Source organism: Mesorhizobium sp. WSM4810 (assembly GCF_055811235.1).
The window spans coordinates 112309-224456 of sequence record NZ_JBVVQV010000002.1 but is presented as its reverse complement, the minus strand read 5'-3'; the positions used below and the strand labels follow the sequence as shown (position 1 = coordinate 224456).

At 62.8% G+C, this 112148-nt stretch carries 114 protein-coding genes and 1 pseudogene (1 of these 115 running past the window's edge); 71 read left to right on the top strand and 44 right to left on the bottom strand.

Annotated elements, in window-relative coordinates; genetic code table 11:
- The 6 genes from AC0L3O_RS03865 to AC0L3O_RS03840 form a co-directional block, all read right to left on the bottom strand.
- Positions 1-10, bottom strand: the start of a protein-coding gene (locus AC0L3O_RS03865) for a xylulokinase (protein WP_473614854.1). The gene continues 1532 nt to the left of window position 1, outside the view; 10 of the gene's 1542 nt are visible here — the first part of the coding sequence; the start codon lies at positions 8-10; its stop codon lies beyond the left edge, outside the window.
- A gap of 19 nt (positions 11-29) precedes the next feature.
- Entirely contained in the window at positions 30-1352 is a 1323-nt protein-coding gene (locus tag AC0L3O_RS03860; RefSeq protein WP_287175611.1) for an NAD(P)H-dependent oxidoreductase, read from the bottom strand.
- Between the two features lie 361 nt (positions 1353-1713).
- Positions 1714-2820 carry a mandelate racemase/muconate lactonizing enzyme family protein gene (locus AC0L3O_RS03855; protein ID WP_473614853.1) on the bottom strand — a complete coding sequence of 369 codons (1107 nt, stop codon included), beginning with the start codon at positions 2818-2820 and terminating at the stop codon, positions 1714-1716.
- A 259-nt stretch (positions 2821-3079) separates the two neighbouring features.
- Positions 3080-4249: an efflux RND transporter periplasmic adaptor subunit gene (locus AC0L3O_RS03850; protein WP_128171977.1), complete on the bottom strand. Its 1170-nt coding sequence runs from the start codon at positions 4247-4249 to the stop codon at positions 3080-3082.
- 15 nt (positions 4250-4264) lie between these two features.
- On the bottom strand, positions 4265-7441 hold the full coding sequence (locus tag AC0L3O_RS03845) for an efflux RND transporter permease subunit (RefSeq protein ID WP_473522578.1): 3177 nt from the start codon (positions 7439-7441) through the stop codon (positions 4265-4267).
- Positions 7435-7692: a hypothetical protein gene (locus AC0L3O_RS03840; protein WP_027152252.1), complete on the bottom strand. Its 258-nt coding sequence runs from the start codon at positions 7690-7692 to the stop codon at positions 7435-7437. Before AC0L3O_RS03840 ends, AC0L3O_RS03845 begins: the two co-directional genes overlap by 7 nt.
- Before the next feature lie 262 nt (positions 7693-7954).
- Here AC0L3O_RS03840 and AC0L3O_RS03835 point away from each other — a divergent pair, with 262 nt between their 5' ends.
- Entirely contained in the window at positions 7955-8536 is a 582-nt protein-coding gene (locus AC0L3O_RS03835) for a TetR/AcrR family transcriptional regulator (protein ID WP_023799451.1), read from the top strand.
- Positions 8537-9040: 504 nt separating this feature from the next.
- On the opposite strand, the gene AC0L3O_RS03830 is transcribed toward AC0L3O_RS03835, so the two are convergent.
- The 5 genes from AC0L3O_RS03830 to AC0L3O_RS03810 all read right to left on the bottom strand — a co-directional run bounded on the left by AC0L3O_RS03830 (position 9041) and on the right by AC0L3O_RS03810 (position 14386).
- Complete coding sequence (locus AC0L3O_RS03830; protein WP_287341476.1) at positions 9041-10063, bottom strand: LacI family DNA-binding transcriptional regulator; 1023 nt, start codon at positions 10061-10063, stop codon at positions 9041-9043.
- A 69-nt stretch (positions 10064-10132) separates the two neighbouring features.
- On the bottom strand, positions 10133-10927 hold the full coding sequence (locus AC0L3O_RS03825; RefSeq protein WP_473614851.1) for an ATP-binding cassette domain-containing protein: 795 nt from the start codon (positions 10925-10927) through the stop codon (positions 10133-10135).
- A gap of 3 nt (positions 10928-10930) precedes the next feature.
- A complete protein-coding gene (locus AC0L3O_RS03820; protein ID WP_473533928.1) occupies positions 10931-11917 on the bottom strand; it encodes an ABC transporter permease in 987 nt (328 codons plus the stop codon).
- A 123-nt stretch (positions 11918-12040) separates the two neighbouring features.
- A complete protein-coding gene (locus AC0L3O_RS03815) occupies positions 12041-12973 on the bottom strand; it encodes a substrate-binding domain-containing protein (protein WP_473614850.1) in 933 nt (310 codons plus the stop codon).
- A 255-nt stretch (positions 12974-13228) separates the two neighbouring features.
- Positions 13229-14386, bottom strand: a complete 1158-nt coding sequence (locus tag AC0L3O_RS03810; protein WP_473530839.1) for a fumarylacetoacetate hydrolase family protein — start codon at positions 14384-14386, stop codon at positions 13229-13231.
- A gap of 237 nt (positions 14387-14623) precedes the next feature.
- Between AC0L3O_RS03810 and AC0L3O_RS03805 the strand changes: the two genes are divergently transcribed.
- The 7 genes from AC0L3O_RS03805 to AC0L3O_RS03775 all read left to right on the top strand — a co-directional run bounded on the left by AC0L3O_RS03805 (position 14624) and on the right by AC0L3O_RS03775 (position 22174).
- Positions 14624-15907 (top strand): NAD(P)/FAD-dependent oxidoreductase, encoded by a 1284-nt coding sequence (locus tag AC0L3O_RS03805; RefSeq protein ID WP_473614849.1) that lies wholly within the window; start codon positions 14624-14626, stop codon positions 15905-15907.
- An 85-nt stretch (positions 15908-15992) separates the two neighbouring features.
- Positions 15993-16880: an ABC transporter permease gene (locus AC0L3O_RS03800; protein ID WP_473614847.1), complete on the top strand. Its 888-nt coding sequence runs from the start codon at positions 15993-15995 to the stop codon at positions 16878-16880.
- Positions 16877-17755: an ABC transporter permease gene (locus tag AC0L3O_RS03795; RefSeq protein ID WP_473530837.1), complete on the top strand. Its 879-nt coding sequence runs from the start codon at positions 16877-16879 to the stop codon at positions 17753-17755. The genes AC0L3O_RS03800 and AC0L3O_RS03795 overlap by 4 nt, the downstream gene beginning before the upstream one ends.
- Positions 17740-18810, top strand: coding sequence for an ABC transporter substrate-binding protein (locus tag AC0L3O_RS03790; RefSeq protein ID WP_473614846.1), 1071 nt, complete (start codon positions 17740-17742; stop codon positions 18808-18810). Before AC0L3O_RS03795 ends, AC0L3O_RS03790 begins: the two co-directional genes overlap by 16 nt.
- Positions 18811-19029: 219 nt before the next feature.
- Entirely contained in the window at positions 19030-19638 is a 609-nt protein-coding gene (locus AC0L3O_RS03785; protein WP_473530836.1) for a cupin domain-containing protein, read from the top strand.
- Positions 19628-20713, top strand: coding sequence for an ABC transporter ATP-binding protein (locus tag AC0L3O_RS03780; RefSeq protein WP_287236933.1), 1086 nt, complete (start codon positions 19628-19630; stop codon positions 20711-20713). The genes AC0L3O_RS03785 and AC0L3O_RS03780 overlap by 11 nt, the downstream gene beginning before the upstream one ends.
- A 33-nt stretch (positions 20714-20746) precedes the next feature.
- Positions 20747-22174 carry an aldehyde dehydrogenase family protein gene (locus AC0L3O_RS03775; RefSeq protein WP_287341486.1) on the top strand — a complete coding sequence of 476 codons (1428 nt, stop codon included), beginning with the start codon at positions 20747-20749 and terminating at the stop codon, positions 22172-22174.
- A gap of 57 nt (positions 22175-22231) precedes the next feature.
- On the opposite strand, the gene AC0L3O_RS03770 is transcribed toward AC0L3O_RS03775, so the two are convergent.
- A complete protein-coding gene (locus AC0L3O_RS03770) occupies positions 22232-22924 on the bottom strand; it encodes a FadR/GntR family transcriptional regulator (RefSeq protein WP_023799437.1) in 693 nt (230 codons plus the stop codon).
- 177 nt (positions 22925-23101) lie between these two features.
- Here AC0L3O_RS03770 and AC0L3O_RS03765 point away from each other — a divergent pair, with 177 nt between their 5' ends.
- From AC0L3O_RS03765 to AC0L3O_RS03735, 7 genes are read left to right on the top strand one after another with little or no spacing between them, the layout of a single operon-like run.
- Positions 23102-24097, top strand: coding sequence for an ABC transporter substrate-binding protein (locus tag AC0L3O_RS03765; protein WP_473474898.1), 996 nt, complete (start codon positions 23102-23104; stop codon positions 24095-24097).
- A gap of 12 nt (positions 24098-24109) precedes the next feature.
- A complete protein-coding gene (locus tag AC0L3O_RS03760) occupies positions 24110-24937 on the top strand; it encodes an ABC transporter permease (protein WP_023799435.1) in 828 nt (275 codons plus the stop codon).
- Between the two features lies 1 nt (position 24938).
- Positions 24939-25742 carry an ABC transporter ATP-binding protein gene (locus AC0L3O_RS03755; RefSeq protein WP_023799434.1) on the top strand — a complete coding sequence of 268 codons (804 nt, stop codon included), beginning with the start codon at positions 24939-24941 and terminating at the stop codon, positions 25740-25742.
- A gap of 6 nt (positions 25743-25748) precedes the next feature.
- Positions 25749-26504 carry an ABC transporter permease gene (locus AC0L3O_RS03750; RefSeq protein WP_473614844.1) on the top strand — a complete coding sequence of 252 codons (756 nt, stop codon included), beginning with the start codon at positions 25749-25751 and terminating at the stop codon, positions 26502-26504.
- Between the two features lie 2 nt (positions 26505-26506).
- Positions 26507-27205: a fumarylacetoacetate hydrolase family protein gene (locus AC0L3O_RS03745; protein WP_031255013.1), complete on the top strand. Its 699-nt coding sequence runs from the start codon at positions 26507-26509 to the stop codon at positions 27203-27205.
- A complete protein-coding gene (locus AC0L3O_RS03740) occupies positions 27198-28733 on the top strand; it encodes an acyl--CoA ligase (protein WP_128245575.1) in 1536 nt (511 codons plus the stop codon). The genes AC0L3O_RS03745 and AC0L3O_RS03740 overlap by 8 nt, the downstream gene beginning before the upstream one ends.
- Positions 28733-29716: a 2-dehydropantoate 2-reductase gene (locus AC0L3O_RS03735; protein ID WP_023799430.1), complete on the top strand. Its 984-nt coding sequence runs from the start codon at positions 28733-28735 to the stop codon at positions 29714-29716. The genes AC0L3O_RS03740 and AC0L3O_RS03735 overlap by 1 nt, the downstream gene beginning before the upstream one ends.
- A gap of 10 nt (positions 29717-29726) precedes the next feature.
- On the opposite strand, the gene AC0L3O_RS03730 is transcribed toward AC0L3O_RS03735, so the two are convergent.
- Together AC0L3O_RS03730 and AC0L3O_RS03725 are read right to left on the bottom strand one after the other, a co-directional pair.
- Positions 29727-30134 (bottom strand): type II toxin-antitoxin system VapC family toxin, encoded by a 408-nt coding sequence (locus AC0L3O_RS03730; protein ID WP_473614843.1) that lies wholly within the window; start codon positions 30132-30134, stop codon positions 29727-29729.
- Complete coding sequence (locus AC0L3O_RS03725; RefSeq protein ID WP_023799429.1) at positions 30131-30397, bottom strand: AbrB/MazE/SpoVT family DNA-binding domain-containing protein; 267 nt, start codon at positions 30395-30397, stop codon at positions 30131-30133. The genes AC0L3O_RS03730 and AC0L3O_RS03725 overlap by 4 nt, the downstream gene beginning before the upstream one ends.
- Before the next feature lie 189 nt (positions 30398-30586).
- Here AC0L3O_RS03725 and AC0L3O_RS03720 point away from each other — a divergent pair, with 189 nt between their 5' ends.
- Together AC0L3O_RS03720 and AC0L3O_RS03715 are read left to right on the top strand one after the other, a co-directional pair.
- Positions 30587-31219 (top strand): SnoaL-like domain-containing protein, encoded by a 633-nt coding sequence (locus AC0L3O_RS03720; protein ID WP_473614841.1) that lies wholly within the window; start codon positions 30587-30589, stop codon positions 31217-31219.
- Positions 31220-31243: 24 nt separating this feature from the next.
- Positions 31244-31600, top strand: a complete 357-nt coding sequence (locus tag AC0L3O_RS03715; protein ID WP_031255011.1) for an ArsC family reductase — start codon at positions 31244-31246, stop codon at positions 31598-31600.
- A 15-nt stretch (positions 31601-31615) separates the two neighbouring features.
- On the opposite strand, the gene AC0L3O_RS03710 is transcribed toward AC0L3O_RS03715, so the two are convergent.
- The gene (locus AC0L3O_RS03710) at positions 31616-33118 is read right to left on the bottom strand and encodes a xylulokinase (protein WP_473614840.1); all 1503 of its coding nucleotides are present in this window, start codon (positions 33116-33118) and stop codon (positions 31616-31618) included.
- Positions 33119-33172: 54 nt separating this feature from the next.
- Positions 33173-34156, bottom strand: a complete 984-nt coding sequence (locus AC0L3O_RS03705) for a sugar-binding transcriptional regulator (RefSeq protein ID WP_473614838.1) — start codon at positions 34154-34156, stop codon at positions 33173-33175.
- 140 nt (positions 34157-34296) lie between these two features.
- Between AC0L3O_RS03705 and AC0L3O_RS03700 the strand changes: the two genes are divergently transcribed.
- Together AC0L3O_RS03700 and AC0L3O_RS03695 are read left to right on the top strand one after the other, a co-directional pair.
- A complete protein-coding gene (locus AC0L3O_RS03700) occupies positions 34297-35625 on the top strand; it encodes a sn-glycerol-1-phosphate dehydrogenase (RefSeq protein ID WP_128171995.1) in 1329 nt (442 codons plus the stop codon).
- Between the two features lie 4 nt (positions 35626-35629).
- On the top strand, positions 35630-36439 hold the full coding sequence (locus AC0L3O_RS03695) for an HAD-IIB family hydrolase (protein WP_473615011.1): 810 nt from the start codon (positions 35630-35632) through the stop codon (positions 36437-36439).
- Positions 36440-36590: 151 nt separating this feature from the next.
- Here the strand turns inward: AC0L3O_RS03695 and AC0L3O_RS03690 are convergent, their stop codons facing one another.
- Positions 36591-37511, bottom strand: a complete 921-nt coding sequence (locus AC0L3O_RS03690) for a sugar-binding transcriptional regulator (protein WP_023799422.1) — start codon at positions 37509-37511, stop codon at positions 36591-36593.
- A gap of 155 nt (positions 37512-37666) precedes the next feature.
- Between AC0L3O_RS03690 and AC0L3O_RS03685 the strand changes: the two genes are divergently transcribed.
- The 5 genes from AC0L3O_RS03685 (at position 37667) to AC0L3O_RS03665 (ending at position 42888) form a co-directional block, all read left to right on the top strand.
- Positions 37667-38554, top strand: coding sequence for a carbohydrate ABC transporter permease (locus AC0L3O_RS03685; protein ID WP_091596095.1), 888 nt, complete (start codon positions 37667-37669; stop codon positions 38552-38554).
- Between the two features lies 1 nt (position 38555).
- Entirely contained in the window at positions 38556-39428 is an 873-nt protein-coding gene (locus AC0L3O_RS03680; RefSeq protein ID WP_473614837.1) for a carbohydrate ABC transporter permease, read from the top strand.
- 59 nt (positions 39429-39487) lie between these two features.
- Positions 39488-40993: an ABC transporter substrate-binding protein gene (locus AC0L3O_RS03675; protein WP_023799419.1), complete on the top strand. Its 1506-nt coding sequence runs from the start codon at positions 39488-39490 to the stop codon at positions 40991-40993.
- 70 nt (positions 40994-41063) lie between these two features.
- Positions 41064-41789 carry an SDR family oxidoreductase gene (locus AC0L3O_RS03670; RefSeq protein WP_128167724.1) on the top strand — a complete coding sequence of 242 codons (726 nt, stop codon included), beginning with the start codon at positions 41064-41066 and terminating at the stop codon, positions 41787-41789.
- Between the two features lie 31 nt (positions 41790-41820).
- Positions 41821-42888: an ABC transporter ATP-binding protein gene (locus tag AC0L3O_RS03665; protein WP_023799417.1), complete on the top strand. Its 1068-nt coding sequence runs from the start codon at positions 41821-41823 to the stop codon at positions 42886-42888.
- A 32-nt stretch (positions 42889-42920) separates the two neighbouring features.
- Here AC0L3O_RS03665 and AC0L3O_RS03660 read toward each other — a convergent pair whose 3' ends face one another.
- The 3 genes from AC0L3O_RS03660 to AC0L3O_RS03650 form a co-directional block, all read right to left on the bottom strand.
- The gene (locus AC0L3O_RS03660; protein WP_287072818.1) at positions 42921-43277 is read right to left on the bottom strand and encodes a DUF488 domain-containing protein; all 357 of its coding nucleotides are present in this window, start codon (positions 43275-43277) and stop codon (positions 42921-42923) included.
- 111 nt (positions 43278-43388) lie between these two features.
- The gene (locus tag AC0L3O_RS03655) at positions 43389-44645 is read right to left on the bottom strand and encodes an aminopeptidase (protein ID WP_473614835.1); all 1257 of its coding nucleotides are present in this window, start codon (positions 44643-44645) and stop codon (positions 43389-43391) included.
- Positions 44646-44728: 83 nt separating this feature from the next.
- Complete coding sequence (locus tag AC0L3O_RS03650) at positions 44729-45643, bottom strand: LysR substrate-binding domain-containing protein (RefSeq protein WP_473614834.1); 915 nt, start codon at positions 45641-45643, stop codon at positions 44729-44731.
- A gap of 97 nt (positions 45644-45740) precedes the next feature.
- On the opposite strand from AC0L3O_RS03650, the gene AC0L3O_RS03645 reads away from it, so the two are divergent.
- The 3 genes from AC0L3O_RS03645 to sbmA all read left to right on the top strand — a co-directional run bounded on the left by AC0L3O_RS03645 (position 45741) and on the right by sbmA (position 48690).
- Entirely contained in the window at positions 45741-45953 is a 213-nt protein-coding gene (locus AC0L3O_RS03645) for a hypothetical protein (RefSeq protein WP_128167720.1), read from the top strand.
- A 176-nt stretch (positions 45954-46129) separates the two neighbouring features.
- On the top strand, positions 46130-47290 hold the full coding sequence (locus AC0L3O_RS03640; RefSeq protein WP_473614832.1) for a YbfB/YjiJ family MFS transporter: 1161 nt from the start codon (positions 46130-46132) through the stop codon (positions 47288-47290).
- A gap of 122 nt (positions 47291-47412) precedes the next feature.
- Positions 47413-48690, top strand: a complete 1278-nt coding sequence (sbmA, locus tag AC0L3O_RS03635; protein WP_023799410.1) for a peptide antibiotic transporter SbmA — start codon at positions 47413-47415, stop codon at positions 48688-48690.
- A gap of 28 nt (positions 48691-48718) precedes the next feature.
- Here the strand turns inward: sbmA and AC0L3O_RS03630 are convergent, their stop codons facing one another.
- Positions 48719-49714, bottom strand: a complete 996-nt coding sequence (locus AC0L3O_RS03630) for a polysaccharide deacetylase family protein (RefSeq protein WP_473614831.1) — start codon at positions 49712-49714, stop codon at positions 48719-48721.
- 299 nt (positions 49715-50013) lie between these two features.
- Here AC0L3O_RS03630 and AC0L3O_RS03625 point away from each other — a divergent pair, with 299 nt between their 5' ends.
- Positions 50014-50679 (top strand): tetratricopeptide repeat protein, encoded by a 666-nt coding sequence (locus AC0L3O_RS03625; RefSeq protein ID WP_473614830.1) that lies wholly within the window; start codon positions 50014-50016, stop codon positions 50677-50679.
- Positions 50680-50682: 3 nt separating this feature from the next.
- Positions 50683-52113 carry a ribosome biogenesis GTPase Der gene (gene der, locus AC0L3O_RS03620; RefSeq protein WP_473614828.1) on the top strand — a complete coding sequence of 477 codons (1431 nt, stop codon included), beginning with the start codon at positions 50683-50685 and terminating at the stop codon, positions 52111-52113.
- A gap of 39 nt (positions 52114-52152) precedes the next feature.
- Here the strand turns inward: der and AC0L3O_RS03615 are convergent, their stop codons facing one another.
- Entirely contained in the window at positions 52153-52911 is a 759-nt protein-coding gene (locus tag AC0L3O_RS03615) for an SDR family NAD(P)-dependent oxidoreductase (protein ID WP_473614827.1), read from the bottom strand.
- Positions 52912-53101: 190 nt separating this feature from the next.
- Between AC0L3O_RS03615 and AC0L3O_RS03610 the strand changes: the two genes are divergently transcribed.
- The 12 genes from AC0L3O_RS03610 to AC0L3O_RS03555 all read left to right on the top strand — a co-directional run bounded on the left by AC0L3O_RS03610 (position 53102) and on the right by AC0L3O_RS03555 (position 61603).
- On the top strand, positions 53102-53698 hold the full coding sequence (locus AC0L3O_RS03610; RefSeq protein WP_023799405.1) for a L,D-transpeptidase: 597 nt from the start codon (positions 53102-53104) through the stop codon (positions 53696-53698).
- Positions 53699-53897: 199 nt separating this feature from the next.
- Entirely contained in the window at positions 53898-54035 is a 138-nt protein-coding gene (locus tag AC0L3O_RS03605; RefSeq protein WP_084646669.1) for an ABC transporter, read from the top strand.
- Between the two features lie 138 nt (positions 54036-54173).
- Positions 54174-54758, top strand: a complete 585-nt coding sequence (locus AC0L3O_RS03600; RefSeq protein WP_031255001.1) for a hypothetical protein — start codon at positions 54174-54176, stop codon at positions 54756-54758.
- Positions 54759-54915: 157 nt separating this feature from the next.
- Positions 54916-55503 carry a protein-S-isoprenylcysteine O-methyltransferase gene (locus tag AC0L3O_RS03595; protein WP_031254999.1) on the top strand — a complete coding sequence of 196 codons (588 nt, stop codon included), beginning with the start codon at positions 54916-54918 and terminating at the stop codon, positions 55501-55503.
- Positions 55504-55513: 10 nt separating this feature from the next.
- On the top strand, positions 55514-56293 hold the full coding sequence (locus AC0L3O_RS03590; protein WP_473614826.1) for a hypothetical protein: 780 nt from the start codon (positions 55514-55516) through the stop codon (positions 56291-56293).
- A complete protein-coding gene (locus tag AC0L3O_RS03585) occupies positions 56293-57180 on the top strand; it encodes an SDR family NAD(P)-dependent oxidoreductase (protein ID WP_473475375.1) in 888 nt (295 codons plus the stop codon). The genes AC0L3O_RS03590 and AC0L3O_RS03585 overlap by 1 nt, the downstream gene beginning before the upstream one ends.
- Positions 57181-57463: 283 nt before the next feature.
- On the top strand, positions 57464-58648 hold the full coding sequence (locus AC0L3O_RS03580; RefSeq protein ID WP_287363202.1) for a cell wall hydrolase: 1185 nt from the start codon (positions 57464-57466) through the stop codon (positions 58646-58648).
- A gap of 242 nt (positions 58649-58890) precedes the next feature.
- Positions 58891-59289, top strand: coding sequence for an AtpZ/AtpI family protein (locus tag AC0L3O_RS03575; RefSeq protein ID WP_023799399.1), 399 nt, complete (start codon positions 58891-58893; stop codon positions 59287-59289).
- 70 nt (positions 59290-59359) lie between these two features.
- Positions 59360-60118, top strand: a complete 759-nt coding sequence (locus AC0L3O_RS03570; RefSeq protein ID WP_077381387.1) for a F0F1 ATP synthase subunit A — start codon at positions 59360-59362, stop codon at positions 60116-60118.
- 81 nt (positions 60119-60199) lie between these two features.
- A complete protein-coding gene (locus AC0L3O_RS03565; RefSeq protein WP_023799397.1) occupies positions 60200-60424 on the top strand; it encodes a F0F1 ATP synthase subunit C in 225 nt (74 codons plus the stop codon).
- 77 nt (positions 60425-60501) lie between these two features.
- Positions 60502-61101 (top strand): F0F1 ATP synthase subunit B, encoded by a 600-nt coding sequence (locus tag AC0L3O_RS03560; protein WP_023799396.1) that lies wholly within the window; start codon positions 60502-60504, stop codon positions 61099-61101.
- 10 nt (positions 61102-61111) lie between these two features.
- Positions 61112-61603: a F0F1 ATP synthase subunit B gene (locus AC0L3O_RS03555; RefSeq protein WP_473614824.1), complete on the top strand. Its 492-nt coding sequence runs from the start codon at positions 61112-61114 to the stop codon at positions 61601-61603.
- A 174-nt stretch (positions 61604-61777) separates the two neighbouring features.
- Here the strand turns inward: AC0L3O_RS03555 and AC0L3O_RS03550 are convergent, their stop codons facing one another.
- Together AC0L3O_RS03550 and AC0L3O_RS03545 are read right to left on the bottom strand one after the other, a co-directional pair.
- Positions 61778-62473: a ribonuclease HII gene (locus AC0L3O_RS03550; protein ID WP_128167708.1), complete on the bottom strand. Its 696-nt coding sequence runs from the start codon at positions 62471-62473 to the stop codon at positions 61778-61780.
- A gap of 155 nt (positions 62474-62628) precedes the next feature.
- Complete coding sequence (locus AC0L3O_RS03545) at positions 62629-63783, bottom strand: PA0069 family radical SAM protein (RefSeq protein WP_027152303.1); 1155 nt, start codon at positions 63781-63783, stop codon at positions 62629-62631.
- 151 nt (positions 63784-63934) lie between these two features.
- Between AC0L3O_RS03545 and AC0L3O_RS03540 the strand changes: the two genes are divergently transcribed.
- From AC0L3O_RS03540 to AC0L3O_RS03520, 5 genes are all read left to right on the top strand, one after another.
- A complete protein-coding gene (locus AC0L3O_RS03540; RefSeq protein ID WP_473614823.1) occupies positions 63935-64441 on the top strand; it encodes a glycosyltransferase in 507 nt (168 codons plus the stop codon).
- 201 nt (positions 64442-64642) lie between these two features.
- Positions 64643-64936 (top strand): type II toxin-antitoxin system Phd/YefM family antitoxin, encoded by a 294-nt coding sequence (locus tag AC0L3O_RS03535; RefSeq protein ID WP_027152305.1) that lies wholly within the window; start codon positions 64643-64645, stop codon positions 64934-64936.
- A gap of 153 nt (positions 64937-65089) precedes the next feature.
- Positions 65090-66025, top strand: coding sequence for a cyclase family protein (locus AC0L3O_RS03530; RefSeq protein WP_473614822.1), 936 nt, complete (start codon positions 65090-65092; stop codon positions 66023-66025).
- A 193-nt stretch (positions 66026-66218) separates the two neighbouring features.
- On the top strand, positions 66219-67046 hold the full coding sequence (locus AC0L3O_RS03525; protein WP_473614820.1) for an MBL fold metallo-hydrolase: 828 nt from the start codon (positions 66219-66221) through the stop codon (positions 67044-67046).
- A 258-nt stretch (positions 67047-67304) separates the two neighbouring features.
- Positions 67305-68270, top strand: a complete 966-nt coding sequence (locus AC0L3O_RS03520) for a phytanoyl-CoA dioxygenase family protein (RefSeq protein WP_128167704.1) — start codon at positions 67305-67307, stop codon at positions 68268-68270.
- A gap of 46 nt (positions 68271-68316) precedes the next feature.
- On the opposite strand, the gene moaB is transcribed toward AC0L3O_RS03520, so the two are convergent.
- From moaB to AC0L3O_RS03490, 6 genes are all read right to left on the bottom strand, one after another.
- Positions 68317-68874, bottom strand: a complete 558-nt coding sequence (gene moaB, locus AC0L3O_RS03515) for a molybdenum cofactor biosynthesis protein B (RefSeq protein WP_128172011.1) — start codon at positions 68872-68874, stop codon at positions 68317-68319.
- The gene (locus AC0L3O_RS03510) at positions 68861-69763 is read right to left on the bottom strand and encodes a 4-(cytidine 5'-diphospho)-2-C-methyl-D-erythritol kinase (RefSeq protein ID WP_473615009.1); all 903 of its coding nucleotides are present in this window, start codon (positions 69761-69763) and stop codon (positions 68861-68863) included. The genes moaB and AC0L3O_RS03510 overlap by 14 nt, the downstream gene beginning before the upstream one ends.
- 25 nt (positions 69764-69788) lie before the next feature.
- Positions 69789-69974 (bottom strand): hypothetical protein, encoded by a 186-nt coding sequence (locus AC0L3O_RS03505; protein ID WP_077381693.1) that lies wholly within the window; start codon positions 69972-69974, stop codon positions 69789-69791.
- Positions 69975-70054: 80 nt separating this feature from the next.
- Complete coding sequence (locus tag AC0L3O_RS03500) at positions 70055-70921, bottom strand: S49 family peptidase (protein ID WP_473614819.1); 867 nt, start codon at positions 70919-70921, stop codon at positions 70055-70057.
- A gap of 86 nt (positions 70922-71007) precedes the next feature.
- Positions 71008-71808, bottom strand: coding sequence for a tRNA1(Val) (adenine(37)-N6)-methyltransferase (locus AC0L3O_RS03495; protein ID WP_287236961.1), 801 nt, complete (start codon positions 71806-71808; stop codon positions 71008-71010).
- Positions 71808-72032 (bottom strand): putative signal transducing protein, encoded by a 225-nt coding sequence (locus AC0L3O_RS03490; RefSeq protein ID WP_023799382.1) that lies wholly within the window; start codon positions 72030-72032, stop codon positions 71808-71810. The genes AC0L3O_RS03495 and AC0L3O_RS03490 overlap by 1 nt, the downstream gene beginning before the upstream one ends.
- A gap of 163 nt (positions 72033-72195) precedes the next feature.
- Here AC0L3O_RS03490 and AC0L3O_RS03485 point away from each other — a divergent pair, with 163 nt between their 5' ends.
- On the top strand, positions 72196-73212 hold the full coding sequence (locus tag AC0L3O_RS03485; protein WP_027152316.1) for a polyprenyl synthetase family protein: 1017 nt from the start codon (positions 72196-72198) through the stop codon (positions 73210-73212).
- Between the two features lie 159 nt (positions 73213-73371).
- Here AC0L3O_RS03485 and AC0L3O_RS03480 read toward each other — a convergent pair whose 3' ends face one another.
- Positions 73372-74472, bottom strand: coding sequence for a helix-turn-helix transcriptional regulator (locus tag AC0L3O_RS03480; protein WP_473614818.1), 1101 nt, complete (start codon positions 74470-74472; stop codon positions 73372-73374).
- A 331-nt stretch (positions 74473-74803) separates the two neighbouring features.
- Here AC0L3O_RS03480 and AC0L3O_RS03475 point away from each other — a divergent pair, with 331 nt between their 5' ends.
- Positions 74804-76579 (top strand): tetratricopeptide repeat protein, encoded by a 1776-nt coding sequence (locus AC0L3O_RS03475; RefSeq protein ID WP_473615008.1) that lies wholly within the window; start codon positions 74804-74806, stop codon positions 76577-76579.
- Between the two features lie 449 nt (positions 76580-77028).
- Here the strand turns inward: AC0L3O_RS03475 and AC0L3O_RS03470 are convergent.
- Positions 77029-78411 (bottom strand): annotated as a pseudogene (locus tag AC0L3O_RS03470) (patatin-like phospholipase family protein); the annotation flags it as partial.
- A gap of 343 nt (positions 78412-78754) precedes the next feature.
- On the opposite strand from AC0L3O_RS03470, the gene AC0L3O_RS03465 reads away from it, so the two are divergent.
- A complete protein-coding gene (locus AC0L3O_RS03465; protein WP_473614816.1) occupies positions 78755-79798 on the top strand; it encodes a glycine--tRNA ligase subunit alpha in 1044 nt (347 codons plus the stop codon).
- A gap of 387 nt (positions 79799-80185) precedes the next feature.
- The gene (gene glyS, locus AC0L3O_RS03460) at positions 80186-82531 is read left to right on the top strand and encodes a glycine--tRNA ligase subunit beta (protein ID WP_473614815.1); all 2346 of its coding nucleotides are present in this window, start codon (positions 80186-80188) and stop codon (positions 82529-82531) included.
- 41 nt (positions 82532-82572) lie between these two features.
- On the opposite strand, the gene AC0L3O_RS03455 is transcribed toward glyS, so the two are convergent.
- Entirely contained in the window at positions 82573-83031 is a 459-nt protein-coding gene (locus AC0L3O_RS03455; protein WP_473533896.1) for a hypothetical protein, read from the bottom strand.
- Positions 83032-83206: 175 nt separating this feature from the next.
- Between AC0L3O_RS03455 and AC0L3O_RS03450 the strand changes: the two genes are divergently transcribed.
- From AC0L3O_RS03450 to AC0L3O_RS03440, 3 genes are all read left to right on the top strand, one after another.
- On the top strand, positions 83207-84169 hold the full coding sequence (locus AC0L3O_RS03450) for an L-threonylcarbamoyladenylate synthase (protein ID WP_287061508.1): 963 nt from the start codon (positions 83207-83209) through the stop codon (positions 84167-84169).
- A 19-nt stretch (positions 84170-84188) separates the two neighbouring features.
- Positions 84189-85619: an FAD-binding oxidoreductase gene (locus AC0L3O_RS03445; protein ID WP_473533895.1), complete on the top strand. Its 1431-nt coding sequence runs from the start codon at positions 84189-84191 to the stop codon at positions 85617-85619.
- Positions 85620-85803: 184 nt separating this feature from the next.
- Positions 85804-86373 (top strand): DUF6101 family protein, encoded by a 570-nt coding sequence (locus AC0L3O_RS03440; RefSeq protein ID WP_287178869.1) that lies wholly within the window; start codon positions 85804-85806, stop codon positions 86371-86373.
- Between the two features lie 167 nt (positions 86374-86540).
- On the opposite strand, the gene ubiA is transcribed toward AC0L3O_RS03440, so the two are convergent.
- Entirely contained in the window at positions 86541-87524 is a 984-nt protein-coding gene (ubiA, locus tag AC0L3O_RS03435) for a 4-hydroxybenzoate octaprenyltransferase (protein ID WP_031254983.1), read from the bottom strand.
- 162 nt (positions 87525-87686) lie between these two features.
- On the opposite strand from ubiA, the gene purD reads away from it, so the two are divergent.
- A complete protein-coding gene (gene purD / locus AC0L3O_RS03430) occupies positions 87687-88964 on the top strand; it encodes a phosphoribosylamine--glycine ligase (protein ID WP_031254982.1) in 1278 nt (425 codons plus the stop codon).
- Positions 88965-88988: 24 nt separating this feature from the next.
- Here the strand turns inward: purD and AC0L3O_RS03425 are convergent, their stop codons facing one another.
- Positions 88989-90086 (bottom strand): glycoside hydrolase family 25 protein, encoded by a 1098-nt coding sequence (locus AC0L3O_RS03425; RefSeq protein WP_473615006.1) that lies wholly within the window; start codon positions 90084-90086, stop codon positions 88989-88991.
- Positions 90087-90261: 175 nt separating this feature from the next.
- A complete protein-coding gene (locus tag AC0L3O_RS03420) occupies positions 90262-90492 on the bottom strand; it encodes a hypothetical protein (protein WP_128167695.1) in 231 nt (76 codons plus the stop codon).
- A 211-nt stretch (positions 90493-90703) separates the two neighbouring features.
- Here AC0L3O_RS03420 and AC0L3O_RS03415 point away from each other — a divergent pair, with 211 nt between their 5' ends.
- From AC0L3O_RS03415 to AC0L3O_RS03400, 4 genes are all read left to right on the top strand, one after another.
- On the top strand, positions 90704-92473 hold the full coding sequence (locus tag AC0L3O_RS03415; protein WP_128172022.1) for an acyl-CoA dehydrogenase: 1770 nt from the start codon (positions 90704-90706) through the stop codon (positions 92471-92473).
- 44 nt (positions 92474-92517) lie between these two features.
- Positions 92518-93270, top strand: coding sequence for a crotonase/enoyl-CoA hydratase family protein (locus tag AC0L3O_RS03410; protein ID WP_128167693.1), 753 nt, complete (start codon positions 92518-92520; stop codon positions 93268-93270).
- A 69-nt stretch (positions 93271-93339) separates the two neighbouring features.
- A complete protein-coding gene (locus tag AC0L3O_RS03405; RefSeq protein WP_128167692.1) occupies positions 93340-93648 on the top strand; it encodes a type II toxin-antitoxin system RelB/DinJ family antitoxin in 309 nt (102 codons plus the stop codon).
- Positions 93645-93938: a type II toxin-antitoxin system RelE/ParE family toxin gene (locus AC0L3O_RS03400; RefSeq protein WP_128167691.1), complete on the top strand. Its 294-nt coding sequence runs from the start codon at positions 93645-93647 to the stop codon at positions 93936-93938. Before AC0L3O_RS03405 ends, AC0L3O_RS03400 begins: the two co-directional genes overlap by 4 nt.
- A 35-nt stretch (positions 93939-93973) precedes the next feature.
- On the opposite strand, the gene AC0L3O_RS03395 is transcribed toward AC0L3O_RS03400, so the two are convergent.
- Both AC0L3O_RS03395 and pdxH read right to left on the bottom strand, forming a co-directional pair.
- Positions 93974-94213: a CopG family ribbon-helix-helix protein gene (locus AC0L3O_RS03395; RefSeq protein WP_128172024.1), complete on the bottom strand. Its 240-nt coding sequence runs from the start codon at positions 94211-94213 to the stop codon at positions 93974-93976.
- Between the two features lie 103 nt (positions 94214-94316).
- Positions 94317-94934: a pyridoxamine 5'-phosphate oxidase gene (gene pdxH / locus AC0L3O_RS03390; protein WP_473533892.1), complete on the bottom strand. Its 618-nt coding sequence runs from the start codon at positions 94932-94934 to the stop codon at positions 94317-94319.
- Between the two features lie 41 nt (positions 94935-94975).
- Between pdxH and AC0L3O_RS03385 the strand changes: the two genes are divergently transcribed.
- The 6 genes from AC0L3O_RS03385 (at position 94976) to AC0L3O_RS03360 (ending at position 100073) form a co-directional block, all read left to right on the top strand.
- Positions 94976-95452 carry an RT0821/Lpp0805 family surface protein gene (locus AC0L3O_RS03385; protein ID WP_128167688.1) on the top strand — a complete coding sequence of 159 codons (477 nt, stop codon included), beginning with the start codon at positions 94976-94978 and terminating at the stop codon, positions 95450-95452.
- Between the two features lie 99 nt (positions 95453-95551).
- Positions 95552-96472 (top strand): DnaJ C-terminal domain-containing protein, encoded by a 921-nt coding sequence (locus AC0L3O_RS03380; RefSeq protein ID WP_473614813.1) that lies wholly within the window; start codon positions 95552-95554, stop codon positions 96470-96472.
- A gap of 562 nt (positions 96473-97034) precedes the next feature.
- On the top strand, positions 97035-97490 hold the full coding sequence (locus AC0L3O_RS03375; RefSeq protein ID WP_473614812.1) for a hypothetical protein: 456 nt from the start codon (positions 97035-97037) through the stop codon (positions 97488-97490).
- Positions 97491-97573: 83 nt separating this feature from the next.
- A complete protein-coding gene (locus AC0L3O_RS03370; protein ID WP_473614810.1) occupies positions 97574-98458 on the top strand; it encodes a DUF1194 domain-containing protein in 885 nt (294 codons plus the stop codon).
- A gap of 156 nt (positions 98459-98614) precedes the next feature.
- Positions 98615-99433, top strand: a complete 819-nt coding sequence (fabI, locus tag AC0L3O_RS03365; RefSeq protein WP_091596015.1) for an enoyl-ACP reductase FabI — start codon at positions 98615-98617, stop codon at positions 99431-99433.
- Between the two features lie 52 nt (positions 99434-99485).
- Complete coding sequence (locus AC0L3O_RS03360; RefSeq protein ID WP_473614809.1) at positions 99486-100073, top strand: histidine phosphatase family protein; 588 nt, start codon at positions 99486-99488, stop codon at positions 100071-100073.
- A gap of 38 nt (positions 100074-100111) precedes the next feature.
- Here AC0L3O_RS03360 and AC0L3O_RS03355 read toward each other — a convergent pair whose 3' ends face one another.
- From AC0L3O_RS03355 to AC0L3O_RS03335, 5 genes are all read right to left on the bottom strand, one after another.
- Positions 100112-100768, bottom strand: a complete 657-nt coding sequence (locus AC0L3O_RS03355) for an anti-sigma factor family protein (RefSeq protein ID WP_473614808.1) — start codon at positions 100766-100768, stop codon at positions 100112-100114.
- Positions 100746-101360 carry an RNA polymerase sigma factor gene (locus tag AC0L3O_RS03350; RefSeq protein WP_473614806.1) on the bottom strand — a complete coding sequence of 205 codons (615 nt, stop codon included), beginning with the start codon at positions 101358-101360 and terminating at the stop codon, positions 100746-100748. The genes AC0L3O_RS03355 and AC0L3O_RS03350 overlap by 23 nt, the downstream gene beginning before the upstream one ends.
- Positions 101361-101528: 168 nt before the next feature.
- Positions 101529-102203, bottom strand: a complete 675-nt coding sequence (locus AC0L3O_RS03345) for a response regulator transcription factor (protein WP_473614804.1) — start codon at positions 102201-102203, stop codon at positions 101529-101531.
- Positions 102204-102330: 127 nt separating this feature from the next.
- Positions 102331-103935, bottom strand: coding sequence for a sensor histidine kinase (locus AC0L3O_RS03340; protein ID WP_473614803.1), 1605 nt, complete (start codon positions 103933-103935; stop codon positions 102331-102333).
- A gap of 505 nt (positions 103936-104440) precedes the next feature.
- The gene (locus tag AC0L3O_RS03335; protein ID WP_031254973.1) at positions 104441-104704 is read right to left on the bottom strand and encodes a DUF1344 domain-containing protein; all 264 of its coding nucleotides are present in this window, start codon (positions 104702-104704) and stop codon (positions 104441-104443) included.
- A gap of 291 nt (positions 104705-104995) precedes the next feature.
- On the opposite strand from AC0L3O_RS03335, the gene aroC reads away from it, so the two are divergent.
- A complete protein-coding gene (aroC, locus tag AC0L3O_RS03330) occupies positions 104996-106120 on the top strand; it encodes a chorismate synthase (protein ID WP_473614802.1) in 1125 nt (374 codons plus the stop codon).
- Positions 106121-106234: 114 nt separating this feature from the next.
- Positions 106235-107335 (top strand): 3,4-dihydroxy-2-butanone-4-phosphate synthase, encoded by a 1101-nt coding sequence (ribB, locus tag AC0L3O_RS03325; RefSeq protein ID WP_287061487.1) that lies wholly within the window; start codon positions 106235-106237, stop codon positions 107333-107335.
- A 60-nt stretch (positions 107336-107395) separates the two neighbouring features.
- Here ribB and AC0L3O_RS03320 read toward each other — a convergent pair whose 3' ends face one another.
- A complete protein-coding gene (locus AC0L3O_RS03320) occupies positions 107396-108619 on the bottom strand; it encodes an MFS transporter (RefSeq protein ID WP_473614800.1) in 1224 nt (407 codons plus the stop codon).
- A 119-nt stretch (positions 108620-108738) separates the two neighbouring features.
- On the opposite strand from AC0L3O_RS03320, the gene AC0L3O_RS03315 reads away from it, so the two are divergent.
- The 5 genes from AC0L3O_RS03315 to AC0L3O_RS03295 all read left to right on the top strand — a co-directional run bounded on the left by AC0L3O_RS03315 (position 108739) and on the right by AC0L3O_RS03295 (position 112053).
- The gene (locus AC0L3O_RS03315) at positions 108739-109383 is read left to right on the top strand and encodes a TetR/AcrR family transcriptional regulator (RefSeq protein ID WP_473614799.1); all 645 of its coding nucleotides are present in this window, start codon (positions 108739-108741) and stop codon (positions 109381-109383) included.
- 181 nt (positions 109384-109564) lie between these two features.
- Positions 109565-110491, top strand: a complete 927-nt coding sequence (locus AC0L3O_RS03310) for a histone deacetylase family protein (protein ID WP_128245671.1) — start codon at positions 109565-109567, stop codon at positions 110489-110491.
- Between the two features lie 3 nt (positions 110492-110494).
- A complete protein-coding gene (locus AC0L3O_RS03305; RefSeq protein WP_023799340.1) occupies positions 110495-110746 on the top strand; it encodes an exodeoxyribonuclease VII small subunit in 252 nt (83 codons plus the stop codon).
- Positions 110747-110855: 109 nt separating this feature from the next.
- Positions 110856-111122, top strand: coding sequence for a DUF2277 domain-containing protein (locus AC0L3O_RS03300; protein WP_023799339.1), 267 nt, complete (start codon positions 110856-110858; stop codon positions 111120-111122).
- Positions 111123-111132: 10 nt separating this feature from the next.
- Positions 111133-112053: a pirin family protein gene (locus AC0L3O_RS03295; protein ID WP_128245618.1), complete on the top strand. Its 921-nt coding sequence runs from the start codon at positions 111133-111135 to the stop codon at positions 112051-112053.
- Positions 112054-112148: the final 95 nt, after the last annotated feature.

Sequence of the window (112148 nt, the reverse complement as noted above, 5' to 3'; positions counted from 1 at the left end):
CATCGTCCATCAGGCGGGAATCCAGCGGATCAGGCGGCGTTCGTAACGAACCGTCCGTCCGACTGGTCGAGACGACGGCGGATCTGGGTTATCACCATCGAATCGTCGGGTACACAATTTTCATAGGTGAGGAAATCGCCTGTCTTGACCGGCTTGACCACCTTGGCGCGTTCGGCGAGGCCGAGCGGCAGGGCGCCGCGGGCGCGCGCGTCCTCCCAGGTCATGGCGAAGCCGCGATAGTCGTTCTCGCCGATCATGCCGAGCGACTGGCCAGGGGCAAGCTCGCTCTTGGCAACCGCCACCGCCTCGGCGACCGGATGGTCGAGCGGCTCCATGTCGGCGCGCTTGTAGACCACGGCGCGCGCCGCCGACAGCGGCACTTCCAGGCTGGTCAAATGATAGGGGCGGAAGATCGTGAAATACGGGCCCTTGCCGACCTTGAGGTCGATCATGCGCTCCAGCACGCGCGGATGCCTGGTCTCGATGATGCAGAACACGCCGGGCGCCACGCCCTTGCCGATCGAATAGTCGACCACGCCCTTGCGGTGCAGCACGCCGCCATCCTCGCGCGGGCAAAGCACGCCGGCGAGTTCCTCCAGCGTCGCGGTCGGGCCGTGCATGCCCGGCACGTCGGGCACCAGGCCGGTGGCGTTGGCGATCGCCACCATTTCGATCGCCGTCTTCGAGCCGTCGACGAACTCGACCAGCATGCGCGCATTCATGTTGCGCTCGGCCGCCTCCTTCTCGTAGTCGGCCGGCATGGCGTCGATCTTCAGCGGATTGTTCTTGCCCTTGCCGGCGGCGATGATGTTGAAGCCGAGGCTCCTGGCAAAGCCGATGATCTCCAGCGTGCAGGCCGGCTCGTCGCCGGCCGCACCGGTATAGACGACGCCGGCCTTGCGCGCCTCCTCCTTGAGGAAGCGGCCGATGGTGATGTCGGCCTCGACGTTGAGCATGACGATATGCTTGCCGTTCTTCATCACTTCAAGCGCGAACAGCGTGCCGATGTTGGGATTGCCTGTCGCGTCGATGATGACGTCGATGCGGCCGGCGGACGCCAGCGCATGCAAATCTTCGGTCACGGCGATCTTGCCGGCCTCGATGGCGCGGTCGATCGCCGCCGCATTGCCGGCCTGCACGATATCCGAGCGGTCGTGGCCGGCGAGCAGCGCCGCATCGATCGCCGCCTGCGGCCTGACCTCGGAAATGGCGCCGATCCGCATGCCCGGCATCAGCGCGACCTGGACGACGATGTCGGTGCCCATCTGCCCGGCGCCGGCAAGCCCGATGGTGATCGGTCCCTGCTGTTCAGCGCGCTGCAAAAGTTCCGCTGCAAATTGCGGATGGGCCATGTCGCTTCCTCCAGTTCCTGACGCGCCGCAGCGTCGAAGTCATCATTTTGAACATTCCTATTTCCAAATGAAAAATATTTCAACCGGCAATTCGGCAGCCGTCCCCGCAAACATTCTGTGTTTTAATTTTTGCAAGCCTTGGCTTGCGGCTTGGCAGCGCGGTCAGTAAGGGGCGCAGAAAGCGGTGATCTCTTGGATGCAGGCGGCGACGACCGTGACATCCCTTCTCGCAAGCAAGCGAGTGCGACGAAAAAACTGATTTCATGGCTGCTCAGCTGCCGCTGCGCCTATCGCCTGCGACGAAGCCGCGCAACAGAGGGCGCTGGCCGGCATGCTCAGTCGGCGCATGCCAGCATATCAGTCAGCTGCCGACCTCGAAGAAGGGCGCGCCAAGCAGGTCGGGAACAACGTCGATGCCGAGGCCCGGCCCGTCCGGAATGCCCATGCGGCTGCCCGAAACCGGCGGCTTGTTCGATGCAGTGCGCACCGTCACCCATTCGTGGAAGGCGATGGCGTGCAGCCGGCGCTCCTCCGGCGTCGACAGCGACAGATGCGCCATGGCTGATGTGTCGATCTCGGCGCCGCCGGTGTCCTCGACGGTGATCATGAAGCCCAGGTCGACGGCAAGGTCGCGGATCTGGCGCGTCTTGGTCACGCCGCCGAGCCGCGAGATTTTCAGCGTCAGCCCGTCAGCCGCCCCCTTGCGGTGGATGTCGAGCATGTCGTCCAGCGAGGTGACGGATTCGTCGAGCACCATCGGCTTGTCGAGCGAGCGGCGCACCGACATGCATTCGTCGATCGTGGTGCAGGGCTGCTCGAACGTGTAGTCGATGGCGCGCGTCGCGTCAGCGAACTGGCGCGCCTGATAGGGCGTCCAGCCGGCATTGGCGTCGCAGAAGATGACGGTGCCCTTCGGCACCGAAGCGGCGACCGCGGTGACGCGCTCGATGTCGTCATGGACGTTGCCGCCGACCTTGACCTGCAGCCGGTGAAACCCGTCCCTGACGATGCGCTTGGCCAGTGCGGCCATCGCGTCGACGGTGCCATGGGTGACGACCTTGTAGAGTTCCGCCGTCTCGCTCTCGCGCCCGCCGAGCAGCGTCACCAGCGGTATGTCGGCGGCGCGTGCAGCGAGATCCGAGCAGGCCATGTCGAGCGCCGATTTGATGTAGGGATGGCCCTTGAACACCGTGTCCATCAGCCTGCCGATACTGGCCAAGGCGCGAGGATCGAGGCCGAGCAGATGCGGCGCAATTTCGATGACGCCGGCGCGAGTGCCGGCCGCGAATGCCGGCGAGTAGAAATTGCCGAGCGGCGCCATCTCGCCCCAGCCGGTCAGCCCGCTGTCGGAGGTGATTGCGACGATCACCGCGTTGAACGCGGCGGCGACACGCCCCTTGGACATGCGGTAGGGCCCGTCCACAAACGGCTGCACGACATGGTAGGCCTTGATGGTTTTGATCCGCAATTTTTCTGTCCGTCGCTGTGACGCCCTGACGAAGCCGCCAACCTGCATCGTCCGCTGGGCTCAACTGCCGTCAGGCCGGTTGCGCGTCAGGCCGGCGCGATCGGCCTTGACGCCTCTGGAAACACACTGTTCGAGGCAGCGCGCATAGGCAAGCAATTCTTCGAAGCTGTGCCGATGTCGCCGGCCTTGTCGAACTGCTCAGCAAAACGGCGCCCTCGGCATAGCCGGGGGCGCCGCTGGACCGGGCCTGATGGGGGTATCAGGTGGCAGGTTTCTGTGGCAGCGGCGAGACAGGCATTCCCGGGCCGATCTTCTGCAGATTGCCTGTTATCACCTGGTCGCCTTCCGCTACGCCGCTCGAGATCGCCACCAGGTCGCCGTTGGTCGGCCCCAGCGAAACAATGCGCTGGTCGACAGTATTGTCCTTGCCGACGACGTAGAGATACTTGCCGAGCTGGCTCGATCCCAATGCCGTCTGCGGCACCATCAGTGCATCTGGCTGCTGCTTGATATGCAGCCTGACGCGAACATATTGGCCCGGCAGCAGCGTGAACTTGGCATTGCCGATCGTCGCGCGTGCGGTGATGGTGCCGGTCGAGCGATCGACCGTGTTGTCGATGAAGGTGAGCTGACCTCTCTGGCGCGGTTCCGTATCGCCGGGAAGCAGGACGTCGACATCGATGGCTCCCGTCGCGCGGGCTTCCTCGATCTGCGCCAGATCCGTTTCGCTCGGATTGAAGGTGACATAGATCGGGTCGAGCTGCACCAGCGTGTTGAGCACTGTGCCGGCGACGCTGACCAGCGTTCCGACCGAGGCCTGGTTGCGGCCGACGCGCCCGGCGAACGGCGCCTTGATTTCCGAATAGCTCAGATTGAGCTCGGCGGTCCGCACAGCCGCCTGGTTGACGGCGAGCGATGCTTGGGCCTCGCGCAAGCTGCTGGTGCGCTGGTCGAACGCATCCTTGGCGATGTATCCGCTCTTGGCCAGTTCGGTGCCGCGACCAAGGTTGGATCGTGCATAGTCGAGCGTTGCCTCGTCGCGCTGGACCTGAGCCTTCGCCTGTTCAAGGGCAGCCTGGAAATCTTCTGGAGCGATCTTGTAGAGAAGGTCGCCCTTCTTGACATCGCTGCCGTCGGGCGCGACCTGCTCCTGCAGATACCCCGGCACGCGCGCCTGCAGCGTGATGCTGCGGATCGGCTCGGTGCGAGCGGCATAGTCGAGATAGATCGGGATCGTCTTCTTGACGACGCTCACCACTGGCACCGGCATGACAAAAGCCGCGGGCTCGGGCGCCGCGGGCTCAGGCGTTGCCGCCCCTGCCGTGCCGGCGTTGAGGCCGAAATTACCCATGTCGAGCAAGTGGACGCTGGCCATCGAGACCGCCCCCACGGCAACAGCCGCTCCCAACGCAATTTTCCATTTACGCATGATCATTCTCCAATTCTATTCGGCCGCTTCGGCCAATCGCTCGAAAGCGGGTTCGGCAGTTGGTTCAGTCGGTTCGGCGACAGGCTCGCTCTTGCTGCCGCGCTCGCGCAGCTGCTCGATCACCGCGTAGAAGACCGGCACGAACACCAGCGACAGGATCGTCGCTGCGACCATGCCGCCAAAGACGGTGGTGCCGATCGACTGGCGGCTGGCTGCACCGGCACCTGTCGAGAACATCAGCGGCAGCACACCGAGGATGAACGCGAAGGCGGTCATCAGGATGGGCCGCAGCCGCAGGCGCGCCGCTTCCATTGCGGCGTCGACGATGCTGAGACCTTCCTCGCGCCGGCGCCGGGCAAACTCCACGATCAGAATGGCGTTCTTTGCCGCCAGCCCGATCAGCATGACGAAACCGATCTGCGAATAGACGTCGATCTGCATGCCGCGCATAAGCAAGGCGACAAAGGCGCCGAACAGGGCAAGCGGCACCGCGAGCAGGACCATGAAGGGCATGGCCCAGCTCTCATATTGGGCGGCAAGGATCAGGAAGACGAAGACCATGGCGAGACCGAAGACGATCGAGGCGATCGATCCGGCCTTGAGCTCCTGATAGGTGATGCCCGTCCATTCGTAGCCGAAATCCTTCGGCAGCGCCGTGGCGGCGGCACGTTCCATCGCAGCGACCGCCTGGCCCGAGGAGAAGCCGGGTGCGGCACCGCCATTGATCAGGGCCGACGCATTGTTGTTGTAATGCGGGACGGTTTCCGGGCCGACGATAGGCACCAGCTTGCCGAGCGTGCTCAACGGCACCATGCCGCCGGAGGCATTGCGCACATAGAGCCGCGAAATGTCGGCCGCACCCGCACGCGCATCCTTGTCGGCCTGGATCGTCACCCGGAAGGTGCGGCCGAACAGGTTGAAGTCGTTCACATAGAGCGAGCCGAGATAGATCTGCAGTGTGTTGAACACGTCGGGCAGGCTGAGGCCGAGCAGCTTCGCCTTGTTGCGATCGAGGTCGTAGTTGAACTGCGGCGTCGAGGTCGAGAACGACGAGAACAATTGCTGCGGGTTGAGCTCGGGCTGTTTGCGCGCTTCGGCCAGCACGGCTTGCGTCGCATCGTTGAGCGCAGCGCTGCCGCGACCGGTCAGGTCCTCCACCTGGAATTCGAAGCCGCCGGTCGTGCCGATGCCCGGGATCGAAGGCGGGTCGAAACTCAGCGCGAAGGCTTCAGGAAGTTCCATGAGCTTCGAGCGCACGTCGGCGACGAGCTTCGAGGCGCTCTGGTCAGGGCCGCGTTCGTCCCATGGCTTCAGGATGGCGAATTCCACCGCCGAGTTCGACTGGGCGGCACTGGTGAGGAAGTTCAAGCCGCTGATCGAGCCGACGATATCGACACCAGGCGTGTTCTGCAGGATCTCGCGTGCCTTCCGCGCCACCGCGTCGGTGCGTTCCAGCGACGCCCCATCCGGCAATTGGATGACCACGAAGAAATAGCCCTGGTCCTCGACCGGAAGGAAGGTCGAGGGCAGGCGCTGCCAGACGAAATAGGTCGCGACAAGCCCAGCCGCGAATATGCCGAGCATGATCCAGCGCAGGCGGATGAGGAAGCGCACACCATTGGCATAGGCATGCGACAGCCGATCGAAGCCCGTGTTGAACCAGCGGAACAGCACGAATTGCGTGGCCGGGCGGTGGCGCAGGAAAGCGGCGCTCAGCGCCGGGGTGAGCGTCAGCGAGACGAAGGCGGAGATGCCGAAGGAGATCGCCACCGTCAGGGCAAATTGATTGTAGAGCCGGCCAGAAACGCCGGGTATGAAGGCGACCGGCACGAACACGGCCATCAGCACGGCGGTTGTGGCGATGATCGGGCCGGTGACCTCGGCCATCGCCGCGCGCGTCGCAGCCAGCGGTTTTAGGCCGGCCTCCAGCTGGCGTTCGACATTCTCGACGACGACGATCGCGTCATCGACGACGAGTCCGATCGCCAGCACCATGCCGAGCAGGCTGAGCATGTTCAGCGAGAAGCCGAACATGTACATGACGACGAGCGTGGCCACCAGCGACACGGGAATCGCGATCGTCGGGATGATCGTGGTGCGCCAGCTCTGCAGGAAGATGAACACCACCGCGACGACCAGGACCAGCGCCTCGCCGAGCGTGACCACCACGTCGTGCATCGACGCCGAAACGAAACGTGTCGTATCGTAATGCATGGCGTAGCTGACGCCCTTGGGGAAGCGGGCCGACAATTCCTGCATCTTGTCCTTGACGCGCTGCTGCAGATCGAGCGCGTTCGAGCCCGGCATCTGGTAGACCGCGAGCACCACGGTCGGGTCCTCGCCGAAGAACGCCGACGACGAATATTGCAGGGCGCCGAGTTCGATGCGCGCGACGTCGCGCAACCGCACCAGCGAACCGTTCGCGGCATCGGCGCGCACGATGATATCGCCGAATTCCTTGGGATCGCTCAGTCGGCCAACCGCGTTGACCTGCATTTCGAAAGCGGTGCCGGCCGGCGCCGGCGACTGCCCGATCTTGCCGGCCGCGACCTGGACATTCTGCTCGGCGATGGCGTTTTGGACATCGACGGCGGTGATGCCGAGATTGGCGAGCTTGTCGGGATCGAGCCATACGCGCATCGAATAGCGCCGCTCGCCGAAGATCTGCACGTCGCCGACGCCGGGCAGGCGCTTCAGCGGGTCGACGACTTGCAGGTAGGCGAGGTTGCTGAGCGCGACCGGATCGACAGAGCCATCGGGCGAGGTGAGGTTGACGATCAGGACGAAGTTCGGGTTCTGCTTCTTGATCGTCACGCCGCCCTGGTTGACGATGGCAGGCAGCGAGGACGCCGCCTGTGACACGCGGTTCTGGACGTCGACGGCGGCGGTGCTCAGGGGATAGCCGACCTCGAAGGTGACGGTGATCGTCGAGGAGCCGTCATTGGAACTCGACGACGACATGTAGGTCATGCCTTGAACGCCGTTGATCTGCTGTTCGAGCGGCGTCGTGACGGTGTCGGCCACAACTTGCGCACTGGCGCCCGGATAGTTGGCGCTGACCACCACCTGAGGTGGCGTGATGTCGGGAAACTGCGAGACAGGCAGCAGGAAATAGCAGATCGTCCCGGCGAGCACCATGATGATGGCGATCGACGATGCGAAGATCGGACGGTGGATGAAGAAATTTACCATGACACGCACGCCTCGCCCGATGCTCTTGCCTGGCCAAAGGCCTTGGCTACCCTTGACAGCCGCCGGCTGCGGCTTTGCCCGGAATCTTCCAGGAAACGAGGCGGCGCCTTGCGGCCGCGGAGCTGCGCATCCGCAAGGGTACGCAGCATCGTCTCGAAAGCGTGCGGGTCGACACGGTCGGCTTTCATCAGCATCCGGATCATCGGATCCTTCACAACATCGTCGATCGTCAAATCTTTGCGCTGCGACATCGTAGCGGCTCCTGGCTTGGCGATCTGCGGCGTACGCCGCCGCAGATCGGGTGGTCTTCCTGTTCGCGGCCAAAGTCGCCTGGGGCGCAGTTTCATGCCTGGGCCGATTTGGCGGAGGCTGTTCACAAGCGCCTGCGAGATTGACACGAGGCAATGAGGGTGTTACCAGTAAGTAACATCTAGAAGTTACAGACCGGTAACACCCTAGTCAAGAGGTGTGCCGAGGGATTTTTCGGAAATCCCGGAAACCAAGGAGGTTTTGATGGAAGACGGCACTGCGGAACGCATCCGCCCCCGGGATCGCATCCTGGAGACGGCACGGGATATGTTCCACAAGCATGGCATCAAGGGCGTCGGCGTCGACGCGATCACTGAGGCCGCCGGTACCAACAAGATGACGCTCTACCGTCATTTCGAGTCCAAGGACGATCTGGTCATCGAGTGCCTGCGGGCGACCGCATGCAGCGCCAACGCGATGTGGCAAAAGTTCGAGGCGGAGCATCCGGGCGACAAGCTTGCGCAACTGCATGCCTGGGTCCGGATGGCAGCCGATTGCCTGATGATGGACGGCCGCGGTTGCGACATGGCCAACGCCGCCATCGAGTTGAGCGAGACCGACCATCCGGCCCGTCGGGTAATCAAGGAACTCAAGCAGGCTCAGCGCGACCGCCTCGTCGGCCTGTGTCGGGATGCCGGCATCGGCCAGGCAGAGCTTCTCGCCGATACATTGTCGCTACTGCTTGAAGGCGCCCGTGTCAGCCTGCAAAGCGTCGGAGCCGAAGGCCCCAGCGCGCAGTTTGTCCGCATGGCGGAAGGCCTGATCACCTCGTTCAGGGCCAGATAGTCTCGCAAGCGGCGAAACGATCGCTGGCGTGTCATTGCAAGCCGCGCCGCGAGTACTCTTTTGCCTTGGCATGTGCTGTCATCTCACGTCTCCGTTGCCGGTCTGTCGCCGCGCTCTTGCGCGCGGCGGTCGCTGCTGGTTGTGAGCAGGCTAGGCCCGATAGCGAATTGGTGAGATTGACAAGTGTGGCGGGATTCCAATGGGGCTGCGGCGCTGCCCGAACCAGCCATTGGCGATTGCCGCCGCCTTGCCCGACACCCAAGAACAAAAAAAGCCCGCTGCCGGGAGGAGGTGGCAGCGGGCTCGATTTCGAATACGACGCGGGAGGAGGTGCGCCGCACTCAGCGTCGGCATCGCATCTGGGAGGAGTAGATGGCCGACAACTGCGAAACTAGCGGTTGCCCAATGATTCGGCAATAGCAAAAGATGCATAGCAGATGTGCAGATTCGCGCTATCAACCGAATATTACCATCGCCGCGACCAACCGTGGCGCTTGCGTGGCATCACTGGACCGGAACGTTCTCCTTGAAGATCAGGCGCGGTTCGATGAATTTCCGCGTCAGATAGGGCGCCGAGGAAGCGATCGAGCCGAGCAGGCGAATGACTGATTGCTCGGCGATCAGCCGTGCATTCTGGTCGATGACGACATCGAGCAGATCGTCGACGAGATAGCCGCGTGTCGCCCTTGTCAGGTCGTGACAGATGAACACCGGCTTCCTTTGCGGCTTGGCTTCCAGCAGCGCTTTCGCCACGCCAGAGCGTCCGGCGCCGACGCAATAGATGCCGAGCAGTTCCGGCTCGTTGTGCAGCGCCTTCATCGTCGCCGTGTAGCTGATATCAGGCTCGTCGTTGATCTCGACGGCGCTGGTCACGGTCAAATTGCGGAACTCCTCGCTGAGCACCGAGCGAAAGCCCATTTCGCGTTCTTCATGCCCGCGATAGGAGCGTGAGCCGACGATCATTGCCAGATGGCCCGTGCGGCCGCCCAGGAAACGTCCCATCAAAAGGGCTGCGGTGCGCCCGGCGACACGGTTGTCGATGCCGACATAGGCCGATCGCGGCGCGCCCGGAACGTCCGACACCAGCGTGACCAGGCGGATGCCGGCTTCGACGATCTCGCGCAGGATGTTGCGCGTTCTCGGGTGATCGATCGCAATGACACCGACGCCGTTCGCCCTAAGCGAGAGGTTTTCGACGGCCGCCTGCAACGCGTTCGGCGAGATCCCGGCGAGCTTGTGGATCCGACAGGAGGCGACAAGTGGCAAGCGTGCGGCATAGTCCTCGATATGATTTGCCAGATCCGTCATGAAGGCGTTCGAGCCGATCGGCAGGAAGAACTCGAGATGCGCCGGCCGCGAGGGCAGCGTGACCTGATCCACGACCGGCAGATAGCCAAGCTGCTTGGCCGCCTCCATCACCCGCTGCCGGTTGGCGGCGCTGGCGCCCGGCCGGTTGTTCAGCACCCGGTCGACCGTCGCGGTCGACAGCCCGCAGCTTCTGGCGATGTCCGCAACGGTGGCTTTCATAGTCGCAGTCATAGGAGCCGATGTGATCTTGTACCAGAGATACGGCCAACCCGGCTTCCAACTGGCCACTCAGCCTTGTGGTTGCTTCCCCTGCGCGATGGCGTCGTGGATCTCCTTGTCGGACATGCCGGTGATGATCCGTTCGACTTCGGCGACGTTGGTGTTCTTCGGATCGATATCGTCGGCAACCACCTTGCCGCGGCGCATGACGACGATGCGGTCGACCACCTGGAAGACGTGGTGGATGTTGTGGGCGATGAAGATGCAGGAATGGCCCGAATCGCGGGCGCTGCGCACGAAGCTCAGCACACCTTGCGTCTCGGCGACGCCGAGATTGTTGGTCGGCTCGTCGAGGATGATGAGGTCGCTGTCGAAATGCATGGCGCGCGCGATCGCCACCGCCTGCCGCTCGCCGCCTGAGAGTGAGCCGATTGGTGTGGTCGGCGGGATGTCCTTCGAGATGCCGACCTGCTTGAGCAGATCGCGGGCAATCACGTTCATCGCCTCCTGGTCCATACGGTTGAGGAAACGCGGCGGCTTGATCGGCTCGCGCCCGAGGAACAGGTTGCGCGCGATCGACAATTGCGTGACCAGTGCGGAGTCCTGGTAGATCGTCTCGATGCCGTGGGCGATGGCGTCGCTGGTGCTGCGCAAGTCCACGTTCTTGCCGCGGATGAAGATGTCGCCGCTGGTCAGCGGGACCGCACCCGACAAGACTTTGATCAGCGTCGACTTGCCGGCGCCATTGTCGCCGAGCAGACCGACGATCTCCTTTTCGTTAACATGGAAATTGGCGTCCACCAGCGCTTGCACGCGCCCGTAGGACTTGCGGATGTTTTCCATGCGGACAAGCGGCTCAGCCATGGTTCAAGTCCCCGCCTGATGCCGGCGTTCCAGCCATGAGTGGAGCGCCATCATGCCGAGGATGATCGCGCCGATGAAGATGTTGTAGGCAAGCCCAGGCACGCCGATCAGCACGATGCCGTTGCGCATCACGCGCAGGATCAGGATGCCGAGCACAGTACCGATGATGGTGCCGCGTCCGCCGGTCAGCGCGGTGCCGCCGATCACCACCATGGCGATGACTTCGAGCTCGTAGCCGGTGCCGCTGTTCGGGTTGGCGGCCGAAGTGCGCAGCGAGCTGATGACGCCGGCAAGCGAGGCCATGATCGACGACAGGATGAACAGGCCGATCTTGACGCCGCTGACATTGACGCCGCGCGCCCTTGCCGCATTGGGGTTGCCGCCGGCCGCCTGGATCCAGTTGCCGGTGCGGCTCTGCGTCAGCACGTAGCCAAGTGCGATCGCGGCTGCGATGAACCAGAACAGCGACATGTAGATACGAAACGGCCCGATGAAGAAATCACCGACCAGCGCCTCGGCGAGCCAGCTGCCTTCGGCGCTCCAGGTCCGCTGCGGGAATCCGCTGGTGACGAACAGAGCGGTGCCGCGCACCACCAGCAGCATGCCGAGCGTCACCAGGAAGGACGGTATCTTGAGTTGCGTCACGAACCAGCCATTGACCAGCCCGATGAAGGCGGCAACCAGCAAGGCCAACACAAAGCCGGCCTCCAGCGAGGTGAGGCCGCTGTTGAAGAGCGTCCACATCAAGACGGGCGAGAAGCCGAACAGCGATCCGACGGAGAGGTCGAATTCGCCTGAAGTCATCAACAGCGTCATCGCCAGCGCGATCAGGCCGAGCTCGACCGTGAAGGCGAGTATGTTGCTGATGTTCTGCGGTGACAGGAAGTCGTGGTTGAACCCCCAGAACACGACAAGCTCGACGACGAGCAGCACGAAGGGCCCGAATTCCGGCCTGGCAATCGAGCGTTGGACGATGGAACTGTTTTCCACGTTGGACCCGCGACATGGTTGGAACTGGCCAAGTCCGGCGCCGCATGAGGCGGTTCGAGGCTCAGCGGGATGATGGGGATGATCGCTGCGGCAAGCGCGCCCGCGACCATCCCGATCGCGGTTTTATTTGCCGGACAGGATGTCGTCGTAGACCTGCGCGGTGTCCTTTTCGTAGAGCGCGCCGGTGATCACGTCGAAGCCGGGCGGAATGCCGCTGGCGGCCATGTTGGCGATCGAAAGCGCCACATAGCTGGTCGCCTGCGGATCCTGCCACTGCGCGGCATTGACGTAGCCGGTCAGCACCTCCTGGGTGGTGTCGAGCGAGTTGCCCCAGCCGACGACCGGGATTTCGCCCGGTTTGATGCCGGCCTGGTCGAACACCCGCTTGATCGAGCCGGTCACCAGGTCGCCAAGACCGATGATCGCCTTGACCTTGGCCCTGTTGGCGGTGAGATAGTCGACCATGCGGTTGATTGCTTCGGCCTGGTCGAGCGTGGCTTCGGTGATTTCATAGGTGATGCCGAGCGGCTCGAAGACGCTCTTGATGCCCTCTTCTTCCTGGACGCCATAGGTGGCGCCGGGGATTTCAACCGGCATCCAGACAAAATCGCCCTTCTTCACCAGGCCCTTGTCGACCAGATACTGAGCCCAGTTCTTGCCGAAGGTGACGTTGTCGCCGCCGACATAGGCGTTGAAGTCCGCCTTCGGATCGGGCGTGTTGAAGTTGATGATCGGGATGTTTGCCGCTCGTGCCTCCTTGACGAGCTCGACAAGGCTTCCCGGGTCGGGGCTGGTGGTGGTGATGCCGTCGGCCTTTGCCGCGATGGCGGCGCGAACAGCCTCCTGCTGGGACGACACGTCGCCATTGTGGAACGAGGTGTTGACGGTGTTGCCGGTGTCCGTCGCCCATTGCTTGGCGCCGGCGAGGAAGTAGGTCCAGACCGGGTCGGCCGGGCCGCCATGCGAAATCCAGTAGAAGGTCTTGGCCTGTGCCGCCGCCGGAATCGCCAGCGCCACGATCAAGCCGAATACAAATAGTCGTAGCCTCGTCAGCATTTGATTTCCTCCCATTTTGAAAACGTCCTCCAGCTCCGGCGACGATCACGGCAAGCCTGACCGTATTCTTGCCAGCGGCGATCTGGATGCATCAGAGCATCCGCTTTTTCGATCAATGGCAAGCCTCCATTTGCCAGTGGTAGTTGGCGCACGACAATGCGCCATCAGCCATCCCATCAGATCGCATCAGTTTGGCTGATATCTTTTGCGGCAAGCGGCCTCGGCGCCGAAGACGAGGCGCAGGCGGGACGGAAGCTAAATGAGGTCGGCCCTGGCAAGGTCGCGCATCAGATGGCTGGCGCCGTAGGTCCAGTGGGGACAGTCGGGAGACAGCCGTACCCGGTTGATCAGGGCGCCGAATTTCTCCGATGAGATGGTGACGATGTCGCCGACCTTGTGCGTGAAGCCCTTGCCCTTTTCGCCGCGGTCCTTCGACGGCACGAACATGGTGCCGAGATAGAGCGCCAGCCCGTCGGGGTACTGGTGATGCGGGCCCATGGCGGCGGCGACCAGTTCTTCGGGCGAGCGGCTGATCTCGGCCATCGAACTGGCGCCCTCCAGCGAGAAACCATCCTCGCCCTCGACCTTCAGCCGCACGGTGGCCTGCTTCACGTCACCAATGGAAAAGGTATCGTCGAACAGCCGGATGAACGGGCCGAGCGCGGCCGAAGCGTTGTTGTCCTTGGCCTTGCCGAGCAACAGCGCCGAGCGCCCTTCGACGTCGCGCAGATTGACGTCGTTGCCGAGCGTGGCGCCGACGATCTTGCCGCTGCCGGCGGCGATCATGGCGATCTCCGGCTCGGGATTGTTCCAGGTGGAGACCGGATGCAGGCCGACATCGGCGCCGAAGCCGACCGACGCCATCGGCTGGCATTTGGTGAAGATTTCGGCATCGGGGCCGATGCCCACTTCCAGATATTGCGACCAGGCGCCGCGCTGGATCAGCTTGGTCTTGATCTCCATCGCCTCCGGCGAGCCTGGCTTGAGCTTCGACAGATCGTGGCCGATCAGCCCGGCAATGTCGGCGCGAATGGCGTCGGCTTTTTCCGCGGAGCCGCGCGCCTGCTCCTCGATGACCCGTTCGAGCAGGCTGACGACGAAGGTGACGCCCGATGCCTTGACCGCCTGCAGGTCGACCGGAGAGAGCAGGTACGGCTTTTGCGGATCGCGCGCGGCCTGGAAACTGTTGGCGGCGATTGCATCGAGCGATCCGATCGGTTCGCCCTCGGCGGCGTGGACGTAGCCTGCTGGGTCCGGCATCTCGCAGACGTCGCGCACGGTTGGTGCCATGCTGGAGGTGATGTCGAAGACCGTGCCGCCGCGTACCGTGACCACCAGCGGATGCGATGCTTCGCTCGTCCGGGCGCGGCCGATGAAGAGGCCCTCGTCGGGCAGGAGGGTGGCGTTCGTCATGGCTTGCGGTCCTCTGCTATCTTGTTCTGCGTCGTCGCTGCGGACCAATGGTTCAACAAAAGCCTGGCCGCGGCGGCGGCACTTTCAACAAATTCCCGCCAAAGGTCTATCCCGTTCCTCGCGATCGAGCCCTGCGCTGCATTTCGCATCGGCGGACGCCGTCCTCTTCAAAGGCTCTTTCAAAATCATGAAATCGTCACTAGGATTTTCATTTGACGAAGTACATTCAGGTGACTCTTGCCCCTACCGTTTTCCGATCCGATCTGGCAGAAGCCGCCGGCGGCCCCTGCGTTCCGGTCGCTTTTTCCCGGCGGCCAGCGTGCCGATGTCGTCATTGTGGGTGGCGGGATTCTCGGTCTGTCGACAGCCTTGCATGCAGCCCGGTTCGGCCTTGCCGTGCAGGTGCTGGAAACCGGCGAAATCGGCCAAGGCGCATCGGGCCTGAATGGCGGTCAGGTCATCCCCGGCCTGAAATATGATCCGGAATGGCTGCTGGAGCATTTTGGCTCCGAACGCGGCGAGATCCTCGTCAATTTTGCCGCCTCGACGGCGGACGCCGTCTTCGAATTGATCCGCGACGAGAAACTGGCGGTGCCGTTCGTCCGCAATGGCTGGATTCAGGCAGCGCACACCGAGACGGCGCTGAAGGCGGCGGCGAACAGGGACCGGCAGTGGCGGAACCTTGGCGCCGATGTCCGGCTTCTGAGCCAGACCGAGATCGCCGCGTTGACTGGCGCGCAGCGCTATCTCGGTGGCTGGCTCGACCGCCGCGCCGGCGTGATTGATCCGCTTGCCTACACGTCGGAACTGGCACGGATCGCCTCGGCCGCGGGCGTGAAGATCGCCGAACACCAGAAGGTGATACGCCTCGACAACAACGCCGGCAATTGGCGCATCTCGACGGAGGGCGGCGCCGAATTGCAGGCCAAAGCGGTCATTCTGGCGACGAACGCCTATACCGGCGACCTGCTCCCTGGTCTCGCCGAAACGATCGTTCCGCTGCACTCCTTCCAGATCGCGACAGCACCGCTGCCGTCCCATCTGGCGGCCGGGATTTTACCGGAAGGGCAAGCAGTATCGGACTCACGTCGCATCCTCGTTTATTACCGCAAGAGTGCCGACGGGCGGCTGGTGCTCGGCGGGCGCGGCCGAATGGCGCTGCCGACCAGCGAAAGTGATTGGGCGCATCTCGAGCGCGCGCTGCTCCGGCTCTATCCGGCGCTATCCGGAGTCGCCATCGAAAAGCGCTGGTTTGGCCGGGTGGCGATGACGTCGGATCACCTCCCGCATATCCACGAGCCCGAGCAGGGCCTGATGGCAGTGGTCGGCTGCCAGGGCCGTGGCGTCGGCCTGATGACCGCGCTTGGCGAGCGCATTGCTGGCTATCTGGCGAGCGGCGACGCCAGGCAATTGCCGTTCCCGGTTTCGCAGATCCGGCCGATCCCATTCCACGTCTTTCGGCAGGTCGGCGTGGCCGCGACGATCGCCTGGTATCGTATGCTGGATGCATTCGAGCGCTGATTTTATGCCGATGCAGGAATCAGCTTGACAGTTTCATGATTATGAAAAATTCTTGAGTGATTTCAAATTTCGATGGGCAACCCCGATGTCGACCATCGTTGCAAGGCAGCCGCTGCCGGAGTCCCGATCCTCGACGGGTGTCCGGTTGGCCATGCTGCTGCCGGGCGGGCTGGTCACCTTCTTCCTGATCCTGTTTGCCCTCGGCCTCGTGGTTTTCCTCGCCCTTCGCGGCAATGACGGTTCGCTGCTGGGCGCCGGTTTCACTTTTGCGAATTTCATCACCGTGGCATCCGACCCGCTCTACTGGACGGTAACGCTGCGCTCGCTGGCCATTGCCGGCCTGGTGACGCTGGCGACGGTCGTCACCGCCTATCCCGTCGCCTACTACCTTGCCTTCCATGCCGGACGGCGGCGCGGGCTGCTGCTGTTTCTGGTGACGCTGCCGTTCTGGACCAGCTATCTCTTGCGCGTTTTCGCCTGGAAGATCGTGCTTGCCTACAATGGCGTGCTGAACTCGGCGCTCATCGAAAGCGGCATCTGGTCCGAACCGACACTGGCGTTTCTCAACACGCCGGCCGCCGTCGTCGTCACGCTGGCTCACGCCTATGCGCCGTTCGCCATCCTGCCTATCTATGTGGCGCTGGACACGATCCCGAAATCGCTGCTCGAAGCTGCTTCCGATCTCGGCGCCAGACCGTTCACCAGCTTTCGCCGCGTCGTGCTGCCGAATTCGATGCCGGGGGTGCTGGCGGCGGCTCTCGTCGTCTTCGTGCCGACGGTCGGCGATTATGTCACCCCGGCGCTGGTCGGCGGCCCTGCCAGCACCATGATCGGCTCGCTGATCCAGGCCCAGTTCGGCAAGGCAAATGACTGGCCGTTCGGCGCAGCACTCGCCGTTGCCGTCATGCTGGTCATCCTTGCCGTGGTGCTGGTCGTGCGTTCCGCCGACCGCAGATTTGGCAGCCGCACATGAGCGCCGCGCGCATAGACGCAACGCAAGGTGGCCGCTGGCTCGGCGCCTACGTGCTTGTCTATCTGGTATTCCTCTATTTGCCGATCTCGCTGATCCCGCTGTTTTCCTTCAACGATTCGATCCAGGCGGCGTTTCCGCTGCAAGGCTTCACGTTTGAATGGTACACGATGCTGTCCGGCAATTCGGCGCTGTCCGGCGCGCTTGCCAACAGCCTCGTCATCGGTGCAATTGCCGCCACCGGTGCCACGCTCTGCGGCATCACCGTGTCCTACATGGATCTTTTTGGCCGTTCGCCGCTTGCCTTCACGATCAGCGCTATCGCGCGGCTGCCGATACTGATCCCCGGCGTCATCGTCGGCATCTCGCTGCTGATCCTGGTCAACCTCATTGGCTTCGGTCCGTCACGCACCGCCATCGTGCTCGGCCACATATTGGTGGCGCTGCCGACGACGGTGGTGATCATGAAAAGCCGCTTCGCCGCTATACCCAAAACCATCCACGAGGCGGCACTCGATCTCGGCGCCTCCGACTGGACGACATTCAGGCGGGTCATGCTGCCGCTCAGCCTGCCCGCCATTGTATCAGCGTTCATGCTGGCCTTCCTGATCTCCTTCGACGAGTTCATCGTCGCCTTCTTCCTCGCCGGCACCGAACCGACCTTGCCGCTTTATATCTGGAGCCAGCTGCGTTTCCCGAAATCGCTGCCGACCGTCATGGCACTGGGCACGGCCATCCTGGCCGTGTCCTTCGTCATCGCGGCAATTGCCGAAATCCTGCGCCATCGCGGGCTCGCCGCCGCTCAGCGGCCAGTGCCCGCCAACCTGCCCAAACCAGAAGAAACCGAAAGAGGAGAACTGCAATGGCATTCGACCTGAAATCGATATATCGCAAGACAGTCCAAGCCGGATTGGCAGCCTTCGCGCTGGCGCTTTCGTCGACCGTCGCGCTTGCGGCCGACAAGCTGCAATATTTCACCTGGTCGGGCTACGAACTTCCCGACTTCAACAAGAGCTTCCTCGCCGCACACCCCGATGGCGTCGAGGCCTCGATGTTCGGCGACGACGATGACGCCTTCACCAAGGTCAAGACCGGTTTCCGTCCTGACGTCGCGCATCCCTGCTACGACAAGGTGGCGCGCTGGAACAGGGAAGGCCTGCTGCAGCCAATCGACACCAAGCGCATCAAGAACTGGGATTCGATCTTTCCGGTTTTCAAGAACCTGCCCGACCTGCAGGCCGGCGACGGCAAAGTCTGGATGGTGCCGTGGGACTGGGGCAACACCTCGATCCTTTACCGCACCGATCTGGTGAAGAACCCGGAGCCGAGCTGGAACCTTTTGTGGGACAAGCAATATGCCGGGCGCATGGCGACGATCGATGCCGTCCACGACACGCCGGTGGTGGCGGCGCTTCTCGCCGGTGTCAATCCGTTCGACATGACGCCGGAACAGATGGAAAAGGTGGCTGAAAAACTGCGCGAGCAGCGCCCGCTGCTCTCCAACTACACCACCGACATGACCTCGGTCGAACAGGCGCTGGCGAGTGGCCAGTTGGTCGCCGCCATGACCTGGAACGCGTCGGCCACCTCGCTGAAGAAGCAGGGCGTGCCGGTCGAGTTCATGAAGCCTAGGGAAGGCATGCTGACCTGGTCGTGCGGCTTCGTCATGCTCAAGGACGCCAAGAATGTCGACCTCGCCTATGATTTCATCAACAGCCGGCTGGAGACGGATTCGGGAAAATACCTGATTCAGACCTATGGTTACGGCAGCTCAAACAGCTCGGCCTTCGCCGCGGTGCCGAAGGAGGAACTGGAAAAGCTGCAACTGCCGTCCGATCCGGAAGTGATGCTGAAGACTACGGTCTTCACCGGGCCGATGAAACAGAATGACGAACTCGCCAAGATGTTCGAGAAGGTCAAGGCAGGCGGCTGAGTTCGCTCTTCCTTCTCCCTTGTGGGAGAAGGTGGATCGGCGCGTAGCGTCGAGACGGTAGAGGGGTGCTGGACAGAATGCGGGGTTTGCCAAGCTGGAACACCCCTCATCCGTCCGAGCGGAGCCTGTCCTCGGGCTTGCCGGAGGCAAGACCCGTGGGCTCGGCCACCTTCTCCCACAGGGGGAGAAGGGAAAATGCTGGCGAACGAGGAAGTATGCATGGATATACTGGACCAAGCGGCTGAAAAGCCGAAAGACGACGCCGATGTGCGGGTCGGCCGGCGCGTGCGGGCGCTCAGGCTGGAACGCAGTCTTTCGCTGGCCGAGCTTGCCGCCAAGGCCGGCGTTTCGATCGGTGCGCTCAGCCAGATCGAGCGCGGCTTGTCCTCGCTTCGCGTCAAGGTGATCTGGCCGCTCGCCGCCGCTCTCGACATCGAGCCGTCGGCGCTGATTGCTGACGGCAACGATGTCGTCAGCGATCTCTATTGCGTGCGCGCCAACAGTCGGCGCCAGATCCCGGTGAAGTCGGAAGGCATCGCCAAGGCGCTGCTGTCGCCGCCGGCCGCTACGCTCACCGGCATGCTGGTGACGGTAGAAGCCGGTGGCGGCACCGTCGAAGCCTACGCCCATCCCGGCCACGAATTCGGTTTCGTCCTGTCGGGCGAGGTCGAACTCGTGATCGATTCAACCACCTACGGGCTGAAGACCGGCGACAGCTTCGCCTTCAAGAGCACCTTGCTGCATGCCTTCCGCAATCCGGGCGCCGAGCGCTGCCAGATCCTCTGGGTCAACACGACCAAGCCGTCCGAGGTTCGCGATGGCGCCTGATCCTCTCGTCCGGCTGGAGGCGGTGTCGAAGATTTTCCCCGGCGGCATTGTCGGCCTCGACGCCGTCGATCTCAACATTGCCCGCGGCGAGTTCCTGACCTTGCTCGGCCCATCTGGCTGCGGCAAGACCACTAGCCTGCGGGTGATCGCAGGATTCGAAAGCCCGTCGAGCGGACGGGTGCTGCTCGACAGCCGTGACATTACTTCGCTGCGGCCGTTCGACCGTCCCGTCAACACCGTGTTCCAGGACTATGCGCTGTTTCCGCACATGGACGTCGCCGAAAACGTCGGCTTCGGCCTGTCGCTGCGCAAGCTTTCCGGGGCAGAACAGGCAAAGCGCGTCGGCGAAGCGCTCGACATGGTTGGCCTTGCCGAGAAGCTCGGCGCCCGCGTGTCCGAATTGTCTGGCGGCCAGCGTCAGCGCGTCGCGCTTGCCCGTGCGATTGTCTGCGAACCACGTGTGCTGCTGCTCGACGAGCCGCTGTCGGCGCTCGATGCGCATCTGCGCGAACAGATGCAGGTCGAATTGAAGCGGCTGCAGTCGCGGCTCGGCACCACTTTCGTCATGGTCACCCACGACCAGACCGAGGCGCTGTCGATCTCCGACCGTATCGTCGTCATGAACAAGGGCCGCATCGAGCAGATTGCGCCGCCGGCCACGCTCTACGATCGGCCCGCCACCAAATTCGTCGCCAGTTTCATCGGCACGATGAACCTGCTGCAGTCGCGCTTTGTCGGCCGTGACGGCGATCGGTTGCGTTTCGCCGCCGGCGCCCTGCCGCTCGAAGCCACGTCGGAAACCGGCGAAGTGCCGGGAGAAGGCGCGGTGCGAACCATCGGAGTGCGTCCGGAGGATCTTTTGGCGGCGACCGAAGCAGCGACCGGCACCGCGCCGGTGCGGGTGAGCAGCATCGTCTTTCACGGCCGCACCTTGCGCCTGCACGCCGAATTGGGGCAGGGGATACCAGTGGTGATCGATGCGCCACGCCGGGCGGAAGGTTTTCAATTCAGCGTCGGCGACGTGGCGCATATCAGCCTGCGCCGCGGCGCTAACTGCCCTATGCTGCCCATCTAACCCTATCCTTCCACAAAACCGGAGGCACTACCCATGAGCAATCACCTGAACTTCTTCATCGACGGAAAATGGGTCGCGCCCGTGGTGCCGGCGACGCTGGATGTGATCGATCCGTCCACCGAAGAGGCCTACACCAAAATCTCCGTCGGCTCGAAGGCCGATGTGGACCGCGCCGTGGCAGCGGCGAAGGCGGCCTTTCCGGCCTTTTCGCAGACCAGCAAGGCCGAGCGCCTGACGCTGCTGAAGCGCATCCTAGAAATCTACAACGAGCGCTACGAGAATATCGCCCAGGCTGTCAGCCAGGAGATGGGCGCGCCGATCACCTGGGCGCGCCAGGCGCAGGCCTGGGCGGGCAGGGCACATATGGAAGCCACTATTCATGCGCTGGAGGATTACGAATTCAGCGAGAAGCGCGGCACCACCATGGTGGTCAAGGAGCCGATCGGCGTTTGCGCGCTGATCACGCCATGGAACTGGCCGCTCAACCAGATCGTCTGCAAGGTGGCGCCGGCGATCGCCGCGGGCTGCACGGTCGTGCTGAAGCCTTCCGAGATCGCGCCGATCAGCGGCATCGTCTTTTCGGAAGTGATGGAAGCCGCCGGCACGCCGAAGGGGGTCTACAACATGGTCAACGGCACCGGTCCGGATGTCGGACAGGTCATGGCCGGACATCCCGATGTCGACATGGTTTCCTTCACCGGCTCGACCCGGGCCGGCATCATCGTCGCCAAGACGGCGGCCGAGACGGTCAAGCGCGTGGCGCAGGAACTCGGCGGCAAATCGCCCAACATCGTGCTTGCCGATGCCGACTTCGAGAAGGCCGTGCGCAAGGGCGTCAACGCCTGTTTTGGCAACAGCGGCCAGTCCTGCGATGCGCCGACGCGCATGCTGGTGCCGGCCGCCCGCCACGATGAGGCGCTGCTGATCGCCAAGAAGGCGGCCGAGGCGCACAAGGTCGGCGATCCGCGCTCGGAAGACACCAGGCTCGGGCCGGTGGTCTCCAATATCCAATTCGACAAGATCCAGCGGCTGATCGAGGCCGGCATCGCCGAGGGTGCAACGCTGGTCGCCGGCGGTCCCGGCCGGCCGGAGCATCTTAATCGCGGTTATTACGTGCGGCCGACCGTCTTCGGCCACGTCACGCCGGGCATGACCATCGAGCGGGAAGAAATTTTTGGGCCGGTGCTTTCGGTCATCTCCTATGATGACGACGATGACGCGGTGAAAATCGCCAACGACACCGTCTATGGCCTCGCCGCCTACGTGCAATCAGGGGATATCGACCACGCGCGAAAAGTCGCCGGCCGGCTGCGCGCCGGGCAGGTCTCGATCAACTATCCGGAGTGGGACACCTTCGCGCCGTTCGGCGGCTACAAGCAATCCGGCAACGGCCGCGAATATGCCGATTGGGCGATCCACGATTTCCTCGAGATCAAGGGCATCATCGGCTACGGCGCGTAGGGCTTAACCCGAACAGCGCCGCGCATCCAAGAAGGTCGCTGTAGCGGGTCATCTGAGCTATTCGGCGGCTTCGCGGACAGGGATCAGGCGCCGCTCGACCTGCTGGAGATGCAGGCGCATCGCTGCCGCCGCGCCGCCGAGGTCACGCTCGGCGATCGCCTCGACGATCCGTTCATGGTCGGCGAAGCTGTGATGGTCTGCCGGAGGGCGGGCGCCTTCTGAACGGAGACGTCCCCAGACCACGGTGCGGCGCACGGCGTTCAGCACGTCGAACAGGCCGAGCAGCACATTGTTGCGGCTCGCCTGCGCAATCTGCCGGTGGAGCAGATTGTCGACATTCTCATATTGCCGCCACGTGACGGCCTCCCGCGTCTGCACCAGCGATTGCCGCATCGCGGCGATATCCGAAAGCGTGGCGTGCAGCGCCGCTTCGCGCGCAATTTCGGGCTCAAGGATGAGGCGCGCGCGCATCACGTCGGCCGGATTGGTGCGCCCGGCGATTTCCGAAATGCCGATCGTCTCCTCGACCGGCCCGCTGCCGACGAAGGTGCCCCTGCCGACGTGACGCCAGATGCGGCCGTCCTTCTCGAGCACCGCCAGCGCCTTGCGCAGATCGCCGCGCGATACGCCGAGGCTCTCCGACAGTTCCCGCTCGGCAGGCAGCCGCGTCTCACCGGCATGATCCATCTGGGCAAGATAGGCCTGCAGCTGAACCAGGGCGGCGTGGCCGCCATTACCGGGATCGTCCATCAATTTAACCAATCCGCATATGATTTCCCTTGTCGGTGTTAAAACGATTAGCTCAAACCGTCAACTCCCGAGTTTTCTGGGCACACCCGTTCGATACGGTGCAGTTTCTCCTTGACCAATCCGTCCCATAGTCTTAACCAATCAAGGAAATGGTTACAAAAAACGGGAGGAATGACAATGGCCGGCGTGTCCAGACGTACCATCCTTGCCACCGCTTTCGCCGCGGTCCTGGCATGTGCAGCGCCCTTGTCGGCCGCAAATGCGGGCGACATGCGCATCGCATTCGGCGACCTTCCGGGCATCGAATCCATCCAGACGCTCGCCGCGATAGAGCGCGCCAAGGAACGCGGCGTGAATGTCGAGCTCATTGTTCTCAATGACGAGGATCTGGCTGCCCAAGCCATTGTCGGCGGCCAGGCCGATGTCGGCATCGGCGCGCCCTATACCTTGATCCAGAAGGTGGGCGTGCCGATCCGCATTTTCGCGCAGATATCGACGCTGCGCTTCTTTCCCGTCGTCAACAGCGAATTCTACAAGGAATGGAAGGATCTCGACGGGCAGGAGGTCGCCGTCCAGGCGCGCGGCTCCGGCACCGAGGCGGTCATGCTGCTGATGGCGAAAAACCACGGCATCAAGCTCGGCAACATCAGCTATGTCCCGGGTTCCGAGGTTCGCCGCAATGCGCTGCTCCAAGGGACCATCAAGGCGTCGATCGTCGATGCCGCCAACCGGCGTGCGCTCGAGGCCGAAGCCCCCGGCAAGTTCATCGTTCTGCCGGTCGAGGATCTCGGCGCCTCTGACGAAGCGCTTTTCGCGACCGCGGACTATCTGAAGAACAACGCCGCCGACGTCGACATCCTGGTCGAGGAACTGATGAAGACCGCGCGCGAGATCACCGCGAACCCCGCGGTCGCCGTCGAGCTTCGCAACAAATATAAACTGCTGCCGGATCTCGGCGCTGAAGCCGACAGCGAAATCACCGAATACTACAAGGAAACCGCGGAAGCCGGCAGCCTTGCGCTGAACGGCGGCGGAGCCGATGCAGCCAAGGACGACTTTGCCTTCTTCAGCCTTGCCGGCCAGATCGAAGGCGATCCCGCCAGCCTCAAGGTCGAGGACTTTTGGGACGTCTCCGCAATCGACCGCGCCGTCGCCAAGCTCGGCAAGAAATAGGCGCTCAAGCGGATGGCCGTAAGCATCAGAACCGACGGCGAGGCTGCCGGCCTCGCTCCTCTTTCCAATCGCAGCGCAACGGGCGCATCGTGGGACCAGCCGGTCCTGCTCAGGCTGGTGTCGATCGCCCTGTTCGCGGGAATCTGGGAGGTGGCCGGGCGTATTCCCGTCAGCTTCGCTTTCCCGACCTTTTCCGACACGGTCGTCGCGTTCTTCGGACTGCTCGCCGACGGCAGCCTGGCGACCGCCTACCTTTCGACGCTGCAGCCGCTGGTGCTTGGCGTTGTCCTGTCGGCGTTCCTGGGTGTCGGCCTCGGCACGATCTGTGGCCTGTGGCGCACCGGCGAATGGCTGGTGATCCCTGTGTTCATCGTGCTTCAGGCAGCACCGGTCGCCGCCTTCATTCCGATGGTCACCTTTGTCTATGGAATAGGCATGACCGCCAAGACGCTCGCCGTCATGATCCTGGCGCTGCCGGTCATCGTGCTCAACACCTACAAGGCCGTGCGCAACGTCAACGAGTCGCTGCTGGTCATGTGCCGATCCTTCCTCGGCACCCGCTGGCAGACCGTCGCCAAGATCATCCTTCCGGACGCCAGCCCGGTGATTTTTGCCGGCTTGCGCCTCGGCGTCGCTGCCGGCTTCGTCGGCGTGGTGCTCGCCGAACTGCTGATCACCCCGACCGGCATCGGCGACCTCATCACCTTCCACCGCTCGCGCGCCGACTACGCCGAGATGTACGCAACAATCGCCTCGATCATTGCGCTTTCCACCCTGACGCTCGTCTTTCTGCAGTGGGTGGAAGTCCGCGTTTTCAGGCCCGAGAGCAGAGGTGCTTAAGATGGGCGCGACCGCATTGCGAAATGGACCGTCGCCGGTTCCCGCACCGATCGATTCAATCGTGGAAGTGAGGGGAATCTCCAAGACCTACGGCAATGTCGAGGCGCTGCGCGGCATCGACCTCGACTTTCCCAGGGGCAAGCTGACCAGCCTTCTCGGACCCAGCGGCTGCGGAAAGACGACGCTGCTGAAGATCATAGCGGGGCTGATACGGGCCGATGGCGGCACCGTCGCGATCAACGGCAAGCACGTCACCGCACCCGGCCCCGAACGCGCTTTCGTGTTCCAGGATTTTGCGCTGATGCCGTGGGCGACCGTGATGCGCAATGTGGCCTTCGGACTTGAATTGCGCGGCACCAACAAGGCCGAGCGCGAAGCGATCGCCCGACGCTACATCGCCGAGGTGGGGCTCGCCGGATTCGAGGACAAATATCCGCATCAGCTGTCGGGCGGCATGCGCCAGCGCGTCGGCCTGGCGCGCGCATTGTCGGTCGATGCCGACGTCCTGCTGCTCGATGAACCGTTTTCGGCGGTCGACGAGCAGAACCGGCGGAAATTCCAGGAAGACCTAATCCGGCTGCGCACCAACCAGAACAAGACCTTCATCTTCGTGACGCACTCGATCGAGGAAGCGGTCTACATCTCCGACCGCATCGTCTTGCTGTCGCCGAGACCCGGCCGGGTTTCGCAGATCATCGAACCGGAAATCGATCGCTCCGGCGACCCCGAGCGCATCCATCGCGACAGGCACTATCTCGATACTGTCGAGGAGATCTGGCAGGGGCTGAAGCAGTATGTGGAGTGAGCGGCCGTGACCTTGTTTGGCTACCGTGTGCCAATGATGGCGTCCCTGCTGGTCTGGTGCGTCGTATGGGAAATCGTCGGCCGGCTCGACCTTGTCTTTCTGCTGCCGCCGTTTAGCGACGTGCTGGTTGCAGCGGTCAGCCTGGTGCAGACGCCGTCCTGGCAGAGCGCGACAGTCACGACCCTTCGCGCCTTCGCGACGGGCATGGCCCTATCGATCGTTGTCGGCGTGCCATTGGGTATCCTGATGGGACGCGTCAAGATCGCCGACGACCTGCTCGGCATGTGGGTCAACATCTTTTCAAGCGCACCGCTCTCGGCGATCGTCCCGGTGCTGATGATCCTGTTCGGCTTCGGCGAGAAGACGATCGTTGCGGCGGTGTTCCTGTTTGCGATCTGGATCATCGTTCTCGACACCCGCGCCGGGGTCCGTCATATCTCGCCGTCGCTGATCGAGATGGCGCGTTCCTACGGCGCCTCGCGCCCGGCGCTCTATAGCAAGATCATCCTGTGGGCGGCCCTTCCGGAAATCCTTGCCGGCATTCGCCTCGGCCTCATCCGCGGCGTCAAGGGCGTCGTCATCGGCCAGTTGCTCGTCGCCATCGTCGGCTACGGTGCGCTGTTCGAAATCTTCTCGCGAAATTTCCGCATGGCGGAATTCTGGGCCTTGACCATCATCCTTTTTGCCTTCGCCCTGCTGATCGCCGAACTGATCGAACGGGCCGAAGCCAAAGTCGAATACTACGCAGGAGCAAGACAGTGAACATGCACGGCACGACTTCAAGCTACGTCATCGAACCGACCGCAATCCCGAGCATCCCGGTGGCGGGAACCGACAAGTTGTTTCCGGTGCACCGGGTCTATTGCGTCGGGCGGAACTATGCCGCGCATGCCGTCGAGATGGGACACGACCCCGACAAGGAGCCGCCATTCTTCTTCCAGAAGAACCCCGACAACCTCGATACGACAGGAGAATTTCCGTACCCTCCGGCCTCTAACGATGTTCATCACGAGATCGAAATGGTCGTGGCGCTGAAGAGCGGCGGTACCGACATCCCGGTCGAAAAGGCTCTGGACTGCGTGTTCGGTTATGGCGTAGGTCTCGATATGACGCGGCGCGACCTGCAAGGGAAGGCGAAGGACATGGGCCGTCCATGGGAGGTCGGCAAGGCCTTCGAGGCATCGGCGCCATGCACGCCATTGGTTCCGGCAAGCTCGACCGGCCATCCCAGCCAGGGCGCGATCTGGCTGGACGTCAATGGTCAGCGAAAGCAGACCGGCGACCTCAACCAGATGATTTGGAAGGTTCCGGAAATGATCAGCTATCTGTCAGGGCTGTTCACGCTGATGCCGGGGGACATCATTCTTTCCGGCACGCCGGCGGGCGTCGGCGCGGTCGTGCGCGGTGATGTTCTTCGCGGTCATATCGATGGCGTCGGCGACCTAGAGGTTCGCGTTGTCTGAGGCGGCCTCGATCATTGAGCGGCTTGCCGCCGGAGCCGACGATGCGCCGGCGATTTCGGCACCCGACAGGATCACGCTCACGCATGGCGGACTGCGCCGCCTGATCTCCGAGACGGCAGCGCAATTGCATGCACTGGGCCTCGGCCGTGGCGACCGGGTGGCCATCGTGCTGCCGAACGGGCCGGAGATGGCGACGGCCTTTGTCGCAGTGGCGGCGGCGGCGTCGACGGCGCCGCTCAATCCGGCCTACCGGGCCGACGAGCTCGATTTCTATCTGACCGACATCGGCGCCAAGGCGATCCTCGTCGCCGAAGACGAAAGCGGCCCGGCGGTGACCGTGGCCGAGCGCCTCGGCATAGCGGTGCTCAGGCTCACGGCACTGCGTGACGCACCAGCCGGCAGTTTTGAGATCAAGGGCAAACCGGTTGGTCCGTCTGTTTCGCCCGACCTGGCTGAAGACGGCGACATCGCGCTGTTGCTGCACACGTCCGGCACCACGTCACGGCCCAAGCTGGTGCCGCTCAGCCACGCCAATCTCGCCGCCTCGGCCGCCCATATCGGCGCGACGCTCGGCCTGACGGCCGGTGATCGCTGCCTCAACATCATGCCGCTGTTCCACATTCATGGGCTGATCGCGGCGGTGCTGTCCTCGCTCGCCGCCGGCGGCAGCGTCTTCTGCACGCCGGGTTTCAACGCCCTGCGCTTCTTCCATTGGCTGGGCGAGGCGCGGCCGAGCTGGTACACGGCCGTGCCGACCATGCATCAGGCGATACTGCCGCGCGCAACGCGCAATGCCGAGGCATTGGCGGTGGCGCCCTTACGCTTCATCCGCTCGTCCTCGGCATCGCTGCCGCCGCAAGTGATGGCCGAGCTTGAGGCGACCTTCGGCTGCCCGGTGATCGAATCCTACGGCATGACCGAGGCCGCGCACCAGATGGCTTCGAACCGGCTGCCGCCTGGCTTGCGCAAGCCGGGCAGCGTCGGCGCCGCCGCCGGACCGGAGGTGGCGGTGATGGCGCCGGACGGGCGATTGCTGCAGCCCGGTGACACCGGCGAGATCGTCATTCGCGGGCCTAATGTCACCGCGGGCTACGAGAACAATCCGGACGCCAATGCCACGGCTTTTGCGCATGGCTGGTTTCATACCGGCGACCAGGGCGTGCTCGATGAAGACTTCTATCTGCGCGTCACCGGCCGGCTCAAGGAGATCATCAACCGCGGCGGCGAGAAGATCTCGCCGCTCGAGGTCGACGACGTGCTGATGGACCATCCGGCGGTGGCGCAGGTCGTCACCTTCGCCACGCCGCACGACAAGCTCGGCGAGGAGGTCGCGGCTGCGATCGTGCTGCGCGAGGGCATGGCCGCCACAGAAGGCGACATCCGCAGCTTTGCCGCGACACGGCTTGCCGACTTCAAGGTGCCGCGCATTGTCCTGATCCTGGACGAAATCCCGAAGGGCGCGACCGGAAAGCTGCAGCGCATCGGCCTCGCGACCAAACTCGGTCTTGCCAAACCTGGGCTGGGATAATGCGGATCAGCATTTTTGGCGCTGGCGCGATCGGCGGCTATCTCGCGGCCAAGCTTGCCATGGCCGGCCGCGTCGATCTGTCGATCGTGGCGCGCGGCGCGCATCTCGACGCGATCAGGACGGCCGGTCTTCGCCTGATCGAAGACGGTCATGAAGCCGTCGCCTCGGTCAGGGCCGCCGCGCAGGCGCAGGAGCTAGGCGTCCAGGACTATGTCGTGCTGGCGCTCAAGGCCCATTCGGTCGCACCAGCGCTCGACCAGATCGCGCCGCTGCTGGGCGAGGGAACGGCCGTCGTCACCATGCAGAATGGCGTGCCGTGGTGGTATTTCCACAGGATCGGCGGGCCGCTCGAAGGCACGCGGTTGCAAGCGGTGGATCCCGGCGGGGTGATCTGGGACCGGCTTGGGCCGGATCGCGTCATCGGCTCGGTCGTCTATCCCGCGGCCGAGGTGGATGCGCCCGGCCTGGTTCGCCATATCGAGGGAAAGCGGTTCTCGCTCGGCGAGCCCTCGGGCGAGAAGAGCGAGCGTGTCACGCGGCTTGCCGAGGAGATGGTTGCGGCGGGGCTGCAGACGCCGGTTCGCGACGACATCCGCAGCGAGATCTGGGTGAAGCTGTGGGGCAATCTCTCCTTCAACCCGATTTCCGCGCTGACCGGCAGCACGCTTGCGGCAATCGCTGCCGACGAGGCCACCCGCGCGCTTGCCCGCACCATGATGCTGGAGGCGCAGGCGATCGGCGAAAGCCTCGGCGTTCGTTTCCCGATCTCGGTCGACCGCCGTATCAAGGGTGCCGGCGACGTTGGCGAGCACAAGACCTCGATGCTGCAGGATCTGGAGCGTGGCCGGCCGATGGAGATCGACGCGCTGGTGACGGCGGTCCAGGAACTCGGCCGGCTGACCGGCCAGCCGACGCCGACCATCGACAGCGTGCTGGCGCTGGTGCGCCGCCTCGCCATCGAGCGCGGCTGCTATCTGGTATGAGACATTTTTATCAGGCGCTCGCCTTGAGGAGGTGGGCGGAACGCCCTTGTGAAGAAAGAAGCTTCACAGCCTTTTTGTCAAAGGAAACGAAGACTTCCCCGCCTAGCCAGCTTCCATCATAGGCAATCACACCATCAGCAAAATCACCGCCAGCATCAGGGACCGATAGGCCAGCTTCAACTGCGGGTCGATTGACCACGACATTTTCCGTGTTCAGCAGGGCACGGATCGCGGCGGAAATGTCTTCACAGGCAGTCTTGTATTGGCGCGCCAAGACCCACGTGAATTCACAAAGGGACTGTAAGCTTACAGCCACGATTTCAGCACTTGCCAGCAACTCGACAGCGGCACTCGCCTGCTTGGCGTCGTCAGCCACATAGGCGCGGAGCGGAACATCGTATCCAGCCGTGATCTTCATTCCTTGCCCGTCCCGGTGGCGGCACCAGCCTCGGCAATTGCCTCATTGATTTCCTCAATAGTGAGGGCTTGGCCATTCGTCTTGCCTTTCAGGAAGCCATGAAGGTCCCGAAACGATCCCATCGGCCGCGATGCCTTTAGCTCTGCGCGGCCATACGGCAGCAAATCCAGTTCGATTTTATCTCCTGGCTTGATGCCGAGGTGTTGAAGCACTTCTTTCCGAAAAGTGACCTGCCCCCGTGCCGTTACGGTCAGTGTCGTCATGGCAGAATCTCCTGATGGGCAGCAAACGTAATGCAAAATACGAGCACCGGCCTTACCCGGCCGACTCGATCTCCACTTGACGCTCCAGTTTGTTCCTGTTTTGTTTCACGCCTTCGTCGCATCAAAAGCGGGCGACAATTGCAGGCCAGCAAGCGCTCTACTTGGAATTAGCCTGAACAGGAGGATCATATGACCACCGCGGAAATTGCCAAGGATTTCACAGATCTGCTCAAGCAAGGTCAGAACGATGTTGCGGCTGAAAAGTACAATGCCGACGACATCGTCAGCTACGAAGCAATGGAAGGGCCGATGGCGGTCTGCAATGGCAAGGAGGCCGTGAAGCAGAAGGGCCAGTGGTGGGAGGAGAACAACGAAGTTCATGACGGCTCGGTCGAGGGCCCATATGTCAACGGCGACCAGTTCGCAGTGCGCTTCAAGTTTGACATAACGCCCAAGGCTACAGGCGAGCGTGTCAGCATGGATGAGGTTTGGTCTGTACACGGTCAAGAACGGCAAAATTGCCGAAGAGCGCTTCTATTATTGAGGCTGAAACCGGATTTCCAGAACCCTGAGATGCTCGACCAAGGAGGGCAGGCCATATCGAACGGCTGGGCTGGCTCGCTGACCGAGGCGGGGCTTCTGTTCAGTCGCTCGACAGCTCGGCGGCCGCGTTGGATTGGCAAGCGCCCGGAAGACACGGTCGATCGACTGCTGGCTGGTGGAGTGCAGGTTTGTAGCCACGGTCATGTCGTCTCCTCGCGTCACATGCCTGCGGGGCTGGCAATGCTTGAACGGTGGTTTAGGGTGCGGCTGATTCGATGAGCGACCAGCCCGAGGGCCAAAATATTGACGATCACCATGTACGGCATCACCAATTGCGACACGATCAAAAAGGCGCGCATCTGGCTGGAAAGCCACGATGTCGCCTATCGTTTTCACGACTACAGGGTCGAGGGGCTGGAGGCGGATAGGCTCGACGGCTGGTCCAGCAAGGTCGGCTGGGAAACCCTGCTCAACAAGTCGAGCACGACGTTTCGCGAACTGTCGGACACGGACAGGCTGAGCCTCGACGAGAGGAAGGCCAAGGCGCTGATGCTGGCCAAACCGACGATGATCAAGCGGCCGGTCCTCGATCTCGGCGATCGTATCCTCGTCGGCTTCAAGCCTGATGTCTATCAGCAGGCGGTAGGTGGGTTGAAGTAGCCGGACGGACGCTTTTCACGCTCCAGTTCGCCAGGCGAATTGGGTCGCGGAAAAGACCTTGGCCTGCCTGGCCGAGAGCGCGTCCCACGCTGCGCGGCAGCTGGGGTCGGGCTCGATTGTCTCGGCAATGCTCGTCATCGCATCCGCAGCCTCAGCAAAACTTTCGAACCATCCGATGCCGACCGCCGCGCTGATCGCTGCGCCGAGCGAGGAGGCTTCGGCATTGTGACCCTTATGGATCGCGATCCCGGTCGCGTCCGCAATCATCTTTGTCCAAAGCCTGCTGTTGGCGCCGCCGCCGATCGCCACCATTTGCGCCGGCGAAAGATCATGGCTGCGCATCTCTTCGAGAGCCCGGGCGGTTTGCAGCGTCATTGCCTCGAGCCCTGCACGATAAAAATGACCGAGCGTGTGCGAGGGGTGCATGCCGATGAAGCTGGCGCGTGCGCTCGGATCCCAGTGCGGGTCCATGCAGCCGACCAGGGTGGTGCCGGCGAGAAGTCCGTCCGCGCCGATCGGCACGGCCGCCGCTTCCCTTTCGAGGCGGTCGAAGATCGCCGGATCGGAGCGCCCGCCGGCAAACATGTCGACGAACCAGTTGACGAAATAGACACCCGCCCGCTGCACGGCCTCGAGGAAATAGCCATCGCCGGTTGGCGAGGTCATGGTGCGCCAGAAGGCGCCGACCACCGGTTCTGGCGACCAGATTCCCGCGATGATCGCGGTTCCGAGATTGAGATAGACGACGCCGTCGCGCATGGCATTGACGCCGAGCCCGGCGCATTGCCCATCGCCGCCGGCGGCAATCACCGGGGTTCCTTCCGAAAGGCCGGTTGCGGCGGCGGCTGCGGCATGAACAGTCCCGACTCGCGTGCCGGACCGCACCGCATTGGGAAGTTGCGACGGTTTGATGCCGAGATGATCGAGGATCGGCTGCGACCATGCCTTGCGCGAGATGTCGAAGAGACCGAACGGATCGGCGCTGGTCCAGCTCGCGCTTGGCGTTCCCGTCAGTCTCAGCGTCAGATAGCCATGCACGTCGAGGATTTTGTTCGCCTGGTCCAACCGTTCCGGCTCGTTCTCGCGCAGCCATTTCAGGCGATAGATGACCGGCGTCACGTCGATCGGCTTACCGGTGATCTGGTGCAGTCGCTCACGGCCGATCTCCGCCGCGAAACGGTCGACCAGCCCGGCGGCGCGTTCATCGAGCCACAGGCTGGCGGGTCCGATCGGCGCGCCGGCGCCGTCGATGAGGGCAACGGTCTCGCGCTGGTTGGAGATCGCGATCCCGGCGATGCGTGTCGCGTCGACCGCGTCGACAAGCTGTCGCAGCGCCGCTGTTGCGGCCCGCCACCAGTCGGTGACCTCCTGCTCGACATAGTCCGGCCTCGGCTTCATCAGTTCGAGCGGCGCCCGGCCTTCCGCCACGGCTCGTCCGTCCCGGCTCCAGGCAATCGCCTTGCAGGATTGGGTGGAACTGTCGAGGCCGACGACAAGAGGTCCGTCGCTGCTGCCCATTATTGTCCTCCCGAGACGATGAGTTCCACCGGTGCTGGTTGGTCCAAGTGCCGGTTATTCCAAGAGACTGTTCGCGGTGGCCATGTCGGTGACAAAATGTGTCGCATATCCGCCGCCGAGCCCGGCCCTGATCGCCGCCATCTTGCGGGCGCCACCGGCGGCGCAGATGCGGACCGGCACCGCTTTCAATTCATCGAGCGTGATGCCGACGGTGCGTCCGTCGAGCGGTGTTGCGAAAGGGGCTCCTTGGGCGTCGATGAACCGCCCGATGATGACGCCGAGCGCGCCCTGCTCGATCATGCCGGCAAGTGCGGCGGCATCCGATATCCCGGCTCGGGCATAGGTGCTCTCCGGCCCGATATCGCCGATCCCGAAGATGACTGTGCCGGCGGCATGGATCATGCGGAACTGGTTGACGAGCATCGGCTCCTGCATGAGTTGGTCGTGCAGTTCGTCGGTGGAGACGATCGCCGGGGCAAGCAGGTTTATGCAGCGGGCGCCGAGCCGGTTGGCCATCAGCGAGGTGCAGAATTCCGGCGAGAAATCGCTGGTGCCGATCGAGCTTCCCGAGAGCTGGACGACGGTGAGGTTCCGATCATGCCGTAGTCGTGGGATCGAGCGGGCGGCAGCGAGCACCGTTTTTCCCCAGGCAACGCCGATCGTGTCGCCCGGATCGACCATCGACGCCAGCAGCCGTCCTGCCGCTTCGCCGATGCGGCGGTCGGCATCGTTTGGATCAAGGTCGGGGATAACCGCGGCGCCGCGAAGCCCGTATTTTTCCATGAGACGCCGCGAGGTCAAGGTGCGGGCAAAAGCGTCGTGATCGACCTGCACGGCGACAAGTCCGCTTTCGCGTGCCTCCTGCAGATAGTGCACCACGCTCGCCCTGGAGACGTTCATGACCTTGGCCACATCGCTCTGGTTGAGCTGGTCGACATAGTAGAGCCAGGCAGCCCACGCCACCGCGCTGTCGAATTCGGGCGGCAGTGCCGAGAGCCCAGATGGTCGGACCATGTCGATGTCGGCGTTGGCATTCATGTCCCTTTTTCCGCAGGTTTGCAGAACGAAGTCAAGCGTCGCGGGCGAATGCTTGACAAAAGACAGAGATAGATGACTATTGTTCAATGACGCAACGCTCCTCCGCCTCGATTAGAGGGTTGCCCCAGAATGAGGACGCCATGACGAATCCGGCAGCCGGATACTGGACGACATTAATCGACGACATTTTGGACGGGCGCTGGACCAACCCGGAGACCGGGAAAAAGGCGGTGGTCCCGTATGACCGGATTGTCATTGAAGAAAGCCTCGAAGGGCGGGCGGCCGATCTCGTTTCGGAGCTCGATCTGGGCGAGCGGTTCACGGTCGTGGCGGATGGCGCCACCTATGATGCGCTTGGCGAGCGCGTTGCGCGCGAACTGAAGACGCTCGGCCCTGTCGATGTGGTGATCCTGGATCACCCACATGCCGACATGGCCAATGTCGAAAGCCTGGCCGTCAAACTCGCCGATGCAGACGCCGTGGTCGCGGTCGGTTCTGGGACGATCAACGATCTCTGCAAGTTCGTCACCGGAAGGAATGGACGGCGCTATTGCGTGTTCGGGACGGCCGGTTCGATGAACGGCTACACATCGACGACTGCGTCCATCACACTTGAAAGCGGCCTGAAGGTATCGCTGCCTTCCCACGCCCCATCAGGCTTTTTCGTCGATCTTGGCGTCTCCGCTGCCGCCCCGACCTATCTGTCGGCAGCGGGGTTCGGTGACTGCCTTTGCCGCTCGGTCGCCCAGATCGACTGGTGGATGTCGCACCGCCTGCTTGGCACGGCCTACCATCAGGTCCCGTTTCTCATCCAGGAAAAGGATGAGGCGGCGCTCAACCAGCGTGCGGCAAAGCTTGCCGAACACGACATCGAGGCCAATGGCTACCTCTATCGCGTGCTGACGCTCTGCGGTCTCGGAATTTCCTTCACCGGCGTCTCCAATCACGGTTCCATGGGCGAGCATCAAATATCGCACTACATCGACTGTTTCGCCGGCGAGCGTCACCCCGGCACGCTGCACGGCACCCAGGTCGGCGTCGCTTCGCTCACCATGGCGCGATTGCAGCAGGCAATGCTTGCAAGCGACAAGCCGCCGTTGGTGAAGGCGACGAAGATCGATCCTGACGACATGATCCGTCGCATGGGCCCGGCTGTCGCCGCACAATGTCTCGACGAACTGAAGAAGAAGGCCTTCGACGAGACTTCCGCCGCGGCATTCAACGAGCGGCTGCAGGAGCTCTGGCCGACACTCAGGCAGGAGCTCAAGCAATTCATGGTGCCTGTCGATGAGATGCAGCGCCTGCTGAAATCGACCGGCGGGCCGATTTCAGCGGGCGAATTGGGCACGCCGGCCGATTTCTATCGCGAAGCCGTCGTTCATTGCCGGGAGATGCGCAATCGCTTCTCGTTCCTCGACATTGCTGCGGATGCAGGAATGCTGGAGGATTTCGCGCGTGGGGAAGCCTGACCGGATGCGCGACCTCGCCGAATTCGGACCCGAAACTGCATCGCGCATTCGCGGCGTCTTCTGCGATATCGACGACACCTTGACCACTGAGGGTCGTCTTCCGGCCGACGCCTACCGTGCGCTCGAACGCTTGCACGAGGCGGGCCTTGTCGTGGCTCCCATTACCGGGAGACCGGCAGGCTGGTGCGACATGATTGCCCGGTTCTGGCCGGTCACCGGCGTGGTAGGCGAAAATGGCGCTTTTTACTTCGCTTATGATCAGGCAACGCGAAAGATGATCCGGGTTTTCGCGGCAAGCGCTGACGAACGCCGGGAAAACAGGCGCAGGCTCACCGAACTGGAAAAGCGCATTGTCCAGGAGGTGCCGGGTTCGGCAGTATCCGCCGACCAGCAATATCGCGAAGCCGACCTGGCCATCGACTTTTGCGAGGATGTTCCGGCGCTGCCGCTGTCCGATGCCAGGCGCATCAAGCAGATTTTCGAGGAGGCCGGCGCTGTCGCCAAGATTTCGTCGATCCATGTGAACGGCTGGTTTGGCCGATACGACAAGCTGGCGATGACGCGCCGCTTTGCAAGCGAGAGGCTGGGAACCGATCTCGATGCTGAAAGGCAGGCCTATGCTTTCGTTGGAGACAGCCCGAACGACGCCCCGATGTTCGGGTTCTTTCCGAACGCGTTCGGGGTCGCGAATGTGGTGGATTTCCAGGGACAGATCAACGCCGAACCCGCTTTCGTCGCCAAGTCGCGGGGTGGCCGCGGCTTCGTCGAGATTGCCGATATGATCCTGGCGAACCGGAGGCCGGGATTGGGCTGATCGGCGGGCGCGAAAAATGCGGACTGCAATAGACGCAAAAAAGGATGTTCTGCAGGCGATGGAACCGAACCAGGGACGGCTTAGGCAAGCGGGCGCGATGCGCCAGGCAACATCGCACGGCAGCTTCGGCTGCCGCCGCAACCCCGGCCGGTCACAGCGAACTGCCCGTCCCCTGGTCGGTGATGAGGCCGGTGAAGAATCCCTTTTCCAAGAGCTTGGTCATGATGCCGACCTTGTTCTTTCCGCCGGAAACGAGGATGCGCTTGGGAATGTTCAGCGTGTCGCGAGGATAGACCCCGACAATGCGCTCGTTGACGGGATGGTCGATGAGTTCGGCGTCCCGGTCGAAGAAATAGCCGAGAAAGTTCCCGATCGGCTTCAGTCTCAGGATATCGTCGAATTCCTCGTCGGTCATGTAACCGACGCTCCGCAGCGTCGAACTGGTTGTGCCGCCGACGCTCATCAGCGCAAGGTCGGCGTTCAGCGCCTTCTGGATAACCTCGCGCGCGCTCGGTTGCTGCAGGATCGTCTCACGGCTTTCACGGCTGTCGCAGATGATGGGTCCGGGGAGATAATAGGATTCGGCCTGGGTGCGCTGGGCAAAGACGGCGGCCGCGTCGTATTTGTCGATCGACGACCGGCGCGACAGCGAGCCGAGAAGCGGCACGACGGTAACGTTTCTGAGCGCCACCGGCTCGATGTTGGAAGCGAGCCATCGCATGGTTCGGCCCCACGCCATGGCGACCGTCATGTCGTCCCTGAGCAGCGTCTCGACGGTCTGCGCGGCATAGATGCCGATCACTTCGGAGAGCCCGAGTTCCGACCCGGTGTCATCAGGTGTGACGCTGCATATGTCGAGCCGGTACTTCCGCCTGAGCTGTTCTTCCATTTCGAGCGCCTGGGACGTCCCGGCATTGATGCGGATCGAGACGATGCCGCGCTCCTTCGCCTCCGCCAGCAGCCTGTGGATCTTGGTGCGGTTGATCTGCAGCCGCTCGGCGATGGCCTGCTGCGTTTCGCCCAGCACGAAATACTGATGGGCAACCCGTGCCAGCAGACCGATCGACGTCATGAGGGTCCTCCGATGCTTGTGGCGCACCCATCTGAATGCCGCTGTAGCCGGCCAACAAGTGCTTGCCACAGACAGGGCGACGATATAGCATTTGAACAAATGCACAAGATATGAACATTTGTGCATCGCAAAACGAAGCGGTTCGGGAGGAACGCGTGCGGGTTGCCCAAGCCAGACGTTTCGTCATTTCGGATCACCCGCTGCCCTGGCTGCTGCCGCTGGTGGCGATCCTGCTTGTCTTCACCGTGTATCCTCTCGTCTACAACATCTGGCTGAGCTTCCATGAGTTCGTCCCGCGCCGGCGGGCGCTCGAATTCGTCGGAACGGAAAACTGGGTGCAGCTGTGGAACGACACGCGGTTCTGGCAGTCGCTCGTCATCACCTTCACCTATTTCGCCATCGCGCTGATCTTCGAGCTGGTGCTCGGCATGGCGATCGCGCTGCTCCTCGACAGCGACGGCTTCGGTTTCGGATTCCTGCGCGGCGTACTGACGATGACGCTCGTCATTCCGCCAGCCATTGTCGGCATGATGTATCTGCTGATGGAGGATCCGCAGTTCGGCGTGATCAGCTATCTCCTGCAGTCGATCGGACTGCTCAATTCGAACAACCCCATCCTCGCCACCGCGTCGACCGCGCTTGCCGGCGTTCTCGTCGCGGAAATCTGGCAGTGGACGCCGTTCATGGTGCTCATCTTCCTTGCCGGTCTCAGGGCGCTGCCGCCGGAGCCTTACGAGGCCGCGATGATCGACGGCGCCTCGTCGTTCCAGATCTTCCGGCGCATCACCCTGCCGATGATGTCGAAGGTGATCGCCATCGCCGTGCTGGTCCGCGGCATCGATCTGTTCCGGGTTTTCGACTACGTCTTCGTCATGACCTCCGGCGGGCCGGGAGCGTCGACCTACTCGCTGTCCCTCTATGCATGGCAGCAGACGTTCAGCTTCGTAAAATGGGGCTATGGAGCCACGCTCAGCCTTGTCACCCTGGTGATCATCCTCGTCATTGCCAACCTCTTCATCCGTATCGCCAAGGTGAGGTGGTAGAATGAACGGCTCCTTCTCGACCCGCATGCTTCGCACCATCGCCGCCTGGGTTGTGGTCGCGATCTTCTTCTTTCCGATCTACTACTGGACGTCGGTGGCGTTCAAACACGGCAACAACATCTTCAACCGGCCGCCGAAACTGTTCGCCTTCACGCCGACCTTCGACAATTTCCAGAAGGTGTTCGGGATTTCGCTGGGCAGCGGCGGCATCACCGTGACGCCGGGCGGCGGCAATTTCTACATGGCGCCCCGCGTCTGGGATTCGATTGTCATCGCGACGCTGTCGACCGTGCTCGCCGTCGCCATCGCCACGCTTGCCGCCTATGCCCTGTCGCGCATGCACTTCCGCGGCCGGCACAGTTTCGTCGGCTGGGTGTTGTCGACGCGCATGATGCCGCCCGTCGCGGTCGCGGTGCCGATGTTCTTCATCTACAAGAATTTCGGTCTCATCGACACCTATACCGGCATGGTGCTGATCCACGCGCTGATGAACCTGCCGCTCGCCGTCCTTCTGATGAAGAGCTTCTTCGACGACATTCCCTCCGAGATCGACGAGAGCGCCATTGTCGATGGCGCCAGCCGCTTCATGATTTTTCGCAGGATCGTGCTGCCGATGGCCAAGGGCGGCATCGCCGCCACGGCGGTGCTCTGCTTCATCTTCAGCTGGACCGAATTCCTCTTTGCGCTGACCCTGACCACCACGTCGCTCAAGACCGTGCCTGTCGTCTCGTCGACCTTCGTCACCTCGATCGGCACCGCCTGGGGCAACATGGCCGCGCTTGGCGCCGCATCCATCATTCCCGCTTTCATCTTCATTCTGTTGGTTCAGAAGCACCTCGTGCGCGGTCTCACGATGGGATCGTTGAAACAATAGATGGGAGGCTCGAATTCGCAGCCTTGAGAAAATCGCGAATTAAACCGGAGGAGTAGACAATGAAAGACAGCATCAGAAAGACGCATCTTGCCTCTGTCACCGACCGCTTCGTTCGCGGACAGATGGACCGCCGCTCGTTTCTTCGCGCAGCAGGCATTCTCGGCCTCGGCGCCGGCGCGCTCGGCATGGGCCTGGGGCGACGTCCGTTCTACGGCATCAGCCAGGCATCGGCTCAGGAGCAGGAACTGAAGCCCAGCGCCGAAATCACCAAATGGCTCTCGGATGTCGGCAAGCCCTTTGCCGGAACGACGCTTCGTCTCGCCACCGAATCGACGCCGCCGTCCAATGCCATCGCCACGCAGCTCAAGCAGTATTTCGAGGAGGCCACCGGCATCAAGGTCGAGATAGAAGTGCTGCCGCTCGAGCAGGTGCTGCAGAAGCTGACGCTCGACGTGGCCTCGAGCCTCGGCACTTACGACCTCTACTATATCGACCAGAGCTGGGCGGCGAGCTTCAGCCAGGACGTCTTCGACCCGCGCGAGCAGCTCAAGAACGCCGACTTGGCAATGCCGAACTACAACATCGACGACTTCCTGAAGCCGCTCGTCGACGGTATCGCCATGTACGAGGACCGCATGGTCGGCGTGCCCTACGACATCCCAATCTTCATCATGCAGTACCGCAAGGACGTCTGGGACGAGCTCAAGCTGCCGCCTCCGGCGACGCTGGACGATTTGCTGAAGGCATCTGCGGCGATCACCGACGCCAAGGGCCCGGACATGTACGGCACCAGCGGCCAGATGAAATCGGGCCATTACAGCCTCGAATGCGATTGGACGGCGTGGCTTTGGGGCCATGGCGGTTCGATTTTCGGCCCCGACGGCAAGTTCACTGGCAATGACGACGCCGGCTTGGCCGCCATGGCCTACTGGGACAAGCTCAAGGCGACGATGCCGCCCGGCGTCGACGGCTGGACATGGGATGGCGAGGGCCAGTCGGTCGGCCAGGGCGTCGCCGCCTCGATGCTGTCCTGGGGCGAATTCTTCCCGTTCTTCGACGATCCCAAGGCCTCCAAGGTCTCGGGCCTGATGGAAGCGATGGTTCCGCCGAAACCTGCCGCGACGCTGCGCACCGTCGAGCAGACCGGGTTCGGCGAAATTCCGGGCGTTGGTCACCAGGGCGGCTCTTCGCTCGCGGTATCGAAATACTCGAAGAGCCCGGACGCCGCCTGGATTTTCATGCAGTGGGCGACCTCAGCCGATACCCAGGCGCTGATAACCGTTCTGGGCGGCGGTACCGGGCCAACGCGCACCAGCGTCTATGACGATCCGCGCGTGCTGGCCAATGCGCGTGTCGGCGCCGGCACGACCCGCCACTTGCCGGTCGTGCGCGACACCATCGCCAACTACATGGGATCCGAGCCCGACCTGCCGGCGTGGGCAGAACTCTCGAGCGACATGATCCCGGTTGCGCTGGGCAAATACTTCGCCGGCCAGTCGGGCTCGGCCAAGGAGTCACTCGACGCCCTGAAAACCCAGGTCGACGATCTCGTCGCCAAGGGCTGAGTCTTCCCCCGGGCTGGCTGCCCTAGGGCCGCCAGCCCGGCGTATCGACAATTTTCGATTGAGGAAAGTCATGGCTGGAAAACAGCTCGTAGCAGTGACAGGAGCCAGTTCTGGTATCGGCGAGGCGGTCGCCAAGGCGTTTTCGCGCGCCGGCCACCCTGTTCTAATGATGGCCCGCCGTCTGGAGCGCATGGAGGCGCTCAACCTGCCCGACAGCATGGCCCGGCAGGTCGATGTCCGCGACCGCGCCGCGATCGCAGCCGCCGTGAAGGAGGCGGAAGCCGAGTACGGACCGGTCGACATGCTGTTTGCCAATGCCGGCATAGCGCGTCTCGCCGACATAGGGCGCCAGCCGCCCGAGGAATGGGACGAGATGATCGACATCAACACCAAAGGCGTGCTGAATTCGGTCCACGCCGTGATGTCGGGCATGATGGAGCGCCGTCATGGAACGCTGTTCATGATGAGTTCGATCGCCGGCCGAAAAATCTATCCGGATCATACGGTCTACTGCGGGACGAAATTCTTCGTTCACGCCGTGTCGGAATCGCTGCGCGACTATCTTTCCGACTATGACGTCCGCGTCGTCGTGCTTTCGCCCGGGGTGATCGAAACCGAAGTTCTGAGCGGCGTCCTCGATCCGCAGACGCTCGCCAACTACAATGCCAACAAGCTCAAGATCGGCGGCGGCATCGGCCCGGAGCACGTCGCAGACCTCATGCTGCACGCCTACCTCATGCCACAGAACGCTCTCGTGCAGGAAATCGTCATCACACCGACCAGGCAGAAATACTGACGACCCTGACCCGGGCGTCTGGAGACAAAGAATGGCCACCGTAGAATATAAGAACATCGCCAAGAATTTCGGCAATGTCGAGGTGATGAAAGACATCTCCTTCGGCATTGCCGACCGCGAATTCGTCGTGCTTCTTGGGCCGTCGGGCTGCGGCAAGACCACGCTCCTGCGCATGACGGCCGGGCTCGAGCGGGTGACCAGCGGCGATCTTTTGATCGGCGACAGGCGGGTCAATGACGTTCACCCGCGCGATCGCGACATCGCGATGGTGTTCCAGAATTACGCGCTCTATCCGACAATGAAGGTGTTCGACAATATCGGCTTCAGCCTGGAAGTGGCGAAAGTGCCAAAGGCGGAGATCAGGAAGAAGGTCGAATGGGCGGCGGAAATCCTGAATCTCACGCCCTATCTCGGGCGCTATCCCAAGGAACTGTCGGGTGGCCAGCGCCAGCGCGTCGCCATGGGCCGCGCCATGGTGCGCAATGCCGCCGTCTTCCTTTTCGACGAGCCGCTCTCCAATCTCGACGCCAAGCTGCGCACGCATATGCGCGTGGAAATCCGTCAACTCCACAATCGTCTCGGCACAACCACGATCTACGTCACCCATGACCAGATCGAGGCGATGACGATGGCCGACAAGATCGTGCTGATGCACGCCGGCAGGATCATGCAGATCGGCACGCCCGACGAGGTCTACGAGCGCCCGAACTCGAAATATGTCGCTGATTTCATCGGCTCGCCGTCGATGAACTTCATCGCCGGCGCTGTCGAGACCGCAGGCGGCAGTCCTCGCTTCGTCGCCGAAGGCGTGTCGATCGGCCTGTCGCCGCAGATCAAGGCAACACCAGGCCAAAAGGTCATCATGGGCGTCCGGCCACACGATCTCGGCATTTCGGATACGGGTGAGATCATGGGCGAGGTCGTGCTGTCCGAAACGACCGGCGCCGATGTCCAGATTCATTTGCGCGTGGCCGGATACGATGCCGTCGCCGTGGTGCCGCGTGACGAGCGCCGCAGCGCCGGCGCCGCGATCAATCTTTCGGTGCTGCCGGGCAAGGTGCACCTCTTCGATGCGGCCACGGAACTGCGTGTCGCCTGAGCTAGCGATGACCGCGTCGGCAGAGCGCTGCCTCAGCCCTTCAGGCTGAGATAATCAGCCAAAGCCACCGCGTTGTTGTGCAACTCGTCCTGGGCGCCGTAGAGCAACGTCACCCGGCCGTTGTCGAGCAGGGCACGCAACTGGCCGACCGCCTCGCTGTTCCGGTCGAGCTCGCCGCGATAGCGCTGCTGGAATTCCATCCAGCGCGTCGGCTCGTGGCCGAACCATTTGCGCAATTCATCGCTTGGCGCGATGGTCTTCAGCCATAGTGTCAGCGCGGCGTCTTCCTTGCGGACGCCGCGCGGCCATAGGCGGTCTATGAGCACCCGCTGCCCATCGCCAGGCGAGGCCGGCTCGTAGATGCGTTTGACCCTGATATCGAGTTTCATTGCCAACTCCGGGGTTGGCCGCCATGTCGTCTTGCTGGCCATGTCGTCTTGCTGGCCATGACGGCTTGCTGGCGGCTGCTTACGCCCACTCGCCCTTACGCCCACTCGCCCCTAAGCCCATTCGCCCTTGCGCATCACCGGCACGCGGCCGCCGTCCTTGCCGACGCCGTCGATGTCGACCTTGTCCGAACCGATCATCCAGTCGATATGGATGAAGCTCTTGTTGCCGCCGCGCGCCGCGATCTCGTCCTGAGTGAGCGAGGCGCCGTCGACAAAGCACTTCGAATAGCACTGCCCGAGCGCGATATGGCAGGCGGCATTCTCGTCAAACAGCGTGTTGAAGAACAGCAGGCCGCTCGCCGCGATCGGCGAGGAATGCGGCACCAGGGCGACCTCGCCGAGCCGGCGTGCGCCTTCATCGGTGTCGAGCACTTTTTTCAGCACATCTTCGCCGCGGCTGGCCTTGGCCTCGACGATGCGACCCTGCTCGAAACGCACCGCAATGCCGTCGATCAGCGTGCCTTGGTACGACAGCGGCTTGGTGCTCGTAACATGGCCTTCGACGCGCCTTGCATGCGGCGTGGTGAAAACCTCCTCGGTCGGGATGTTCGGGTTGCAGGTGATGCCGTTCCTGGCAGTCGAGGCGCCGCCCATCCATTCATGGCCGTCGGCCAGGCCGACGGTCAGGTCGGTGCAGGGTCCGGTGAAATGCAGCGCATGGAAATTATGGCCGTTCAGCCATTCGGTGCGGCTGCGAAGCGCCGCATTGTGCGCCTTCCAGTTGCCGATCGGGTCGTCCACATCGACCCGTGAGGCGGCAAAGATCGCGTCGGCGAGCTTCGCCACCGCGACGTCGTCGCTATCGCCCGGAAACACCTGCCTGGCCCAGGCCAGGTCGGGGTAGGCGACGATGTTCCAGTTGATGTCGAAGCCGGTGATCTTTTCCAGTGCCGGCTGGTAGGCGATCGAGTTCGCCTTGTTGGCGCGCGCCACTTTCGCCGGATCCTGCGCCGACAGCAGCGACGGATCCTCGCCGCGCACGGCCAGCCGCGCCGCATTGTTGGCGAAGGCCTTGGCCATGCCCTCGTAAAGCCAGCCGGCGGCGTGGTCGAAACCGGCATCGGCGCCGTAGCGGAAGCGTGCCAGCGTCATCTCGTCGTCGTTGAAGATCGGCGTCACCAGGCCGGCGCCGGCCTTGTAGGCGTGCTCGACGATCCGCCGCGTCAAAGGCAGCGCTGCGATCGACGATGTGAGCACCAGGTCCTGCCCCGGTTGCAATTGCAGCCCGACCTTGATGGCGACTTCTGCCAGCCTGTCGAGCTTCACCGGGTCGATCGTTGCGGAAACGCCGCGCGAATGTGTGGTCATGATCCTGCCTGTCGCGATGTGGGAGCCTGGTTCTTACATAGACCGGTGCCATCGGTCTTTCCACCGTGATCGACCGGGCCTGCTCAGGCCGCGCCGGCGAGCGCGCCGAACTGCGCCATCGTTGCCTCGATCTCCTCGCGGATCCAGATCTTGAAATCGCGCACCTTGCGGCTCTCGCTCTTGCTGGCCGAGGTCACCAGCCAGTAGCCCAGCCCGCTCTCGGCGCGGACGCCGAACGGCGCGACCAGCCGGCCGTCGGCGAGAGCATCAGCCGTCAGCAATTGCCAGCCGAGCATGACGCCGTGGCCGGCGATCGCCGATTCCAGGCACAGCATCGGGTCGGTGAAGCGCGCGCCGTTGAGGAAGCTGACCGGCTTCACCCCGGCCGCCTCGAACCAGCTTTCCCAGCTGATCATCGCTTTTTCGTCGGTGATCGCGCAGGTCAGGGCGAGATCATCGATCGATTTCAGTTTGTCGGCGATCACCGGGGCGCAGACCGGGAAGACTTCCTGCGCCAGCAGCAGTTGCGCGCGCACGCCCGGCCATTTGCCGTCGCCAAGCCGGATGGCGATGTCGATGTCCGAGCGATCGAGATCGGCAATCCGCACCGAGGCGTCGATGCGCAAAAGCACATTCGGATGCCGGGCGAAGTGACATGATAGTCGAGGCAGCAGCCACTTCGAGGCAAAGGCCGGCGCAACCGAAACCACCAGCGTGCATTCGGAGGCCTCGTCGGCGAGCGCCACGGCTTGGGCGAGCTCGCGGAAACCTGCCCCGAGCCGGGCGGTGAAGACGGTGCCGAATTCGGTTGGCACCAGACCGCTTGCCGTTCGTTCGAACAGCGCCTGGCCAAGTTGCGCTTCCGTCCGCTTGACCTGCTGGCTGACGGCGCTGGCGGACACGTTGAGTTCGCTCGCCGCAGCCGAAAGCGATCCCAGGCGGGCGACGGTTTCCACGGCGCGCAGGCCGTTGAGGTGGACGCGGTTGAGCATGGCCATACAGTTTTTCTAAACCAGCACGGTTGAAATCTCAATTGAAATGCGGGGAGGAACGGCAAATTTTAAGGAACAAGCAGACCTGTGGAGGAAGAATACGATGAAGATTTTGTCACTGCTCGGGGTCTTTTCCGCTGCCGGCGCGCGGCAAAGCGGGCCGCAAGAAAGCGAAGCCACCCGATGGGCCACCGATCCGCTGTCGCATCCTGTGCTGGACACTATGTCGGAGCGCGAACTCGGCGACGTGCCGTTCCGGCTGACGGCCCGGCGCACTGCCTACGAGACCGGCACCGGGCAGGCCGGCTGCGGCTGAAGATGCGAGCGAAGCGACGTCGCGGAGACCAGGGATGACGAAGCCATGGTGGTCTGCGGCCAATCGCAAACGTCGGATATTGGTCGGCTGGAAGCTGCTCGTCCGCCGCTGCAACCCGTTCTGGCCCAACAACAAGCGGATTGTTTCACCGGCTCGTGCACTTATTGTGCGCCGCAATGAAAGCCGCTTCGCCGTCCCCTTTGCGCCTCGCCTTCGCCGGCATGATTGCCCTGGCCGTCGCCATGGGCATCGGCCGCTTCGTCTACACGCCGATCCTGCCCGGCATGATGGAGGAACTAGGACTGACGCCGGCCGATGCCGGCTGGATCGCATCCGCCAACTATCTCGGCTATCTCGTTGGCGCGCTCGCAGCCGTCGGCGGCTGGGCGCACGGTCGCGAGCGCCTGCTGATGCTGGCCGGTCTTGCCGCCACCGCAGTCCTCACCGGGCTGATGGGCCTGGCCGGCACGATGGCGGCCTTTCTCGTCATCCGCTTTCTTGCCGGTGTGGCCAGCGCCTTCGTCCTTGTGTTCATGTCCAGCATCGTTTTCGGTCATTTGGCCGTGGTCGGCCGAAACGACCTGCAGGCGCTGCATTTCGGCGGCGTCGGCCTCGGCATAGCGGCGTCCTCGGCGCTGATGGCAATACTCGTCACCGGACAGGCCGGCTGGCCGGCGGGCTGGTTCTGGTCCGCCGCGATCTCGGCCTGCGCCATTGCCGTCGTGGCCTTGCTGCTCGGCAGCACTGCGACCGCCAACGGCGCCGATGGCCGCGAACCGGCGCTGCCAAAGGACCGGTCACTGGTGAAGATCATCGTCGCCTACGGGCTGTTCGGCTTCGGCTATATCGTGACGGCGACGTTCCTGGTCGCCATCGTCCGGCAGGGCGGCGGCGGCCGCGTCTTCGAGGCCGTGGTGTGGATGGTCACCGGCCTTGCCGGAATTCCCTCGGTCTGGCTCTGGCAGAAGATCGCGGCAAAGATCGGGCTCTACCGGGCTTATGCCTGGGGGTGCCTCGTCGAGGTGGTCGGGGTCAGCGCGAGCGTCACTATGGGCGGACACATTGGGCCGCTGCTCGGCGGGTTTCTGCTTGGCGGCACCTTCATCGCCATCACCGCGCTCGGCTTGCAGAGCGGAAGGCAGCTTGCCCCGCAAGCGCCACGCCGGATCCTGGCGTTGATGACGGCGTCCTTCGGCCTCGGTCAGATCATCGGTCCGATCGTCGCCGGCCTGCTTGCGCAAGTCTCCGGCGACTTCTTCCTCGCATCGATCGTGGCCGCCGCCGTGCTGCTTGTCTCCGGCGCGGTCATCTGGTCGGCTGCGCCAAAATCGCCATGATTGTGGTCTTGCTCGGTGCCGGGCATCACGCACCGGCCATTTTCATTCCGATCGATGTGTGACCTTATGCCCGCTGAACAGCAACGCCGCTGATTTGCGCATCGACCGAGGATTTCCCAACAGTGTTCGTATCCTTCTTCCCGCAGCCGAAGTTGTTTTTCACTTCGGCCGTCGCCTGGAGCCTTCTGCTCGTCCTTCTGTGGTTTTTCGGCGGCGAGCACCTTGGCACGATGCTCGGCATGCCGCCGGTCGACCCGCAGGCAGCACCAGTCATCAGCCCGATAAGATTCCTGACGCCGGCATTCCTCTGGTTTTACGGATATTTCTTCGCCGGTATGGGCGTATTCTACCTTTTCTGGGCGCTGTATTCCCCGCATCGCTGGCAAAACTGGTCGATCCTTGGCTCTGGTTTGATTATTTTCGTCACCAATTTCATCGTGCAGATCAGCGTGGCGCTCAATGACTGGCGCGGCATGTTTTACGATATGGTGCAGAAGGCGCTGACCACGCCGGGCTCCGTTTCCCCTGCCGAGCTTTACTACGGAGTATGGCAGTTTCTGTCCTTGGCCCTGGTCTATATGAGCATCGCCGTTCTGAACGTCTTTTTCGTCAGGCACTATGTGTTTCGCTGGCGCACCGCGATGAACGATTATTTTACCGCTTACTGGCCGAGGCTGCGCCATATCGAAGGGGCGTCGCAGCGCGTTCAGGACGACACGATGCGCTTCTCCGGCACAATGCAGGGGCTCGGCGTGAACTTCATCGACTCCATCATGACCCTGATTGCATTCCTGCCCTTGCTGGCCTCCCTTTCTCTCCATGTCTCAACGCTCCCAATCGTCGGAGCAATCCCTTATCCGCTGGTCATTGCGGCGATCGCCTGGTCGCTGTTTGGCACCGGCTTGTTGGCAGTCGTCGGCGTCAGGCTGCCCGGGTTGGAATTTCGCAATCAGCGGGTTGAAGCCGCGCTGCGCAAGGAACTTGTCCTCGGCGAGGACGACACGGCACGAGCGCAGCCACCAACTCTGGCCGAGCTTTTCAGAAATGTTCGCAAGAACTATTTCACTCTCTATGCACACTATGTCTATTTTGACATGGTCCGCTATCTATACCTTCAAGTCGACAACGTATTCGCTACTCTTATTCTTGTTCCGACCTTGGCAATCGGCAAGATAACATTTGGCGTTTTCCAGCAGATTGTTACCGCTTTTTCACAAGTCGCCACTTCGTTCCAATATCTCGTGAATTCCTGGCCGACCATCGTCGAGCTGATATCCATCTACAAGCGCCTGCGCGCCTTCGAGGCGACACTTGAAGGGGCGCCGCTGCCGGAAATCGACCAGGCCTATCTGGAGCGAGAGCGAGCCGGCTTGCGGCCTGAGGATCAGCCGGTAAGTTGAGAGTGACGGGGCGGCGAGCGCTTTCGGCTCAGCCGCCCACCGACGCCTGCTTTTCCCCGGCGCGTTGGCGCGAAACATAGTCGCGATAGCTGATGCACTCGACATCGGGCCTGGTGCAGACCTCGTCGGCAAAGCGCTCGAGCGCCTTCCAGTAGGCGCCGTCATTCATCAGTGTGAAATGGAAGCCGAGTTCCAGCGGAATGCGTTTGCCCTGATATTGCGCTTCGAAGGCGGCGCGAAAGGCGTCATGGGTCCGGTTGGCGAATTCGTCCGCCTGGCTCGGCCGCTCGAAGCCGCCGGAATGCCTGACATAGAGATTGTAGTCCATCGCGATCACCGGCCTTGTGTCAGGACCTTCCGGAATCTTCGGCAGTGAGAAGCGCGTGATGCCGTCGCTGGTTGGTGGCCGGGCAGGGCCGCGCGACACACCGCTCGCGTCGAACCAATAGCCCGCCCTTGGCAGCGCCTCGTAGAGCGCCTTGTTTGCCGACAGATAGGGTGCGCGAAAGCCAACCGCCTTACGTGCAATTTCGCGCCAGCCTGCGGGTTCGGAGGTAATAGCGTTGATCGAATAGGCATTTTCGAGAATGCGCTTGAACGAACCGAACTCGCTCAGCCAGTCGGCCTTGTTCCAGTCCTTGCCGTCGAAATGGCCGCAAGCGTGGCTGCCGATGTCATGGCCTTCCGAGGCGGCAAGGTTTATCTGCTCGAGCCGGTCAGCGATTTCCTGTTTCGAGGCGGCGAAGCCGATATTGGATTTGCCTGATGCCTTGCCGGGCGCCGTGTATTGCTTGCGCGTCTCCGGCGAGAGCAGGAAGACGCAGGACACGAAGTAGGTGAAATGGGCGCCGGTGCGCTGGGCCAGCGCCCGGCTGCGCTTCCATTGCAAAATATCGCGGGCGCTGTCGAACGAGATGAGGACGGCCTGCTTTGGCTTTGCCGGCGCTGGCGGGTCGGCGACAGCAGCGCCCGCCGCAGCAAGCGACGCGATCGAAAACGCAACAGCGCGGGACAAACGAGGCATCAGTGTCTGATCTGGATTTTGAGGAGGGTTCGCGCACCGGCTATCGGCGAAATGTGGCGTGGGTGCGGTCGCCCTTTGCAGTCATCCTTTACATCGTCGTCCGGCGATTAGCCGATTTTCCGGTCGAACCCCTTCCATGCCGGCAAAATTTCGCTAAAACGCGGGCTACCGCATCGGCCTGAAGTGCAGAATTGATTTTTTTTCAGGAAACACGATGCGCAAATTCAAAGTGTTAGAGCGTACTTTCCATGGACGCACGTCGCTCTAAACCGCCCTGAGGCGGGCAGGATGGTTTTGAGATGTCGGACGACAGTTTTATCCGCGAAGTCAATGAAGAGATGCGTCGCGATCAGGCGCATGCGCTGTGGGACCGTTTTGGTCCTGCCTTGCTTGCGCTCGCGATACTGGTTGTGGTCGGCACCGCCGCCTTCGTCGGCTATCGCTATTGGGACGAGACCCGCGCCAATCGCTCGGGCGATGCCTTCTCGCAAGCGCTGAAGCTCGCCAATGAAGGCAAGAGCGACGAAGCGCTGGCGGCCCTCGATGCGCTGGAGAAGGATGGCTACGGCGCTTATCCGCTGCTCGCCCGCATGCGGGCGGCAACAGTCAAGGCGGACAAGGGCGACGCCGCCGCCGCCGTCAAGGACTTCGACGAGGTCGCCGCCGATGCGCACATTCCATCGGGCCTCCGCGATATGGCGCGCCTCAGGGCAGCGCTGCTGCTCGTCGACCACGGTTCGTTCGCCGATGTTTCGAGCCGAGTCGAGACGCTCACCGCCGACACCAATCCGCTGCGCCATACGGCGCGCGAGGCGCTCGGCCTTGCCGCCTGGAAGGAAGGCAAGGCGACGGACGCACTGAAACTGTTCGACCAGATTGCCTCGGATGACAGCGCCCCGCGCAACGCGCGCGAGCGGGCCACGTTGATGTCCGAGCTGATCCGTGGGTCGGGCGGCGTGTCGTGACAGATGACGTTCAAAGTCGCCATCATTGGCCGGCCTAACGTCGGCAAATCGACCCTTTTTAACAGGCTGGTGGGAAGGAAGCTGGCGCTTGTCGATGATACGCCGGGCGTCACCCGCGATCGTCGCGTCCATGCCGCCAAACTCTACGATCTGCATTTCGACGTCATCGACACTGCCGGCTTCGAAGATGCCGCTGCTTCGACGCTGCCGGGCCGCATGCGCGCCCAGACCGAGATCGCCATCCGCGAAGCCGACCTGATCTTTTTCACCATCGATGCCAAGTCCGGGCTGATGCCTGACGACAAGACCTTCGCCGAGATCGTGCGCAAGTCCGGCAAGCCGGTTGTCGTCGTCGCCAACAAGGCCGAGGCGCGCGGCGCCCAGGGCGGCATGCTGGAGGCCTGGGAACTCGGCCTTGGCGAGCCGATCCCGGTCTCGGCCGAACACGGCCAGGGCCTGCCCGATTTGCGCGATGCGGTGATATCAGCACTGGGCGAGGCGCGCGCCTTCGGCGAAGAAGAAGATGCCGACGAGGAGGCCGCCGCCAGCGAGGTGCTGATCGGCGAGGACATCACCAATCCGGATGCCGAGCCGAGCTATGACGATACCAAACCGCTGCGCATCGCCGTCGTCGGCCGTCCGAACGCCGGCAAGTCGACGCTGATCAATGCGCTGATCGGCGAGGAGCGGCTCCTGACCGGTCCGGAAGCCGGCATCACCCGCGATTCCATCTCCGTCGACTGGGACTGGCATGGCCGCCGCCTGAAACTGTTCGACACCGCCGGCATGCGCCGCAAGTCCCGGATCCACGAAAAGCTGGAAGTCATGTCGGTGCAGGACGGCTTGCGCGCCATCCGTTTTGCCGAGATCGTCATCATCGTGCTCGACGCCACCATTCCCTTCGAGAAGCAGGATCTGCAGATCGCCGACCTGATCATCCGCGAGGGCCGCGCGCCGGTGATCGCCTTCAACAAATGGGATATGATCGACCACCCCCAGGAACTCCTGGCGGAACTGCGCGAGAAGACCGAGCGGCTGTTGCCGCAGGCGCGCGGCATCCAGGCGGTGCCGGTCTCGGCCGAGACCGGGCGCGGCCTCGACAAGCTGATGGATGCCGTCATCAAGACGCACAGGGTGTGGAACAGCCGCGTCTCGACCGGCAAGCTCAACCGCTGGCTGGAAGGCATCCTGGCGCACCATCCGCCGCCTGCCGTCGCCGGTCGCCGGCTGAAGATCAAATATGTCACCCAGGCCAAGACGCGGCCGCCAGGCTTCGTCGTGTCCTGCTCGCGGCCGGACGCGATGCCGCAATCCTATGTCCGCTACCTCTCCAACAGCCTGCGCCAAGCCTTCGACATGCCCGGCGTGCCGATCCGTATCGCCTTGCGGACCTCGGAAAATCCGTTCGCCGGCAAGGCGAAGAAACGCCGCTGAGCGCCGCGTCTTTTGGGCGCCAGCGTCAGCCACGACGCGCTAATGGGCGGTGTAAGCTCCGTCGACCAGATGGTAGCTGCCAGTGATAAAGCTGGCCTGATCGGACAACAGGAAGCACACAAGAGCCGCTACCTCTTCCGGTTTGCCGCGCCTGCCCATCGGTTGAAGGGCTGCCATGCGCCTGGTATTGGCTAATGCCTCCGCTTGCTCCGATAGAAGAGGCGTTTCGATCCAGCCGGGGCCGACGACATTGATCCGGATGCCCATCCTCGCATATTCAATCGCAGCAACCTTGGTCAGCCCAACGACCCCGTGTTTCGCTGCCGTGTATGCGGACGCAGTCGGCAAGCCGACGGAACCGAGAATTGAGGACATGTTCACGATGGCGCCTCCGCCTCGATCCAGCATGGCGGCGATTTCGTACTTCATGCTGTAGAAAACGCCATTCAGATTGACGTTCATCAGCCTGTGCCAGTTGTCGAGCGGATAGTCTGCCGTCGCTTTTCGAACGCCGTCGATGCCGGCATTGTTTACCGCCATATCCAGTCCGCCGCATTTCTGGACAGTGAACTCGATCAGCTTTTCGACGGCTGTCGCATCCGTGACATCGACCGCAAAATCGTGGGCCCTGCCTCCTTGCGCGCTTATTTCGGCAGCCATGCAGCGCGCGGCCTCGGCATCAAGGTCGGCGACAACAATTTCGGCTCCTTCTTGCGCGAGTTGCCGTGACACAGCCGCTCCTATTCCGGAGCCTGCGCCGGTCACAATCGCGACTTTACCATGGAAGTCAGGCTTCATCGTCTCTGTCCTATGCCCATTGTGGCCTAACCGAACAGAGGCGGACGGTTATCGCAAGAAGTTTCGCTCCAATTCGCTCGTCAATCCTGTGAATTCATTTTGCCACCCCACAGCGAGACTTGGCCCGCAGGCCTTGCAATGGTAGAGACGAGGAAGGGCGGTAGATTGACCAGTTTCCTAGCAGGTAGAAATGGAAGAACACAACATTGCGCGCCGGGGGCTCGTGCTGGGAAGTCTGGCTCTGATGCTCTCCGGGTGTACGTCCACGTTACAGCAGGTGACGGAGCCGATTTCATCCGCGTTCGGACCAAGGAATGGCCTCAATCCTCGTTTCCGACGGAAGCAAGTGCGGTACGACGGGAACGAGCCGCCTGGAACGATCGTCGTCGATACTTCGCAACGTTTTCTCTATGCCGTCGAGGGCGACGGGTGGGCGACGCGCTACGGCGTCGGCGTCGGCGAGCAGGGGCTTTCGTTCAAGGGTACAGCGACCGTCGCCCGCAAGGCGGACTGGCCGTCGTGGACACCCACCACCAACATGATGAGGCGCAAGCCTCGCCTGGTGAAGTATGCAGGCGGGGTCCCTGGTGGACCAAACAACCCGCTTGGTGCGCGTGCCCTTTATCTCTATCGCAACGGGCGCGACACCTACTTCCGGATACATGGTACAAACGAGCCATGGACGATAGGCACAGCGGTATCGAACGGGTGCATCCGTTTGACAAATGACGACATCATCGACCTCTACGAACGGACTCCTTTGGGCACGACGGTGGTGGTGGTTTGATGGTGGGCAGGCCCGATCTCCGTTGCATGGTGAGCCCTGCCGGCACGTCACCGCAAGGATTTCGGCTGCAACCGAATGCCGACTGTGTCATTTCTGCACTAGGCTTTGGTGTAGATCGCAGCTAACTTGGTTGGGCTGCATATCTTTTTATTTGTGGCGATTCTATAGGCTGTTCCGCCCCTGGGGAAAGGATTGCTTGATGAGCAGAATGTTGATTGTAATGGTTGCTACCCTCGCCGTTACCAGCCTGAGTGGCTGCGCGAACGGGATCGGTAAAGGAAAGGGGAAGGCTCCTCCGCCGGAACCCGTTGCCGTAGAAGAGCCCGTGATTAAATAAGCACCGGCTTTCGGAGATTTGGGGAAGGGCCGCCAGGCCCTTCCCCATCGATATGCAGGGGCCAAGGCCGGATTCGCAGCCTACATGCGGTTGGCGGGCATAGGCTGGCACCAGGTCTGCCTCGGAGTTCTGGATGAGATGACGCTTGTAAGTGGCCGTTCAACAATTGTGGCCCTGCTCGCGCTTGTCGCGGCGTCATGTCAGTCGCAGGACAACAAACCCCAGCCGACTTTTGTGTCCAATGAACGGGCACTGAGTACCGCGGCGATGCCGGCGCGCGCGGCCCAACGGCATTTCATCGAGTTCCGCTCCCGGTACGCCCTTACCTACGGCCATTCCTACGTGATTTTTGGACGATTGAACCAGGCGGGACGGATGGTCAACCCCGAAGTCGCGGGGCTCGCTCCGAAGTCCGATGATCCCAATGTCTATGTTCTCGGCCATGTGGCGCCCGTGCCAGCCACGACCGGGTGGACGGACGGCGACCTGGAAGATGCCTACCGGTCGGCAAGCTGGCGCGTTTTACTTACCGAAGCCGAATATAGGAAAGTCGTCGCGAGCATACGAAAGCTGCAGGCCAGCTCTCCGCTTTGGCACGCCTCACTCTACAACTGCAACGCATTCGTAGCGGACATCGCCAGATCGATGGGGTATAAGACCCCCGGTACCTGGCTCCGGCCGCAACAATTCATAACCAAGCTTCGGGAGATGAACGGCGGTTGAAATGCGATTTGCAAACCCGCTCTCGCCTCATTCGCCCGGTCAACTCCGAAAGCAGCGCGCTCTGAATGTCTTCGGTCGACAATTCGGACGCTGACATCGTTGCGACGGTTTATCGTGGTCCCAGATCGAGAAAAGGCTCCGGTGACCTGAAGTGACCATTTCTGTAGCTTCACTTGGCGAGATCATATGGGTGATCGGTCTCGTTGCCTGGTATGTGATCCGGTATCCCTTCGAGCGCCGGGCAAGGCGCGTGCGAATTGTAGCTGGCGGCCGCTCGCGTTCCGACACCGTCGGGCTTGCATCGGCTCTCCTTGGCCTGGCGATCCTGCCTGGCTTCTATGTCGCCACCGGCATCCCCGCAGCGGCTGACCATCCGGCCAGCGTGTGGTCGGTGGCGCTCGGAACCATCATCTTCTGCTCCGCGCTGTGGATTTTTCGCATGTCCCACAAGGAACTTGGCCGTAACTGGTCGATCACGCTCGAGATTCGCGAACGGCACGAACTGGTCAGCGCCGGGCCATACGCCTTGGTCCGTCACCCGATGTACACCTCGTTCCTGCTTATGGGGCTCGGCCAGCTCTTTCTGCTGCCGAACTGGGTTGCGGGCATATCCGGTTTGATTGGTTTCGCCGTCCTTTTCCTGCTGAGAGTGGACAAGGAAGAGCGTATGATGCTTGAGACTTTAGGCCCGCAATACCGTGCCTATATGGAAAGGACCAAGCGAATAGTCCCTTATCTTTATTAGAGGTCGTTTGATGCGAGGTCGAGCCATCAAGCTTTCGGCGCCCCGGCGCCTTGTTGGCGATCTGATGAGGTTTTCGATCGGCGTGCCACGGGTCGCGGTGCAGCGTCAGATGAATCTCGGCCCACTCGTAAGGGCTAGAATGGCGCAGCAGACCAGGCCCTCGTGGACCGCGATCTTCCTGAAAGGCTATGCGCTTCTCGCCCTGGAGATGCCGGAGCTGCGGCGCGCCTATGTCAAATTGCCCTGGCCGCAGCTTTACGAGTATCCGGCAAGCGTGGCCTCGATTGCCCACGAGCGCGAATATGATGGCGAGCCGGCCGTTCTGCTGAGCTGCATGAAATGCCCGGAACGCTACTCCATCACGGAACTTGAGGGGTCCATCCACGCGGCTCGATCACGGCCGATCCTCGAGGTCCCGGAGTTCCGGCGTGCCTTGCGCATGGCAGCTGCGCCCGCGCCTGTCAGGTGGCTGCTTATGTGGCTAGGGTTGAACATCGCCCGGCAAAGGGCAAATTACTTCGGTACCTTCCAACTGTCCGTCTATTCTGGTCTCGGTGCGGAATCACTCAACCCACTGACACCATTGACCACGCTTCTGAACTACGGTCCGATCGGCAACGACGGATCGGTGAATGTCCGCATCCACTACGATCACCGGGTGATGGATGGAGCGAACGTTGCACGAGCACTGGAGCGATTCGAAAAGATTTTGAACGGCACTGTCGCCAATGAAGTGGTGCTGCTCGGTCAGGGTGTTTCCGCTCCTGCAAGACAGAGGAACGCGACGTGATTTCGCACAGTGGATTGCGGCCGGCCGTCGTCGTGATTGGCGGCTCGGGTGGAATTGGCCGGGCAATTGCGAGCGTCGCTGCACGGGAGCACGGCGCGGTTGTGCTGGTTGCCCGCTCGCGCGAGGGTTTGGCCGCCGCGGCGTCTGAGGTTCGGGAGGCGGGTGGCGAGGTATTCACGCTCGAGCTGGATCTCGTGGCAGGCGATGCGCCAATTCGCCTGGAGGGCTTTCTGTCCGCACACGGCCTGGTCTGCGATGTCCTGGTCAACAGCGCCGGCTATGGCCTGCGGGGTGCGACGACGGCGCTGCCTGTTGATGGTCAACTCGGCATCATCGATCTCAACATACATTCCCTCACAGAACTGACCCTCCATTTTCTGCCCGGAATGGTGGCGCGCCGACGGGGCGGGGTGCTCAATCTCAGTTCCGTGGCCGGGTTCCTTCCCGGACCTTATATGGCTCTGTATTTCGCCAGCAAAGGTTTCGTGCGCTTCTTCTCAGAGGCGCTTCACCAGGAATTGCGTCGAACCGGTGTGACGGTCACGTGCGTGGCACCGGGCCCGGTGTCGACGGAGTTTCTCGCAAGGTCAGGCGCCAATCAGACGGTGCTCTTCAACGTCTTGCCCAAGGTGGATGCGGAATATGTGGCCGAACGTGCGTGGCGAGGGTTCAGATCCGGTCGTCGCCTCGTCGTGCCGGGAATCTCGGCCAAGTTGGCTGCCCTTGCGGCATCGCTCCTGCCTTCCGCAGCGCTGCTGCCCCTGGTCGGCCGGCTGCAACGCGGCGGCAATGATCAATGTCCCTGCGGTTCAGGTATGAAGTTCAAGAAATGCTGCGGCACCCGCCAGATCCAGCTGCGCCGGGGTCCTCGGGGAATTGTCCCCTGACCGGACCAGCACGCCACCGAAAAACCTTATTGAGGCAAGAGACCGCTCGCCGATGGCGGGCCGTTAAGCAAGTTCGTGGCATCGCCGTTAAGCATGTTCGTGGCATAGAGGAGGCTCCTCCATCTCTGAACAGCGTTCTGGGGAGTGGTTAACGGGACCGTTGGAGCCGTTTCCAACAAAAGCCTTTGAAATGATTGGCGCCGTCGACCTCCGTTAACGCCCCATCAAGGTTAATGCATCATCGTGCCTCTCCAGTGGGTCCGTTGCGTTTCTGGAGAGTTCCGTGCATCGACGTGTTTTGAAGCGGCTTGTCGCTTTCGCCGGTGAGAAAAGACGTTCCTTTCTGTCTTCTCTGGTCATTGGACTTGGCATTTGGGTCGGCTTTCCCAATGTCATCGCCTACCAGGACATGACGAGCCTGGTTTCGGGCCTCAAGGCGCCGAACGCCCGCTGGAACGCCTATGTCGAGAAATCCGTCGCCGGCTCGGTCCATGCCGCCGAAATGCCTTTCCTCGATACCGACATCACCGGCTCGATCTCGGGTTCCGGCGTCCGGTTGCCCGGCATCGGCGCCGTGTCGTTTCGCGGCAAGGGCAGCGTGGCCAGCACGACGCCCGACGAGGACCGCATCATGCGCGCCGACAAGAAGGGCCGCATCATCATCGTCTCGCCGGTCGCGCCGCCGAGGAACTTCAATGCCGGCTCGGTGTTTGAGCGCACCTCCTCGCTGCTTCGCCCGAGCATGGACAGCGGGCTGAAGATGGCGTTCGCCAAGCCCGAGATCAAAGGCAAGGAGATCCAGATTGCCGCCGCGTTCCATAGGCGCGTAGACAAGAAGCCGGATCCCGGCGTGCCGGCCATGCTGGCCGCGCTGGTCAACAACGACCGCCCCGACGTCCTGGCGACGGCCTACGCAGCGGCCGCGCCTGACTATGCCCAGGCTTCGCCCTTCGAGGCCTTGCTTCAGGACGAGCAGCCGAACGATGGCCGTTTCATTCCGCCGGTGGCAAAGGGCGATCATTCGTGGATGCAAACTCCGCTGCCGGCGAGCGTCTTCTCCAAAGCGGAACAGGCTTGCCTCGCCAACGGCATCTATTTCGAGGCGCGCGGGGAATCGGTGCGCGGCCAGGCCGCCGTCGCCCAGGTCATCCTCAATCGGGTTCGCAATCCGGCCTATCCGAACTCGATCTGCGGCGTCGTCTACCAGAACGACAAATGGTTCAACCGTTGCCAGTTTTCCTTCGCTTGCGACGGCAGGAAGAAGCGCATCCAGAGTCCCGCCCACTACAAGACCGCGCAAGACATCGCCATGGCGGTCACTGCCGGCAAGATCTTCATCCCGGAAGTCGGATCGTCGACGCATTACTACGCCAACTACGTCAACCCGGGTTGGGCGCGGACGATGAAAAAAATGACCAGGATCGGCCTGCACATTTTCTATCGCACCTATGGCGGCGGCTGGAGCTGAGCGCTCCGGCAAGGCCCCGGGCGCGGCCGATCGAAGACCCGTCGCTGCAGGGATTCGGCCGCGACACGCCGGCGGCGGTAGCGGGCACGATGTCGCACCCTGGCAAGTTATTGATTTTCATGGGAAAAATACTTGACGATGAAGTCCTGCCCGTGGCTTGACGGGCGGGGACCCTCTAACTATGTTGCCGGCGACTTAAGAGCGGACGGACGGTGACGATCTGACCGGGCAAGGGGGTTGCGATGGCCGACAAGAATGGGCCAGACGGAACCGGAGAAACCGGCCGCGGCAAACAGCGTCAAGCCGATATCCGCGACGACGATCTTGAGCGCCGCCGGCGCGACCTTGAAGCATCGCTTGCGACAAGGCGGCCGGACCGGCTCGAGGGGAAAGACGACGCGAAAGCGGGCAGTGCGGCCGGATATGGCCAGGCGCTCAAGCTATCCAGCGAATTCATCGCCGGGATAGTGGTTGGTGCGGGTCTTGGCTGGATCATCGATCGTGTGGCGGGGACATCGCCATGGGGTCTGATTGTTTTTTTGCTGCTCGGTTTTGGCGCCGGCGTGCTCAATGTCCTGCGCTCCGCGGGACTTATGGCGGAATTCGGGCAGGGCGATAAAGCCCGCGATCCGAAAGAATGACTTGAGGCGCCGCTTGCCGGCGCAGTGAACAGGACACTAAAGCCGCGCGCGGCTTTGATGGGGATTTAAAGTGGCTGCTGACAAGGTCGATCCGATCCACCAGTTCCATATCAACAAGCTGATTCCGATCGAGATCGGCGGCTACGACCTGTCGTTCACCAATTCGGCGCTCTTCATGGTCGCGACCGTCGCCGTTGCCTCGGCGTTCCTCTATCTCAGCACCTCGAGCCGCAGCCTCGTTCCCAGCCGTCTTCAGTCGGTCTCGGAAATGGCCTACGAATTCGTCGGCAACATGCTGAGGGACGCGGCCGGAACCCAAGGCATGAAGTTTTTTCCCTTGGTATTTTCGCTGTTCATGTTCGTGCTCGTTGCCAATCTGCTCGGTCTTTTTCCATATTTCTTCACCGTCACAAGCCATATCATCGTCACCTTCGGCCTTGCCGCGCTGGTGATCGGAACCGTCGTCGTCTACGGCTTCATGAAGCATGGCCTTGGTTTCCTGAAACTATTCGTGCCGCATGGCGTGCCGGTTTACCTGCTGCCGCTGGTGGTGCTGATCGAGGTGATTTCCTTCGTATCGCGCCCGGTCAGCCTCTCGGTTCGTCTGTTCGCCAACATGCTGGCCGGCCACATCACGCTGAAGGTGTTTTCGGGCTTCGTGGTGAGCTTGAGCGCGCTTGGCACGCTCGGCATTGCCGGATCGGTCCTGCCGCTGGCGATGGCCGTGGCGCTGACGGCGCTGGAGCTGCTGGTCGCCTTCCTGCAGGCCTACGTCTTTGCCGTGCTGACCTGCATGTATCTGAACGACGCCCTGCATCCCGGGCACTGACCCAGTTGACCCAAGAGTTTCCGGCCCTGCTGCCGGGATAGAAATCGCAACGGAATTTTTAGATCCAAAGGAGTTGAACACATGGAAGCAGAAGCAGCAAAGTTCATCGGCGCCGGCATCGCATGCCTCGGCATGGGTGGCGCCGGTATTGGCCTTGGCAACATCTTCGGCAGCTATCTGGCGGGCGCGCTGCGCAACCCGTCGGCCGCGGATGGCCAGTTCGGCCGCCTGATCTTCGGCTTCGCCGTGACTGAAGCGCTGGGCATCTTCTCCCTGCTCATCGCGCTTTTGGCCCTGTTCGGCTGAGCCCCTGTTCGGCTAACATTGGGAATTGGAAGGGCCGGCCGCAAATCGGCGGCAGGCCTGACATCAGGGGATAGTCGATGTTCGTGACATCTGCCTTTGCGCAAGAGTCCGCGCCCGCCGTCGAAGGCGGCCATACCGGCACGGAAGGCGATACGCATTCCGGCACCGGTGTGCCTGCCGAGGCGCACGGCGTGTTCCCGCCATTCGATCCGGCGACATTCCCGTCGCAGCTTCTGTGGCTGGCGATCACCTTCGGGCTGTTCTACCTGTTCCTGAAGAAGGTGGTGATGCCGCGTGTTGGCGGCATCATCGATGTCCGCAACGACCGCATCACCCAGGACCTCGACCATGCCGCCAGGCTGAAGGGCGAGGCCGATGCCGCCGTTGCCGCCTATGAGCAGGAACTGGCGGAGGCCAAGACCAAGGCCAATGCGATCGGCCAGCAGGCCAACGACGCCGCCAAGGCGGAAGCCGAGGCCGCCCGCAAGAAGGTCGAGGCAGCGCTTGACCAGAAGCTTGGCGAAGCCGAGGCTCGCATTTCGACCATCAAGGCCAATGCCATGAAGGAAGTCGGCACGATCGCCGAGGACACGGCTTCGGCAATCGTCGAGGCGCTTGTCGGCGGCAAGGCCAGCAAGGCCGAGATCGCGGCAGCCGTCAAATCCGTGGCCCGGTGAGGAGCGCATCATGGACGCCACATCACTCGCGACGCTTTGGGCCGCCGTTGCCCTCGTCATTTTTCTGGGCCTTGCCGTCTACGTCAAGGTGCCTAAGCTGATCGCCAAGGCGCTCGACGCCCGCGCCGACAAGATCAGCAACGAGCTTGAAGAAGCGCGTCGGCTACGCGAGGAGGCCCAGCAACTGCTCGGCCAATACCAGCGCAAGCGCAAGGAAGCCGAGCAGGAGGCCGCCGACATCGTCGCCGCCGCCAAGCGCGAGGCCGACATGCTGGCTGCCGAGGCGCACAAGAAGACCGAGGACTATGTCACCCGGCGCACCGCGCTTGCCGAACAGAAGATCGGTCAGGCGGAGCGCGAGGCGATCGGCGAAGTGCGCGCCAGTGCCGTCGATATCGCCGTCGAAGCCGCCCGCACGCTGCTCGCCGCCAAGATTGACGCCAAGGCGGGCGCCGACCTGTTCCAGGCCTCGCTTCAGGACGTCAAGTCCAGGCTGAATTAAGGAGAGAATCTCCCCCCGTTGAGGGGGAGATGTCGCCGAAGGCGACAGAGGGGGTCGCCTCGGCGTCGCGGCGCCCTATCGGATAATATGTCGAATGAAAGAGGGGCGCGGCGCTTCACGCGCGGCTACCCCCTCTGGCCTCCCGGCCATCTCCCCCTCAGGGGGAGAAAGCGGTCAATCCAGACCCGAAAAACTCTCTTCGTCGAGCACTTCGGTTCCGCCAAGCCGGAACGGTGCGAAGGACGCGCGGTGCAGCCGCGCCACCGGTCCATGCACCTCGATCGCCGTGCGGTGGCGGACCGTGGCGTAGCCCATATGGAGCTCGAAACCGTAATCCGCGTGATGACTGCCGCAGCCGCACATCATGCGGTCGCGCATCACCTTGGCGACGATCGAGGCCGCGGCGATCGACTGCGAGCGCTGGTCGCCCTTGATCAGCGCTCTGCCTTCGCATGGCAGTCCGGGCGGCACGTCGCGACCGTCGGCCAGGGCCAGCTTTGGCTGCACCGAGAGCCCGACCAAGGCGCGGCGCATCGCCTCGAGGCTGGCCTTGAGAATATTGCTGCCATCGATGCCTTCCGCGCTGACCGAGGCCATCGACACGGCAAGAGCGGAGCCGAGGATTTTCAGGAACAGCGCCTCGCGCTGCAGGTGGCTGAGGCGCTTGGAATCGTCGAGACCGTCGGGAATGTTGGCGGGATCGAGGACTACCGCTGCCGCGACGACCGGCCCGGCCAGTGGGCCGCGCCCGGCCTCGTCCATTCCCGCCACCGGCCACAGGCCTTCGGCCATCGCCTTCGTCTCGAAGGAGAAATCGGGTCTCTCAACGATTTCGAAGAGAAGCGGAGAATCAGAACGCGCGCGAGCCATGTTGCGGCGAGGTTCGCATCGGCTCCGATTCTCCGCAAGCCCCTCCGGGTCGGGTGAGGCACCGGACCCGGAGGGCACCGTCTGCAAGCCCGGGGACAGGACAGGCCGGACGGGATGTTTTCATCTGCCGCCGGCGTCGGCGGCAGACGATGTCTTCAAAGCAGCATCAGTTGCTCGGTTGCCTTGGCTGCGGCGACGAACTGGTCGGTCCTGAGCGACCGCCGCTCGGCGTTGAGGCCAAGCCGTTTGGCGGCAATCTCGAAGCGCCGGCCGATCTGCCAGGCATAGGGGCCGGAGCCTTTCATGCGCTTGCCCCATTCCGAATCGTAATCCTTGCCGTCGCGCATCGAGCGGATCAGCGACATGACGTGACGGTAGCGGTCCGGATAATGACGCAGCAGCCAATCCTTGAAGATCGGCGCGACCTCCAGCGGCAGGCGCAGCAGGACGTAGCCGGCCTCGCGCGCTCCTGCCGCACGTGCCGAATCGAGGATTCGTTCCATCTCCTGATCGGTCAGGCCGGGGATGATCGGAGCGACCATGACCGAGGCCGGAATGCCGGCATCCGAAAGCTGCCTGATCGCCTCCAGCCGCTTGGTCGGCGTCGACGCGCGCGGCTCCATCGTTCTGGCCAGCATACGGTCGAGCGTCGTCACCGACAGCGCCACCTTGGCCAGCCCGCGTTCGGCCATGCGCGACAGAATGTCGATGTCGCGCGTCACCAGCGCGGATTTGGTGACGATGCCGACCGGGTGGCCACGCGCCTCCAGCACTTCGAGGATCTCGCGCATGATCCGGTACTGCTTCTCGATCGGCTGATAGGGATCGGTGTTGGTGCCGATGGCAATGGTGCGCGGCTGGTAGCCGTCCTTCGACAATTCCTTGTCGAGCAGCCGCGCCGCATCCGGCTTGGCGAACAGCTTCGATTCGAAATCCAGTCCCGGCGACAGGCCCATGAAGCTGTGCGTCGGCCGCGCGAAGCAATAGACGCAGCCATGTTCGCAGCCGCGATACGGATTGATCGAGCGGTCGAAGGAAATGTCGGGCGATTCGTTGCGGGTGACGATGGTGCGCGGCTTCTCGACCTGCACCTCGGTCTTGAACGGCGGCAGCTCCTCAAGCGAATTCCAGCCATCGTCGAACACATGCCGGCTGACCGGCTCGAACCGGCCGGACGGGTTGATGCCGGCGGACCGGCCGCGATTGCGCTCCGGACGGATACGGACGCCACTCTGCTCGATCATTGCATTGGCCATCTCGGCTCTTCCAGCCCCGAAGGCAGCAATGTCGGCACGCACGATCTGTTCCATTTTCGCCCTCTCCCAGGGACTGTCGGCTGGCTGTCGAATCGCTCTGTTCATGAAAATAATCCTATTTTATCCGTTGGAACAAAGCAAGAACATTTTTATGGAGCGACGCAAAAACTGGCGCTGTGCCCGGCTTTCCGCTATTCGGCTAACGATGCTCAGCGTTCTCATCCAGACCCTGAATGACGAGGAAAGACTTGCCCGCACGCTCGCCTCGCTGATCGGCGGCGCGGTCGAGGGCGTGGTGCGCGACGTTATCGTCTGCGACACCGGCTCGACCGACCAGACGCACCGCGTTGCCGAACATGCCGGCTGCCTTTATGTGGCGGGCGGCGGCATCGCTGCCGGCATCAGGCAGGCCAAGGGCGACTGGCTGCTGCTGCTGGAGCCGGGCGCGCGGTTGGGCGAGGGCTGGATCGACGAGGTCGTCGCCCACACCGCCAGGCAAACCATGCCGGCGCGATTCTCGCGGGCCCGCGGCAGCCGCGTCCCGTTCCTGTCGCGGGTGTTTTCGGGAAACCGGGCACTGGCCGAAGGGCTGGTGATCAGCAAGCGTCAGGCCGCGGCTCTATCGAAAAACGCCCGCAGCGCCGAGGCCATCGCCCGCGGCCTTGCGACCAAGAGGCTCGACGCCGAAATCTGGGTCGCGCCGGTGAAGTGACGGTCGTCTCTTTGCCGGCCAGCGGGCGAGGGAAGGTCGCGTCCTTTGCTGCGGTAGTTCTCCGCCGAGGTCGTCTTCTACGAGACCGCAGTTTCTCCGGGGTTAGGCGGGATGATGTGACGCGTGGATCGGGTTGCCGACCTCTGTGTATTGCGTAAAGCCCGTAAAGCCCGTATATTCCGGAACAAAGGGGCCTCGCCGATGACCACCACCGTCACCGCCGCCGCCGTCTCGAAAAACTTCGGCGCCTATCAAGATGCCGCGGTCCGCGATCCGGTCATCATCACCAAGAACGGCCGCCCGCGCACCGTGTTGCTGGCTTACGAAGATTTTGTCCGGCTGTCGAAGCGCGATCGGCGGGTCGAGTTGACAGCAGAACTCAGCGCGGACGAAATCGCCGCGGTCGAAGCCTCCGAAATGGATCCGGGTCTCGACCATCTCAATGAGGAACTCAACGGGACAAAAAGCCTGACAGCAAAAAATGCTGCCGGCTGAAATCAAAGTCGGCCACGTCTTTCGTTATTCTTATCTCTGGCATTGGCAACACCGCGAGGGGCCGCATTGGCGCGACACTCCTGGGAGGAATGCACATGCTTGTCGTCCTGCGGGAAACTCGCGATACTCGGCGACATTTCGGGGAGATCGCAGATGAATGTATCCAAATTCGTTCGTATCGCCTTGTTGGCAGCCGCTTGCTCAGTGCCGACGATCGCGGTGGCGCAGGAGTTGTCGCTTTGGTCGGTTTATGAGAACACGCTCAAATCGGCCAAGTACATCGATCTGACTCATGCCTTCGAGCCGGTGCAGCCGGTATGGCCGGGCTTCGCCAACGCCAGGTTCAAGCCGGCTGTCGCCGGGAAGGACATCGAGGGCTACGTCAAGGCCGGCGAAGAGTTCACTTACGACAAGCACGGGTTTGTCGCGACTGCCTACGAGTTGGCGACGGACCAATATGGCACGCAGCTCGATCCGCCCTCCCACTGGAACCCGCTCGGCGCAACGATCAGCGACCTGCCGGCCACCTATGCCGTGCGGCCGCTCGTCGTCATCGACATCAGCGGCAAGGTGCGGACTGACGAAGGCTATCACCTCCAGGTCGCCGATATCGAGGAGTGGGAAAAGCAGCACGGCCGCATTCCGGAAGGTTCAGTCGTCTTCGTGCGTTCGGATTGGTACAAGAAATGGTCCGATGCCGCCCGCTTCAACCAAAAACCGTTTCCAGGCGTCAGTTTGGACGCACTGAAATTCCTGCATCTGGAGCGGAAGATCCTGTTCCATGGTCATGAGCCGCTCGACACCGACACCACGCCCAATCTCGAAGGCGAACACTGGCTGCTTCACAACGATTTCACGCAGGCAGAAGGCGTCGCAAATCTCGACAAGGTGCCAGAGGCCGGTGCGTTGGTCACAATCGGCTTCGCCAAGCCGCTCGGCGGGTCAGGCGGATATGCGCGTTACATCGCTATTGCACCCGCCGACTGGACCGAGGGCGTCTCGGTCACCGAAACGCCTGGTGCGCCGCTTTCCCGGCAAACCGCGCCGCTCAATCGCGACGAGAACGGCGTCTTCCGCCCGACGCCCTGATCGTAGACGATATCGTCGGGGCGGCAGGGCCGTGGCGCGTCCCATTCCACGCGATTTGTGGCGCAAGTCGGGACAAAAGGTTCAGACGACCAGCCCCTCCGGCGCTCGCGAAAACGTGACTGTCCCGATGATAGCCATCGCAATTGCTGGCGCTATCGTGGCATGTGCGCCAATCCTGCCACGGGAGACAGCCTTGCTCCGCCTATCCGCCGCCGTTCTGCTGACTGTGGCTTTCTGGCCGTTCGCCGCTTCGGCCCGGGACGAGCCGCCGCCGTCGAGATGCGTTGCGATCGCTGAAGCGCTGCCGTCGGCCACCTATGCCAGCTTCACGGCGCCAAAGGCGCAGCCGTCACGGCTGGCCCAGACTTTCGTCGACGGTGACGTTACGATCACCTATGCCGGCCATTCGACCTACGTTATCGAGACACCCGCCGGCGTCAGGATCGCCACTGACTTTTCTGGCGTCTATGGCGCTGACCCGCTGCCGCGCGTCGTGACTATGAACAAGGCCCACCGCACCCACTATTCGGACCATGTCGATCCCGGTATCGAATATGTGCTGCGCGGCTGGAATCCGGACGGCGGTCCGGCGCGCCACGCCCTTGTCGTCGACGATGTCTATATCCGCAACGTGCCGACGGATATCCGCAATGGCGGCGATCTCGGCAAGGACGGCAATTCCATCTTCATTTTCGAAGTGGCTGGACTCTGCATCGGCCATCTCGGCCATCTGCACCACCGGCTGGAGGATGCGCATTACGGCGCCATCGGCCGGCTCGATATCCTTATGGTGCCTATCGACGGCGGCATGACGCTGTCGCTCGACCGGATGACTGAAATCACCGCGCGGCTCTATTCCTCGATGATCCTGCCGATGCATCGCCATTCGACCCCGATCAGCGAATTCACAGGTAGTATGGGCGACGATTTCGCGGTGGAATTCTTCTCCGGCCGGTCGCTGACGGTCTCACTGAAGACCCTGCCCGACCGGCCGACGATCATCATCCTCGACGGGGTTTGACCGCTTCGTCGCGGCCTTCTCCGCTGTGCGCGGCCTCACTACTCCACCTCGCTCAAATCACGCGCTGTCGCGAACTCAACGAGCGTTAATGCTCCGTCAAGCTTGCCAGAAGGATTCCGGGCGATCCTTTTATTGTGCATTGCACAAAGCCTGACCGGGGATTACCGTTCCCGTGATGCGGGCGGACGGGTTTGGGTAACGCCTGAGCGTTGAGCGGCCGACGTTTCGTCGGCGCCGCCCTCACAGCTGAGGATCCTTATGACCCCTGACAAATCCGGTGCTGCAAGCCTCGAGTCGATCGCTCGAAACGGCAGCCTGCTGCGCCGCATTGCCGTGCGGATTCCGACCTATCTGTCGGACCTTCGCGAGAACCCGGCATGGCTGCCGATGTTCATGCTGGCGCGTACCATGCCGGCGCGGCGGTTACATTGGCGTGGCGCAAAACCGGTTCGACCGGCACAAGAAGTCCAGGAAACGGTGTTCACTGGCATCGACCGTGATGCGGTGGTCGGCGCGCTCCGCTCGGACGGGCTCTTTTCCGGACTTGCGCTGCCGCAGTCGATTCACGAGGAGATCGCCAGCTTCGCGCAGCGCACGCCTTGCTTCGGTAATTTCGACCGTCGGCTGGAGTTCCTGCCGGCAAAGCACGCAGAGGCCGAGAAGCGCTTCGGCCGTCCCTTGCTCAGCGGCCACTTTTTCGAGCGGATCCTCGACTGTAACGCTGCGCTTACCGTGCAGCGCGATCCGCTGCTTCTCGACATCGCCGCCCATTATCTCGGCAGCCAGGCGAAGCTGATCACCACGCGCGTCTGGTGGAGCTTTCCGACGAGCTCCGCCTCCGACGCCGAGAAGAACCTGGCGTCGCTTGGCAAGTACCACTTCGATCTCGACGATTGGCGGATGCTGAAATTCTTCTTCTATCTCAATCCGGTCGATGCCGAGACTGGCCCCCATGTCTATGTCCGCGGCAGCCACAACCGCCGCACCCTCAAGCACCAGTTGACGCTCCTCGTCGGCCATCCCGCGGAAGAGGTTCTGAATGTCTACGGCGCGCAGAGTCCGATTACGCTGACCGGCGAGGCGGGATCGGGCTTCGTCGAGGATCCCTTCGGCTTCCACATGGGCACCGTGCCGACGCGCAAGCCGCGGCTGATGATGGAAGTCGGCTTCGGCGTATCGCCGCCCTCGCGCCGGCGATTCCACGGCGAGCCGGTTATTCGGTGATTTTCGGCGCTGGTTCTGGTCCCGAACAGCCTTTTGAGAACCTGGTCTAACTTGTCTTGGTGCCGCCGCGCCGCAGATGTTCGTCCAGGCGCGGCATGATCTCGACGAAGTTGCAGGGCATGTGCCGGTAGTCGAGCTGCGGCTTCAAAATGCCGTCCCAGGCGTCCTTGCAGGCGCCAGGCGAACCCGGCAGCACGAAGACGAAGGTCGCGTTGACGACGCCGCCAGTCGCCCGGCTCTGGATCGTCGAAGTGCCGATCTTGTCGTAGGAAATGCGGTGGAACACTTCGGAAAAGCCGTCCATGCGTTTTTCGAAGATCGGCTCCAGCGCCTCCGGCGTTACGTCGCGGCCGGTAAAACCGGTGCCGCCGGTGGTGATGACGACATCGATCGCTTCGTCCCGCGACCAGTTCTGAACCTTGTCACGGATTTTCTCGCGGTCGTCGGTGACGATGTCGCGGCCGGCGAGAATATGGCCGGCCTCGACGATGCGGTCGGCCAGCACCTGGCCGGATTTGTCGTCGGCAGGGCTGCGCGTATCGGAAACGGTCAGCACCGCGATGCGCACGGGAATGAAGGAACGGCTTTCGTCAATCCTGGCCATATGCGTCAGGCTCCGATGTCATGCTTCGCGTCGCGGCGACGAACCAGTCGGGATGGCGGCTGCGGATTTCGACGGCGGCGCGCTTGGCGACATTGCCGGTCTCGAACAGCCCAAAACAGGTCGCACCGGAACCGGACATTCGCGCGAACCCCGCTCCGGCCTTGTTGAGCACCGAAAGCGCCTTGCCGATGGCAGGTTGGATCGCCCGTGCCGCAGGCTCGAGATCGTTGCGGGTGATCTCCAGCCAATTGCTGATGCTGTGGAAGTCGAGGCTGCGCGGCAGCGGCGGCAGTCCCTCATTGTCGCGATCGGAAAGCGCGTTGAACACCTCGGCCGTGGCGATGGTGGTGCCGGGATTGACGAGAACCAGCCCGAGCGCGGGAAAGCCCGGCACGGCCGACAATTCGTCACCGACGCCGCGCGCGATCAGCGGCTTTGCCATAAGGCACATGGGAACGTCGGCGCCCAGCGAGAGGCCGACCCGCGCCAGGTCGGCGTCGTCGAGGTCCAGCCTCCATATCTCAACCAGCCCGCGCAGCGCCGTTCCGGCGTCGCTCGACCCGCCGCCGACGCCGGATGCGACCGGCAGGTTCTTTTCGAGCCTGATTGCGACCGGCGGCGTATACCGCGCACCAGCCTGTTTTCGCAGCGCATCGCGCGCTTTCACGACCAGATTGCTGTCGTCGAGCGGGACTGCGGAGGCATATCGGCCCGACACGAAAAACCCGTCGCTGTCGGCGAGCTCGATGTCAACCCGGTCGCCGAAGCGCGTGAACACCGCCAGGCTCTCGATCGTGTGATAGCCGTCGGCGCGCCTGCCGGTGACATGCAGCGCGAGATTTATCTTGGCATGCGCATGCAATGCCCGGACCCTATTGCCGGAAGCCACAGTGTCAGTCACGAGGGGGATGATGTCAGTCCTTGGCCAGGCGGTATTCGCCGGTCTTCGGGTCCCTGACCAGCGTGCCCATTGTGCCGTTGGTAGCCTGCTTTTCGGTGCGCCGAATCTTGGCCGTCACCCGCTCGGCTTCCCTGACGAAGGAGCGATAGCCGAAATAGGCGAGCAGGCCGACTGCGATAAAGAAAATGATCTGTGGCATGTCAAACTCCTCCCTCGCAAGGCCGACTGCGGCGCCCGTCGGGCCGATCAAGCTTTAAGTTAAACGCTTTCGCCGGTTTTTCAAAGCCCGAAGCGCGCCCATAGTGCGCGCTCTTCCGCCGCATCGATCACGCCGCTTGCGGCAGCAGCGGCGATCTCGGGCGCCGAAAAGCCGCCTCTGCTTGAGCCGAACCAGCCGAAGCGGCCGAACAGGCCGCGCGGCGCCGTGATCAGCTTGAGCTGGGTTTTTGGCCCGAAACGGGCCCTCAGCACGCTGCGCATATCGCCGAGCGCATCGACAAGGCCGAGTTCCAGTCCCTTCTTGCCTGTCCAGAACAGTCCGGTGAACAGGTCCGGGTCGTCCTTGAGCTTGGCCCCGCGCCGGTCCTTGACGAGGTCGATGAAGGTCTCGTGGACCTCGAGCTGCAGCGCCTTCAGCCGCTCGATATCTTCCTTCTTCTCTGGCTTGAACGGATCGAGCACCGCCTTGTTCTGGCCGGCCGTATGGACGCGGCGCTCGACGCCGATCTTCTTCAACAGCTCGGGAAAGCCGAACGAGGCCGACACCACGCCGATCGAACCGACGATAGACGACGGATCGGCAATGATCTCGTCGCCCGCGACCGCGATCATGTAGCCGCCCGACGCCGCCACGTCCTCGACGAACACCAGGACTTTTTTGTTCTTCTCGCTCGCCAGGTCGCGGATGCGTCTGAAGATCAGCCGCGACTGCACCGGCGAGCCGCCCGGCGAATTGATCGAAATGGCGACCGCGGGCGCGTCGAAGGAAAACGCCTTCTCAATAGGGCCAGCGGTAGATGCCAGCGACAGGCTCGGCCGGAACGGGCCGCCGCCGGGCATGATGGTGCCGTGCAGCCGGATGACGGGAATGGTGACGACGTCGGAGCGCCAGGATTTCGGCAGCAGGCGGTTCAGGAAGCGTTTCACGGGGTCTCCGGTCAAAATTGGCTTGAAGGCATGTAGGGATTCGCCGGCCAACGGCAATGCCGCGACGCCCGGCCGGCCAAAAAGGCTCAGTCGCCGAACAGCGAAGCCATCCCGTTGTTGATCATCTCGGTCCGTTCCGTGGGGCCGTCACCAGATTGCGCGTGCAGCATCAGCGGCGGGCGGATCGACAGTTTTCCGCGTGCGCCGAGGATTGCCCTGACGACGATGCGGATCGCCGCTACCTCGGGGCGGGGGTGGACGGCCAGCATCTCGGCGTCGCCGAAGCGGCCCGATATCGCATCGAGGATAGCGCCGAGCTGATCGGGCCTGGCAATCACGGCAAGACCGCCGCGCGGCCTGACCACGGCAGCCGCGCTTCGGATCCAGCTGTCGAACAGCCCGTCCTCCATCACATGCGCCGCCTTCCTGAGCGGGTCGGGCGTGGCGCGATCCTCGGCGGCGTTGAAGGGTGGGTTCATGATGACGAAATCGAAGGAATTGTCGGCAAGCCCAGTGGCGGCTCGTGCCTGGCCCGACAGCGCGACGTCGGCGGCGAGCACCGAGGCGCGGTCGTTGAGATGCGCATTACCGGGGTGGGCAAGCGTCGTTGCGGCGAAGGCCGCCATTTCCGGAGACCGTTCGATGAGCACGGCCTCGGCATCAGGACAGCGCGACAGCACGGCCAGGCCTGCGGCGCCAGCACCCGCGCCGAAATCGGCAAGGCGCCCGGCGAAGGAGGACGGCACGGCAGCCGCCAGCATCATGGCGTCCATGCCGGCGCGATGGCCTGCCTGTTTCGGCTGCACCAGCCAGAACCGCCCGCGATGGAAAGCATCGACGGTATGGGCCGGCGTGTCCTGGACAAGAGTGGCGCGCGCCGCGGACATTACTTCTGGCGCATCTCGTTGGCGATGCCGGCATCCGTCAGGATACGCCGCGCCGCATCGGCCTGGTCGGCTTCGACCATGATGCGCCTGGGCAAGATGCCGATCGAACCGTCGAGCACGCTCATGTTCTGGTCGGCGACGAAACAGCCGATGCCGGCATCGCGCATCAGCGATTCGACAAAGGAGATGATCACGGCGTCGTTGGTGCGGATAAGCTCTATCATAGGACGAAACTCGCAGGTTGCAGCGTCTATGTAAACGTGGGTGGCTTCCGTCGCCACCTCGACCGCGCCAAATCGCCTCTTGCCGTGCCTGTGGGTAGCGCCCTAGAGTCTGCTGCGGTATCGGGGTGCCGTCGTGCGCGTGACATTAAGACGGGAGTTTGTCGTGGGTGTCGTTCTCAACATCGAAAACGGGAAGCGGGAAGCCGCCTCCATTAAGGATCTCATCGACCTGACTTCGGCCGATATGGGGCGCGTCAACAAATTGATCCTGTCGAAGGCCGGTTCCGACGTCGAGATGATCCCGGAGATTGCCAACCACCTGATCTCTTCGGGTGGCAAGCGGCTGAGGCCGATGCTGACGCTCGCCTCAGCCCAGATGTTCGGCTATTCCGGCGAGGGCCATGTCAAGCTCGCCACATCAGTCGAGTTCATGCACACCGCCACGCTCCTCCACGACGATGTCGTCGACGAGAGCGGCATGCGGCGCGGCAAGAAGACCGCCCGCATGATCTGGGGCAACCAGGCGAGCGTGCTGGTCGGCGATTTCCTGCTTGGCCAGGCGTTTCGCATGATGGTCGATGTCGGTTCGCTGGAAGCGCTCGACATCCTGTCCAGCGCCGCCTCGATCATCGCCGAGGGCGAGGTGATGCAGCTCGCCGCCGCCAAGAACCTCGAAACCACGGAGGATGAGCATTTCGCGGTGATCAAGGCCAAGACCGCTGCCCTGTTCTCGGCCGCCGCCGAGGTCGGTCCGGTCATCGCCCAGGCGACGCGAAACGATCGCGCGGCGCTGCGCTCCTATGGCATGAATCTCGGCCTTGCCTTCCAGCTGATCGACGATGCGCTGGATTATGGCGGCACCAGCACGGATCTGGGCAAGAATGTCGGCGACGACTTTCGCGAAGGCAAGGTGACGCTGCCGGTGATCCTCGCCTACCGGCGCGGCACCAAGGCCGAACGCAGCTTCTGGAAGCGCGCCATCGAGGACAATGTCACCGATGACGCCGGGCTGGAAAAGGCAATCGGGTTGATGACCCGCCACGGCGCTATCGCCGACACCATCGGGCGCGCCGGCCATTTCGGCGAGATCGCCCGCGACGCGCTGGCGCCGCTCGAAGCAACGCCGCAGAAATCGGCGCTGCTCGACGTCATCGATTTCTGCATCAGCCGGGTGAACTGAGAGATATCGCCGACATTTGGCCGGCACCGCGCCGGCCCGCCATTTTGGTCTTCCCCGATGAACCATTGCGGCGGTGAAATCATGCACGTTCTGCAGCAGCATGGTTAGCAAGCAGGGCAGGGCTTCGTGACGGTCAGCGCGCCCGGCAAACTGTCGAGGTCATGAAAATGACCACGCGCTCTTCAGCAGCGCCACGAGCTCGCTCTGACGGCTGGTTTCGGTTTTCCGGAAGATTCGCTCGAGATAGGTGCGGGCCGATTTGACGGCGATGCCGATTTCCATGGCCGCCTCCTGCACCGAATGGCCGGAGGCCAGCTCGACGGCGAGCCGGGCTTCCGCCGGCGTCAGGTCGAACAGGCCTGAAAGCACATTGGGCGACGGAACAGTGGCGCCGGTACCGACCGTGGTTGCGACAACCAATACATCTGCACCCGAAAAAATATCGTGTGCGGCGCGGCGCAGCGGCAACAGCTGAATGACCAGCGCGGGCCGCCCTTTGATGGCCGCAACCGGGATGGACCGCACGACGCGGTTATCCCGGTTCTGCGCGATGGCCTGCTGGAAAAACGCGTTTGTAGTTTGATCGGCAATCGCCATGCCACCATGGGCTGTGGGAAGGAAGACGTCCGCCATGCCTTCGAAAAGCGGATTGGCCGTCAGCACACGGCCCGATCCACTCATGATTGCGGCCGGCAGCCCGATTTCCCGGAGAATGGACACGGCGGTCCTGGCCCGTTCCAGACCCAGGCGCCCGGCGACGAGGCCGGCCCGTGCGAGGTGCGGACGCAGTCCGTTCAACAGATCGATTGCGGCCTGGTCATAACTCCCGTCCTTCAGCCAGCGCTGGAAGACAAAAAAGACAAGCTCGCCGCCAGGCATGGGGATGGCCGTGCATAGATGCGGCCCGATGCCAAACGCGGTGGCACTTTTGCGAACGGGATCGCGCTCGATCTCCTCGCAGGTGATGAAATTATCGACCCGCACAAAGCTTGCTGGCTGCGCGGCGCACAAGCGCTTCACGCCCTCGGAAAACCGCCAAGTGTCTCCCTTCATGAACTCATCGAGCAAGGGCTGGAGATGCGTTTCGGTGATGGCGCGGACCGGCGAATGATCGCTGACTACAAAGATCGCGTCGTTTGCCGAGCGGGAGATCGCGCTTGCCGCCGCCAATACCTCCGGCCACAGCTCGGCCGCGAACGCCGCTTCGTAGATTCGATCGACAATGGCGAAGGCCTGCTGGTCCTGCGGCATTTCCAGCATCGGCATCTTCCTGGGCGAAGCAATGGCATCCATCTGCACGATTCCACGCGTCATTCCGTTGCGGAAACTATCGACGCCCGCCGCTTACGGATCGCTTACGGCATCGCGGCGCCGGTGCTGCAGCAGGACAGGCCGGCAGCGCGTCAGGCCGGCAAAGCGCGGTCGACGGTCGCAATTTGGCGCCTTTCCGCGTTGTTTTTGATAGCATTACCCGATTGTGAATTCGGGCCGGGTTGAAGCCTCACCCCAAAAAGGCCATGCTTAACGTGGAAAAGATCGAGTCAACGGCGATCCCGCTGACGCGGGTATGGCTTCGACTGAAAGGGATATGATGCGGCAAGGATGTGCGCGCTGGCTGACAGGGCTGGCAATTGTGACGGGCATGGCGGTCTCCGGTCTGCCCGCCCTGGCCAAAGAGACCACCGAGCCAGTCAATATCACGTCGTTCTCGGGGGCCTATCTTGCCGCGCGGGTCGCCGAAGGCGACAATGATCTCGACAGCGCCATCGCCTACTACAAGCAGGCGCTCGCCTTCGCTCCCGGTGACACCTCGTTGCAGCAAAGCCTGATGCTGTCGCTGATCGCGCAGGGGCGCTTCGAAGAATCCCTGGTCTATGCCGACAAGCTCAAGGCGGTTCCCGACGTCGAGCGGTTCTCGCGCCTGGCGCTGGCCGTCGGCTCCTTTCACAAGAAGGACTTTTCCAAGGCCGAATACTGGCTCAAGCTTTCGCTCGAATCCGATCTCGACCGGCTGATCTCCGGCGTCATGACCGGCTGGGCCAAGCAGGGCGCCGGCGACCCCGGCGAGGCCATGGCCTCGATCGAAAAGCTGCAGGGCCCGGACTGGTTCGGCCTGTTCAAATCCTTCCATCGCGGGCTTATCGCCGATGCCTCGGGCCTGCCCGAAAAGGCGGATGCGATCTACGCCGCCACCTTGCAGGACACCGCGACCGGCGCCGCCGCGCCCGAAACCTGGATGCGCAACGCGCAGGCCTATGCCTCGTTCCTTGCCCGCAAGGGTGACAAGGACAAGGCGCTGTCCGTGCTCGATCAGGCCGAGGCATTTGCACCCGGCAAGGTCGAGATATCGGCGCTTCGCGACAGGATCGCCAAGGGCGAGAAGATCGAACCCTTCGTTGCCGGCCCGTCCGACGGCGCCTCGGAAATTCTGCTCGATCTCGCCACCGCGCTCAATCGCGGCGGCGGTGAGCCGTTCGTCCGCCTCTATTTGCAATACGCCCTGGCACTAAGGCCCGACAGCGACGCGGCCCTCGTCCAACTCGCCGCCGTCTCCGAGCAGTTGAAGGACGGCGAGGGCGCCATCGCCTTCTATCGCCGCATCCCGGCCGGTTCGCCGCTGAAGACCCTGTCGGAACTGCAGCTCGGCCTCAACCTTGCAGATCTCGACCGCTATGACGAGGCCATCGCCCATCTGAAGGCCCTCGTCGAAGCGCGACCCGACGACATGCGCGCCTATCAGGCGCTCGGTGGCGTCTATGCCTCGAAGGAGGATTTCCGCTCCGCGGCCGGTCTCTATGACAAGGCGGTGGCGATGCTGAAGGCCCCGACCCGCGCCGATTGGAACATTTTCTACCAGCGCGGCATCGCCTATGAGCGACTGAAGGAGTGGCCGAAGGCCGAGCCGAATTTCCGCAAGGCGCTGGAATTGTTCCCCGACCAGCCGCAGGTTCTGAACTATCTTGGCTATTCCTGGGTGGACATGAACACGAACCTCGAGGAAGGCCTTCAGATGATCCAGAAGGCCGTCGAGCTCAGGCCGAGCGACGGCTACATCGTCGATTCGCTGGGCTGGGCCTATTTCCGCCTTGGCCGATTCGACGATGCGGTGCGCGAATTGGAACGTGCCGTTTCGTTGAAGCCTGAAGATCCGGTGCTCAACGATCACCTTGGCGATGCCTATTGGCGCGTCGGCCGCAAATTGGAAGCCACCTTCCAATGGAACCAGGCTCGCGACCTCAAGCCGGATCCCGGCGTGCTCGCCGCCTTGCAGCAGAAACTGCTGAAGGGCCTGCCGCCGATTGAATCCAACACGGCGCAGGAAACCCCGAAGGTCAAGCCCGAACCGACGGCTGCGCCAAAGGGCTGAATACTTCTGAATTCGATTATGCGGGGCTCGTCGCCGCTGTCGCTAAGGGTCTGGACCATAAGACATGCTAATCGAGCGCGGTGCCGAGCACCGCTCGGAGCCCTGAGTCGTTCTGTTCCTCGATCCATCGGGTCGTACGGTCGTAGGCATCCGAAAACAACTCGGAATGCCGACTCCAATCCATGAAGCTGATCGTGTTGGAAACCTCCGGACAGATCAGGATATCCTCTTCGCCGACGGCAATGTCCAGCATGCTCGAGGCAATGACCTGAAGCATGCTGGGAACCCGAGGCAAGCGGACACGACCGAAAGGGTTCAGCAAGGCCCAATGCCAGTTCGGAAGCTCCGGGGATGCGGTCATAGTCTATGTCGTATTTCTGCGGTGCACTCGACCCGAAGGTAACGATGACATTGGGTCCGGTCTTGAGCTCCTTCATCTGCTCCAGCGGCAAATTGTTCATGATAGCGCCGTCCACCAGCATATCGCCGTCATCCGTAAAGAACGGCGGCAGGACGCCCGGGATGGAGCCGGACGCCCGAACGGCGTGCCAGAGCTTTCCACGACGGTGGACATGGGGCTGACGGCTGCTCAGATTGGTCGAAAGCGCAAAGAACGGAAGCCAAAGATCCTCGATCAGAACGTCGCCGTATTCCAGCCGAAGGGCCCGATCAAACGCTTTGTGATCCAGAAGCGCGAAATGCGGCAAGGTGGGACGGCGAAACGCCCGGCTCTTGATAAATATGTTGTGGGTGCCTCGGTCGATCTGGTCGGCATCCAAGCCTCTTGCGAAGCCGGCCATCATCGCCGCGCCGGAACTTGTCCCGCCGAGATAGTCGAAGCAAGCGCCCGCCTCAACGAAAGCCTTGTAGACGCCCAAATGAGCGCTGCCGAGGGACCCACCCCCTGCCGCCACGAAGCCCAGTGCCTTGCCCGAAATAAATCGGACCAGGCGCTGGAAATCAGACGCGTCGTCCAGCGCAACATGATGATGCTGGTCAACATAGGGTCGCTCATCGAGCCATGCAGAGGTACCGGAGACCTCAGCCGAGCGAGTGTCGTGAATTAGGACAAGCCGACTGGTCGATGGCGGATGGACCGATAGCGTCAGTTCCTCAGACGGGTTCAGGCGAGGCGAGCAGGACGCGTTGGCCAGCAACAGGACGGTATCGGCCTGGCGAATGCAGACTTGGGTCCATTTATTAGGTTCCTCATCGGCAACATAGACGATGAATTGGGCTTCCGCCTCCAGTTCGTTCAACCAGTTAAGGATCGGCTGGTCGTCGATCGGAAGACCTGGGAACTTCGCTTGGATGTCAAGCCGGGAAACGAACCGAGCGCGCGTGGCCGCGCCGAACGCTTGCCGCAGGTGCTGGATGAACACCGGTGAGATGCGACTTCCGCCGGCTGCAATGATCGCAAGCGTTCGGATCTTGGCAGGTTGCTTGAGACGCGACGAACTCGGAGATTGGATGGCAAACCGGCGCGCCAGAAATACCGTGACCGCCTCCCTCAGGCTCGGCAATGTCTCGGCCGCCTTCTCGAAATGATTGCGACCGATTTCAAGGACGATCGAATCGCGCGCTGCAAGGACAGTGGCCATGCGGGGTAGTCCCGCGAAGAAACCGATTTCACCGATGAGTTCACCCTGTGCGATCTCGGCGACCGAGCCAGTCGAATCTCCTTTGTGTACCGTAAAGCGTCCAGACAGCACGATGAAAAACCTGTCCGACGCATCGCCTTCGCGAACCAGAACCTCACCGCGTCTCAGGACCCGACGGTCCGATTCGGCAGCTAAAGCCTCGAGCGCCAACAACGACGCCCGATCGAACATCAATGTTGCCGACAATAAACTCGCTGCAAGAGAATCGACGGAGGACATCTGAGCCATCCCTCGGGAATTCATGACTTTTGTCTCCTCGAGGGTGCTGGACGCCCTGCCGGATGATACCACACATGAGAGCCGCCGACGGCTGAGGCGCGGGACTGATCGCTGGGCGCTCTCATCTCTGGCTCCCAGGAAGGGCCACGATCAGGCCGCCACGTCCCTGCCGTTTCGCCGTATGTCACGCGTTAACTCACCCGATTGCCCTGGCTGCGGCCGGCCCCTTGCCTTGACGCTTGCCGGTGGGCGCTCTAGGGAGGGCCGCATCCCCGTCTTTCCCGTCGAGGCCGCCGTGACAGTTGATATCCCAGCCCATATGCATCCCAGCCGCTCGTTCCAGGGGCTGATCCTGACTTTGCATAACTACTGGGCGGACTATGGCTGCGTCGTTCTCCAGCCCTATGACATGGAAGTCGGTGCCGGCACGTTCCACCCGGCGACGACCTTGCGCGCGCTGGGGCCAAAGCGCTGGAACGTGGCCTATGTGCAGCCTTCGCGCCGGCCCAAGGACGGGCGCTACGGCGAGAACCCGAACCGGCTGCAGCACTATTACCAGTACCAGGTGATTCTGAAGCCGAACCCGCCCAACCTGCAGGAACTGTATCTCGGCTCGCTGGCGGCGATCGGCGTCGATCCGCTTCTGCATGACATCCGCTTCGTCGAGGACGACTGGGAAAGCCCGACGCTCGGCGCCTGGGGGCTGGGCTGGGAGTGCTGGTGCGACGGCATGGAAGTGTCGCAGTTCACCTATTTCCAGCAGGTCTGCGGCATCGAATGCGCGCCGGTGGCGGGCGAGCTCACCTACGGGCTGGAGCGGCTGGCCATGTATGTGCAGGGCGTCGACAATGTCTACGACCTCAACTTCAACGGCCGCGACGGCGCCGACAAGGTGACCTATGGCGCGGTCTTCCTGCAGGCCGAGCAGGAATATTCGCGGCACAATTTCGAATTCGCCAATACCGCGATGCTGCTTCGGCATTTCGAAGACGCCGAAGCCGAGTGCAAGGCGCTGCTCGATGCCGGCGCGCCCCTCTCCCCCCTCGAGGGGGAGATGCCCGCGGAGCGGGCAGAGGGGGTCGCCTCAGAAGGCACCGCAAGCAAGGTCCCAGCGACTCCTCCCGCGTCTGGCCACCCCCTCAAGGGGGAGGGGAACCACCGTCTGGTATTTCCCGCCTACGACCAGTGCATCAAGGCCAGCCACGTCTTCAACCTGCTCGACGCGCGCGGCGTGATTTCCGTCACCGAGCGGCAGAGCTACATCTTGCGGGTGCGCAATCTGGCGAAAGCCTGCGGCGAGGCGTTTTTGCTGACGCAGGCAGGTGGTCTGGCGGCTTAGCTCCAGAGGCTGTTTGCGATTTCGACTGATACGCTGATTGGCAATACGCCTTGGCCGCTGGAGCCAGCCATTGTCCGCAGCGCTTGTCTAACGCCAGGCATCGTGAACGTGCCATGAGCCTGCGCCGCAAAACAGGCGCTGAGCGCGAGGATCTGCAGGAATGTCGATGCCGTCTTCATAGTCGTTCAGCCAATAGTTCTCTGCCTGAGCGTTGGTCGCTTCAGCGCTGCGTTCGGTTCATGGAGATCTTTGACCCAAGGACGGACGACCCCGCTTCGACCCGACAGACAGCGGAATATTTTGGCAATCGTCCGTGGATGCGCCGATTGCATGGGACCAGCCGAGTTGCTATGCCGCCTGGACCATTTCGCCGCGTGAGCACAATTTATGCCCGACCTGCTTTTAGAACTTCGTTCGGAAGAGATTCCCGCGCGCATGCAGCGCAAGGCGGCGGGCGACCTGAAGAAGATGATGACGGACGGTCTGGTCGAGGCCGGGCTGACCTATGAGGCGGCGCGCGAATATTGGACGCCGCGCCGGCTGGCGCTCGACATTCGCGGCGTGACCGCGCGCTCGAAGGACATAAGCGAGGAGATCAAGGGACCCTCGACCAAGGCGCCCGAACAGGCGGTCCAAGGTTTTCTGCGCAAGGCCGGTCTTTCCTCGATCGCCGAGGCGCATGTCCACGCCGATCCGAAGAAGGGCGACTTCTATGTCGCCCATATTGCCAAGCCGGGCCGGGCGGCCGAGACGATAATCGCTGAACTGGTGCCGGGCATCATCCGCGACTTTCCATGGCCGAAATCGATGCGCTGGGGGCCGGCCTCGGCGAAACCGGGATCGTTGCGCTGGGTGCGGCCGCTGCAGTCCATCCTCTGCATCTTCGGCCCGGAGACCGAGGAGCCGGTGGTCGTCGATTTCGAGATCGACGGCATCCGCTCGGGAAACATCACCTACGGCCATCGTTTTCATGCGCCGGGCGCTATCGGCGTGCGCCGTTTTGACGACTATGCCGCCAAGCTGGAGGCGGCGAAGGTTGTGCTCGACGCCGACCGGCGCAAGCAGATCATCCTTGCCGACGCAAGGAATCTCGCTTTCGCCAACGGGCTCAACCTTGTCGAGGACCAGGGGCTGCTTGAGGAAGTGTCAGGCCTGGTCGAATGGCCGGTCGTGCTGATGGGCGAATTCGAGCAGGACTTTCTCGCCATTCCGGCCGAGGTGATCCGGCTGACGATCCGCGCCAACCAGAAGTGTTTTGTGACGCGGCCGCAGGGCGCCGGCGAGGAGCTTTCCAACCGCTTCGTCCTGACCGCCAACATCGAGGCCAGCGACGGCGGCAAGGAGATCGCCCACGGCAACGGCAAGGTGGTACGCGCCCGCCTTTCCGACGCGCTCTATTTCTGGAAGACCGACCAGGGCGATTTGCCCGACCTCGACCAGTTGCAGGCATCGGCGGAAAAGTTCGGGCTCGATCTCAAGAAGCCGCTCGACCAGCGCATGGCCCGCCTCGACCATCTCGGCGTCACCTTCCACGCCAAGCTCGGCACGCAGGGTGAGCGGGTGGAGCGGATCAAGAGGCTGGCCGAAGAACTGGCGCCGCTCGTAGCGAGCGCAATCTCCCCCCTTGAGGGGGAGATGGCCGGCAGGCCAGAGGGGGTAGTTGCGCGTGAAGCGCCGGCATTCTCTGTCCAAAATAGGGCGTCGCGCCAGGACGCGCCGACCCCCTCTGTCGCCTTCGGCGACATCTCCCCCTCGAGGGGGGAGATTACCGCGCTGGCACGTCGCGCTGCCGTCCTGGCCAAGGCCGACCTCACCACCGAGGTGGTCGGCGAATTCCCGGAATTGCAGGGAGCCATGGGCCGCAAATACGCGCTGCTGCAGGGCGAGCATCCCTCGGTCGCCGCCGCCGTCGAGGAGCACTATAAGCCGCAGGGCCCGTCCGACCGCGTGCCGACCGACCCGGTATCGGTGGCCTTAGCGCTCGCCGACAAGCTCGACATGCTGGTCGGGTTCTGGGCGATTGACGAAAAACCGACCGGGTCAAAGGACCCCTATGCTCTCCGCCGCGCGGCGCTGGGGGTGGTGAGGATTCTAGTCGAGAACAGTATCCGACTGGCGCTCATGCCCACCTTCGGAAGCGCCTATGAGTGGGCGAACTATCTCGACAAGAATGCGATTACAACGCTGGAAGGGAAGGCGGAGCAAATCTACCGTTCCGACCTCCTCGCTTTCTTCCATGACCGCCTGAAAGTTTATCTGCGCGACCAGGGCGCGCGGCATGATCTGATCGATGCGGTCATCACGCCGCGGTCCGACGATCTCCTGCAAATCGTTCGTCGCGTCCAAGCCCTAGGCTCTTTCCTCGACACCGAGGACGGCAAGAACCTGCTAGCCGGCACCAAGCGCGCGGCCAACATTTTGGCCGCCGAGGAGAAGAAGAAAACGACGATCGCCGAAAATGTTGAGCCGGTTCGATTCCGGGAAGAGGCCGAGAAATCGCTGTTTGCCGCGGTGAATCAGGCCGAGAAGGAAGCCGGCCAAGCGATTCACAACGAAGACTTTTCCGCCACCATGCTGGCGCTTAGCGCGTTGCGTGAACCGGTTGATTCATTCTTCGAACGCGTTCTTGTGAATGATGAGGACCAGGCCGTGCGCGCCAACCGCCTGGCGTTGCTGGCGCGCATCCGGGCAGCGACCGACCAGGTCGCGGATTTCTCGAAAATCGCCGGCTGAGGCTTGGCAATTTAGGCGAGCGTCGTCCTGGCTGCGAACGGCTATCTGGCCTGGTCGATCTCGGGGATGGGCGTTGGTTGCGGTGTTGCGGGCTCGGGCGGGCTGTTCGTTGCGGTATTTTTTTTGTCGGATTTCGTGGCCGCCGCAGGTGCTGCGGCAGCGGTTGTCGCGGCAGGTGCGGGGCTGGGCGCCGGTGTTGCGAAGGCGTCGCCGACGATGCCGCCGCGAATGATCATCGGGCTTTGCGTGAAATCATGCTTGGGCTTGGGCTGGCTCGGGATCGCAGAAACTTTTTCATAGGTGACATCGGGCACTGGTTCGCCGAGCGCCACGATCGATGGCGTCGAGGAGTTGCCAGCCACCTTCGCCGGTTCAGGCGCACCGAGGCTGACGACGGACGGGGTCGAGGATGGTGCAGCAGGAACAACGAAGGATGAAGCCTGTGCTGTGCCCGCCGCCAGAGTGAGGCCAAGCGCCCCCAGGATACGCACCCAGACCATGATAGCTCCCCTTGCCCAACAAGCCGGCACCATAGCGTCCGGGAATTGATGCGGGCTTGCCAGGAAAGCTGGCATTTTAGCTATTGGCAATTCGCTTCCGCCCGGACTTGCCCCGTGAACGTCACCGTATTACGCACCGACATCCGTAAGGTCCCGCTTCTGTAAGGTGATGAGAGTGGCTGAGATACTTGCCGCCGGCGAGGCGATGGAGCGGGCGCTGGCGCTGCTCGAAGGGGGCGATGTCGTCGCCATTCCGACCGAAACCGTCTACGGGCTGGCCGCCGATGCCACCAATGGTGTTGGCGTGGCGCGCATCTTCGAGGTCAAGGGCCGGCCGCGCTTCAATCCGCTGATAGCTCATGTCGCCGATCTGGCGATGGCCGATCGCATCGCGCTGTTCGATCCCGTGTCGAAAAGGCTGGCGCAGACATTCTGGCCGGGACCGCTGACGCTGGTGCTGCCGCAGCGGCCCGGCAACGGCATTCATCCGCTGGTCACCGCCGGGCTCGATACGGTCGCGCTGCGCATGCCGAAAGGCTTTGGCGGCCAACTGATCGCCAGGCTCGGACGCCCGCTTGCAGCGCCCAGCGCCAATTCCTCAGGCAGGATCAGCGCAACGACGGCCGAGGCCGTGGCCGCCGATCTCGGTCCAAAAATCAAGCTGGTGGTCGATGGCGGCGCGACGTCGGTCGGGGTCGAATCGACAATCGTGAAGATAGAGGGCGGAAAGCTGCGGCTGCTGCGGCCGGGCGGCATTGCCGCCGAAGAGATCGAAGCGACCGCCGGCATGAAGCTGCTGCGCGGCGCGGCGGGCATCGAGGCCCCGGGCATGCTCGCCTCGCATTACGCGCCGGGTGCTGCAGTGCGGATCAACGCCGCAAAAGTCGCAAAGGGCGAAGCCTTGCTGGCGTTCGGCCCGCGCCGCGCCGAAGGCTGGCAAGGCGCAGCCGCCTTGCGCAACCTGTCAGAGACCGGCGACCTGCGCGAGGCCGCGGCCAACCTCTTTGCCCATATGCAGGATCTCGATCGCAGCGGCGCCAAGACAATCGCCGTCGAGCCGATCCCCTCCGACGGGCTGGGCGAGGCGATCAACGACCGGCTTTCGCGTGCCGCCGCCCCTCGTGACAAGATCGACTGAGCACCATAGTTTCCCATCCATGAACGACATCTCAAGGGATATCGACCCCGCCCTCATCGACCGCTTTGCGGCAATCGTCGGCGACAAATATGCGCTTCGCGACCAGCAGGATATCGCGCCTTACCTCACGGAGAGGCGCGGTCTGTGGCATGGCCGGACGGCGCTGGTGCTGAGGCCCGGCAGTGTCGACGAGGTCAGCCGCATCATGCAGCTGGCAACCGAGACGGGAACGCCGGTCGTGCCGCAAAGCGGCAACACCGGGCTGGTCGGCGCGCAGGTGCCGGACACGTCCGGCCGCCAGATCGTGCTGTCGCTGTCGCGGCTGAACCGCATCCGCGAGATCGACGTCCTGTCCAACACGGTCACCGTCGAGGCCGGAGTCATCCTGCAGACGCTGCAGGAAGCGGCCGATGCCGCCGACCGGCTGTTTCCGCTGTCGCTTGCCGCGCAAGGCTCCTGCCAGATCGGCGGCAATCTCTCTTCCAATGCCGGCGGCACCGGCGTTCTCGCCTATGGCAATGCGCGTGAGCTGTGCCTCGGCGTCGAAGTGGTGCTGCCGACCGGCGAGGTGTTCGACGATCTGCGCAAGCTGAAGAAGGACAACACCGGTTACGATCTGAAGAACCTGTTCATCGGCGCAGAAGGCACGCTCGGCGTTATCACCGCCGCCGTGCTCAAGCTTTTCCCAAAGCCCAAGGGACGCGAAGTGGCCTTTGCCGGCCTGTCGTCACCTGAGGCGGCACTGTCCCTGTTCAGCCTGGCGATGGATCGCGCCGGTGCGGCGCTCACTGCTTTCGAACTGATCGGCCAGCGGCCCTACGATTTTACGCTGCTGCACGCGCCAGGCGTCGTGCGGCCGCTGTCCGGGGATTGGCCGTGGTATGTGCTGATGCAGATCTCTTCGGGTCGCTCGGCGCAGGATGCGAGGGCCCTGATCGAGGAGGTGCTCTCAGCCGGCCTCGAGCAAGAGATCGTCGGCGATGCCGTGATTGCGGCGAGCATCGCGCAGGGCGATGCCTTCTGGAATTTCCGCGAGCTGCTGCCCGAGGCGCAGAAGCCCGAAGGCGCCTCGATCAAGCACGACATCTCCGTGCCGGTGGCGGCCATCCCGCAATTCATCGAAAAGGCAGCCGGCGCCGTTCAATCGGTCAGCCCCGGTGCGCGCGAGGTGTGTTTCGGCCACATGGGCGACGGCAATCTCCACTACAACATCTCCCGGCCGATCGGCGGCGATGACGAAGCGTTTCTCCGGCTCTATCATGCCATGAACAAGGCCGTGCACGATGTCGTGCGCAGCCTTCACGGCTCGATCTCGGCCGAGCACGGCATCGGCCAGCTGAAGCGGGATGAATTGATCGCGACAGCGCCGCCGATGGCGATCGAACTGATGCGCAGGGTGAAGACGGCCTTCGACCCGGCCGGCATCATGAATCCCGGTAAGGTTATCTGATCCTTTCGCCGTCTTGTGAATGGTTGCATTCCGATAACCATCGCCTCGAGATCAGCAAAATTTAACCGACTTTCTTAAGCGCTGCGATAAGAAGCCCGCGCTAATGTTTCCCCACAACGAGGCTGGATAAACCGGCCCGGAGAACCGGAAGACCGGCTCTCAGGAGAGACAGGAAAGGCACGATATGAACACTGGGCTGAAGCCAGTCTGGGCTGGGCGCAATATGCGCCTCGACCCACTCCGCCTGCCGCAGGTGGTGAGCTACGCGACGCGCGACGACTACGGCGACGTTACCTTCACCATCGACCATCGTGGCGCCGTCATTCGCCGCGTGCTGGAGATGAGCGGCCTGCCGGCGTTCATCGCTCTGCCCGCCAATGCGTTTCGTGGCGTGGCAGCCCGCGCAATGGAGGACCCGGACGGCAATGTCACGGTGACGCTGGAGCTTCTGCACAATGATCCGATGCTGTCGGTGCCGCTGCTGGTGGCCGACGATCTCGAGGATGTCGCCGCCGATTGGCGCGCCTGGGCCGATGCCTACCGTCTGCCGATGCTTCTGATCGAATCCGACGGCATCGCCCGCACCCTGGAGGAATCGCTTGGCGTCGCCATCAAGACATTACCCGCGCAGGACCGTCGCAGGGGTCGGCTTTCGACCACGCGTCGCCCGCGCTTCCTCGCCCGCCGCAGGGCCGGCGCCCTCGGCCTCAGGCTGGTGATCGGCGGCCAGGAGATTATTTCGCGCGACGAATAGAGTGAGCTTTCCCTTCTCCCCTTGTGGGAGAAGGTGGCCACGAAGCGGCCGAATGAGGGGTGTTCCAGCTTGGGACCAACTGCATTCCGTCCAGCACACGCTCAACCGTCTTGTCGCTTCGCGACAATCCACCTTCTCCCACAAGAAGGGGAGAAGGGAAAAAGCCGCTAAACCAGCGGCTTCAGCGCCACCCACAACGCACCGCCGATCAGGCCGAGGAAGACCAGCCAGCCGACCTGGTTGTTCGACCTGAACAAAAGCATGCACTGGTCGGGATCGTCGATGTCGAGCACGGTGATCTGCCGCGCCATATGGGCGCCGGCCGCGACCAGCCCGGCCAGCGCCGGCACTGGCGCCTGCGCTGCCGCGAAGGCGATGGCGAAGCAGACCAGCGCTCCGCCATAAAACCCGACGAGCCAGGTCTTGGTGTTGTCGCCGAACAGGCGTGCGGTCGAGCGCACGCCGACGATGGCGTCGTCTTCCTTGTCCTGATGCGCATAGATCGTGTCGTAGCCGATCACCCACAGGATCGAGCCGATATAGAGCATGACGGCCGGGCCATCGAGATTGCCGAATTCGACCGCCCATCCCATCAGCGCACCCCAGGAAAAGGCAAGGCCGAGAACCAGTTGCGGCCAATTGGTGAATCGCTTCATGAACGGGTAGATGGCGACGACGGCGAGCGAGCAGATGCCGAGCAGGACGGCAAAGCTGTTGAACTGCAGAAGCACGGCGAGTCCAATCAGTGCCTGGATCACGAGAAACGCCCAGGCCTGCCGGCGCGTGACCTTTCCCGCCGGCAGCGGCCGCGAGCGCGTGCGTTCCACCTGGTTGTCGATGTCCTGGTCGACCAGGTCGTTGTAGGTGCAGCCGGCGCCGCGCATGGCGACGGCGCCGATCAGGAACAGCACGAGATACCATGGCGCCGGCAGCAGCGAGAGCAGGGGATCAGCAGGGCGTGGATGGGCACTCGCGGCAAGGGCTGCCGACCACCAGCACGGCCACAGCAGCAACTGCCAGCCGATCGGCCGGTCCCACCGGGCAAGCTGCGCATAGGGCCAAAGCCAGCGTGGCAGGATGCGGTAGACCCAGTGGCCGCTCGGCGCATCGGCGACGCGGCCCTGGGCTGCTTTCGACTGGATGGGTTCCATCGTGCTGAAGTGGCAGCAGCGGCGAACGTCGTCAAGCGTCAAGCGGGCCGAACCATTCCCTGTTCCCGTGTGGAATTGCGCTCAAAGTCTTCCAAATGTCTTGACCCATCGTACGGGGCGCAATAGCGCAGTCCTGATCGTGGAATGGCAAGGGATCTGGGCATGCGCGTATTGTTGATCGGCTCCGGCGGCCGCGAACATGCCTTGGCCTGGAAGATCGCGGCCTCGCCGCTGCTGACCAAGCTTTACGCGGCGCCCGGCAACCCTGGCATCGGCCGCGAAGCCGAACTGGTGACGCTCGACATTGACGATCATGCGGCGGTGGCCCGGTTCTGCACGGAGAAGAAGGTCGACCTCGTCGTGGTCGGGCCGGAAGGGCCGCTGGTCGCCGGCATTGCAGACGACCTCCGCGCTGAAAACATTCGCGTCTTCGGCCCGTCCAGGGCGGCGGCGCGGCTGGAAGGCTCGAAGGGTTTCACCAAGGATCTTTGCGCGAAATACGACATCCCGACCGCCGCCTATGGCCGTTTCGGCGACCTGGCGTCGGCCAGGGCCTATGTCGAAAAGATGGGCGCGCCGATCGTCATCAAGGCCGACGGCCTCGCCGCCGGCAAGGGCGTTACCGTCGCCATGAATTTGGCCGAGGCGCTGGCAGCGCTCGATGCCTGTTTTGACGGGTCCTTCGGACAGGCCGGCGCGGAGGTGGTGGTCGAGGAGTTTCTCACCGGCGAGGAGGCGAGCTTCTTTTGCCTGTGCGACGGCGTCACCGCGCTGCCGTTCGGCACCGCGCAGGACCACAAGCGCCTCGGTGACGGCGACGTCGGTCCGAACACCGGCGGCATGGGGGCCTATTCGCCGGCCCCGGTGATGACGCCGGAGATGATCGACCGCACCATGCGCGAGATCATCGAGCCGACCATGCGCGGCATGGCCGAGCTTGGCGCGCCGTTTTCCGGCGTGCTGTTTGCCGGGCTGATGATATCAGGCGATGGGCCGAAGCTGATCGAATACAACACCCGCTTCGGCGACCCGGAATGCCAGGTGCTGATGATGCGGCTGAAGGACGATCTGCTGGTCCTGCTCAACGCTGCCGCCGACGGCCAGCTTGCACATACCTCGGTGCGCTGGCGCAACGAGGCGGCGCTCACCGTGGTGATGGCGGCAAGGGGTTACCCCGGCACGCCGGAAAAGGGCTCAGTCATCCAAGGCGTCGAACAGGCCGCGGACGATGGCGTCGAGATCTTTCATGCCGGCACCGCCATCGACAGCTGCGGGCTGGTCGCCAATGGCGGCCGTGTGCTCGGTGTCACGGCGACCGGCGGCACGGTCGGCGAGGCGCAGCGACGAGCCTACGCCGCGGTCGACCGGATCGATTGGCCGCAAGGTTTTTGCCGCCGCGACATCGGCTGGCAGGCCGTTGCCCGCGAGCAGGCGCGCTGACGTACAAGATTAGCGGGGGCAAGATTAGCGGGGGCGGCGATCCAACTCGGTCGACGCAGTGCTGACCGGATCGGTAGGTGCGGCTTCAACGGCCGATGCGGAGGGCTTTTCCTTTCGCAGCCACCCCAGATAGTCGGCGATCCGGTGCGGAAGACGCAGCGCTGTCCCTACGGCAGGCATTTGCAAGCTGCCGCGGAACTTGGACCAGCCCGCGCTGAACATGGCGACCATTTCGGTGAAGCTCGGCGGTGGCGCCACGGTCGCATAGGTAAGGGTGACATTGCCGGCAAGGCCGGCCGCCCGCGAGAGAGGCAGCGGTATCGAGGCGAGGTAATCCGGCTGCGCGTCGATCAGGCCGCCGAACGGCCATTGCGCGCGCAACGCGGCGGCATCCATCGGTGCGACATTGACGTCGATGTCGTTCGGCGTGCCAGCCACCCGATAGGGGCAGCGGAACCGGCCGCAATTGGCTTTTGCCGAAAACTGCCAGAGTGCGTAGCCTTGCCAGTTGCCCATCGGAAAATGCACGCCGATATCGGGCTTGTAGCGCGCATACCAGAGCGGCAGCCGCGACAGCAGCCGATATTTGTACTTGTTGTCGGCGATGTGCTTGGCGGTTTTGCCGTTGGTATAGAGCACTGGAAAACGGCCAATCCGCCGATGCACATGGCGCACGAATTCCTCTGCATCCTCGAGCGACATCCATTTCGTCGGGTCGTCATCCTCGATGTCGAGGGCGAGCAGGTCGTCCGGGCCAGGTTTCGCGAAATTGATGAAATTATTGGCCTGTCCGACGGGGTTGCCGGGTCGGGCGAGGTGATAGGCGCCCCATTTCAGGCCGAGCGCCTTGGCCACCACCTTGCGTGTCTGGAACAGTTCCTGTGCCACCGCATGGCGCTTCCACAGCGCCTTGCAGAGCCGCGTCGAGGTCTCGTCGCCGAAACAGAAATACGCTGGCGGCATCCCGTCGGACGCCTTGTTGATGAAGCCGACGATGCGCTTGTCGGTGGCAAGCTCGGTCCAATCGATGGGATTGTATTCGTAGGCGTCGATCACCAGCGCCCGGTCGGCATTCTTCCAGGGCTGGGAGAAGTCCGAGGCTTGTGCCGGCGCCGACGCCATTGCCATCGCGGTCGCGACGGCGAGGAGTCCTGGGCGGCGAAGAGGGTGCGCCGGCAGCTTCAAACAGCAGATCCTTGCTGGCCAAAGCCCAATCCTGAACCGCCATGGTTAAGGAAATGCTTTCGGCGGCCCGCGGCAACCGCCGCGATCGTGCCGGGGATGGCTTTGCTGGTCATCAACGCAGGGCGAGCGGGTGGAACGGGTCGGGCGCCGGCGCCTGCGGCAGCGTTCCCTCAGCCTGGCGCTTGCGGTGATGGGCCAGCGAGCATTGCGGCGAACACAGAATGCCGCGATCCGACCAATATGCGGCGCCGTCCTCGATCTTGCCGCGATGGTGACAAAAACCTGCCGCTCGATAGGGCAGGCCGCATTCGGTGCAGCGATAGGCGTCAGGTCTGGCGAGCACGGGCGGTCCCCTCGACATTCTTGATCGGTCGCCGGTCGACTTGTCCGGCTTTTTTGCCGATTTTAGCGTGAACAATTCCAAATGCAAAATCCGCGTGACAAATCTTGACGTTTACGTAAAAAGAAGGCGGGAGAGGCGACCCAAAAAGCGAATGGTTTTGTGTCGGCACGGATATTAAGTTTCCCTGCCGGACGGAGGAGGAGCGAGCGGCATGTATCGGGCACCGGTCGAGGACATCGCTTTCACGCTAAAGTATGTGGCTGGCTTGAAGCCGGCGCTTGACGCCGGCACTTTTGGCGACCTTGGCGAAGACCTCGTCGACGCCATTCTGGCGGAAGCCGGCCGCTTTGCCGGCGAAGAGGTCGCGCCGCTCTACAAGATCGGCGATGAACAACGCGCGGTGCTGAGCGGCGCTGCCGTCACCATGCCGCCCGGCTGGAAGGAACTTTATCGCCGCTGGATCGACGGCGGCTGGAACGCTGTGTCAGCGCCGGAGGAATTCGGCGGCCAGGCGCTGCCTACCATGCTGGGCGTCGCCGCGCTCGAAATGTGGAACTCCGCCGCCATGGCCTTCGGCATCGGCCCGACGCTGACCATGGGCGCGGTCGAGGCGCTCGACAAGCATGCTTCACCGGCGCTGAAGGCCAAATACCTGGAAAAGCTCGTCTCAGGCGAATGGATGGGCACGATGAACCTGACCGAGTCGCAGGCGGGCTCGGATCTGAATGCCTTGCGCGCCCGCGCCGAGCCGGCCGGCGACGGCACCTACCGCATCTTCGGCCAGAAGATTTTCATCACCTATGGCGAGCACGATCTTACCGACAACATCATCCATCTGGTGCTGGCGCGGCTGCCGGACGCGCCGGCCGGCACGCGCGGCCTTTCGCTGTTCCTGGTGCCGAAATTCCTGGTCGGCGATGATGGCGCGCTTGGCGCACGCAACGACGTCTTCTGCTCCGGGCTGGAGCACAAATTGGGCATCCACGCCTCGCCGACCTGCACCATGATCTATGGCGACGGTTTCGAAGGGACCGCCCCCGGCGCGATCGGCTGGCTGATCGGCGAGGAAAACAGGGGCCTCGCCTGCATGTTCACCATGATGAACAATGCGCGGCTCGCCGTCGGCATGCAGGGCGTTGCGGTCGCCGAAACGGCCACGCAGAAGGCGCTCGCCTACGCCAATGAACGCCGGCAAGGCAAGGCCGCGAGCTATGATGGCAACGCCATGACGCCGATCGTCCATCACCCCGACGTGCAGCGCAATCTCCTGACCATGAAGGCGCTGACCCAGATTGCGCGCGCCATCAGTTATTGCTGCGCGCACGCCATCGACCATGCGCGCGTATCCGTCGGCGATGAAGCCATCCATTGGCAGGAGCGCGCCAATCTGCTGACGCCGCTGGCCAAGGCCTTTTCCACCGATGTCGGCGTCGAGGTCGCCTCGCTCGGGCTGCAGATTCATGGCGGCATGGGATACATCGAGGAGACCGGTGCGGCAGCACTTTATCGCGACGCGCGCATCGCGCCGATCTACGAAGGCACCAATGGCATCCAGGCGATAGACCTGGTGGCGCGCAAGCTGCCGCTTGGCGGCGGCGAGCATGTGCATGGCTACATCGCCGAACTGAAATCCGTCGCCAATCAAGCGCGGACCTCGAACCTTCAAGGTTTTGGCCGCACCGCCGATGGCCTCGACCAGGCGCTCGACGACCTCAGCCAGGCGACGCGCTTCCTGCAAGGGCTGCTCGCCGACGGCCGCTCGGACGCGGCGCTGGCCGGTGCGACGCCTTATCTGCGGCTGATCTCGCTGGCGGCGGGCGGCGCCTATCTGGCGCGCGGCGCGCTTGCTGACCAAAGCCGCATCGCCGTTTGCCGTTTTTACGCCGAAAACCTGCTTGGCGAGGCGGGCGCGCTGAAGGAGCGTGTCATCGGCGGCGCCGAGAGCCTTGCCGCTGCCGGCCAGACGCTGATCTCTGCCTGACAGCCACCAGGTTAACGTTTCACGACGTTCACAAAGGATCACCCGTGACAGACCACATCCTCGTCGAGCGCCAGGGCGCCATCCAGATCCTCCGCATGAACCGTCCGGACAAGAAGAACGCCTTGACGCGGGCCATGTATGCAACAATGTCCAAAGCCCTTGCCGAGGGCGACGCCGATCCGGCGATCCGCGTCCATGTCTTCCTCGGTGTTCCAGGCGCCTTCTCGTCGGGCAATGACCTTGCCGATTTCATGGTCGTCGCCACCGGCGGCGAGGGCGGCACCGAAGTCTGGGATTTCCTGATGGCGCTGGCCAGGACGGAAAAGCCGATGATCTCCGGCGTCGACGGGATCGCGGTCGGCATCGGCACAACGCTCAACCTGCACTGCGACCTGACCTTCGCCACGCCGCGCACACTATTCCGCACGCCCTTCGTCGATCTCGGACTGGTCCCCGAGGCGGGCTCGAGCCTGCTTGCGCCGCAGATTCTCGGCCGGCAAGGCGCTTTCGCGCTGCTTGGCCTCGGCGAAGGGTTTTCGGCCGAGCGGGCGAAAGCCGCCGGGCTGATCTACGCAGTGGTCGAGGAGAACGAACTCGAATCCGCCGTGCTTGCCGCTGCCGGGCAGATCGCGGCCAAGCCGCCGCAAGCGCTGAAGATCGCGCGTGACCTGATGCGCGGTTCGCGTGAAGACCTCGTTGCCCGCATCGGCCAGGAAAGTGAGCATTTTCGGGCGCGGCTCACATCCGACGAGGCCCGCGCCGCCTTGATGGCCTTCATGACCAGGAAGAAGGGCTAGCTGGCGCTACTAGAGTCTAGCTTATGTCATGCACATGCATTACATTGTCTGCTGGCGAAGGAGACTGCCATGCCGTCGAACGCACTGGTCCAGACCCGAATTGACGCTGAGGTGAAGGAACGCGCCACGGCGGTTCTGGAAAACATGGGGCTCACGGTTTCCGATGCCGTCCGCATCTTGTTGACGCGCACCGCGAATGAGGGCGCCTTGCCGCTCGAACTCGTCAGCAACAGTGACGCCCACGATGCCTGGTTCCGGGCGAAAGTTCTGCAGGCGATCGAGGATACCCGGCCGGACGTTGAAGACGCCGACGCCGAAACCCATTTTGCTGGACGGCGGGCGGCAGCGCTTCGCAAGGCGGAGGCAGGTGAATCTTGAGGCTGGTCTGGGCGCGGTTTGCGCTCTCCGATCGCGACGACATCTTCACGTATATCGAAGCCGAAAACCCCAGAGCCGCCGTTCACGTCGACCAGCAGATCGTTTTTGCGACTCACCGTCTCATCGACTTTCCGGAAAGCGGGCGACCCGGCCGGATCGCCGGCACGCGCGAACTTGTCGTCGCGCGCACGCCCTACATCGCCGCTTATGCCGTAGTGGCCGACACGGTTCGCATCCTCCGCATCCTGCATGGCGCCCAGATGTGGCCGGACGAAATAGCGACGGAGTAGTCTCCGTTGAAGATCAGGAACGCGCCAGCGGACGATCATTTCCGCGACTTGACGTATTTTCCGACAACAGCGGCTACATCACGGTCACTGGCAAAGTCGCCGCGCTCGACGTCGGCCAATCCGGCTTCTATCTCGGCGAGTTGCCATTCCTCACGGGCCACGAAGTCCTCGATAGCCTGCGCGGCCACATAGGAGCGCGAGCGGTCGAGCTTTTCGGCAAGCTGGTCAAGCCTCTTTGCGGTTTCGTCCGGGACACGCACGGTAAAAGCCGTCATAGAAAGAACCTTTCATGTTGGTTCACTATGACTATTGGTGAACCAAGGTGGTTCGGCAAGATTGCCCTAGGCTCCTTGGTGAAGCTGCTTAAGGGCCAGCCGCTCAGGGATAAAGCCTTGTCTTGTCCCAGCCGCCCCCAGCGCTGCGCGAGAAGACAATGCGGTCGTGCAGCCGGAAAGGCCGGTCGTGCCAGAACTCGATCGTCTGCGGCACGATGCGGAAGCCTGACCAGTGTTTCGGCCGTGGGATCACGCCGATCGCATGGCGCGCCGTGTATTCGGCAACGGCCTTTTCCAGTGCGAAGCGGCTCTCCAGCGGCCGCGACTGTTTCGACGCCCATGCCCCGATGCGGCTGCCGCGCGGACGTGTCGCGTAATACGCGTCCGCTTCCGCCTCGGTAACGATCTCCACCGGCCCCCGTGCACGCACCTGCCGGCGCAGCGATTTCCAGTGAAAGCACATCGCCGCCTTCATGCTGCCAAGAATCTCGCGGCCTTTGGCGCTCTCGAAATTCGTGTAGAACACAAATCCGCTTTCATCGAACCCCTTGAGCAGCACCATCCGCACATTCGGCATGCCCTCGGCATCGACGGTCGCCAGCGCCACGCCGTTGGGATCGTTGATCTCACTCTTCGTCGCGTCGTCAAGCCATGCGGCAAACAGGCGGAATGGCTCCGCAGCCTCGGCAAAGTCACCGCTTGTTAACTCAGTTTCGCTCATAGTTTTTCCAAATTTTATTGCCGGCCGGGGGAGATTGCCGATTGTCGCGCATCGCGCAACTTTTTGACAGCAGGCAATGGCGCCTTATTGCTTCCGCCAGCGCGCAAATTGCGGTCAAGGCCGCCGCGATCGTGCTGGTCGCCTTGCCGCTTGCCGCTTGCGGTGCTGGCGGCTTCAGTTTGGAGCAGGCGGAGGTCGACCGTACGATCCTCACCAGCAGCACGCCTGCCTCTGCCATGCCGATCGACCAGGATCGCGCCTCGGACCAGGCGACGATCCGCAACGCGGTGTCTTCAGCCGATATCCAGGAACTTGCCGGTCAGGCCGTTCCCTGGGCGAATTCCGATACCGGTTCGCGCGGCTCGATCACCGAACTGGCGGAGTCCAGGGACAACGGCCAGCTTTGCCGCCGCTTCACCGCCTCACGCGAAAGCTTCGACGGCGTCGCCCTGTTCAAGGGCGAGGTGTGCCTGGCCGGCGCCGGCGCCTGGCAGATGCAGGACTTCAAGGCACTCTGATTTTCCGCCATCATATGACCGTAAGCTACTGGAATTTCTTCCTATGCGAGCGCATATAGATGGCAATCATGGACTCACTCCTTCTCCAGGGCAGGAAGCATGCGCGACCCCTATGAGGTGCTGGGCCTTGCCAAGAACGCATCGGCCAAGGATATAAAATCGGCGTACCGCAAACTCGCCAAGGAGTATCATCCGGACCAGAATCCGGATCCCAAGGCGAAGGAGCGGTTTGCCGCCGCCAACCAGGCTTACGAGATCGTTGGCGACGAGAAGAACCGGGCGGCTTTCGATCGCGGCGAGATCGATGCCGAGGGCAAGCCGCGCTTTCAAGGCTTCGAGGGCGCCGCCGGCAGCGCCGATCCGTTCGCCGGTTTTCGCCGGCAGCAAGGGCCGGGCGGCTCGCGTTTCGAGTTTCGCTCAGGCCGACCGAGCGGCGATCCGTTCGACGGCAGCAGCGACATTTTCAGCCAGATTTTCGGCGAGACCTTCTCTCGCGGCGCCGGCATGGGCGCCGGCCCGCAGGCGCCGTCCGGCGCCGACCTGAACGTGACGCTCGACATCACCATCGAAGAAGCGGCGACTGCCGAGAAGGTAACGGCGATGTTCCCCGACGGGCGCAAGGTCGCCGTCAAGCTGCCAGCCTATGTCGAGGACGGCCAGACCATCCGGCTGAAAGGCCAGGGCGAGCAAGGGCCGGGGCAACCGGGCGATGCGCTGGTCAAGATCCGCTTCCGGCGGCATCCGCGCTACCGTGTCGAAGGCCGCGACCTTCACGCCGACCTGCCGGTTGCGCTGGCGGATGCCGTGCTGGGTGCCAAGGTGGCGGTCGAAACGCCGACAGGCAAGGTTGCAGTCAATATTCCCGCCTGGTCGAGCTCGGACAAGGTCCTGCGGCTGAAGGGCAGGGGCCTGCCGGAAAAAGTCGGCGGTCACGGTGATCTCTACGCGCATGTGCGGCTGATGCTGCCTGAGGGTGGCGACAGCGATCTCGAAGCGTTGATGCGCAACCGCAAACGCTAGCCTGGCGCGTCAAAGCCGCGCTACGCCGCAAACGCTCCTGTCTCTCACCTGTCCGTTTTGACCGACTGCAGGGCTCAGCCACATTCCGCGACATCGCTCGATGGCCTCCCGGAACATGTCCGGCTCGCGCCAGGCAGGTGAGTCGCTTGTCGCCGGAGCGTTTTCTTATGCGTGGGCGGAATAAACCCGCGGCCGCCCCGTTTCCAACCCGTTGGTCGACTAGCGAAATTGCCCGTCAAACAAATAGCAACGAAGGAGCGCGTCGGATTTGCTGGGTCATGCGTTATCGAGTTTGGAAAGTGCGTTCGGAGAAATCCGGGCTATGTATCGAAACGACAGGCTCAGCAGGGTTTTCGCGCTGATACTAATATGCCTGAATATCTTCGTCATCACCGTTCCATTCGCGATCGAGGCGCTTCGATCAGCCGGAATTTCACGTTACGACCTGCCTTCGCGTCTTAACATCAGCAGGGATGGATCGCTGCCCGAGATGTTCAACTACGGGCAGGCCGCGCTTTGCGCCCTGTTTCTGTTCGGCATCTGGCTTCGAACCAGGGAGCATATGTTTCTTGCCTGGTCGCTGATTTTCGGTTTTGTCACGCTCGACGACGCCGCCCGTTTCCATGAGCGGGGCGGCCTGCTGCTGTCAGCGACATTCGACCTCGTCTCGCTGCCGGGCATGCGGGCTCGCGACACCGGGGAAATCATCACCTGGTCGGTGGTCGCGCTCGGCCTGCTGGCGCCGCTGCTGTGGTCATTCTGGCAAAGCAGACCGAGGCAACAAGCCCTCGGATCGGTGTTTTTGCTGCTGTTCGCGTGTCTTGTGGGCTTTGCCGTGGCGGTGGACATGCTGCACTTCCTGACTGGCTCGAAGCTCGTTGGCTACGCGGAAGACGGCGGCGAGATGCTGTCGATTGCCGTCGCCTGTTGCTGTGCGTTCATCCTCTATCGCGGGCTGGGGCGTGATGCGGATCTTCACGCAATGGATCCGAGCCTGCCATTCTCAAAGCGGACATAACCGAATTGCGGAAACGGCCGCGCGAACAGGAGGAATAAGTTTGGCTCCGGCCCGTTACCCCGGGATCATTCCGGGAGGAGCCAATGCCGTCGCACCTGTTTCCGTCCGTTCCAACGCGCTGGTTCCGGCGTCGTTCAGAACACCAGGCGGTGAAGCCGAAGCCTGCTATGCCGGCGAAACCTTGCCGCTGGCGCGCCCTTCACCTCGCCCTGCCACTGATGGTCTTCCTGTGCGGCGCTTCGCCAGCGGCCAACGCGGTCGTGCCGGGCACCGACGCCAATGTCGTCACAGCAATCGACGTATCGGACTCGATCGGCCGATATGAGGAATGGCTCCAGCAGGCCGGGCTCGTGCGGGCGCTCGTCCACCCCGACTTCCTGCGCGCCGCCACCGCCGGTCCGCGGCGTCGGATCGGGTTCGCCGTCATCACATGGTCAAGCGATGGCAAGTTCGACCTGTTGGTGCCCTGGACCGTCATCGGCTCGGCCGAGGACGCCGCGCGCGTGTCTCAGGCGCTCGCTTCGGTGACGCTCATCGACCGAACCCATTACGGAGGCGGCGATATGGAGCAGGACCGCGACGGCGACGCTGATCCCGCGGCGATGCACGATCGTCTGACAGACATGTCGGAGGCGATCGCCTTTGCTTCGCTCCTGTTGACGTCATCGCCGCACGCGACGCAGCGCGCGGTCATGAACATCTGCGCCAACGGAACCGACAATTTCGCGGGCGGAACAGAATCCTCGCGAGACGCGGCGCTGGCGCAAGGTTTTACGATTAACGGATTGGTCCTGGGGCAGGATGCGGAACTTGCGCAATATTTCCGCTCCAGCGTGATCGGCGGTCCCGGAGCGTTCGCCATGGACATCTCGGATGCGAAAGACGCCGGTGAATTCATGGCGAGGAAACTTGTTCGCGACCTATTGGCGTCGGCGCCGGCAGATGCGCCTCGTTTCAGGATCGAGTGACCTCTTCGACGCACAACTACGCTTGCAGAACTGCTGCATGGCATCCAGGTCGGAAGGTCAGCCGGGCGGGCACTGTCCGTTTTGAGCGCTTGAAGGGGCTCTGTGCCTGTGCGATAGCCACTTCACGAAGCAGCAAATCTTGCGGAGAGCGCTCACATGGCGGGTGGACAAGGCATTATGGCCGGCAAGCGCGGGCTTGTCCTTGGCGTCGCGAACAATCGGTCGATCGCCTATGGCATCGCCAAGGCCTGCGTCGACCATGGCGCCGAAATCGCGCTGACCTATCAGGGCGAGGCGTTCAAGAAGCGCGTCGAGCCGCTGGCGGCGGAACTCAACGCCCATGTCGCCGGCCATTGCGATGTGACCGATCCGACAACGCTCGATGCGGTATTCGACGACATCGCCAAGCGTTGGGGCAAGCTCGATTTCCTCGTCCACGCCATCGCCTTTTCCGACAAGGACGAGCTGACAGGCCGCTATGTCGAGACGACGCGCGACAATTTCCTGCGCACGATGGACATCTCGGTGTTTTCCTTCACCACCATCGCCAAGCGCGCCGAGGCGCTGATGACCGATGGCGGCTCGCTGCTGACGTTGACTTATTACGGTGCGGAAAAAGTGATGCCGCACTACAACGTCATGGGTGTTGCCAAGGCAGCGCTCGAAGCCAGCGTGCGCTATCTGGCCGTCGACCTCGGCGCCAAGAAAATCCGCGTCAACGCCATCTCCGCCGGTCCGATCAAGACGCTGGCAGCCTCCGGCATCGGCGATTTTCGCTACATCCTGAAGTGGAACGAATACAATTCGCCGCTAAAGCAGACGGTGACGCAAGAGGAGGTCGGCGATTCAGCGGTCTATTTCCTTTCAAACCTTTCACGCGGCGTCACCGGCGAGGTCCACCATGTCGATTCCGGCTACCATGTCGTCGGCATGAAGGCGGTCGACGCGCCTGATATTTCGACCGTCAAGGAATAGACCCGCCTCGAATACCCTCTCGCCTGTTCTCGACCGCTCTCCGGATGACCTGATGTATCCGCTCGTCTACATCGCGCGCCATGGCCAGACGGTGTGGAACGCCGAGTCCCGGCTGCAAGGACAGGCCGACACCGATCTCAACCCGCTCGGCCGCGAGCAGGCGACCGGCAATGGCCATCGGCTGGCGGAACTCGTTCAAAACCCCGAAGATTTCGATTTTGTCGCCAGCCCGATGCGGCGAACGCGTGAGACCATGGAACGCATTCGCATGGCGATGGGGCTCGATCCCCAAGCTTACCGCACCGATCCCCGCCTTGTCGAAATGAGTTTCGGCGACTGGCAGGGTTTCACCTTTCGCGAACTCGAGGCTCGGCATCTCGGCTCGGCCAGGGAGAGGCGCCTCGACAAGTGGAATTTCCTGCCGCCCGGCGAGGGCGCCGAAAGCTATCAAATGCTGCTCGAACGGGTAAAGCCGTGGTTCGACGCGCTGGACCGCCGGACGGTCTGCGTGACGCATGGCGGCGTCGTGCGCGTCCTGTTCCGCATGCTGCTGGGAATGCCCGAGAAAGAAGCCGCAAGGCTGAATGTGCCGCACGATCGGTTGCTCAGGCTGGAGGGCCGACGCCTGGAGTGGCTCTAATGCACGTCGCCCAAAAGCATGCCCACGGGCCCGCCCTTCTACTGGCCCAACGATCTCAATGCCGCTGCCTCGTCTTCCGGTGACAAAGGCTCATGCGCTCCGGTTGCCGCGAGATAGGAATCGAGCGCTTCCGAAGGCGAGGCCGGTGCATATCCACCATCGCGCGCGGGCGCAACGACGGCAAAATTCACCGCCCAACCATGATCCGAGTGGCACGCCGCGGATATGACGGTCGAGCGGTTGGCAGAATCGATTTCGAATTCGCGGCACAAGGAACCGGTTCCATCGCGAAACGTGGCTACGGCACGGATCCTGTCGGTGGAGCCTGCCAGCACGGCTTCTTCGCCGGACGCCACCTGCCCGAGCGCCTCTGAAAGAGGGCTGTCCTGCCCTGCCACCTCAAGTCCATGCGGCTGGTTTTGGCTGGCAAACCCAAAAAAATATCCGCCGAACCCAAAAACGACTGCAACCAGCGAAGCAGCCAGTGGCATGATCCAGGATGCCTGGGGGCGCCGCATCGCCTGATTGTCCCTCGCCCTGAAGGCAACGACACGCGCGCCCTCGCTGGCGTGCGATGGAACGCTGCGCCGCTCGGCCTCGTCGATCATTCGCTGCACCGACTGGCTGAGTCGGTCGGAAACGGGTTCATCGAGAACCGGCATCAGCGTTTCGTCAGCAAACTCGCGTCTGATCATTTCTGTTCTCGCCCTTCATGACCGGTGAACGTGGCAAGCCGGGATTTATTCCGACTGCCTCGGCGAGATTTTTTCTGGCACGCGCCAGCCGGCTCATCACCGTTCCGATCGGTATGTCGAGAACGCCGGCCGCCTCCCTGTAGGAAAAGTCCTCGACGCAGACCAGGAGAATGATTTCGCGCTGATCGTCCGGCAGATCGGTGATCGCCTGGGCAACGCTATTCAGGGTAAAGCGTGCTTCGACATCTCGCTCGCCACAGGCGCCGACAAGGTCCTGCCGTTGCTCGATGTCCTCCTGCGGGCCGGCCGTGCGCTGCCTTCTGATGTGGTCGATCCACAGATTTCGCAGGATCTGGAACAACCACGCATCAAAACGGGTTCCAGGTTCAAAGCGCCCGGTGTTGGCAAGCGCGCGTTCGCAGGCCGCCTGCACCAGATCGTCGGCAAGATCGCGGGAACGGCAAAGGGAAATCGCAAAACGGCGCAGGTTCGGAAGAAATGCAACAAGCTGCTTTCCGAATTGATCAGTCTCAATCACGTCGAAGTTTCCGGTTCTTGAGGACCGAGCGAAGTCAGCCGCCTCCGCACGCATTCGGGGTGGGTCGGTATCTTCATGTGGCAGCATATGACCACGGCGGCTAAACCAGCGTGGGAGTCCGGCTAGATTTCGGAAAGGCCAGGATTAGACTATGGCAAGCATCAGGTTAGAGCTTGGTGAGAGAACTGCCCATTTCCTGAAAACGTGGGTGACCCGCTGGCTTCAAGCCGATATCACGTAGCCGAAGCCCCGCACGGTTTTTATGAGCGGCTTTTCGTCCACGATTTCGATCTTGCTACGAAGGTAGCGGATGTAGACATCGACCACCTTCGTTTCCGGGTCGAAACTCAGATCCCAAACATTGTTGAGCAGCCGGGTTCTGCTGATCACAGCGCCAGAGTGCGACATCAGATACGCGAGAAGCCTGAATTCCTTGGCCGTCAGGCTGATCTCGCGTTCGCCGCGCCAGACCTTCTTGCCGACCGGATCAAGCGCCAGATCGCCAACCCTGAGGACCGGGTCCGTGCCTGTGCTGGAGCCGCGGCGAAGCAGCGCCTCCATGCGCGCGATCAGCTCGTCGACGGCGAAAGGTTTGGTCAGGTAGTCGTCGGCTCCCCCCTTCAGCCCTTCGACCTTGTCCTGCAGGCTGTCTCTGGCCGTGAGCATCAGGACAAGATGCTGGTGCTGCTCGCGCCGCAACATGCGACATACTTCGAGGCCGTCGATTCCTGGAAGCATTCGGTCGAGAACGATCAGCGCATATGGCGTCTCCCGTACCATCGCCAGCGCATCCCCGCCACTGTCGGTCACGTCGACAACGTAACCCTCGGCTTCGAGCCCTCGCTTGATGAAGCCGACGATGCGATCGTCGTCCTCTACCAGCAGAATCCTTGACATTTACACCACCTTCTCCCCGGGTCGTATTGCGGGGAGTCAGAGAATTCCCCGCCTCGCGGTGGGCGTGGTCATTCCGCCAAGCTCCCGCCTCAACAATCGTAATCCATGAAACGAAGGAGGTCGTTGTTTATTCCGAGCCGGTTTTTGCACGCAGCCTCTTTTTCAGAACGACTACGGCGGCACCTGCGTTCGCATCCGCAGACGCGGTTGCGTCAGCGTGTGTAAGCCGGACCACGACCTCAGTAAAAGACCCGACCTCGCTCGTGAGCGCAATCTCGCCACGATGCTTTTCGATGAGCCATTTCGCGATCGCCAGACCGAGACCACTGCCAAGTTGGCGCGACGCCCTTGGGCTTCGGCCACGGTAAAATCGCTCGAACACCTTGGGTATTTCCTCGGCTGGAATGCCCAAACCCTTGTCGCGTATCGCAATCTCTGCATGCCCGTCCACAACGGTCATATTCAGGTTCACCGAGCGATCGCGCGGAGAGTATTTTATGGCATTATCCAGAATGATCACGAGAGCCTGTTTGAGCCGCTGCGCGTCGGCAGTGATCCAGACCGGACGGGTGCTGTAGGCCGCCTTGATCGAGATGCCCTTGGCGCGCCCCAGAATTTCGCCCTCGTGGACCGCATCGGCGACGATGCTCACGAGGTCCGTTCGGCGGGGCTCGAAGCGTATTGTATCGGTTTCCGAACGAGACAGAAAAACGAGGTCGTCGACGAGGCGTCCCATCTCCAGGCTCTGAGTGACAATCCGTTCGAGCGCATCGCGGTACACTGCCTCTGGCTTTGAGCCATGGCGCAGCGGAATTTCCGCTTCACCGCGAAGCGCCGTCAGTGGAGTGCGCAGTTCATGGCTGATGTCGGCGAGGAACTGGACGCGCAACCGGTCGAGCTCCGTCAACCGCTGGTTCGCCGCGGCAAGCTCTGCGGTCCGTGCGGCAACTTGCTGCTCGAGTTCTGCCTTGGCGTTGAGCAACCGGTCGCGCTGGTCTTGCTGGCGTGCGGCCATTTCGTTGAACCGCCTGGCGAGCGCACCAAGTTCGTCGCGGCCATCAAAGGCGATCCGGTGGTCGAGATCACCACGACTGATCGCCTCTGTGCCTTCGGTCCGAAGGCTGATCGGGCGCATCAATGATCGGGCGAGAAGGAAAGCAGCAACAAAGCAGAGAACCACAGCAGCCAACGCAAGCGCGGCCGTCATCCAGGTCAGGCGTCGCCACAGTGCTTCTGCCTGCAGCTCGGTTCGCACGACCTCTTCCTCTTCGTCGCGCCGCGCGGCTTCCAGGATGTTTTCGAACTCGGCATCGAAACGATTCTCGATGTCCCGGCGAAAAACGCTGACCGCGTCCTCCTGGCGCCCCTGGTTGCGAAGATTGATTGCGTCAGAGGTGGCTTTGGCGATTTCTCCGTAGAGCGTGCGCATCCGCGTGACGCGGAAGATCTCGTCACCGCCGTCCTCCTGTTCGCTGCTGCCCCCGAGAAACTCGGCTTCTCCCCTGGTCAGTTCCGCGAGCTTTTCGAAGCCTGCCTCAAGCTCGGCGCGGGCGCTCTCGTAGTCGGGACGCTCCGGTTCGCCAATTAACAGGAACTCGGCGATCTGCTCGGAATATCGGTTGGCGTTCACCGTAAGTGCGGTGACGGCTTCGACCTGGTTGTTGGCCCATTGCACGCGCTGCGTGTAGTAGGTTGTCGAGCGAATGGTGATGTAGACGATAGCCGCCATCATCACGACTGCCCCCACGACAATGAGCTGAAATACAAGAATGCGAGACCTGATGCCCATCGGTGTCCATCGGCGTTGAGAACCCGAAACCGATCGGATTCAAGAATGCCCCCTTCGCGGCAGAGAAGGCCACCGTGCAGGATGGCTCGCGCAGATCGGCGCAACATTTCCGCGACGCCGTTTCAGCACGGAGCAACCATAGAGGACCCGCTATTTAGGATACGAGAGATTCAGGTTAGAAATTGGTGAGAATGCAGTCCTGCCGTCCGAATTTAGCGGCTTCACCCCGTGAGAGGCTAAGTCCAGCCGAACGCCGCAAGCCGAGGCAAGACTGGCTTGCCGGGTTTGATCGGGCGCAGAGTTGAAGACCGTCGCGGATGATTTGGGAGTCACTTACGAAACCGCCAGGAATCACCTGAAAGCCGTCTCGCCAAAACCGAGACCCATCGCAGCCGGAACTGGTCGCGTTGCTCGCGAGAATAGCCAGCACCGCCCAGACTGAATGAGTCTATTCGGTTGAATCGCTATCCGGCAATTGCATGTCGGTGATGATGTTCTCGCCGTTTGTCTCGTCGTAGGCGATCACGATGTCCATGCCGGGTTTCAGCGCTTCGAGATCGGTTTCGGCGTTCAGCTTGTAGGATTTGCCGTCGTCGAGTGTCAGCGTCAACGTCTCCTTGTCGATCTCTTTGATCAGGCCTTCGGTCTGGCCGGCAAAGGCGGCGGTGGAAATCAGCAACATGGCGGCAACGGCGCCGATCGGGATACGCATCATCGTCCTCTTATCATTGCGCCGGCACAGTGGCGGCGGGTGTTCAACAGACGGTGTTCAACAGACGGGTCGAGGGAAGCAGAAACCAACCGAATGTGTCAAAACTAAATCCGCCAGATCACAGTTTGACCGCTGCGGAAAACGCCAATAGAACGCAGCTACGGCGCCGCGCGTCCTGACGCAGAAACGACGCTGTGGCACTTTTGATTTTGCGCATGATCCTTCCCGAAAATCGCTCCGATTTTCGGGGTCATGCGCTAAGCCGGCTCGGTGCCGGCAGGGCTGGTTTTCATGTCTCACAATACGTTTGGCCATCTTTTCCGCGTCACCACCTGGGGCGAAAGCCATGGCCCAGCGCTCGGCTGCGTCGTCGACGGCTGTCCGCCCGGCCTCCGCTTCACGCGCGCCGAGGTCCAGGCCGAACTCGACAAGCGCCGCCCGGGTCAATCGCGTTTTGTGACGCAGCGTCGCGAACCAGACGAGGTCAAGATCCTGTCCGGCTTCATCCTGGATGACGACGGCGAGACCATGATCACCACCGGCACGCCGGTGTCGATGGTGATCGAGAACGTCGACCAGCGCTCCAAGGACTATGGCGAGATCGCCCGCCAGTACCGGCCGGGTCATGCCGATTATACCTACGACACCAAATACGGCCTGCGCGACTATCGCGGTGGTGGCCGTTCTTCGGCGCGCGAGACAGCGGCGCGGGTGGCGGCCGGAGCCTTGGCCCGCAAGGTCGTGCCCGGCATGATCGTGCGCGGCGCACTGGTCTCGATGGGGGAAAAATCGATCGACCGCGCCAACTGGAACTGGAATTTCGTTGGCGACGCCGAAAATCCATTCTTCACGCCCGATCCGGCATCGGTCGCCGTCTTGACCGCGTATCTTGACGGCATCCGCAAGGCGGGTTCCTCGGTCGGCGCGGTAATCGAGATCGTCGCCGACGGCGTTCCGGCAGGCCTGGGCGCACCGATCTACGCCAAGCTCGACCAAGACATTGCCTCGGGCCTGATGTCGATCAATGCCGTCAAGGGTGTCGAGATCGGCAACGGCTTCGAGGCCGCCCGCATCGCCGGCGAAGAAAATGCCGACGAGATGCGTATCGGCAATGACGGCAAGCCGGTCTTCCTGTCCAACAATGCCGGCGGCATCCTCGGCGGCATCTCCACCGGCCAGGCGATCGTCGCGCGCTTCGCCGTCAAGCCGACCTCGTCGATCCTGACCCCGCGAAAGTCGATCGACAAGGACGGCAACGACGTCGAGATCATGACCAAGGGTCGGCACGATCCGTGCGTCGGCATCCGCGCCGTGCCGATCGGCGAGGCGATGGTTGCCTGCGCGATCGCCGATCACTATCTGCGTCATCGGGGACAGACAGGGAGAGGAGAGGGCAGTAGGGCAGTAGGGCAGTAGGGCAGTAGGGCAGTATGTTATCCCGCCGAAGCAGCCAATTTTTTCCTTTTCCCTAATCCCTTACTGCCCTACTGCCTTACTGCCCTATCCCCTGCGAGAGCGAAGCGAGCGTCCATGCCTTACGACCAGAAGAAGATCGTCGAAGCCCTGCGCGCCTTCGAACGCGGCGAGATTGTCGTCGTCATGGACGATGACGGGCGCGAGAACGAGGGCGACCTGATCGTCGCCGCCGTCCATTGCACGCCGGAAAAGATGGCGTTCATCGTCCGCAATACCTCTGGTATCGTCTGCACGCCGATGCCGCGCGAGGAGGCCAAGCGCCTCAACCTGTCGCCGATGGTCGCCGACAACGACTCGGCCCACACCACCGCCTTCACCGTCAGCGTCGATTTCAAGCACGGCACCACGACCGGCATTTCGGCCGACGACCGCACATTGACCGTGCGCAATCTTGCCAACGGCAATGTCGGCGCCTCCGATTTCGTCCGCCCCGGCCACATCTTTCCGCTGATTGCGCGCGAAGGCGGTGTGCTGATGCGTTCGGGCCATACCGAAGCCGCGGTCGATTTGTGCAAGCTTGCCGGCCTGCCGCCGGTCGGTGTCATTTCCGAGCTGGTCAATGATGACGGCACCGTCATGCGCGGCCCGCAGGTGCAGGCCTTCGCCGAAAAGAACGTTTTGAAGCAGATTTCGGTCGCCGACCTCATCGCCTATCGCCAGCGTAAGGAAACGCTGGTCGAGCGTGTCGCCTGTTCGGAGATCGACACGCCCGGCGGCAAGGCGCAGGTCTTCACCTACACGCTGCCCTGGGACTCGATGCACCATGTGGCGATCGTCTTCGGCGACATCCGCGACGGCGAGGAGGTGCCGGTGCGACTGCATTCCGAGGATGTTGTGACGGACGTTTTCGGCACCGGCCACAGGCTGGACGGCATCATGAAATCGATGGGCGAGCGTCGGCGCGGCGTCATCGTCTATCTGCGCGAAGGTTCCGTCGGCGTCGCCCATCAGGAGCGCAACCGGCCGGCTGCCGGCGACCGCGAGGACCATGAAGAGGCGCGCCGCCGCGAAAGCGAATGGCGCGAGATCGGCCTGGGCGCGCAAATCTTGAAGGATCTGGGCATTTCCTCGATCAACCTGATCGCCTCGCGCGAACGCCACTATGTCGGCCTTGAAGGTTTCGGCATCCACATCGCCAAGACCGAGATTCTCTAGGACTGGTTTAGCGGATCGCCGGCATGCGTCCGGTCCCGCTTGGCACCGGACGCATGGAGTCTATTCGGCAGGAACCGCGGCTGTTTCGCGCGCGGAGATGTCACTATCGCCCGTGGCAAGGCTGCGCTGGCCGGCGAGCACGGTGACCAGCGCGACAGTGCCCGCCGCCACCGACACCAGGAAGCCGCTCTGTGCACCGAAGGCGTCCACCACCCATCCGGCGGCGAAGGAGCCGAGCGCCATGCCGATGCCAATGCCGGTCATGACCCAGGTCACGCCCTCGGTCAGCATCGCCTCCGGCACGCGCCGCTCGATCAGGCCGAATGCCGTGATGAAGGTGGGCGAGATCGCCACACCGCTAACGAAGACAGCCAGCGCCAGAAGCGGCACCGTGTCTGCGACAAGCAACGGCAGCGTGGTGAGCGCGATGATGGCGATCGCGATGGCAAGCTGAAGTTGCAGCGGTGTTTTCAGGTTCAGAGCGCCGAGGACGATGCCGACGACGAACGATCCGAGGGCATAGACGCCGATGACGAGGCTGGCGGCGCCCGGCTGGCCGAGCTCCTTGGTGATCGCCACGGTGCTCACCTCCGTGGTTGCGAAGGTCGCGCCGATGAAGATCAGGGCCAAGGTGATGATTTGGACCGGCCGCAGGCGGATTGCCGATCCGCGCGAACCCTGGTCGACCGGTCGCACGCGCGGCTCGGTCGAGCGCTGCAGGATGAGGGCTGTCGAGCCGAAGGCGAGGAACAATGTGCTCGCCAGCATTCCCGCTTCCGGGAAAAGCGCGACGCTCAGGCCAACCGACAGCGAAGCCCCGGCGATGTAGACCAGCTCGTCCGCCGCCGATTCGAAGGCGAACGCCGTGTTCATCTCGGGGCGATCCCGGAAGAGCTCTGTCCAGCGCGCGCGCACCATCGCTGGGATGCTGGGCATTGCAGCGGCCAGCAGCGCTGACACGAACAGTGTCCATATCGGCAAGTCCTGATTGGCCGCCGTAATCAGCACTACGAAGGCGAGCACGGAAATAACGGTGGTGGGCGTCACAATCCGCGCCTGGCCGAGGCGGTCCACCAGCCGCGATATCTGCGGCGCGACAAAAGCATTGGCCAGCGCATATGTCGCGGAGACGGCGCCGGCCAGCCAGTACTCGCCATGCGTCTGCGATAGCATCGCGACGATTCCGATCGGAGCCATGGCCATCGGCATCCGGGCGACGAAGCCGGCTGCGGCGAAGCCCTTGGCTCCCCTTGCCTTGAAGATTTCGCGATAGGGATTGGGCATGAGAACACTCCTGGATTTTTGAGGCCCAGCCACTTATATACGTGGCGTATGCAAATCAGATAATTACATACGTAGCGTATGTCAATTAATATACGAGACGTATGTGAAGGAATGGGCGAATGGGGCACAAACCTCGCAAGGAGATGATCGCCGAAACCCGCGCCAAACTGGTCGCGGCGGCGCGCCATGCCTTTGGCACTGCCGGCTATGCCGAGGCCTCGATGGACGACTTCACCGCATCGGCCGGGCTGACGCGTGGCGCGCTTTATCATCACTTCGGCGACAAGAAGGGCCTTCTCCAGGCGGTTATCGCGGAGATCGACGCCGAGATGTTGGCCCGGTTGAAGATCGTGTCAGTCAGGGCGGACACTCTCTGGCAGGGCTTTGTCGACGAATGCACCGCCTATATCGAGATGGCGCTGGAGCCGGAGATCCAGCGTATTGTCCTTCGCGACGGACCGGCGGTGCTCGGCGATCCTTCGCAATGGCCGAGCCAGAACGAATGCATCCGCTCGCTGAGCGAGAACCTTCAAAAGCTGAGGGACGAGGGAACCATCGTTGCCGTTGATCCCGAAGCCGCAGCAAGGCTGGTCAGCGGCGCCTCGCTACATGCCGCGCAGTGGATCGCAAATTCGGAAAATCCAGAAGCGACGTCGAAAAAGGCGGTGAAGGCGTTCAACGTGCTTTTGGAGGGACTGCTCAGGCAAGGCCGCAGGATTGGCCGTCCACAAGCACCGGCTGAGGTGGACAAATCGCCGGCCTGAGCCTGTATCAAGACCACCAAAGGCAAGGCGCGACCTCGAATGGGACGGGCGAAGCGCGCCTCAAGATTCGGGCAGCTCCCGCCGGACCCAACCAGCACCCAACGATTAAACCCTGTTGAACGTCTGCCTTTGGCGGTTGCAAAACATGGTCAAAGCCGCCGGGCGCGCCTATATCGGGGGCATGGTCACAAGGCTTTATACCCATCCGATCTTCCTCGAGCATATAACGCCGCCCGGTCATCCGGAGCGGCCGGACCGCCTGCGCGCCATCGAGCGCGTGCTCGACGACGAGGCCTTTGCGGCCCTTGATCGTGCCGAGGCGCCGGAAGGCGACGAGGCCACCATCCTCTACGCACACCCGCAGGAATTCGTCGAACGGATCCGCGCTTTGATGCCGGACACCGGTATCGCTCGTGTCGACGCCGACACCACCGCCAGCCCGAAAAGCTGGCAGGCGGCCGTCACGGCGATCGGCGCTGCCAACGCCGCCGTCGACGATGTCTTTCGGGGCGACGTGGCCAATGTCTTTGTCGCCGCCCGGCCGCCCGGCCACCACGCCGAAAAGACCACGTCCATGGGCTTCTGCCTGTTCAACACCGCGGCGATCGCGGCGCGCTACGCGCAAAGGCAGCACCAGGCCGAGCGCGTTGCCATCGTCGACTGGGACGTCCACCACGGCAATGGCACGCAGGATATTTTCTGGGACGATCCCTCGGTGCTCTATTGCTCGACGCACCAGATGCCGCTTTACCCGGGGACCGGGGCGGTGAGCGAAACCGGCGCCGGCAACATCGTCAACGCGCCGCTGGCGCCGCAGACCGGCAGCGAGGTTTTCCGCGACGCTTTCCTGTCGCGGATCTTGCCGGCGCTCGACAATTTCGCGCCCGACCTCATCATCATTTCCGCCGGCTTCGACGCGCACCACCGCGATCCGCTGGCCGAGATCAACCTGACCGAGGACGATTTCGACTGGGCAACCGGCCAGTTGATGCAGCGCGCCGGTCGCCACAGCGACAACCGGCTCGTCAGCCTGCTCGAGGGCGGCTACGATCTGCAGGGATTGGCATTTTCGGTCGCCGCCCATGTCGGGCGACTGATGAAAGGATAGACGATGGCTGGTGAGAGCAACGAAGACGTCAAGGCGATGAGCTTCGAGCAGGCGCTCGACGCGCTGGAGAAAATCGTCGATGATCTGGAGCGCGGCGACGTGCCGCTCGACCAGTCGATTCGCATCTATGAGCGCGGCGAGGCGCTAAAACTCCATTGCGACCGGCTGCTCAAGGCGGCCGAGGACAAGGTCGAGAAGATCAGGCTTTCGCGCGACGGCAAGCCGGTGGGGACCGAGCCGCTGGATGCGGAGTAAAGCACGGTCTCCAACGACAATTTCGCCGTGCGGCTTTTCGACATGATCATGATTGAGGATAATACTCATCCGCTTGAAACGGCTCCACGACGAGAGGAGATTGCGAACGATGTGCAGAAACATCAAGACACTGTTCAATTTCGATCCGCCGGCAACCGATGACGAGGTCCGCGATGCCGCACTTCAGTTTGTCCGCAAGCTGAGCGGAACGACACGGCCGTCGAAACAGAACCAGCATGCGTTCGACCACGCCGTCGAGGCCATAGCCGCGTCTGCGCGCGAACTGCTGGACAGCCTTGAGACGACACAGCATCCGCGCAATCGCGACGAGGTGGCGGCCAAGGCGAAAGCCAGGTCTGCACTCCGCTTCGCCTGAGGAAGACCGCATGAGCTTCTTCCCCGGAAACGACCCTCTGCCCGGTGACGCCTTCGCCAGCGACCAGATCGAACTGATGGTTATTCCGAACGCCAAGGACATTGGCGGCTTTCAGGTTCGCCGTGCCTTGCCGACCGCCAGGCGTCGGCTGGTCGGTCCGTTCATCTTCTTCGATCGCATGGGACCGGCGATTTTGCGGGCCGGCCAGGCGCTCGATGTCCGCCCGCATCCCCATATCGGCCTGTCGACCGTCACTTACCTGTTCGACGGCAAGATCAGGCATCGCGATTCGCTCGGCACCGAAATGGTCATCCAGCCCGGCGACGTGAATTTGATGACCGCCGGTCGCGGCATCGTCCATTCCGAGCGTACGCCGCAGGAGCTGCGCGGTGCGCCGATGTCGGTTTCAGGCCTGCAGACATGGCTGGCGCTACCGGACGATAAAGAGGAGGTCGACCCGATCTTCGAGAATACGGCGGCCATGCGTCTGCCCGAAATCGACGCTGAAGGCGTCAGCGGGCGCGTTGTCATTGGCGCGTTTGCCGGGCTGCGGGCACCGGTCGTGACCGCTTCGGACACGCTCTATGCAGACCTCAGCCTGGCGCCCGGCGCCAGCGTGAAAATCCCTGCCGATGCCGAGGAGCGCGCCATCTATACGTTGGAAGGCGAGGTTTCGATCTCCGGTGACCGCTTCCCGGCAGAGCGGCTGCTGGTGTTCCGGCCCGGCGACGAGATCGTCATGTCGTCGGAGGGTGGAGCGCATTTCATGCTGTTCGGCGGCGCCTCGCTCGGCTCCAAGCGCTACATCTGGTGGAATTTCGTGTCATCGTCGAAGGAACGCATCGAACAGGCGAAAGAAGAATGGAAGACAGGCCGTTTCGATATCGTTCCGGGGGATGAAGAAGAGTTCATTCCGCTGCCGGACAATTAATGCATGTCGCGCAAAAGTGTGCAGCGGTTTTGCGATAACGACATGCATAAAACAACAACCTAAAGCGCGTCGCGTCAGGTCGGTCGAACGCGACG

Bases quoted from the DNA above. Each gene is read 5' to 3' on its own strand.
- AC0L3O_RS03475 (WP_473615008.1), top strand. From the start codon at position 74,804: ATGCGGCAAGGATGTGCGCGCTGGCTGACAGGGCTGGCAATTGTGACG.
- AC0L3O_RS03840 (WP_027152252.1), bottom strand. From the start codon at position 7,692: ATGTCGCAGCGCAAAGATTTGACGATCGACGATGTTGTGAAGGATCCG.
- AC0L3O_RS03850 (WP_128171977.1), bottom strand. From the start codon at position 4,249: ATGCGTAAATGGAAAATTGCGTTGGGAGCGGCTGTTGCCGTGGGGGCG.
- AC0L3O_RS03425 (WP_473615006.1), bottom strand. From the start codon at position 90,086: ATGGCGTCGGCGCCGGCACAAGCCTCGGACTTCTCCCAGCCCTGGAAG.
- fabI (WP_091596015.1), top strand. From the start codon at position 98,615: ATGGCGGGTGGACAAGGCATTATGGCCGGCAAGCGCGGGCTTGTCCTT.
- purD (WP_031254982.1), top strand. From the start codon at position 87,687: ATGCGCGTATTGTTGATCGGCTCCGGCGGCCGCGAACATGCCTTGGCC.
- AC0L3O_RS03590 (WP_473614826.1), top strand. From the start codon at position 55,514: ATGCGAGGTCGAGCCATCAAGCTTTCGGCGCCCCGGCGCCTTGTTGGC.
- AC0L3O_RS03440 (WP_287178869.1), top strand. From the start codon at position 85,804: ATGAACACTGGGCTGAAGCCAGTCTGGGCTGGGCGCAATATGCGCCTC.
- AC0L3O_RS03295 (WP_128245618.1), top strand. From the start codon at position 111,133: ATGAGCTTCTTCCCCGGAAACGACCCTCTGCCCGGTGACGCCTTCGCC.
- AC0L3O_RS03695 (WP_473615011.1), top strand. From the start codon at position 35,630: ATGCGCGACCTCGCCGAATTCGGACCCGAAACTGCATCGCGCATTCGC.
- AC0L3O_RS03305 (WP_023799340.1), top strand. From the start codon at position 110,495: ATGGCTGGTGAGAGCAACGAAGACGTCAAGGCGATGAGCTTCGAGCAG.
- AC0L3O_RS03770 (WP_023799437.1), bottom strand. From the start codon at position 22,924: ATGGACGATCCCGGTAATGGCGGCCACGCCGCCCTGGTTCAGCTGCAG.
- AC0L3O_RS03810 (WP_473530839.1), bottom strand. From the start codon at position 14,386: ATGACGAACGCCACCCTCCTGCCCGACGAGGGCCTCTTCATCGGCCGC.
- AC0L3O_RS03845 (WP_473522578.1), bottom strand. From the start codon at position 7,441: ATGGTAAATTTCTTCATCCACCGTCCGATCTTCGCATCGTCGATCGCC.
- AC0L3O_RS03530 (WP_473614822.1), top strand. From the start codon at position 65,090: ATGAATGTATCCAAATTCGTTCGTATCGCCTTGTTGGCAGCCGCTTGC.
- glyS (WP_473614815.1), top strand. From the start codon at position 80,186: ATGCCCGACCTGCTTTTAGAACTTCGTTCGGAAGAGATTCCCGCGCGC.
- AC0L3O_RS03720 (WP_473614841.1), top strand. From the start codon at position 30,587: ATGACCACCGCGGAAATTGCCAAGGATTTCACAGATCTGCTCAAGCAA.
- ubiA (WP_031254983.1), bottom strand. From the start codon at position 87,524: ATGGAACCCATCCAGTCGAAAGCAGCCCAGGGCCGCGTCGCCGATGCG.
- AC0L3O_RS03345 (WP_473614804.1), bottom strand. From the start codon at position 102,203: ATGTCAAGGATTCTGCTGGTAGAGGACGACGATCGCATCGTCGGCTTC.
- AC0L3O_RS03340 (WP_473614803.1), bottom strand. From the start codon at position 103,935: ATGATGGCGGCTATCGTCTACATCACCATTCGCTCGACAACCTACTAC.
- AC0L3O_RS03655 (WP_473614835.1), bottom strand. From the start codon at position 44,645: ATGACCACACATTCGCGCGGCGTTTCCGCAACGATCGACCCGGTGAAG.
- AC0L3O_RS03775 (WP_287341486.1), top strand. From the start codon at position 20,747: ATGAGCAATCACCTGAACTTCTTCATCGACGGAAAATGGGTCGCGCCC.
- AC0L3O_RS03790 (WP_473614846.1), top strand. From the start codon at position 17,740: ATGGCATTCGACCTGAAATCGATATATCGCAAGACAGTCCAAGCCGGA.
- AC0L3O_RS03800 (WP_473614847.1), top strand. From the start codon at position 15,993: ATGTCGACCATCGTTGCAAGGCAGCCGCTGCCGGAGTCCCGATCCTCG.
- AC0L3O_RS03645 (WP_128167720.1), top strand. From the start codon at position 45,741: ATGAAGATTTTGTCACTGCTCGGGGTCTTTTCCGCTGCCGGCGCGCGG.
- AC0L3O_RS03550 (WP_128167708.1), bottom strand. From the start codon at position 62,473: ATGGCTCGCGCGCGTTCTGATTCTCCGCTTCTCTTCGAAATCGTTGAG.
- AC0L3O_RS03735 (WP_023799430.1), top strand. From the start codon at position 28,733: ATGCGGATCAGCATTTTTGGCGCTGGCGCGATCGGCGGCTATCTCGCG.
- AC0L3O_RS03605 (WP_084646669.1), top strand. From the start codon at position 53,898: ATGAGCAGAATGTTGATTGTAATGGTTGCTACCCTCGCCGTTACCAGC.
- AC0L3O_RS03370 (WP_473614810.1), top strand. From the start codon at position 97,574: ATGCCGTCGCACCTGTTTCCGTCCGTTCCAACGCGCTGGTTCCGGCGT.
- AC0L3O_RS03780 (WP_287236933.1), top strand. From the start codon at position 19,628: ATGGCGCCTGATCCTCTCGTCCGGCTGGAGGCGGTGTCGAAGATTTTC.
- AC0L3O_RS03830 (WP_287341476.1), bottom strand. From the start codon at position 10,063: ATGAAAGCCACCGTTGCGGACATCGCCAGAAGCTGCGGGCTGTCGACC.
- AC0L3O_RS03785 (WP_473530836.1), top strand. From the start codon at position 19,030: ATGGATATACTGGACCAAGCGGCTGAAAAGCCGAAAGACGACGCCGAT.
- AC0L3O_RS03765 (WP_473474898.1), top strand. From the start codon at position 23,102: ATGGCCGGCGTGTCCAGACGTACCATCCTTGCCACCGCTTTCGCCGCG.
- AC0L3O_RS03320 (WP_473614800.1), bottom strand. From the start codon at position 108,619: ATGCCCAATCCCTATCGCGAAATCTTCAAGGCAAGGGGAGCCAAGGGC.
- AC0L3O_RS03665 (WP_023799417.1), top strand. From the start codon at position 41,821: ATGGCCACCGTAGAATATAAGAACATCGCCAAGAATTTCGGCAATGTC.
- AC0L3O_RS03555 (WP_473614824.1), top strand. From the start codon at position 61,112: ATGGACGCCACATCACTCGCGACGCTTTGGGCCGCCGTTGCCCTCGTC.
- AC0L3O_RS03860 (WP_287175611.1), bottom strand. From the start codon at position 1,352: ATGGCCCATCCGCAATTTGCAGCGGAACTTTTGCAGCGCGCTGAACAG.
- AC0L3O_RS03335 (WP_031254973.1), bottom strand. From the start codon at position 104,704: ATGCGTATCCCGATCGGCGCCGTTGCCGCCATGTTGCTGATTTCCACC.
- der (WP_473614828.1), top strand. From the start codon at position 50,683: ATGACGTTCAAAGTCGCCATCATTGGCCGGCCTAACGTCGGCAAATCG.
- AC0L3O_RS03825 (WP_473614851.1), bottom strand. From the start codon at position 10,927: ATGGCTGAGCCGCTTGTCCGCATGGAAAACATCCGCAAGTCCTACGGG.
- AC0L3O_RS03650 (WP_473614834.1), bottom strand. From the start codon at position 45,643: ATGGCCATGCTCAACCGCGTCCACCTCAACGGCCTGCGCGCCGTGGAA.
- AC0L3O_RS03625 (WP_473614830.1), top strand. From the start codon at position 50,014: ATGTCGGACGACAGTTTTATCCGCGAAGTCAATGAAGAGATGCGTCGC.
- AC0L3O_RS03360 (WP_473614809.1), top strand. From the start codon at position 99,486: ATGTATCCGCTCGTCTACATCGCGCGCCATGGCCAGACGGTGTGGAAC.
- AC0L3O_RS03375 (WP_473614812.1), top strand. From the start codon at position 97,035: ATGTTTCTTGCCTGGTCGCTGATTTTCGGTTTTGTCACGCTCGACGAC.
- AC0L3O_RS03495 (WP_287236961.1), bottom strand. From the start codon at position 71,808: ATGTCCGCGGCGCGCGCCACTCTTGTCCAGGACACGCCGGCCCATACC.
- AC0L3O_RS03730 (WP_473614843.1), bottom strand. From the start codon at position 30,134: ATGAAGATCACGGCTGGATACGATGTTCCGCTCCGCGCCTATGTGGCT.
- AC0L3O_RS03540 (WP_473614823.1), top strand. From the start codon at position 63,935: ATGCTCAGCGTTCTCATCCAGACCCTGAATGACGAGGAAAGACTTGCC.
- AC0L3O_RS03670 (WP_128167724.1), top strand. From the start codon at position 41,064: ATGGCTGGAAAACAGCTCGTAGCAGTGACAGGAGCCAGTTCTGGTATC.
- AC0L3O_RS03575 (WP_023799399.1), top strand. From the start codon at position 58,891: ATGGCCGACAAGAATGGGCCAGACGGAACCGGAGAAACCGGCCGCGGC.
- AC0L3O_RS03630 (WP_473614831.1), bottom strand. From the start codon at position 49,714: ATGCCTCGTTTGTCCCGCGCTGTTGCGTTTTCGATCGCGTCGCTTGCT.
- AC0L3O_RS03680 (WP_473614837.1), top strand. From the start codon at position 38,556: ATGAACGGCTCCTTCTCGACCCGCATGCTTCGCACCATCGCCGCCTGG.
- AC0L3O_RS03560 (WP_023799396.1), top strand. From the start codon at position 60,502: ATGTTCGTGACATCTGCCTTTGCGCAAGAGTCCGCGCCCGCCGTCGAA.
- AC0L3O_RS03350 (WP_473614806.1), bottom strand. From the start codon at position 101,360: ATGCGTGCGGAGGCGGCTGACTTCGCTCGGTCCTCAAGAACCGGAAAC.
- AC0L3O_RS03545 (WP_027152303.1), bottom strand. From the start codon at position 63,783: ATGGAACAGATCGTGCGTGCCGACATTGCTGCCTTCGGGGCTGGAAGA.
- AC0L3O_RS03755 (WP_023799434.1), top strand. From the start codon at position 24,939: ATGGGCGCGACCGCATTGCGAAATGGACCGTCGCCGGTTCCCGCACCG.
- AC0L3O_RS03380 (WP_473614813.1), top strand. From the start codon at position 95,552: ATGCGCGACCCCTATGAGGTGCTGGGCCTTGCCAAGAACGCATCGGCC.
- moaB (WP_128172011.1), bottom strand. From the start codon at position 68,874: ATGGCCAGGATTGACGAAAGCCGTTCCTTCATTCCCGTGCGCATCGCG.
- AC0L3O_RS03565 (WP_023799397.1), top strand. From the start codon at position 60,200: ATGGAAGCAGAAGCAGCAAAGTTCATCGGCGCCGGCATCGCATGCCTC.
- aroC (WP_473614802.1), top strand. From the start codon at position 104,996: ATGTCTCACAATACGTTTGGCCATCTTTTCCGCGTCACCACCTGGGGC.
- AC0L3O_RS03600 (WP_031255001.1), top strand. From the start codon at position 54,174: ATGACGCTTGTAAGTGGCCGTTCAACAATTGTGGCCCTGCTCGCGCTT.
- AC0L3O_RS03675 (WP_023799419.1), top strand. From the start codon at position 39,488: ATGAAAGACAGCATCAGAAAGACGCATCTTGCCTCTGTCACCGACCGC.
- AC0L3O_RS03480 (WP_473614818.1), bottom strand. From the start codon at position 74,472: ATGCTGGAAATGCCGCAGGACCAGCAGGCCTTCGCCATTGTCGATCGA.
- AC0L3O_RS03725 (WP_023799429.1), bottom strand. From the start codon at position 30,397: ATGACGACACTGACCGTAACGGCACGGGGGCAGGTCACTTTTCGGAAA.
- AC0L3O_RS03700 (WP_128171995.1), top strand. From the start codon at position 34,297: ATGACGAATCCGGCAGCCGGATACTGGACGACATTAATCGACGACATT.
- AC0L3O_RS03710 (WP_473614840.1), bottom strand. From the start codon at position 33,118: ATGGGCAGCAGCGACGGACCTCTTGTCGTCGGCCTCGACAGTTCCACC.
- AC0L3O_RS03660 (WP_287072818.1), bottom strand. From the start codon at position 43,277: ATGAAACTCGATATCAGGGTCAAACGCATCTACGAGCCGGCCTCGCCT.
- AC0L3O_RS03835 (WP_023799451.1), top strand. From the start codon at position 7,955: ATGGAAGACGGCACTGCGGAACGCATCCGCCCCCGGGATCGCATCCTG.
- AC0L3O_RS03455 (WP_473533896.1), bottom strand. From the start codon at position 83,031: ATGGTCTGGGTGCGTATCCTGGGGGCGCTTGGCCTCACTCTGGCGGCG.
- AC0L3O_RS03705 (WP_473614838.1), bottom strand. From the start codon at position 34,156: ATGAATGCCAACGCCGACATCGACATGGTCCGACCATCTGGGCTCTCG.
- AC0L3O_RS03615 (WP_473614827.1), bottom strand. From the start codon at position 52,911: ATGAAGCCTGACTTCCATGGTAAAGTCGCGATTGTGACCGGCGCAGGC.
- AC0L3O_RS03760 (WP_023799435.1), top strand. From the start codon at position 24,110: ATGGCCGTAAGCATCAGAACCGACGGCGAGGCTGCCGGCCTCGCTCCT.
- AC0L3O_RS03445 (WP_473533895.1), top strand. From the start codon at position 84,189: ATGAACGACATCTCAAGGGATATCGACCCCGCCCTCATCGACCGCTTT.
- AC0L3O_RS03300 (WP_023799339.1), top strand. From the start codon at position 110,856: ATGTGCAGAAACATCAAGACACTGTTCAATTTCGATCCGCCGGCAACC.
- AC0L3O_RS03610 (WP_023799405.1), top strand. From the start codon at position 53,102: ATGGAAGAACACAACATTGCGCGCCGGGGGCTCGTGCTGGGAAGTCTG.
- AC0L3O_RS03520 (WP_128167704.1), top strand. From the start codon at position 67,305: ATGACCCCTGACAAATCCGGTGCTGCAAGCCTCGAGTCGATCGCTCGA.
- AC0L3O_RS03395 (WP_128172024.1), bottom strand. From the start codon at position 94,213: ATGACGGCTTTTACCGTGCGTGTCCCGGACGAAACCGCAAAGAGGCTT.
- AC0L3O_RS03355 (WP_473614808.1), bottom strand. From the start codon at position 100,768: ATGATCAGACGCGAGTTTGCTGACGAAACGCTGATGCCGGTTCTCGAT.
- AC0L3O_RS03815 (WP_473614850.1), bottom strand. From the start codon at position 12,973: ATGCTGACGAGGCTACGACTATTTGTATTCGGCTTGATCGTGGCGCTG.
- AC0L3O_RS03795 (WP_473530837.1), top strand. From the start codon at position 16,877: ATGAGCGCCGCGCGCATAGACGCAACGCAAGGTGGCCGCTGGCTCGGC.
- AC0L3O_RS03310 (WP_128245671.1), top strand. From the start codon at position 109,565: ATGGTCACAAGGCTTTATACCCATCCGATCTTCCTCGAGCATATAACG.
- pdxH (WP_473533892.1), bottom strand. From the start codon at position 94,934: ATGAGCGAAACTGAGTTAACAAGCGGTGACTTTGCCGAGGCTGCGGAG.
- AC0L3O_RS03690 (WP_023799422.1), bottom strand. From the start codon at position 37,511: ATGACGTCGATCGGTCTGCTGGCACGGGTTGCCCATCAGTATTTCGTG.
- AC0L3O_RS03505 (WP_077381693.1), bottom strand. From the start codon at position 69,974: ATGCCACAGATCATTTTCTTTATCGCAGTCGGCCTGCTCGCCTATTTC.
- AC0L3O_RS03315 (WP_473614799.1), top strand. From the start codon at position 108,739: ATGGGGCACAAACCTCGCAAGGAGATGATCGCCGAAACCCGCGCCAAA.
- AC0L3O_RS03535 (WP_027152305.1), top strand. From the start codon at position 64,643: ATGACCACCACCGTCACCGCCGCCGCCGTCTCGAAAAACTTCGGCGCC.
- AC0L3O_RS03415 (WP_128172022.1), top strand. From the start codon at position 90,704: ATGTATCGGGCACCGGTCGAGGACATCGCTTTCACGCTAAAGTATGTG.
- ribB (WP_287061487.1), top strand. From the start codon at position 106,235: ATGCCTTACGACCAGAAGAAGATCGTCGAAGCCCTGCGCGCCTTCGAA.
- AC0L3O_RS03405 (WP_128167692.1), top strand. From the start codon at position 93,340: ATGCCGTCGAACGCACTGGTCCAGACCCGAATTGACGCTGAGGTGAAG.
- AC0L3O_RS03745 (WP_031255013.1), top strand. From the start codon at position 26,507: ATGCACGGCACGACTTCAAGCTACGTCATCGAACCGACCGCAATCCCG.
- AC0L3O_RS03640 (WP_473614832.1), top strand. From the start codon at position 46,130: ATGAAAGCCGCTTCGCCGTCCCCTTTGCGCCTCGCCTTCGCCGGCATG.
- AC0L3O_RS03490 (WP_023799382.1), bottom strand. From the start codon at position 72,032: ATGATAGAGCTTATCCGCACCAACGACGCCGTGATCATCTCCTTTGTC.